General features: G+C 74.5%; 89 protein-coding genes and 1 tRNA gene (1 of these 90 running past the window's edge). 58 read left to right on the top strand and 32 right to left on the bottom strand.

All coding sequences use genetic code 11. The annotated features are described in order from the left end of the window. Positions 1-2576, bottom strand: part of the annotated coding region (locus H9657_RS13335) for a LamG domain-containing protein (protein ID WP_191783906.1) (this coding region is incomplete at its 3' end). Its footprint begins 805 nt before the window's first position; 2576 of its 3381 annotated nt are in view. 216 nt (positions 2577-2792) lie between these two features. Here H9657_RS13335 and H9657_RS13330 point away from each other — a divergent pair. From H9657_RS13330 to H9657_RS13320, 3 genes are read left to right on the top strand one after another with little or no spacing between them, the layout of a single operon-like run. After that, on the top strand, positions 2793-3512 hold the full coding sequence (locus tag H9657_RS13330; RefSeq protein WP_191783905.1) for a CDP-alcohol phosphatidyltransferase family protein: 720 nt from the start codon (positions 2793-2795) through the stop codon (positions 3510-3512). Beyond that, the gene (locus H9657_RS13325) at positions 3509-4639 is read left to right on the top strand and encodes a glycosyltransferase (RefSeq protein WP_191783904.1); all 1131 of its coding nucleotides are present in this window, start codon (positions 3509-3511) and stop codon (positions 4637-4639) included. The genes H9657_RS13330 and H9657_RS13325 overlap by 4 nt, the downstream gene beginning before the upstream one ends. Next, positions 4618-5178, top strand: coding sequence for an LbetaH domain-containing protein (locus H9657_RS13320; protein ID WP_191783903.1), 561 nt, complete (start codon positions 4618-4620; stop codon positions 5176-5178). The genes H9657_RS13325 and H9657_RS13320 overlap by 22 nt, the downstream gene beginning before the upstream one ends. A gap of 48 nt (positions 5179-5226) precedes the next feature. Here the strand turns inward: H9657_RS13320 and H9657_RS13315 are convergent, their stop codons facing one another. After that, positions 5227-7386: an endo-1,3-alpha-glucanase family glycosylhydrolase gene (locus H9657_RS13315; protein WP_191783902.1), complete on the bottom strand. Its 2160-nt coding sequence runs from the start codon at positions 7384-7386 to the stop codon at positions 5227-5229. A 337-nt stretch (positions 7387-7723) separates the two neighbouring features. On the opposite strand from H9657_RS13315, the gene H9657_RS13310 reads away from it, so the two are divergent. The 11 genes from H9657_RS13310 to H9657_RS13260 all read left to right on the top strand — a co-directional run bounded on the left by H9657_RS13310 (position 7724) and on the right by H9657_RS13260 (position 24899). Beyond that, positions 7724-9187, top strand: a complete 1464-nt coding sequence (locus tag H9657_RS13310; RefSeq protein WP_191783901.1) for a polysaccharide biosynthesis tyrosine autokinase — start codon at positions 7724-7726, stop codon at positions 9185-9187. Further along, positions 9184-10392 (top strand): MATE family efflux transporter, encoded by a 1209-nt coding sequence (locus H9657_RS13305; RefSeq protein WP_191783900.1) that lies wholly within the window; start codon positions 9184-9186, stop codon positions 10390-10392. Before H9657_RS13310 ends, H9657_RS13305 begins: the two co-directional genes overlap by 4 nt. Before the next feature lie 65 nt (positions 10393-10457). Further along, positions 10458-11852, top strand: coding sequence for a hypothetical protein (locus tag H9657_RS13300; protein WP_191783899.1), 1395 nt, complete (start codon positions 10458-10460; stop codon positions 11850-11852). Between the two features lie 61 nt (positions 11853-11913). Next, positions 11914-12897 (top strand): GDP-mannose 4,6-dehydratase, encoded by a 984-nt coding sequence (gene gmd, locus H9657_RS13295; protein WP_191783898.1) that lies wholly within the window; start codon positions 11914-11916, stop codon positions 12895-12897. A gap of 1 nt (position 12898) precedes the next feature. Then, the gene (locus tag H9657_RS13290) at positions 12899-14191 is read left to right on the top strand and encodes a glycosyltransferase family 4 protein (RefSeq protein ID WP_191783897.1); all 1293 of its coding nucleotides are present in this window, start codon (positions 12899-12901) and stop codon (positions 14189-14191) included. A 239-nt stretch (positions 14192-14430) separates the two neighbouring features. Beyond that, the gene (gene mfd, locus H9657_RS13285) at positions 14431-18078 is read left to right on the top strand and encodes a transcription-repair coupling factor (RefSeq protein ID WP_191783896.1); all 3648 of its coding nucleotides are present in this window, start codon (positions 14431-14433) and stop codon (positions 18076-18078) included. Between the two features lie 134 nt (positions 18079-18212). Beyond that, positions 18213-18776, top strand: a complete 564-nt coding sequence (locus H9657_RS13280) for a hypothetical protein (protein ID WP_191783895.1) — start codon at positions 18213-18215, stop codon at positions 18774-18776. A gap of 13 nt (positions 18777-18789) precedes the next feature. After that, positions 18790-19488 (top strand): MazG nucleotide pyrophosphohydrolase domain-containing protein, encoded by a 699-nt coding sequence (locus H9657_RS13275; RefSeq protein ID WP_191783894.1) that lies wholly within the window; start codon positions 18790-18792, stop codon positions 19486-19488. Between the two features lie 229 nt (positions 19489-19717). Beyond that, positions 19718-21271: a Re/Si-specific NAD(P)(+) transhydrogenase subunit alpha gene (locus H9657_RS13270; RefSeq protein ID WP_191783893.1), complete on the top strand. Its 1554-nt coding sequence runs from the start codon at positions 19718-19720 to the stop codon at positions 21269-21271. Between the two features lie 4 nt (positions 21272-21275). Then, the gene (gene pntB, locus H9657_RS13265; RefSeq protein WP_191783892.1) at positions 21276-22667 is read left to right on the top strand and encodes a Re/Si-specific NAD(P)(+) transhydrogenase subunit beta; all 1392 of its coding nucleotides are present in this window, start codon (positions 21276-21278) and stop codon (positions 22665-22667) included. Positions 22668-22799: 132 nt separating this feature from the next. Next, positions 22800-24899 carry an endo-1,4-beta-xylanase gene (locus tag H9657_RS13260; RefSeq protein WP_191783891.1) on the top strand — a complete coding sequence of 700 codons (2100 nt, stop codon included), beginning with the start codon at positions 22800-22802 and terminating at the stop codon, positions 24897-24899. Between the two features lie 184 nt (positions 24900-25083). Here H9657_RS13260 and H9657_RS13255 read toward each other — a convergent pair whose 3' ends face one another. After that, positions 25084-25929: a putative protein N(5)-glutamine methyltransferase gene (locus H9657_RS13255; RefSeq protein WP_191783949.1), complete on the bottom strand. Its 846-nt coding sequence runs from the start codon at positions 25927-25929 to the stop codon at positions 25084-25086. 181 nt (positions 25930-26110) lie between these two features. Between H9657_RS13255 and eno the strand changes: the two genes are divergently transcribed. After that, a complete protein-coding gene (gene eno / locus H9657_RS13250) occupies positions 26111-27391 on the top strand; it encodes a phosphopyruvate hydratase (RefSeq protein ID WP_191783890.1) in 1281 nt (426 codons plus the stop codon). Between the two features lie 69 nt (positions 27392-27460). Here eno and H9657_RS13245 read toward each other — a convergent pair whose 3' ends face one another. Then, positions 27461-28045 (bottom strand): HAAS signaling domain-containing protein, encoded by a 585-nt coding sequence (locus H9657_RS13245; protein ID WP_191783889.1) that lies wholly within the window; start codon positions 28043-28045, stop codon positions 27461-27463. Then, positions 28042-28386: a PadR family transcriptional regulator gene (locus tag H9657_RS13240; protein ID WP_191783888.1), complete on the bottom strand. Its 345-nt coding sequence runs from the start codon at positions 28384-28386 to the stop codon at positions 28042-28044. Before H9657_RS13240 ends, H9657_RS13245 begins: the two co-directional genes overlap by 4 nt. 396 nt (positions 28387-28782) lie before the next feature. Here H9657_RS13240 and H9657_RS13235 point away from each other — a divergent pair, with 396 nt between their 5' ends. From H9657_RS13235 to H9657_RS13200, 8 genes are all read left to right on the top strand, one after another. Continuing rightward, complete coding sequence (locus tag H9657_RS13235; RefSeq protein ID WP_191783887.1) at positions 28783-29256, top strand: FtsB family cell division protein; 474 nt, start codon at positions 28783-28785, stop codon at positions 29254-29256. A gap of 105 nt (positions 29257-29361) precedes the next feature. Then, positions 29362-29880 (top strand): DUF501 domain-containing protein, encoded by a 519-nt coding sequence (locus H9657_RS13230; protein WP_225215297.1) that lies wholly within the window; start codon positions 29362-29364, stop codon positions 29878-29880. Between the two features lie 63 nt (positions 29881-29943). Continuing rightward, positions 29944-30897, top strand: a complete 954-nt coding sequence (locus H9657_RS13225) for a Ppx/GppA phosphatase family protein (RefSeq protein WP_318241485.1) — start codon at positions 29944-29946, stop codon at positions 30895-30897. Positions 30898-31113: 216 nt separating this feature from the next. After that, positions 31114-31443 carry a PadR family transcriptional regulator gene (locus H9657_RS13220; protein ID WP_191783884.1) on the top strand — a complete coding sequence of 110 codons (330 nt, stop codon included), beginning with the start codon at positions 31114-31116 and terminating at the stop codon, positions 31441-31443. Further along, positions 31440-32648: a hypothetical protein gene (locus tag H9657_RS13215; RefSeq protein ID WP_191783883.1), complete on the top strand. Its 1209-nt coding sequence runs from the start codon at positions 31440-31442 to the stop codon at positions 32646-32648. The genes H9657_RS13220 and H9657_RS13215 overlap by 4 nt, the downstream gene beginning before the upstream one ends. 160 nt (positions 32649-32808) lie before the next feature. Further along, positions 32809-34224 carry a hemolysin family protein gene (locus tag H9657_RS13210; protein WP_191783882.1) on the top strand — a complete coding sequence of 472 codons (1416 nt, stop codon included), beginning with the start codon at positions 32809-32811 and terminating at the stop codon, positions 34222-34224. 106 nt (positions 34225-34330) lie between these two features. Then, positions 34331-35851, top strand: a complete 1521-nt coding sequence (locus H9657_RS13205; protein WP_191783881.1) for an NAD(P)/FAD-dependent oxidoreductase — start codon at positions 34331-34333, stop codon at positions 35849-35851. Between the two features lie 183 nt (positions 35852-36034). Further along, positions 36035-36108: transfer RNA gene (locus H9657_RS13200), tRNA-Leu, on the top strand. Between the two features lie 25 nt (positions 36109-36133). On the opposite strand, the gene H9657_RS13195 is transcribed toward H9657_RS13200, so the two are convergent. From H9657_RS13195 to H9657_RS13185, 3 genes are all read right to left on the bottom strand, one after another. Then, positions 36134-36526, bottom strand: coding sequence for a PLDc N-terminal domain-containing protein (locus H9657_RS13195; RefSeq protein ID WP_191783880.1), 393 nt, complete (start codon positions 36524-36526; stop codon positions 36134-36136). Between the two features lie 125 nt (positions 36527-36651). Next, positions 36652-36912, bottom strand: coding sequence for a YciI family protein (locus tag H9657_RS13190; protein ID WP_318241483.1), 261 nt, complete (start codon positions 36910-36912; stop codon positions 36652-36654). A gap of 77 nt (positions 36913-36989) precedes the next feature. Continuing rightward, positions 36990-37874 (bottom strand): siderophore-interacting protein, encoded by an 885-nt coding sequence (locus tag H9657_RS13185; RefSeq protein WP_191783879.1) that lies wholly within the window; start codon positions 37872-37874, stop codon positions 36990-36992. A gap of 198 nt (positions 37875-38072) precedes the next feature. Here H9657_RS13185 and H9657_RS13180 point away from each other — a divergent pair, with 198 nt between their 5' ends. Further along, positions 38073-41213 carry an efflux RND transporter permease subunit gene (locus tag H9657_RS13180; RefSeq protein ID WP_191783878.1) on the top strand — a complete coding sequence of 1047 codons (3141 nt, stop codon included), beginning with the start codon at positions 38073-38075 and terminating at the stop codon, positions 41211-41213. Between the two features lie 76 nt (positions 41214-41289). On the opposite strand, the gene H9657_RS13175 is transcribed toward H9657_RS13180, so the two are convergent. Continuing rightward, positions 41290-42150: an ABC transporter permease gene (locus H9657_RS13175; protein ID WP_191783877.1), complete on the bottom strand. Its 861-nt coding sequence runs from the start codon at positions 42148-42150 to the stop codon at positions 41290-41292. After that, entirely contained in the window at positions 42147-43097 is a 951-nt protein-coding gene (locus tag H9657_RS13170) for an ABC transporter ATP-binding protein (protein WP_191783876.1), read from the bottom strand. Before H9657_RS13170 ends, H9657_RS13175 begins: the two co-directional genes overlap by 4 nt. 246 nt (positions 43098-43343) lie before the next feature. Here H9657_RS13170 and H9657_RS13165 point away from each other — a divergent pair, with 246 nt between their 5' ends. The 5 genes from H9657_RS13165 (at position 43344) to H9657_RS13145 (ending at position 48336) form a co-directional block, all read left to right on the top strand. After that, positions 43344-44174, top strand: coding sequence for a Bax inhibitor-1/YccA family protein (locus tag H9657_RS13165; RefSeq protein ID WP_191783875.1), 831 nt, complete (start codon positions 43344-43346; stop codon positions 44172-44174). A 95-nt stretch (positions 44175-44269) separates the two neighbouring features. Continuing rightward, positions 44270-45676, top strand: coding sequence for a cystathionine beta-synthase (locus H9657_RS13160; protein ID WP_191783874.1), 1407 nt, complete (start codon positions 44270-44272; stop codon positions 45674-45676). Positions 45677-45766: 90 nt separating this feature from the next. Next, on the top strand, positions 45767-46765 hold the full coding sequence (locus H9657_RS13155; protein ID WP_191783873.1) for an acetylxylan esterase: 999 nt from the start codon (positions 45767-45769) through the stop codon (positions 46763-46765). Positions 46766-46846: 81 nt separating this feature from the next. Beyond that, positions 46847-47251, top strand: a complete 405-nt coding sequence (locus H9657_RS13150; RefSeq protein ID WP_191783872.1) for an FKBP-type peptidyl-prolyl cis-trans isomerase — start codon at positions 46847-46849, stop codon at positions 47249-47251. Positions 47252-47409: 158 nt separating this feature from the next. Next, positions 47410-48336: a transglutaminase-like domain-containing protein gene (locus tag H9657_RS13145; RefSeq protein WP_318241482.1), complete on the top strand. Its 927-nt coding sequence runs from the start codon at positions 47410-47412 to the stop codon at positions 48334-48336. Positions 48337-48369: 33 nt separating this feature from the next. Here H9657_RS13145 and H9657_RS13140 read toward each other — a convergent pair whose 3' ends face one another. From H9657_RS13140 to msrA, 5 genes are all read right to left on the bottom strand, one after another. After that, positions 48370-49638: an FAD-binding protein gene (locus H9657_RS13140; protein WP_191783870.1), complete on the bottom strand. Its 1269-nt coding sequence runs from the start codon at positions 49636-49638 to the stop codon at positions 48370-48372. A gap of 22 nt (positions 49639-49660) precedes the next feature. Continuing rightward, on the bottom strand, positions 49661-50404 hold the full coding sequence (locus H9657_RS13135; RefSeq protein ID WP_225215290.1) for a CPBP family intramembrane metalloprotease: 744 nt from the start codon (positions 50402-50404) through the stop codon (positions 49661-49663). 186 nt (positions 50405-50590) lie between these two features. Continuing rightward, positions 50591-51637 carry a DUF2776 family protein gene (locus tag H9657_RS13130; protein ID WP_191783869.1) on the bottom strand — a complete coding sequence of 349 codons (1047 nt, stop codon included), beginning with the start codon at positions 51635-51637 and terminating at the stop codon, positions 50591-50593. 75 nt (positions 51638-51712) lie between these two features. Then, positions 51713-53272, bottom strand: coding sequence for an ATP-dependent DNA ligase (locus tag H9657_RS13125; RefSeq protein ID WP_191783868.1), 1560 nt, complete (start codon positions 53270-53272; stop codon positions 51713-51715). Positions 53273-53511: 239 nt separating this feature from the next. Next, on the bottom strand, positions 53512-54189 hold the full coding sequence (msrA, locus tag H9657_RS13120; RefSeq protein WP_191783867.1) for a peptide-methionine (S)-S-oxide reductase MsrA: 678 nt from the start codon (positions 54187-54189) through the stop codon (positions 53512-53514). A gap of 117 nt (positions 54190-54306) precedes the next feature. Here msrA and H9657_RS13115 point away from each other — a divergent pair, with 117 nt between their 5' ends. Genes H9657_RS13115 through ilvA form a run of 3 tightly spaced genes read left to right on the top strand, consistent with a single transcriptional unit; the run spans position 54307 to position 58015 of the window. Next, positions 54307-55542 carry a cystathionine gamma-synthase gene (locus tag H9657_RS13115; protein ID WP_191783866.1) on the top strand — a complete coding sequence of 412 codons (1236 nt, stop codon included), beginning with the start codon at positions 54307-54309 and terminating at the stop codon, positions 55540-55542. Next, on the top strand, positions 55539-56810 hold the full coding sequence (locus H9657_RS13110; RefSeq protein ID WP_404813161.1) for an AI-2E family transporter: 1272 nt from the start codon (positions 55539-55541) through the stop codon (positions 56808-56810). Before H9657_RS13115 ends, H9657_RS13110 begins: the two co-directional genes overlap by 4 nt. Next, the gene (gene ilvA, locus H9657_RS13105) at positions 56807-58015 is read left to right on the top strand and encodes a threonine ammonia-lyase (RefSeq protein WP_191783865.1); all 1209 of its coding nucleotides are present in this window, start codon (positions 56807-56809) and stop codon (positions 58013-58015) included. The genes H9657_RS13110 and ilvA overlap by 4 nt, the downstream gene beginning before the upstream one ends. A 135-nt stretch (positions 58016-58150) precedes the next feature. On the opposite strand, the gene greA is transcribed toward ilvA, so the two are convergent. Further along, positions 58151-58636 (bottom strand): transcription elongation factor GreA, encoded by a 486-nt coding sequence (gene greA / locus H9657_RS13100; RefSeq protein WP_191783864.1) that lies wholly within the window; start codon positions 58634-58636, stop codon positions 58151-58153. A gap of 211 nt (positions 58637-58847) precedes the next feature. Continuing rightward, complete coding sequence (locus tag H9657_RS13095; protein WP_191783863.1) at positions 58848-59252, bottom strand: DUF4307 domain-containing protein; 405 nt, start codon at positions 59250-59252, stop codon at positions 58848-58850. Between the two features lie 129 nt (positions 59253-59381). On the opposite strand from H9657_RS13095, the gene mca reads away from it, so the two are divergent. Genes mca through H9657_RS13080 form a run of 3 tightly spaced genes read left to right on the top strand, consistent with a single transcriptional unit; the run spans position 59382 to position 61494 of the window. Further along, on the top strand, positions 59382-60269 hold the full coding sequence (gene mca / locus H9657_RS13090; RefSeq protein ID WP_191783862.1) for a mycothiol conjugate amidase Mca: 888 nt from the start codon (positions 59382-59384) through the stop codon (positions 60267-60269). Beyond that, entirely contained in the window at positions 60266-60652 is a 387-nt protein-coding gene (locus H9657_RS13085) for a hypothetical protein (RefSeq protein WP_191783861.1), read from the top strand. The genes mca and H9657_RS13085 overlap by 4 nt, the downstream gene beginning before the upstream one ends. Further along, the gene (locus H9657_RS13080) at positions 60649-61494 is read left to right on the top strand and encodes a carbon-nitrogen hydrolase family protein (protein ID WP_191783860.1); all 846 of its coding nucleotides are present in this window, start codon (positions 60649-60651) and stop codon (positions 61492-61494) included. The genes H9657_RS13085 and H9657_RS13080 overlap by 4 nt, the downstream gene beginning before the upstream one ends. A gap of 39 nt (positions 61495-61533) precedes the next feature. On the opposite strand, the gene trhA is transcribed toward H9657_RS13080, so the two are convergent. Further along, positions 61534-62286, bottom strand: a complete 753-nt coding sequence (gene trhA / locus H9657_RS13075; protein ID WP_191783859.1) for a PAQR family membrane homeostasis protein TrhA — start codon at positions 62284-62286, stop codon at positions 61534-61536. Between the two features lie 183 nt (positions 62287-62469). Here trhA and H9657_RS13070 point away from each other — a divergent pair, with 183 nt between their 5' ends. From H9657_RS13070 to H9657_RS13055, 4 genes are all read left to right on the top strand, one after another. Then, complete coding sequence (locus H9657_RS13070) at positions 62470-63231, top strand: isoprenyl transferase (protein ID WP_191783858.1); 762 nt, start codon at positions 62470-62472, stop codon at positions 63229-63231. Between the two features lie 279 nt (positions 63232-63510). After that, the gene (locus H9657_RS13065) at positions 63511-64923 is read left to right on the top strand and encodes a PhoH family protein (protein WP_404813160.1); all 1413 of its coding nucleotides are present in this window, start codon (positions 63511-63513) and stop codon (positions 64921-64923) included. Between the two features lie 175 nt (positions 64924-65098). Beyond that, entirely contained in the window at positions 65099-65752 is a 654-nt protein-coding gene (locus H9657_RS13060; RefSeq protein ID WP_191783857.1) for a PadR family transcriptional regulator, read from the top strand. After that, on the top strand, positions 65749-67380 hold the full coding sequence (locus H9657_RS13055; RefSeq protein ID WP_191783856.1) for a DHA2 family efflux MFS transporter permease subunit: 1632 nt from the start codon (positions 65749-65751) through the stop codon (positions 67378-67380). The genes H9657_RS13060 and H9657_RS13055 overlap by 4 nt, the downstream gene beginning before the upstream one ends. A gap of 26 nt (positions 67381-67406) precedes the next feature. Here the strand turns inward: H9657_RS13055 and H9657_RS13050 are convergent, their stop codons facing one another. The 7 genes from H9657_RS13050 to H9657_RS13020 all read right to left on the bottom strand — a co-directional run bounded on the left by H9657_RS13050 (position 67407) and on the right by H9657_RS13020 (position 83057). Then, the gene (locus tag H9657_RS13050; protein WP_191783855.1) at positions 67407-70175 is read right to left on the bottom strand and encodes an FtsX-like permease family protein; all 2769 of its coding nucleotides are present in this window, start codon (positions 70173-70175) and stop codon (positions 67407-67409) included. After that, on the bottom strand, positions 70172-73471 hold the full coding sequence (locus tag H9657_RS13045) for an ABC transporter permease (protein WP_191783854.1): 3300 nt from the start codon (positions 73469-73471) through the stop codon (positions 70172-70174). Before H9657_RS13045 ends, H9657_RS13050 begins: the two co-directional genes overlap by 4 nt. 38 nt (positions 73472-73509) lie before the next feature. Further along, positions 73510-74232 carry an ABC transporter ATP-binding protein gene (locus tag H9657_RS13040; RefSeq protein WP_191783853.1) on the bottom strand — a complete coding sequence of 241 codons (723 nt, stop codon included), beginning with the start codon at positions 74230-74232 and terminating at the stop codon, positions 73510-73512. Further along, entirely contained in the window at positions 74229-75263 is a 1035-nt protein-coding gene (locus H9657_RS13035; protein ID WP_404813163.1) for an ABC transporter ATP-binding protein, read from the bottom strand. Before H9657_RS13035 ends, H9657_RS13040 begins: the two co-directional genes overlap by 4 nt. A 5-nt stretch (positions 75264-75268) precedes the next feature. Beyond that, positions 75269-78043: an FtsX-like permease family protein gene (locus tag H9657_RS13030; RefSeq protein ID WP_191783852.1), complete on the bottom strand. Its 2775-nt coding sequence runs from the start codon at positions 78041-78043 to the stop codon at positions 75269-75271. Further along, positions 78040-81399, bottom strand: coding sequence for an FtsX-like permease family protein (locus H9657_RS13025; RefSeq protein ID WP_191783851.1), 3360 nt, complete (start codon positions 81397-81399; stop codon positions 78040-78042). The genes H9657_RS13030 and H9657_RS13025 overlap by 4 nt, the downstream gene beginning before the upstream one ends. A 200-nt stretch (positions 81400-81599) precedes the next feature. Then, the gene (locus tag H9657_RS13020) at positions 81600-83057 is read right to left on the bottom strand and encodes a class II fumarate hydratase (protein ID WP_191783850.1); all 1458 of its coding nucleotides are present in this window, start codon (positions 83055-83057) and stop codon (positions 81600-81602) included. A 159-nt stretch (positions 83058-83216) separates the two neighbouring features. Here H9657_RS13020 and H9657_RS13015 point away from each other — a divergent pair, with 159 nt between their 5' ends. The 4 genes from H9657_RS13015 to H9657_RS13000 are packed head-to-tail and all read left to right on the top strand — an operon-like array spanning position 83217 to position 87599. Continuing rightward, the gene (locus H9657_RS13015; protein WP_191783849.1) at positions 83217-84500 is read left to right on the top strand and encodes an extracellular solute-binding protein; all 1284 of its coding nucleotides are present in this window, start codon (positions 83217-83219) and stop codon (positions 84498-84500) included. After that, positions 84497-85459 (top strand): carbohydrate ABC transporter permease, encoded by a 963-nt coding sequence (locus H9657_RS13010; RefSeq protein ID WP_191783848.1) that lies wholly within the window; start codon positions 84497-84499, stop codon positions 85457-85459. The genes H9657_RS13015 and H9657_RS13010 overlap by 4 nt, the downstream gene beginning before the upstream one ends. Beyond that, entirely contained in the window at positions 85456-86289 is an 834-nt protein-coding gene (locus H9657_RS13005) for a carbohydrate ABC transporter permease (RefSeq protein ID WP_191783847.1), read from the top strand. The genes H9657_RS13010 and H9657_RS13005 overlap by 4 nt, the downstream gene beginning before the upstream one ends. Positions 86290-86318: 29 nt before the next feature. After that, a complete protein-coding gene (locus H9657_RS13000) occupies positions 86319-87599 on the top strand; it encodes an ABC transporter ATP-binding protein (protein WP_191783846.1) in 1281 nt (426 codons plus the stop codon). 33 nt (positions 87600-87632) lie between these two features. On the opposite strand, the gene H9657_RS12995 is transcribed toward H9657_RS13000, so the two are convergent. From H9657_RS12995 to xseA, 4 genes are all read right to left on the bottom strand, one after another. After that, on the bottom strand, positions 87633-88304 hold the full coding sequence (locus H9657_RS12995) for a carbonic anhydrase (RefSeq protein ID WP_191783845.1): 672 nt from the start codon (positions 88302-88304) through the stop codon (positions 87633-87635). Then, positions 88301-89272 carry a carbohydrate kinase family protein gene (locus H9657_RS12990; RefSeq protein ID WP_191783844.1) on the bottom strand — a complete coding sequence of 324 codons (972 nt, stop codon included), beginning with the start codon at positions 89270-89272 and terminating at the stop codon, positions 88301-88303. The genes H9657_RS12995 and H9657_RS12990 overlap by 4 nt, the downstream gene beginning before the upstream one ends. Next, complete coding sequence (locus H9657_RS12985) at positions 89269-89586, bottom strand: exodeoxyribonuclease VII small subunit (protein ID WP_191783843.1); 318 nt, start codon at positions 89584-89586, stop codon at positions 89269-89271. Before H9657_RS12985 ends, H9657_RS12990 begins: the two co-directional genes overlap by 4 nt. Before the next feature lie 103 nt (positions 89587-89689). Beyond that, positions 89690-90964, bottom strand: coding sequence for an exodeoxyribonuclease VII large subunit (gene xseA, locus H9657_RS12980; RefSeq protein WP_191783842.1), 1275 nt, complete (start codon positions 90962-90964; stop codon positions 89690-89692). A gap of 134 nt (positions 90965-91098) precedes the next feature. On the opposite strand from xseA, the gene H9657_RS12975 reads away from it, so the two are divergent. Continuing rightward, positions 91099-92160: a 4-hydroxy-3-methylbut-2-enyl diphosphate reductase gene (locus H9657_RS12975; protein WP_318241479.1), complete on the top strand. Its 1062-nt coding sequence runs from the start codon at positions 91099-91101 to the stop codon at positions 92158-92160. Positions 92161-92178: 18 nt separating this feature from the next. Here the strand turns inward: H9657_RS12975 and H9657_RS12970 are convergent, their stop codons facing one another. Further along, positions 92179-93594, bottom strand: a complete 1416-nt coding sequence (locus H9657_RS12970; RefSeq protein ID WP_191783841.1) for a DNA recombination protein RmuC — start codon at positions 93592-93594, stop codon at positions 92179-92181. 149 nt (positions 93595-93743) lie between these two features. Here H9657_RS12970 and H9657_RS12965 point away from each other — a divergent pair, with 149 nt between their 5' ends. The 3 genes from H9657_RS12965 to ychF all read left to right on the top strand — a co-directional run bounded on the left by H9657_RS12965 (position 93744) and on the right by ychF (position 97262). Beyond that, positions 93744-94586, top strand: coding sequence for an ABC transporter ATP-binding protein (locus tag H9657_RS12965; protein ID WP_191783840.1), 843 nt, complete (start codon positions 93744-93746; stop codon positions 94584-94586). Further along, positions 94562-96115 carry a hypothetical protein gene (locus H9657_RS12960; protein ID WP_191783839.1) on the top strand — a complete coding sequence of 518 codons (1554 nt, stop codon included), beginning with the start codon at positions 94562-94564 and terminating at the stop codon, positions 96113-96115. The genes H9657_RS12965 and H9657_RS12960 overlap by 25 nt, the downstream gene beginning before the upstream one ends. 70 nt (positions 96116-96185) lie before the next feature. Beyond that, positions 96186-97262 carry a redox-regulated ATPase YchF gene (gene ychF, locus H9657_RS12955; RefSeq protein WP_191783838.1) on the top strand — a complete coding sequence of 359 codons (1077 nt, stop codon included), beginning with the start codon at positions 96186-96188 and terminating at the stop codon, positions 97260-97262. A 9-nt stretch (positions 97263-97271) separates the two neighbouring features. Here the strand turns inward: ychF and arfB are convergent, their stop codons facing one another. Beyond that, positions 97272-97712: an alternative ribosome rescue aminoacyl-tRNA hydrolase ArfB gene (arfB, locus tag H9657_RS12950; protein ID WP_191783837.1), complete on the bottom strand. Its 441-nt coding sequence runs from the start codon at positions 97710-97712 to the stop codon at positions 97272-97274. A gap of 78 nt (positions 97713-97790) precedes the next feature. Between arfB and H9657_RS12945 the strand changes: the two genes are divergently transcribed. The 4 genes from H9657_RS12945 (at position 97791) to H9657_RS12930 (ending at position 103459) form a co-directional block, all read left to right on the top strand. Further along, complete coding sequence (locus H9657_RS12945; protein ID WP_191783836.1) at positions 97791-98450, top strand: 4a-hydroxytetrahydrobiopterin dehydratase; 660 nt, start codon at positions 97791-97793, stop codon at positions 98448-98450. A 312-nt stretch (positions 98451-98762) separates the two neighbouring features. After that, positions 98763-100619, top strand: coding sequence for an ABC transporter family substrate-binding protein (locus H9657_RS12940; RefSeq protein ID WP_191783835.1), 1857 nt, complete (start codon positions 98763-98765; stop codon positions 100617-100619). Positions 100620-100841: 222 nt separating this feature from the next. Next, entirely contained in the window at positions 100842-102362 is a 1521-nt protein-coding gene (locus H9657_RS12935; RefSeq protein ID WP_191783834.1) for an ABC transporter permease, read from the top strand. Further along, complete coding sequence (locus H9657_RS12930; RefSeq protein WP_191783833.1) at positions 102359-103459, top strand: ABC transporter permease; 1101 nt, start codon at positions 102359-102361, stop codon at positions 103457-103459. Before H9657_RS12935 ends, H9657_RS12930 begins: the two co-directional genes overlap by 4 nt. A gap of 29 nt (positions 103460-103488) precedes the next feature. On the opposite strand, the gene H9657_RS12925 is transcribed toward H9657_RS12930, so the two are convergent. Next, positions 103489-104100: a hypothetical protein gene (locus tag H9657_RS12925; protein WP_191783832.1), complete on the bottom strand. Its 612-nt coding sequence runs from the start codon at positions 104098-104100 to the stop codon at positions 103489-103491. 75 nt (positions 104101-104175) lie between these two features. Here H9657_RS12925 and H9657_RS12920 point away from each other — a divergent pair, with 75 nt between their 5' ends. The 7 genes from H9657_RS12920 to H9657_RS12890 all read left to right on the top strand — a co-directional run bounded on the left by H9657_RS12920 (position 104176) and on the right by H9657_RS12890 (position 115261). Further along, entirely contained in the window at positions 104176-106011 is a 1836-nt protein-coding gene (locus H9657_RS12920) for an ABC transporter ATP-binding protein (protein ID WP_191783831.1), read from the top strand. A 250-nt stretch (positions 106012-106261) separates the two neighbouring features. Continuing rightward, positions 106262-108316, top strand: a complete 2055-nt coding sequence (locus tag H9657_RS12915; RefSeq protein WP_191783830.1) for an ABC transporter substrate-binding protein — start codon at positions 106262-106264, stop codon at positions 108314-108316. Between the two features lie 58 nt (positions 108317-108374). Continuing rightward, positions 108375-110312: a translational GTPase TypA gene (gene typA, locus H9657_RS12910; RefSeq protein WP_191783829.1), complete on the top strand. Its 1938-nt coding sequence runs from the start codon at positions 108375-108377 to the stop codon at positions 110310-110312. Between the two features lie 27 nt (positions 110313-110339). Then, the gene (locus tag H9657_RS12905) at positions 110340-111296 is read left to right on the top strand and encodes a PIG-L family deacetylase (RefSeq protein ID WP_191783828.1); all 957 of its coding nucleotides are present in this window, start codon (positions 110340-110342) and stop codon (positions 111294-111296) included. Positions 111297-111301: 5 nt separating this feature from the next. Continuing rightward, positions 111302-111673: a hypothetical protein gene (locus H9657_RS12900; protein WP_191783827.1), complete on the top strand. Its 372-nt coding sequence runs from the start codon at positions 111302-111304 to the stop codon at positions 111671-111673. Next, complete coding sequence (locus tag H9657_RS12895; protein WP_191783826.1) at positions 111670-112167, top strand: flavin reductase family protein; 498 nt, start codon at positions 111670-111672, stop codon at positions 112165-112167. The genes H9657_RS12900 and H9657_RS12895 overlap by 4 nt, the downstream gene beginning before the upstream one ends. A 157-nt stretch (positions 112168-112324) precedes the next feature. Continuing rightward, a complete protein-coding gene (locus H9657_RS12890; protein WP_191783825.1) occupies positions 112325-115261 on the top strand; it encodes a VanW family protein in 2937 nt (978 codons plus the stop codon). Positions 115262-115343 lie beyond the last annotated feature (82 nt).

The raw sequence follows: 115343 nt of genomic DNA, 5'->3' as shown, positions 1-115343 counted from the left end.
AGCTTGCCGCCCGTCGTACTCGTCGTCCGGAACCAGACCTCGCTGCTCCACCGCGTGGGTGAGGTCAGCGCGCTCGTCGCAGCGACGCCCGCGCCGGCCGTGCCCGCGAACGTGGTGCCCGTGTCGGTGGTGCCCTGGACCGCACCCGGGACGCCCCACGTGACCGCGCCGGTCACGCCGGCCGTCTCGGCGTTGCCGGAGCTGTCGTACGCGACGGCGCCGCTCTGCTCGCCGAGGCGCCAGTAGGCGCCGGGCCCGTCGCCGTGCACCTCCGCGCCGTACGCGTCGGTGGGCACGGGTATCGCACCGGCCACGGTGCGGCCGGTCGCGGTGTAGTGCGCCGCGACCTGCTGCGGCGTGAGGGGGGTGTCGTAGACGGCGACCTCGTCGATCGAGCCGGCGAGGAAGTCCGACGACGGACGGTTCGGCCAACCGCTGAGGATGTCGCCTCCGACCCGCCAGAAGCCCGTGTACTCCTGCGCCGAGGCGTTGGTGTTGCGGCCCACGCGCGAGCCGTCGACGAACAGCGTCATGCCGCCGGGGCCCTGGGTCGCCACCACGTGGTGCCAGGCGCCGTCGTTGATCGCCGTCGGCGAGGTGAGAGTCGTCGCCGACCCCGTCCAGACGCCGAACACGACGCGGCCGTCGTTGCGCAGGTAGACGTGCCGGTCGTAGTTCCCGCTGGTCCTGTTGCGGTTGTTGGTCCACGCGCGGTCGCCGAACCCGATGATCTTGCCGCCGCTGGTCGACGTGGTGCTGACCCAGGCCTCGACCGTGTACTGCAGCGGGCCGGTCTCGCGTGACTCGGTGTGCAGGAACGACGTGTTCTCGCCGGTGAAGGTGAGGGCGGCGCTGCCGTCCCCCGTCGCGCCAGGTGCATCGCGCCCGGCGGTGCCGGCGTAGTAGCCGCCGCGGTTCCCGTTGCCGAGCGAGGCGGCGTACACGCCCGAGGGCTCGTCGCCACGGAAGTAGATGCGCGCGCCGTCGGCGACGACCCGTGACGCGTAGGGCACCGCCGTCGCGGCCACGACGCCCGAGCGTGCCCCGCTCTTGCTCGAGGTGTTGCCGGACTCGTCACGCGCCGTGACGCGGTAGGAGTAGCTCTGACCGGCCACGACGCCCGTGTCGACGTACTGCAGCTGGGTCCGGTCCCAGTAGGTGCTCGTGCCGGACACCGTGCCGATCGGCGTCGCGCCGTTGTTGCGGTAGACGTCGTAGATGATCCGGGAGTCGTCCTTGTCGATGCTCGAGCGCCAGGACACGACGTTCGTCGTCGGGTCGTAGCTCTGCACGACCGCGGCCCCGGGGATGGTCGGTGCGCTCACGTCGGGGCCGGTCGTGAAGCGCGTCAGGCCGCGCTGCGGGGAGGAGTTGATGCTCGTGAACTCGCCGCCGGTCCACAGGTAGTCCTTGCCGCCCTTCGTCGCGATCGTCATCGCGCGCGGACCGATACCCTCGCCGATCCCGTCGTTGCCGTCGGGTGACCAGTTGATCCACTTCTTGTCCGTCGTCGACTGCGCCGAGAAGTAGTGCCGTTGGCCGTCCTCGAAGAGGTCCTCGGTCGAGCAGTCGTGACTGTGGCTGGCGGCGTACAGGATGCCCTTGTACGGCACCGCGGCCTGGGTGGCGCCGAGGCAGCGGTCGCGCCAGCGCTGCTCGTACGTGTCCCACGAGAACGCCGCGCGGCCGTCCCACACGCCGGTCCCCGTGCCCTCTGCACCGACGTAGAAGCCGTCCTGGTCGACGGTGATGCTCTTGATGACGGACGTGCCGTTGCGCTGCCCGCTGCCGGCGCTCCACGGGATGAAGCCCTTGGGGTAGCCGCGCACGAGGGCGCCGTCGGGGTCGAGCACGGCGAGAGCGTGGGACTCCTGGCCCGCGATCTCGGAGAAGCGGCCACCCACGAGCACGTTCCCGTTAGCGGGGTCCACGTTGAGGGCGAGGACCTCCTCCGCCGGCGCAGGGGAGAACGCGAGCACCGCGCCGGACGCGGTGGTGACGGCTGCGAGCCGGGGGCGCAGCTGGCCGTTGACGGTGTTGAACAGTCCGCCGAGGTACAGCCTGGAGGTGGTCGCCGTGAGGGCGTACACCGGCCCGGACGCGGACGCCGTGAAGCTCCCCACGACCGTGCACGTCGGCAGGTCGATGGCGGCGACGTTGCCGCGCGAGATGCCTGCCACGGAGGAGAACGACCCTCCGATGTAGACGGTCCGGCCGTCGGGTGCCGTCACCGCGGCGTGGACGGTGCCGGCCTGGGTGCCGTTGCGCACCGCTGGTGCGCACGAGGTGGGGCTGCCGGTCGCCGCGTCGAGCACGGCGAGGCCGGAGCGCTGGACCGAGGTGGGATCGCCCTCGGACGTACCGGGCGGCCGCAGCGTGGTGAAGCTGCCCCCGGCGACCACCAGGCCGGCCGCGGACGGCGTCAGGGTGCGCACCGTGCCGTTGGTCTGCCAGGTGGGGAGGTCGTCGGCCGTGAACCCACCGGGCACGTCGACCGCGTGGGCGGGGGTGGAGAGAGCGATGCCGAGGGCGAGGCCGAGAACTGCCGCGCTGGTGAGGCTGATCGGGTAGCGCATGGGGTCACCTCGGGGACGGATGGCAGCCGGGCTCCGGCGTTTGGGACATTACGGCTTAGGGCGGACATCTCGGACTCCGGGATCGGGTGAAACGACTCGGGGTGCGGGTGAATCGCCGAATGTCCGGTTACGACTGTTCTGTCCTGTGCCAGGCTGGCGGCCTCGACGGTGCCACGCGGTGCCGGGCGCGGCGGAGGGGTGGTGCGCGTGCGGTCGGTGGAGCTGCGACAGGACTGGGAGAGCCTGGCCTCGGCGCAGAAGCGCAAGGCCGGTGTGTCGCTCTACTCCCGGTGGGTGAACCGCCCCGCGGGGCGTGCGCTGGCGGTGGTCCTCGCACGGGCGGGGGTCGCCCCCAACGGCGTCACCGGACTCAGCGTCCTGACCACGGCCGCGGGGGTCCTGGTCCTCGCACTCGGCCGGCCGGGGGTGTCGACGGGCGTGCTCGTGTGGTTCCTTCTCGCGCTCGGGTTCGCCCTGGACTCCGCGGACGGCCAGGTCGCGCGGCTGACGGGCCGTGCCAGCGCGCAGGGGGAGTGGCTGGACCACGTCGTCGACGCCGGCAAGATGGTCGCGGTCCACGCCGCCGTGCTGGTCTCCTGGTACCGGTTCGACACACCGCCCGGGTCGACGTGGCTCCTGGTGCCGCTCGTGTTCCAGCTCGCGGCCGTGGTCACGTTCGTCGGTGGCACCCTCACCGAGCTGCTGAAGCGCACCCGTGCCGGTGCGCCCGGCCGCGCGCCGTCGACGCTGCGCGCCGTCGCTCTCCTGCCGGCGGACTACGGCGTCTTCTGCCTCGTGTTCCTGCTGCTGGGCGCAGGCGGCTGGTTCGTCGTCGCCTACACGGCTCTGGCGGCGGTCCGCGTGCTCGTCGCGGCCGCCTTCCTCGTGCGCTGGTCCCGTGAGCTCGGCGCCCTCGACCGGGCGGTGGTGGCGTGACGCATCCGGCGCGCGTCGCGCACGTGGTCGCGCTGGTCGCGGCGGACGGGACCTACGGCGGGCCCACGACCGTCGCTCTCGCGCAGACCGCTGCGCTGGCAGGCCGCGCCGACGTGACGCTCGTGTCGGGATGGGACGGTCGCTGGCACGCGACGGACGACCGCGTCCGGCACGTGCTCCGCCGCGCCCGGTGGTGGAGGTCGTCCTTCGGCACCCTCGTCAGTCCCGGGGTGCTGCTGTGGGTGCTGCGGAACGCGCGCCGCCAGGACCTCGTCCACGTGCACCTGGCGCGCGACCTCACGACGATGCCCGCGGCGCTCCTGTGCCGTGCGCTCGGCGTGCCGTACGTCGTGCAGACGCACGGCATGATCAAGCCGGCGCGCTCGCGCGTCCTCGCCGTGTACGACGCGCTCCTGACGCGGCCCGTCCTGCGCGGTGCGGCGCTCGCACTCACCCTCACGGACACCGAACGCGCCGCGCTCGGTGACGTCGCGCCCGGCCTCCGGCTCGTCGCCGTGCGCAACGCCGTGCCGCCGGCGCCTGCCGGCGACGGGTCGGGCAGCGACGTCCGCGTGGTCGGCTTCTGCTCCCGCCTCCATCCGCGCAAGCGCGTGCTCGCGTGGGCCGAAGGGATGCTCGAGCTCTCGCGGCGTGAGCCCGGGCGCTACCGCGGGGTCGTGGTCGGCCCGGACGGCGGCGACCTCGAGGCCCTGCGCCGCTGGCTCGCGGACCACCCGGACGTCGACGTGGAGTACCGCGGCGCCCTGCCGCCGCAGGACGTGCCGGGTGTTCTCGCCGGGCTGGACGTGCTGGTCCTCCCGAGCGAGGCGGAGCCGTTCCCCATGGTGGTGCTCGAGGCGCTCTCGGTCGGGACGCCGGTCGTGGTCGACCCGACCTGCGGTCTCGCAGTGATCGCCGCGTCGAGCACGGGTGCCCGCGTGGTGCCGTCGACGCCCCAGGACCTGGCCACCGCGGTTGCGGAACTGGTCGGGCAGGGAGCTGCCGGACGTGCCGCCGCGCGGGAGCTCGCCGAGGACGAGTTCGGGCTCGCGGCGCTCGCCGAGCGGCTGCTCGACGAGTACACGACCGCAGGAGGAGGTGCGCCGTGGACGGTCAGCCTCGCGTGATCCCGCTGGCGGAGGTGCCACCCGCGCCCACCGGCTGGGGGCGTCCTGGTTGGCACGTCGCGCTGTGGCGCCTGACGGAGTGGGCGGTCGTCAGCAACGCGCTGCAGCCCTCGTCGGCGCTGCGGGTCGCCGTGCTGCGGCGGTTCGGTGCGCGGATCGGTACGGGGGTGGTGATCCGGCCACGGGTACGGGTGCGGTTCCCGTGGAACCTCGAGATCGGCGACGACTGCTGGATCGGCGAGGGCGTCTGGATCTCCAACCGTGAGCGCGTCGTTCTCGAGCACGACGTGGTGCTGTCCCAGGAGACGTTCGTGACGACGGGCTCGCACGACGCCCGGCGTGACATGAGGGTGGTCGCGCGACCGGTCGTCGTGCGAGCCGGGGCATGGGTCACGACGCGTTGCATCGTGCTCGGGGGTGTCGAGGTCGGGACGTCGGCTGTCGTCACGCCGGGGACCACCGTGCGTTCCGACGTGCCCGCCGGGATGGTCGTCGGTCAACCCGAGCCGCAGGTGCTGCGGGCGCGCTTCCCCGACTGAGGCTGGTCGTGGGGGGCGGGCGGTGGTCCGCTCGGCCCCCACCGCGGGTCACGGGTTCCGCAGGCTGGCGACCCCGTAGTACTGCAGGTCCTGCACCTCGGGCCGCGACACCACGGTGAACGGTGAGCTCACGTGGGCGATCGTGGCGCCGTTGCGTCGGGCGACGGCGGAGACCTCGCCGGTGGCGAGCGGCACCGTGGTGCGTGAGACGCCTGCCCCGACGCGGACCGTCTGCTGCCGCCCGCCCACGGTCACGGTCACGTCCGCCGGAGCCGTGAGGAACGAGAGCACCTCGACGGTGTCCCGCGGCTCGGTGGCGTTCGCGTCGCTGCGCACGGTCGCGAGGTCGCTCTGCTGCGTCACCCGGCTGTCCACGGCGTGCACCCGGTGGGTCACGTACAGGGCGTCCTGGGTGACCGTCGGGACCGCCCCGGACTTGAACTCGCTCTGGTAGTAGCCCGAGACGTCGAGGAAGGTCCACCCGTGCGCCGCGGACGGGGCGAACGACGTGGACTCCGAGTAGTCGTTCCACGTGATGAGCTGCACCAGGTCGGCACCGTCGTCGACCGCGTTGCGCCACGTGGCCTCGAGGGTCTCCGTGTTCGCCGCCTCGTCGTAGATGCCCTGGGTCGGGCGGACGTCCTGGACCGCCACGGGCGCCATCCACCTGACGCCCAGCGCGTGCGCGCGTGCGGCGTAGTCGGCGGCGGCCCGGGCCTTGCCCGGGTTGCGTGCTCCCCAGTTGCTCAGGGCCCAGCTGATCGGGGCGAACGCCTCCATGTTGGCGGACGACGAGTCGAGGAGGACGGCAGTGAACGCGACGCGCACCCCGTGCTCCTGCTCGAGCGTCCGGAAGAGCTCGGACCACCACTCCACCGACTTGCCCTCTGCCTTGAACGACGAGAGGACGACGCGCCCGTCGGGCAGCCGCTCGGCCGCGCTGCTGCGCAGCAGCGGAGCGATCGCGGCCGCGAGCCGGGTGGGGCCCGCCTCGACACCGCTGGCGTTGGTGTCGATGTTCGGCACGACGGTGAACCCGCCGGTCCGCTCGGCCGCCTCGACGAGGTCGAGCGTGCGGTCCCAGTTGGCGCCCGTGATGCCCAGGACGTTGACGGTGAAACCGTCGATCCCTGCCGAACGGGCCTGCTCGACCTCGGCCGTCATGTCGTGCAGGGCCCAGTCGCCCGACAGCGGGGAGCGCGGCAGGGGGCGGTCGCGCAGGAGGCCACCGACGTCGGCGAACTTGCTGCCCTCACCGGCGGGGTCGAGGTAGTTGCGCGTGTAGTAGTCCTCGTCGGCGGGCCGGTTGTCGAGGGAGATCGGGTACGGCGGGAAGTAGTGGGCCCACACCTTCTTGGCTCCACCGGTGGCCGGCACGTACGGGAGGTCGGAGCGCGCGCCCGTGACCGGCGCGGTCGTCGGAGCCGGTGCCGGCGCGGCCGTCGGCGAGGACGTGGGCGCGGACGTCGGCGTCCTCGTCGGCGTGGGGGTGGCCTTCGGGGTGGCGGTGGGAGCCGGGCGCGACGTGGAGGTGGGGTGCGCCGACGTCGCCTGCGTGGGAGTGGCCGACGTGCCGGTCAGCCGGTACTTTACCTCGAGGCGGGCCCTGCGGCGCGAGTCGCTCCAGAAGCTCACCCGCGGGTCGGGGCGGTCGAACGAGAGGGCGAACGCGGTCGTCCCTCCCGGGTGCACCGCCGCAGGGTCGACGGGGACGCGGACCGTGGTGCTGGCGGCCACGCGGGCCGGGGTGTTGACGGGACGGCCCGTCGCCCTCGGCCGCGTGTCGTGCGTGAGCGTGGCCTCGCGCCACGACGCTCCGACGGTGCGCACGAGCAGCGCGCGGTCCTTCGACGAGGACGTGCGCGCCTGCAGCACGAGGGTCGCGGACTCGATCGTCGCGCGGGCGTCCGGCGCCGCCGGCGTCGCGAACCGCACGTAGGTGGAGTTCTCCGAGCGGGTGGCGAAGGCGAAGTCCTTGTAGCCGAGCGCGGTCCGCGGCTCGCGCGAGTTCGTGTACGTCATGTCGGAGGCGGTCACGGAGACCGTGGTCGTGGCGGCGACGGCGGCGTCCGTGGTGCGGCCGAGCGCGACGACGAGCGCCACCGCGCACAGCGCGCCGACGAGGGTGCGGCGCGTCCCGGTACGTCCCCGCCCGGGGGTGCTCCGGGGTCGCGCCGGCCGGTCCTGCGTCCGTCGGCGGTCCCTCATACGATCTCCCGTCTGCCGGAGGCGGCAGTTCACCCGAAAAGGTCACGATCCGGTCTCGAGCGAGTGTGGGGGTCCCGGAACCAGCAGTCAACGCGGCGTCGGCCGGCCGAGGGCCGCCCGGGACGGGTCAAACGCGTCCGCGGCCTGGGCACCCGGCTGGCCGTCGCGGGATCGGGTGGTGGTCTCGGTCTCACGAAACTCTCACGTAGCGCCCCCTCCGTACCTCGCCCGGCGCCACCGTTCGCCCGCCCGGACCGACCCCCGTCCCGAGGTGGTGTGGGAGCATGACGCGTCCCGTGGTCGAGGTGGGCAGAGGCGTGCGCGGAGGGCTGACCAGGTGGAGCTGAGGGAGTGGGGGCGCATCCTCCGGCAGCGCTGGTGGGGGGTCGCGCTGTGCGTGGTCCTCGGGATCGGGGTGGCGGTCGCGCTGACCGCATCCACACCGCCGACGTACCGGGCGTCCGCCCGCGTGTACTTCACGGTCTCCGGCGGAGCCGACCTGGGGGTGCTGGTCCAGGGCAGCACGTACTCGCAGCGCCAGGTGGCGACGTTCGTCGAGCTCGCCCGCGTCCCCTACGTGCTGGACGCCGTCGTCGACGACCTCGCTCTCGACGTCGACGCGCGTGAGCTCGCCCAGCGGATCACCGCGGGCGTCGCGACCGACACGTCCCTCGTGCGCATCTCCGTGACCGGCTCCAACGCGCGCGAGGCGGCCGCGATCGCCGACGCGGTCGCGCGTGAGCTCGTCGCCGCGTCCGGTCGCCTCTCGCCGCGTGACGCGACGGGTGCCTCGACCATCTCGGGGACCATCGTCGAGAACGCTGCGGTTCCCGCCGCGCCCGTCTCCCCGCGCCCGCGCGTCAACCTCGCGCTCGGCCTGCTCGCGGGACTCGTCGCCGGTGTCGGCTACGCCGCGCTGCGGCAGCTCGCGGACAACAAGGTGCGCAACGAGGAGGACGTCGAGGAGCTCGTGCAGCTGCCGGTGCTGGGCCGCGTGCCCCGTCGCCGCCGGCGCGGCACGGGTCTCCTGGCGGACGCCGACCCGTTCAGCCCGGCGGCCGAGGCGATGCGGGTGCTGCGGGCCAACATCGAGTACGTCGGACGCGTGCGCTCGCACGGCGTCGTGGCGGTGACGTCGGCGGTGCCGCGCGAGGGCCGGACCTCGATCGCCATGGACCTCGCGCTGGGAGTGGCGCGGGGCGGCGCGAGCGTCTGCCTCGTGGACGCCAGCGTCCGCTCGGCGCAGCTGACCCACGCGCTCGGCATGGAAGGCGCGGCCGGCCTCGTCGAGGTGCTCGCCGACGCCCAGGACCTCGACGACGTGGTGCGGACCTGGCGCGACGAGCTCGACGTGCTGCCCGCCGGGCGGCGGCCGCCGAACCCGACCGAGCTGCTGGCCTCCTCCGCGATGGCTGAGACGTTGCGCGAGCTGGAGCGTCGCTACGAGGTCGTCGTCATCGACACCCCGGCGCTGCTGACGGTGGCGGACGGGCTGGTGGTCGCGCGGGCGGCACCGAGCGTGCTCCTGGTCGCGGACGTCGGCCACGTGACGCGAGCCCAGCTGCGCAGCGCGGTGCAGGTGCTGCGCCAGGCAGGCGCCAACGTCCTCGGCGTGACCCTGAACCGCGTGCGCCGTGGCGACCTCGTGAGCAGCTCGGCACGGCCGGGGGTGGGTCGGCTCCGACGTCGCAGTCCTGCCGCGCACGCCCCCGAGGCGCTGGTGGCGCGCTCCGGGAGGGGCGCGGTGCCCGACGCCGTCGAGGGAGCCGCGGTCGGTCACGACGACGACGCACGCGAGTGACCCCCGCGACCGCCGGCGGTCGCTGGCGACGGCGCGGTGTCTCGCTCGCCGACCAGGCGGCTTCCAGCGTCTCCAACGTGCTCGCGGTCGTCATGGTCGCGCGGGTCCTCGACGTCCCGGACTTCGGCCGGTTCTCGTTGGCCTACTCGGTCCTCACCTTCACGCTCGGCGTCGTGCGCTCGGGGTACGGGAACCGGCTCTCGCTGCAGCCCGACGCCCGCTCCGCGCACGACCTCACACGCGCGCTGCTGGGCGGGGCTCTCCTCGTCGCGGTGCCGACCGCCGCCGTCGTCGCGGGCGTGGCCTGGCTCGTCTCGGGGGCGGCGTCGCCGCTGCTGCCCGCGGCAGTGGGCCTCGCCACGGTGGTCGCGTGCACGCAGGACCTCGTGCGGTTCGGGGCGGTCGCGTCGGGCCGACCTGTCGCGGCGCTCGTCTCGGACGTGACCTGGCTCCTCGTCGTCGTCGTCGGGCTGCTCCTGCCGCGCACCGCCCCCCTGGAGGCGGTGCTCGGCGTGTGGCTCGCGGCCGCCTGCGCCGCGCTCGTCGTCGGCGTCGTCGCGCTGCGGGCGTGGCCCGCCGTGCGCGGGGGGTGGCGGGCCCTCACCGAGCGTGACGCGCTCGCCGCGTCGCTCGCGTGGGGGAGCGCGACCTCGCTCGGCGCAGGGCTGGCCGTCGTCACGGTCGCGGGTCACGTGCTGGGGCCCGTCGCGGCCGCGGCGCTGCGCGGCGCCAGCACCCTGATGGGACCGCTCAACACGCTGACGGCGTTCGTCAACCTCGCGGTGACGCCCGAGGTGGCCCGCGCCGACCGTCGCCGGGACGTGCGGGTCGCGGCCCGGGTGGCGGGCGCGTTCGCGCTCGTCACGGTCGCGTGGGGTGGCGTCCTGCTCGTGCTGCCCGACGGCGCCGGCCGTGCGCTGCTCGGCGCGACGTGGGAGAGCGCACGGGAGGTGCTGCCGCTCACGACCGTGCAGTACCTCTTCCTGGGGGCGTCGACGGCGGCGGTGCTCGTGCTGCGTGTGCGTCGTGCGACCCGCCAGCTGGCGGTCCAGAAGACCTGGGTCGCGCTGGTGTCCGTCCTCTGCGGCACGGCCGGCGCCCTGGTGGGTCAGGACGTCCGGTGGGTCGCGGCGGGGCTCGCCGCGGGCGCGGTCTTCGCGGCCGCCCTGGGCTGGCTCCAGGTGCGCCGGGTGGTCCGGACGTGACAGGGCTCGCCGCGTCTCCCCAGCGTGTGGCGACCAGTGAGGCAGCCGCGCGCCAGCTGTTGTGGGTGGTCGCGTCCGGGGCCGTGCTGTGCGGTCTCGTGCCGCTCCTCGCGGTCGTGCAGACGGCGGACGTCGGTCGCAGCGGCGGGTGGGTGGTGACGCTCGCCGTCCTCCTGTGGGCCGGGGCGCGCCTGTCGTGGCTGCTGGGGCGGGGCGACGCACGCCCGTTCACCTTCATGCTGTGGCTGTTCGTCTACATCTTCTTCGGGCTCGCGGCGACCGTGCAGATCCGCTCCGGCCTCGTGCCGACCACCACGCGGGACATGCCGGTCCGGATCGACCTGCCGGTCGCGCTGCTCGTGCTCGGCACGCTGGTCGCGATCGACCTCGGTGGTCTGCTCGCCGGGGTGCGCAGCGCCGGGGGGCCGACGAGGACGCGGCCAGGACGCGTCGTGTCACCACGCGCAGCGCTCGCGGTGGCCGCTGTCGGTCTGGCGTGCTGGGCGCTCTACCTCTCGCGTGTCGGGCTCGCGGCGTCGTTCCGGAGCCGGCACGAGCGGCAGGCGGCCCGTGCCGAGCAGTTCGCCGACGCCTCCGGGGCGGCGCTGCTCTCGGCGCTCGCGTGGGCGCCGCTGCTCGTGGCGGCGGGGGCGTTCGTCTGGGTGCACCGGGCGCGCGTGCGCGACGGCGTGCGCAGCCGCTGGGCCTGGCTCGCAGTCGTGGCAGTTCTCTGCGTGCTCATGGTGGTCAACCCGGTGTCGGGTGCCCGCTTCACGTCGGGGACCGTGCTGTTCGCGATCGTGTCCTTCACGGGGGTGCTCGAGCGGCGGCGCTGGGTGCGGAGCGTGCAGGCGAGCGTGCTGGCGGCGTTCGTCCTGCTGTTCCCGGTGGCGGACGCGTTCCGCCGCGAGGAGGTGGACGTGTCACGAGCCGGTTTCTTCGCCGAGTACCAGGGCAACGGTGACTACGACGCCTTCTGGCAGGTCGGCAACGCGCTGCTGTACGTCGAGGACCAGGGGCTCACGTACGGGCGACAGCTGCTGGGCGTGATGCTGTTCTGGGTGCCGCGGTCCCTGTGGTCCGGCAAGCCGCAGGGCACGGGTGTCCTGCTGGCCGAGCACCGTGGGTACGGCTTCACCAACCTGTCCGCGCCCCTGTGGGCCGAGGCCTACGTCAACGGCGGTGTGCTGCTGACGGTGGTCGCGATGCTGGGCGTCGGCTATGCGGTACGGCGCCTCGACGCGCGGCTCCCGGCGGCCTGGAGCGAGGGCGGCGTGCTGGCCGTCGCGGTCGCGGTGTTCCCCGCCTACATGATCATCCTGCTCCGAGGTTCGCTGCTGCAGGCGGCCGGGCTGGCGGTGGTCATGCTGGCGTCCCTCTGGGCCGTCGGGCGGCCTGCGCTGCGGCCACCAAACGGACATACACGTGTAGAGGGTGAGAAAGGGGTCCGAAAGCCCTGAAAAGTGACGTTCGTCGCTAACCTCTTGTCTGTCGTTGGTTGACGGACGGGGGGGCAGGCGCATGTCCAAGAAGGCACTGATCACGGGTATCACGGGCCAGGACGGCTCGTACCTGGCGGAGCTGCTGCTCGAGAAGGGCTACGAGGTGCACGGGCTGGTGCGGCGTGCCTCGACGTTCAACACCGCGAGGATCGACCATCTCTACCAGGACCCGCACGACCCCAGCGCCCGCCTGTTCCTGCACTACGCCGACCTCACCGACGGCACCCGGCTCGCGACGCTCGTGGAGAAGGTCCACCCGGACGAGGTCTACAACCTCGCCGCGCAGTCGCACGTCCGCGTCAGCTTCGACGAGCCCGAGTTCACGGGGCAGACCACGGGCATGGGGTCCACGCGACTGCTCGAGGCGATCCGCGCGACCGGTGTCCAGACCCGCTTCTACCAGGCGTCGAGCTCCGAGATGTTCGGTGCCACACCGCCGCCGCAGAACGAGCTGACGCCGTTCTGGCCGCGCTCGCCGTACGGTGCCGCGAAGGTCTACGCGTACTGGATGACGCGCAACTACCGCGAGGCGTACGGGATGTACGCGGTCAACGGCATCCTGTTCAACCACGAGTCGCCGCGCCGGGGCGAGACGTTCGTGACGCGCAAGATCGCCGTCGCGGCGGCGCGGATCGCCGCCGGCAAGCAGGACAAGCTCTACCTCGGCAACCTCGACGCCGTCCGCGACTGGGGGTTCGCCAAGGAGTACGTCGAGGGCATGTGGCGGATGCTGCAGGCGGACGAGCCCTCGGACTACGTCCTGGCGACAGGGACGGCGTCGACCGTCCGTGACTTCCTCGGGCACTGCTTCGAGCACGTCGGCCGGGACTGGCAGGACCACGTCGAGTTCGACCCGCGCTACCTGCGGCCGACCGAGGTCGATGCGCTGATCGGCGACGCCACCAAGGCGGCCGACGAGCTCGGCTGGACGGCGCACGTCCACACGCCCGAGCTGGCCGCCATCATGACCGAGGCCGAGGTCCGCGCGCTGGCCGGGGTCTGACGTGGCGACCGCGCTCGACGGCGCCGTGACCGGTGCGCGTGAGACTCCGTCCGACCTCGGTCGGGTGTGTCTCCTCGGGATCAACTACGCACCCGAGACCACGGGCATCGCGCCCTACACGACCGCCATGGCGCGCGCCTGGGCGGACGCAGGTGCCACGGTGGACGTCGTCACGGGGGTGCCGCACTACCCGGCGTGGCGCGTGGAGGACGAGCGCTACCTCCAGGGTCGGTCCTGGCGCGAGCGCGACGGCGCGGTGTCGCTGCGACGCGTGCGGCACCACGTGCCCGCGACGGCCGACCTGCGCGGCCGTGCCCGGATGGAGGCGTCGTTCCTGCGCCGCGCGGTCCCGCTGGTCGCGCGCAGCACCGCCGACGTCGTGGTGGCCGTGACACCCTCGATGTCGGCACTCGCCGCGGCGGTCGCCGGTGCGCGCGGCCGTCCGGTGGGGGCCGTCGTGCAGGACCTCACGGGCCGCGGTGCGCAGGAGTCCGGGTCCACCGGGGACGCCGTGGCGTCCCTGATCGGCCGGGCCGAGGTGGCCCTCCTGCGTCGCTGCGCGGCCGTGGGGGTCATCACCCCGCAGTTCGCGACGACCCTCGTGGCCGCGGGTGTCCCGGCCGACCGGGTGGTCGAGGTCGGCAACTTCACGCACGTGCGGCCCAGCGACGCGACCCGGGACGAGGCGTGCGCCCGGCTCGGGTGGGACCCGACCGTTTTCCGGGTGGTCCACACCGGGAACATGGGGCGCAAGCAGGGGCTCGAGCACGTGGTCGACGCCGCGCGGCTCGCCGTCGCCCGCGGCACCGTGGGTGTCGAGATGGTCCTGGTGGGCTCGGGCAACTGCCGCGACGAGCTCGTCGCGGCGGCCGCAGGCCTGCCGACGGTGCGCGTGCTCGACCCGGTCGACGCCGAGCGGTACCCGCTCGTGCTGGCCGCGGCCGACGTGCTGCTCCTGCACGAGCGTCCCGGGGTGCGTGAGATGTGCCTGCCCAGCAAGCTGACCAGCTACGCGGCCGCGGCACGTCCCGTGCTCGCGGCGGTCGAGCAGGACGGCATCGCAGGGCGTCAGCTGACCGAGGCCGACGCCGCGCTCGTCGTCCTGCCGGGCGACCCCGGCGTGCTGCTGGCGGCCGTCGAGCGCCTGCGGGGTGACGCCGCGCTCCGTGACCGGCTGGCGGCCGCCGCGCACCGGCACGGCGAGGCGACGTACGGCGAGCCCGCGGCGCGGGCGCGGTACGTCGCGCTGCTGCGTCGCCTGGAGAGCCGCACGTCGGCGGTGGTGGCGGCATGAGCCGTCCCGTGCGTGGCCGCGTGGGGTGAGCGGCCCGCGCGGACGACCTTGCCCGGCGGTCTGACGAGGGGGCGGCTCGCACGGCGCCCGGGGCCGAGGTGGCCACCGGCCGGGTCGGGCCTGTCCGCCCCGGGATGATGTCGGCGGACGTCCGTAGACTTGTGGTGCACCCCGGTCCCACGCGGATCCGGGGCTCACGTGCTGCCCGTCGCCGTACACCGCCCGCACGAAGGACCCCGATGGACCTGACCGGCCTCCTGCCCGCCCTCCTCGCCGACCCCGCCGCCGCGGAGGCGGTCGCGTCCGTGCGCGCGCGCGGCGAGCTCGACGTCGTCGGTCCCGCCGGGATCCGCCCGCCGCTGCTCGCGGCGCTCGCGGGCGCGGCCGCGACGTCCCGGGCGGCGACGACGGCGGGGGCGACGGGTCGCCCGCTGGTCGTGGTCACGGCGACCGGGCGGGACGCCGACGAGCTCGCGGCTGCGCTGCGCTGCTACCTGCCCGACGACGACGTGGCGGTGCTGCCGAGCTGGGAGACGCTGCCGCACGAGCGCCTGAGCCCGCGCAGCGACACGGTCGCGCGCCGCCTCGCGGTGTTCCGCCGGCTGGCCCACCCCGACCCGGAGCCGGGCCTGGCAGGGGCGATCCGCGTGCTCGTCATGCCGGTGCGTGCGCTGCTGCAGCCGGTCGTCGACGGGCTGGGCGAGCTGGTCCCGGTCGAGGTGCGCACGGGGCAGACGGTCGACCTCGAGGACCTCGCGCAGCGGCTGGCCGACGCGGCGTACGCGCGCGTCGACATGGTCGAGCGGCGGGGCGAGTTCGCCGTGCGCGGCGGCATCCTCGACGTCTTCCCGCCCACCGAGGACCACCCGCTGCGCATCGAGCTGTGGGGCGAGGAGGTCGAGGAGATCCGCTGGTTCTCCGTCGCCGACCAGCGCAGCCTCGAGGTCGCCGACCACGGGCTGTGGGCGCCGCCGTGCCGCGAGATCCTGCTGACCGACGCGGTGCGCGCGCGGGCGGCGTCGCTGCGCGAGCAGCTGCCCGGGGCACTCGACATGCTCGACCGGCTGGCCGAGGGCATCGCGGTCGAGGGCATGGAGTCCCTCGCGCCCGTGCTCGTCGAGCGCATGGTCCCCGTGCTCGACCTCGTGCCGCCCGAGTCGCTGCTGGTCGTCGTCGACCCCGAGCGTGTGCGCCGCCGCGCGCACGACCTCGTCGCGACGACGCGGGAGTTCCTCGACGCGGCGTGGACGTCGGCCGCGGCGGGGGCCGCGGTGCCGCTGGACCTGTCGGCGGCGTCGTTCGCGTCCTTCGCGGAGGTCCGTGCGCTCGCGGCGGTGCGCTCGCTCGGCTGGTGGACGCTGTCGGGCTTCACGCTGGACGCCGACGCGGTGACCGGCGAGGAGCCCTCGGGCGACGGGCCCGCGGCGGCGCCCGACGTGCGCACGCTCGTCGTCGCCGCCCGCGAGGTCGAGCGGTACCGCGGCGAGGTGGCGCGGGCCGTGCAGGACGTCCACCGCCTGCAGCAGCAGGGCTGGCGGCTCCTGCTGGCGACCGAGGGCCACGGGCCCGCGCAGCGGATGGTCGAGCAGCTGCGCGCGGCCGACGTCCCGGCGCGCCTGGTCGCGACGGTCGACGACGAGCCGGAGGGCGGCGTCGTGCTCGTCACACCGGCCCCGGTCGGGCCCGGCTTCGTCCACGAGGGTCTGCACCTGGCGGTCTTCAGCGAGTCCGACCTCACGGGACGCGCCGGGTCGAGCACGCGCGACATGCGCCGCATGCCGAGCCGGCGGCGCAACGTCGTCGACCCCCTGCAGCTGCGGCCCGGCGACTTCGTCGTGCACGAGCAGCACGGCGTCGGGCGGTTCGTCGAGCTGGTGCAGCGCACGATCGGGTCGGGCGCGTCGGCCGCGACGCGCGAGTACCTGGTCGTCGAGTACGCGTCGAGCAAGCGCGGTCAGCCGGGGGACCGGCTGTACGTGCCGACCGACCAGCTCGACCAGGTCACCAAGTACGTCGGCGGTGAGGCGCCCACGCTCAACCGCATGGGCGGCTCGGACTGGCAGAAGACCAAGGGCCGCGCCCGCAAGGCCGTCAAGGAGATCGCGGCCGAGCTCATCCGCCTGTACTCGGCGCGCATGGCGACGCCCGGGCACGCCTTCGGGCCGGACACGCCGTGGCAGCGGGAGCTGGAGGACGCGTTCGCGTACGTCGAGACGCCCGACCAGCTCGCCACGATCGACGAGGTCAAGCAGGACATGGAGAAGACGGTCCCCATGGACCGCCTGGTCTGCGGCGACGTCGGCTACGGCAAGACCGAGATCGCGGTGCGCGCGGCATTCAAGGCCGTGCAGGACGGCAAGCAGGTCGCCGTCCTGGTCCCCACGACGCTGCTCGTGCAGCAGCACATCGACACGTTCACGGAGCGGTACGCGCCGTACCCCGTGAACGTCCGGGCGCTGTCGCGCTTCCAGACGGCCAAGGAGTCCGCGGAGGTCGTCGAGGGCCTCGCCGACGGGTCCGTCGACGTCGTCATCGGCACGCACCGCCTCATCACGGGCAGCGTCCGCTTCAAGGACCTGGGGCTCGTCATCATCGACGAGGAGCAGCGCTTCGGCGTCGAGCACAAGGAGACGCTCAAGGCGCTGCGCACCAACGTCGACGTGCTGGCGATGAGCGCCACGCCCATCCCGCGCACGCTCGAGATGGCCGTGACCGGCATCCGCGAGATGTCGACGCTCGCGACGCCGCCCGAGGAGCGCCACCCCGTCCTGACGTTCGTCGGACCGTACGAGGAGAAGCAGATCTCCGCCGCGATCCGTCGCGAGCTCCTGCGCGAGGGACAGGTCTTCTTCGTGCACAACAAGGTCGAGTCGATCGAGCGCGTGGCGTCGCGGCTCAACGAGCTCGTCCCCGAGGCCCGCATCGCGGTCGCCCACGGCAAGATGGGCGAGCACCGGCTCGAGCAGGTCATCGTCGACTTCTGGGAGAAGAAGTTCGACGTCCTGGTCTGCACGACGATCGTCGAGACGGGCCTGGACATCTCCAACGCCAACACCCTGATCCTCGAGCGCGCCGACCGGCTGGGCCTCTCGCAGCTGCACCAGCTGCGCGGGCGCGTCGGGCGCGGGCGGGAGCGCGCGTACGCGTACTTCCTCTACCCGCCCGAGGTGCCGCTCACCGAGACGGCGCACGACCGGCTGCAGACCATCGCCGCGCACACCGACCTCGGCGCCGGCATGGCGGTGGCGATGAAGGACCTCGAGATCCGCGGTGCGGGCAACCTGCTGGGCGGCGAGCAGTCGGGCCACATCGAGGGCGTCGGGTTCGACCTGTACGTGCGCATGGTCGGTGAGGCCGTCGCGTCGTTCCGGGGCGACGCGCCCGAGGAGCAGCCGGACGTCACGATCGAGCTGCCCGTCGACGCGCACGTCCCGCACGACTACATCGCGCACGAGCGGCTGCGCCTGGAGGCGTACCGCAAGATCGCCGCCGCGACGGACGCGACCACGCTGCGCGAGGTCCACGCCGAGCTGGTCGACCGCTACGGCCCCGTGCCCGAGGCCGTGGACAACCTCTTCGCGGTCGCGCAGTTCCGTCTCCACGTGCGCAACGCCGGGCTGGCGGACGTCACGGCGCAGGGGCGGTTCGTGCGCTTCGCACCCGTCGCGCTGCCCGAGTCGGCGCAGCTGCGCCTCAAGCGGCTGTACCCGGGGTCGGTGCTCAAGCCCGCGGTGCGCACGGTGCTCGTGCCGTTCCCCACCACGGCCCGCGTCGGTGGCAAGCCGCTGCACGGCCGCGAGGTCATGACGTGGGCGCGCCAGTTCATCGACGCGATCGTGCTCGGCGACGTCGCTGCCGCGGCGGCGGCCGGCACCTCCGCCCGGTGACACGCCGCCCGTCGCGGCGGACGGGACCCGGTGACGGTGAGCGCGCGGCCAGGGCCTACGATGGCCGCCGACCCCTACGGAACGTGAGCGGGAGGCCCCTGGTGGCAGTGCGACGGACGCGAGGACGCGTACGGGTGGTGGCGGCGGTGGTCGCGGCGGGCGGTCTGCTCGCGGGGTGCTCGGGTCAACCGGGTGCCGCGGCGGTCGTCGACGGCCGCACCATCACGACGGCCGAGCTCGCGGAGACGCACGAGCAGCTCGCGCCCATTTACAACGGAGCGCGCGCGCAGGACGTCCTCGGGGTGCTCATCACCGAGCCGTTCGCCGCCGAGGTCGCGGCCGAGGCGGGCGTGGGCGTCAACGACGAGCAGGCGCTCGCGCTGCTGCGGACCGTCGCGGTGCAGGCCCTGGGCGAGGAGAAGGGCGCGGAGCTCGAGTTCGGGCCCGGCGCGATCGCCATCGGGCGCTACTCGCTGGCGACGAGCGCGCTGCAGGACCTCGACGACCCGCAGGCGGCCGCCACGGACTACCAGGAGCGCGTCGCCGCGGCGGACATCGAGGTCAACCCCCGGTTCGGCGAGTTCACCGACGCCCTGGTCGTGGCACCGCCCACGACGCCGTCGTGGGTGGTGCCCCCGGGCGGTCGTGACGCGGCGCCGGCCGACGCGACGCCCGCGCCGGCCCCGACACCCAAGTGACGCCCTGACGGACGTGACGACGCCCGCCCCGGGCGAGGTCCCGCGCACCGCACGGCAGGCGGACGCGCTCGCGCGCGCCGTCGCCGTGCTCGACCGGCTGCGGTCGCCCGGTGGCTGCCCCTGGTACGCCGAGCAGACCCACGCGTCGCTCCTGCCGTACGCGGTCGAGGAGGCGCACGAGCTCGTCGAGGCGGTCGAGGCCGGTGACCGTGCCGGGCTGCGCGAGGAGCTCGGCGACGTCCTGCTCCAGGTCCTCGTCCACGCGCGGGTGGCCGCGGAGCACGACGACGACCCGTTCGACGTGGCCGACGTCGCCGAGACGCTGGTCGCCAAGCTGGTGCGCCGCAACCCGCACGTCTTCGCCGCCGACGACGGCGACGAGGAGATCGACGTGGCCGCGGTGCTGGAGCGCTGGGAGCAGCTGAAGCGGGCGGAGAAGCCGACGCGGACGTCCGCGCTCGACGGGGTCCCTGCCACGCTGGGCGCGCTCGCCCGCGCGCAGAAGCTCGTCGCGCGGGCGGACCAGGCGGGACTTCTCGCGGCGGCCCCGCCCCCGACGCGCGCGGTGGTCGACGCGGCGGACGCCGAGGCGCTGGGCGACGCGCTCCTGGGTCTCGTCGCCGCGGCGCACCGCGCGGGTGTGGACGCGGAGTCCGCGCTGCGCCGCGCGACCGCCACGTGGGAGTCGGCGGTTCGCCGGGCCGAGGGCTGAGGACCGGGGGACGAGGGGCAACCGCGCTCGGACCACCCGGTGCACCCGCGCTCGTCCCGAGGCGTGGGACGCGTGGACCCGGACCGGGGGCGCAAACTGCCCGTGAGGCCCAGGAGAATGCGTCCGTGCAGGTCGAAGGTCCGACCCGGGCAGACTCGCCTCCGGTGAGGATGGACCCCGCGAGCAGGGACCCACGTCCCGCTCACCGCCCCGTCGAAGGAGAGCACGCATGAGGATCGGCGTCCCGCGCGAGCAGCGCCCGGGTGAACGGCTCGTCGCCGCGACGCCCCGGACCGTCGCCCGGCTCCGCGACCTGGGGTACGAGGTCCTCGTCGAGCGGGGGGCGGGGGCCGCCGCGACGTTCACCGACGAGTCCTACGCGGCGGCGGGTGCGACGCCCGCCGAGCGAGCCGACGTGCTGGCGTGCGACGTCGTCACCGCGGTGCACCTGCCGTCCGACGTCGACGCGATGCGGCCCGGTGCGACGCTCGTCGCCACCATGGCGCCCTTCGCCGACCCCGACCTGGCCGCGCGCCTGGCGGGGCACGGGATCACGGCGCTGGCCCTCGACGCCGTCCCGCGCATCTCGCGGGCACAGGCCCTCGACGTCCTGTCGACGCTGTCCAACGTCGCGGGGTACCGCGCCGTCATCGAGGCGGCCGAGGAGTTCGGCGGGATGTTCACCGGTCAGGTGACCGCCGCCGGCAAGACCCCGCCCGCCAACGTCTTCGTCATCGGCGCGGGCGTCGCCGGCCTCGCGGCTCTCGGCACGGCCGGGAGCCTGGGTGCCCAGGTGCGCGCGTTCGACGTCCGTCCCGAGGTCGGCGAGCAGATCGAGTCCATGGGCGCGACGTTCGTCCGGGCCGACGGCGCGAGCCAGGAGGTCTCGACCGACGGCTACGCGCGCGAGCTCACCGCCGAGCAGGAGCGGCTCACCGAGCGGATGTACGCCGAGCAGACCGCCTGGGCCGACGTCGTCGTCACGACCGCGCTGGTGCGCGGCCAGGCGCCGCGGACCATCACCAAGGAGATGGTCGCGGCGATGCGGCCGGGCTCGGTGATCGTGGACCTCGCCGCGTCGGGCGGCGGCAACTGCGAGCTCACGGTCCCCGGCGAGCGCGTCGTGTCCGACAACGGCGTGGTCGTCCTGGGCTACACCGACCTGCCCAGCCGCATGCCGCAGCACACGTCGCAGCTCTTCGGCACCAACGTCGTGCACCTGATGGCGCTGCTCACGCCCGGCAAGGACGGCGAGCTCGTCCTCGACCTCGACGACCCGGTGCAGCGCGGCATGACCGTCACCACCGGCGGTGACGTCACGTGGCCGCCGCCGCCGGTCGCCGTGTCCGCCGCCGCGCCCGTCGTGACGGCGCCCGTCGAGACGCCCGAGGAGGTGGCGGCGCGCAAGGCGGCCGCGGTCGCGGCGGCCGCACGCCGCTCGCGCCGCAACGGCGTGCTCGCCGCGCTCGGGGCCGTCCTGGCGGTCCTCGCGCTGACGGTGGCACCGGCCTCGTTCCTCGGCCACGCGACGGTGTTCGCGCTCGCGGTCGTCGTGGGCTACTACGTCATCTCCAACGTCAGCCACTCGCTGCACACCCCGCTCATGGCGACCACCAACGCCATCAGCGGGATCATCCTGGTCGGCGCGCTGCTGCAGATCGGCAACGCCAGCTGGGTCGTCAGCACCCTGGCGTTCGTCGCGGCCACGGTCGCGGCCGTCAACATCTTCGGCGGGTTCCTCGTCGCGTTCCGCATGATCCACATGTTCCGGAAGGAGGCGTGACGGCGTGCTCACGTCACTGGCCCAGGCCGTCTACCTCGTCGCGGCGATCCTGTTCGTCCTGTCCCTCGCGGGGCTGAGCAAGCAGGAGACCGCGCGGCGCGGCAACCTCTACGGCATGGCGGGCATGACCCTGGCGCTGCTCGCCACCGTCGCGCTCGCGGCCGACCTCTCCGAGCGGCCCGTGGTGGTGACGCTGCTGCTCATCGCGATGGCGCTCGCCCTCGGCGCCGGCATCGGCATCTGGCGCGCGCGCAGCGTCGAGATGACGCAGATGCCGGAGATGATCGCGATCCTGCACTCGTTCGTCGGCCTCGCGGCCGTGCTCGTCGGCTTCAACTCGTTCCTCACCGAGGAGCCGGACGCCGTGCACCTGGTCGAGGTCTTCCTCGGCGTGCTCATCGGCGCGGTCACGCTGACGGGGTCGGTCGTCGCGTTCCTCAAGCTGTCGGCGCGGATCCGCAGCGCGCCGCTGATGCTGCCGGGCCGCAACTGGCTCAACCTGGCGGCCCTCCTCGCGTCGGCGGGCCTCATGGCGTGGTTCCTCGACAGCCGTTCGCTGCTCCCGCTGCTGCTCATGACCGTCGTCGCCCTCGCGCTCGGCTGGCACCTCGTGGCGTCGATCGGCGGCGGCGACATGCCCGTCGTGGTGTCGATGCTCAACTCGTACTCGGGGTGGGCGGCGGCCGCGGCCGGGTTCATGCTGAGCAACGACCTGCTCATCATCGTCGGGGCGCTCGTCGGCTCGTCGGGCGCGATCCTGTCGTTCCTCATGTGCAAGGCCATGAACAGGTCGTTCGTGTCCGTCATCCTCGGCGGGTTCGGCGCCGAGGGCGGCAAGGTCGCCGCCGGCGACCACGACTACGGCGAGCACCGCGAGATCAGCGCGGTCGAGGTCGCCGACCTGCTGCGCGACGCGAGCCGGGTCGTCATCGCGCCGGGCTACGGGATGGCCGTGGCGAAGGCCCAGTACCCGGTGGCGGACCTGGTCGCCCGGCTGCGCGGCCAGGGCGTCGACGTGCGGTTCGCGGTGCACCCGGTCGCCGGTCGTCTGCCCGGGCACATGAACGTGCTGCTCGCCGAGGCCAAGGTGCCCTACGACATCGTCTTCGAGATGGACGAGATCAACGACGAGTTCGCGGACACCGACGTCGTCCTGGTGATCGGCGCCAACGACACCGTCAACCCCTCCGCGCTCGACGACCCGTCCTCGCCGATCGCCGGGATGCCGGTGCTCGAGGTGTGGAAGGCCAAGCAGGTGATCGTCTTCAAGCGGTCGATGGCCACGGGGTACGCGGGGGTGCAGAACCCGCTGTTCTTCCGCGAGAACACGGCCATGCTCTTCGGCGACGCCAAGGACCAGGTCGAGCAGATCGTGGCGCCGCTCGCGGTGGGCTGACCGGCGGGCGCGGCGCCCCGCGCGGTGGCAACGGCACTGAAACGCTTCGGGGTCTGCTGCCGCGCGGCGCCCGCGCCTAGCCTCGCGACGGATCGTGCTGTAACGATCCACCCCCAGCGCGAGGAGACCCGCATGCCGTCCGCCCGCCCCGTCCCCACGGCCCCGCGGCCCGTCGTCGCGGCCCTCGCGGCCCTGCTCGCGGTCGCGCTGGTCGGCGTGGGGGCGCTCGTGGCCCCGCTCGTCGCCCCCGCCCGCGCGCTGTCCCCGGCCGTGGTGCTCGCGAGCGACTTCGAGTCCGGGCTCGGCGGCTGGCAGGCGCGCGGGGCCGCGACCGTGAGCACCACGTCGGTCGGCGCCCGCGGGTCCGGCAGCCTGCTCGTGGAGGACCGCGTCGACCCGTGGGACGGCGCGCTGTACCCCGTGACGGACCTATTCGAGCCCGGGACGACGTACACGATCGGCCTGTGGGTGCGGCTGCCCGACGGCGCCGGCAGCGCCGACCTGCGCGTCTCCGTGCAGCGCGACCTCGACGGCGAGCCGTCGTACGAGACGGTCACCACGGTCGAGGGCGTCACCAGCCAGTGGCGGCAGGTCACCGGGACCTACACGCCCGGCCCGTTCGACACGGCCTCGCTGTACGTGGAGTCCGTGTCCTCGCCCGTCGACGTGATGATCGACGACGTCCTGGTCACCGGTGTCCGCTACACGCCCGACCTGTCGGTCACTCCCGTCTCCGACGCGGTGTCCGTGCCCTTCGGCATCGCGGTCGAGCCGCAGGACCTGCTCGGCGGTCGCGGCGACCTGCTCGCGCACCACGCCGAGCAGATCACCCCCGGCAACCAGATGAAGCCCGACGCGATCCAGCCCACCGAGGGCACCTTCACGTTCGGGGCGGCCGACGGCCTCGTCGACTGGGCGCTCGAGCACGACATGCGGGTCTACGGCCACACGCTGCTGTGGCACCAGCAGACGCCCGCGTGGTTCTTCCAGCGCGACGGGTCCGCGCTGACCACGTCCGCCGCCGACCAGGCGCTGCTGCGCGAGCGGCTGCGCACCCACATCGAGGCGATCGCCGACCACTACCGCGAGACGTACGGCGAGTACGGCACGCCCGGCAACCCGATCTTCGCGTTCGACGTCGTCAACGAGGTCATCGACGAGAACGAGTCCGACGGCCTGCGGCGCAGCGAGTGGTACCGCGTCCTCGGCCCGTCGTACATCGCCGACGCCTTCCGGTACGCGCGCGACGCGTTCGGCCCCGAGGTGCAGCTGTTCATCAACGACTACAACTCCGAGTACCCGGACAAGCGCGCGCCCTACCTGCGCCTGGTCACCGACCTGCTCGCGCAGGGCGTGCCGGTCGACGGCGTCGGGCACCAGCTGCACGTCGAGGTGGGCCGCTCGATCTCGATGATCGAGGACACGATCGAGGCCTTCGAGGCGCTCGACGTGCGGCAGGCCGTCACCGAGCTCGACGTCTCGGCGTACCGCGACTCCGGTGAGCAGTGGGCGGCGCCGCCGGCGGCCCGCCTGCTCGAGCAGGGGTACTACTACCGCGACATGTTCGACATGCTCGAGCGGCACGCGGCGTCCTTCGAGTCGATCACGGTCTGGGGCCTCGAGGACTCGCGCACGTGGCTGCGCTCGGGTGCCGCACCGCTGCTGTTCGACGGGCAGCTGCAGGTCAAGCCCGCGTACTGGGGGATCGTCGACCCGTCGCGCATCGGGACGACGCCGACGCCGACGCCCACGTCGACGCCCACGGTGACGCCGACCGTCACCCCGACCGCGACGGTGACCCCCACACCGACGCCGACGGCGACTCCCACGCCGACGCCGACGGCGACCCCCACGCCGACGCCGACGGCGACCCCCACGCGGACCGCGACCCCCACGCCGACGCCCACCGCCGGTGCGGGCTGCCGCGTCGCGTACACGACGAACGACTGGAACACCGGCTTCACGGCGGGCGTGCGCGTCACCAACGCCGGGCCGTCCGCCCTCACCGGGTGGACCCTGACGTTCGCGTTCGCGGGCGGGCAGCGGGTCACCCAGGGCTGGTCGGCGACGTGGTCGCAGTCCGGCTCGACGGTCACGGCCGCGAACGCCGCGTGGAACGGCACGCTCGCCGCGGGCGCCACCGTCGACGTCGGCTTCAACGGCTCGCACACGGGCGCCAACCCCCGGCCGACGGCGTTCGCGCTCAACGGCACGCCCTGCACGGTGAGCTGACACGTCCCGCAGCAGTCCCCTCCGGGCCCGGCCCGTGCCCCCCCGTGGTGCGCGGCCCGGGCCCGGCCCCGTCACGTGGGGCATCGAGACCGGCCCTGGTCGTGCTCAGCCGTCCGGAGAACGACCCAGGCCGGTCTCGCCGCGGCCCACGGCCCCGGGTGACGGGTGGGGGCGGGGCCGGACGTCAGGTGGGGCGGCGGGCGACGACGACCGTGCCGTCGACGTCGTCGTCGTGCAGCACCTCGACCGGCCACCCCGGCGGGCACGCCGCGCGGGTCAGCGGGGCCTGGCGCGCGCTCGTCTCGACCAGCACGTGGCCGCCCGGACGCACCCAGCCTGGTGCGAGCGCGAGCAGGCGCCGGTGCACGTCGACGCCGTCGGGTCCGCCGTCCAGGGCGACGTGCGGCTCGTGGTCGCGCGCCTCGGGCGGCATCACCGCGATCGCGTCGTGCGGCACGTAGGGCGCGTTCGCGACGAGCACGTCGACGTGAAGGCGCAGCGCCTCCGGCACCGGATCGAGCAGGTCGCCGGTCCACGCGTGGCCGCGCCCGTGCAAGTTGCGCGTGGCCCAGGCCACGGCGACCGGGTCGAGGTCCGCTGCGTGGACGTCCGCGCCGGGCACGTCGCGCACCACGAGCGCGGCGACCGGCGCGACGCCGCAGCAGGCCTCGACGACGACGGGGGAGGGGCCGGCCGCGCGCGCGAGCGCCACCGCGGTGCGCGCGAGCAGCTCGGTGCGGCGTCGCGGGACGAACACGCCGGGCCCGACGCCGAGCCGCAGCCCGGCGAACGCGACCCAGCCGAGCACGGTCTCGAGGGGCTCGCCGGTCACGCGGCGGGCGACGAGCTCCTCCAGCGCGTCGGGTGGCGCGGGGACGTGTCGGTCCGCGTCCTGCGCGCGTCCCTGCGCGGCGGTGACCAGCAGCGACGCCTCCTCCTCCGCGAAGACGCAGCCCGCCGCGCGCAGGCGAGCGACGAGCGCGGGCGGCGGTACCGGACCCGTGCCCGCCGGTGCGCCCGGGGGCGTGATTCCGGGTGGCGTGGGCGTCGCGTCGGGGGTCACGCCCTGATGCTCGCACGCGGGCGGTCCGTGACGTCCCGCATCGTCGCTGGTCAGCGCCACGGCGTCCACCTGCCGAAGGTCCCGAGGTGCGTCCTGACCAGCGGCACTAGTCTGGGTGAGCAAACCCACCGTCTGTCGAAGGAGCACCATGGCCAGCATCGAGGCCGTCGGCGCCCGCGAGATCCTGGACTCGCGCGGCAACCCCACTGTCGAGGTCGAGGTCGCCCTCGACGACGGCACCATCGCGCGTGCCGCCGTCCCGTCGGGGGCATCGACCGGAGCGTTCGAGGCCGTCGAGCGCCGTGACAGCGACGACCCCCGCTACGGCGGCAAGGGCGTCCAGGGTGCCGTCAACGCCGTGATCGACGACATCGCCCCGGAGCTCATCGGCTTCGAGGCCAGCGAGCAGCGTCTCGTCGACGCCGCGCTCATCGAGCTCGACGGCACGCCCAACAAGGGCAAGCTCGGCGCCAACGCGATCCTCGGCGTCTCGCTCGCGGTCGCGAAGGCCGCGGCCGACTCGGCCGACCTGCCGCTGTTCCGCTACGTCGGCGGCCCCAACGCGCACGTCCTGCCCGTGCCGATGATGAACATCCTCAACGGTGGGTCGCACGCCGACTCCAACGTCGACGTCCAGGAGTTCATGGTCGCCCCGATCGGCGCCCCCACGTTCCGTGAGGCGCTGCGCACGGGCACCGAGGTCTACCACTCGCTCAAGTCCGTGCTGAAGAGCAAGGGCCTGTCGACTGGCCTCGGCGACGAGGGCGGCTTCGCCCCGAACCTGCCGAGCAACCGCGACGCGCTCGACCTCATCATCGTCGCGATCGAGAAGGCCGGCTTCGTGCCCGGCAAGGACGTCGCGCTCGCGCTCGACGTCGCGGCGACGGAGTTCTTCTCCGACGACAAGTACGGCTTCGAGGGTCAGCAGCTGCAGTCGGCCGCGATGATCGAGTACTACGAGGCGCTCGTCGCGGACTACCCGCTGGTCTCCATCGAGGACCCGCTGGCCGAGGACGACTGGGAGGCGTGGGTCGCGCTCATGGCGCGCATCGGCGACAAGGTCCAGATCGTCGGCGACGACCTGTTCGTCACCAACCCGGAGCGCCTGGCCAAGGGCATCAAGCTCAAGGCGGCGAACTCGCTGCTGGTCAAGCTCAACCAGATCGGCTCGCTCACCGAGACGCTCGACGCGGTCTCGCTCGCGCAGCGCAACGGCTTCACGACGATGACCTCGCACCGCTCCGGCGAGACCGAGGACACGACGATCGCCGACCTGTCCGTCGCGACGAACGCCGGCCAGATCAAGACCGGTGCGCCCGCCCGTGGCGAGCGCATCAACAAGTACAACCAGCTCCTGCGCATCGAGGAGGAGCTCGACGACGCCGGCATCTACGCCGGTGCGAGCGCCTTCCCGCGCTTCCAGGGCTGATCACCGCCTGAACGACGACGCCCGGTCCACCGTCACGGTGGGCCGGGCGTCGTCGTGCGCGGCGAGGCCTCAGGGCGTGGCGACCGAGGTCACGGACACGCTCTGGACCGCGTCCGACTCGAAGGTCAGGAACGCCGCCGACGCGAGGGCCCACGTGCCGGCGATCACGGCGGCGGGCAGGACCACGGCGAACGCCAGCTGCCAGGGTCGGCGTGGCTGAGCCGCGCGGCGGCCGTGTGCGCGGTAGCCGACCCACAGGGTGGCGCCGACGAGCGCGGCGAGCCCGCCCAGCAGCACGACCGGGTGCACCAGCGCGAGCGGCAGCAGGAGCAGTCCCACGAGGAGGCCGGCGGGCAGGCCCGCGAGCACGAGCAGCACCCACACGACGCCCGACGTGCGCGGCGAGGGGTCGCCGCCTGCGGGCGGTGCGTCGAGGGCGAGGGCGCCCGCGACGTCGTCCGGGCTCCCGAGGTCGGCGAGCACGCGCCGCACGTCGTCGTCGCCCGGTGCGTGCCCGAGGTCGGCGAAGGCCGTGTCGAGGTGCTCGCGGACGGCGTCCAGCACGTCGAGCCGATCGGCGGCGGGGGCGCCCGCGAGGCGGCGCTCGAGGTCGGCGAGGTACGCGGCGACGAGCGGCGACGTGACGGCGGTCATGCGGGCAGTCCTTCCAGGAGGTGGTCGACGGCGGCGCGGTACGGGCGCCAGACCTCGACGAACGCGTCGAGGGCCGCCCGGCCGGAGTCGGTGAGCCGGTGGTAGCGGCGCGGGGGGCCGGTGGGTGACTCCTGCCACGTGGTGTCGACCCAGCCGCGGCCACGCAGACGCGTGAGCAGCGGGTAGAGGGTGCCCTCGGAGGCGAACAGCATGCGGTCGGCGCCGAGGGCGCGGGCGATGTCCTGGCCGTAGGCGGGGGAGCGGGCCAGGTGCGCGAGCACGCAGAACTCGAGCGTGCCGCGCCGCAGCTGGGTCCGGACGTCGTCCGGCGTCGGTTCCATGCGCCGCACGCTACCGTGCGTGACAAGGGACCGTCCAACCACCGACACGACGCACGCACCCACGTGCGGCCGATCGGGCGAGCGGCAGGCACAATCGAGGCCATGTCCTCGCCTCGTCGTCCTCCCGCGCCCGGCTCCGGCCGGCGTCCGGGGCGCGACGAGACGCCGTCGGGCGCCGTGCCGCGCGCGGGGCGCGCACCGGCGGGCAAGGCCGGCGGGCCGTCGACGTCGCCACGCGGCGTGCGCAGCGCCGCGCCCCGGTCGGGTGCGGTGCCCAAGGTCGGGCCCGCGCGCCCGGGTGCCGCTCGCGCGAGCGTCCGTCCGGGGTCGTCGCGCGGTGGCACGCCCCCGCGGGGAACTCCGCGCGCGGCCGCCGCTCGCATGCCCGTGCCCCGGATGTTCACCGTCCGGGCGATGGTGTTCTCGCTCGTCGTGCTCGTGGCGTTCGTGCTGGTCTACCCGACGCTCGGCTCCTACCTCGAGACGCGCGCGGAGGTCGAGCAGCTGCGCGACGCGCGGGACGCGGCCCTCGCGGAGAACGCGGACCTCGAGGCGGACCTCAAGCGGTGGGACGACGACGCGTACGTCGTCGCGCAGGCGCGCGAGCGGCTGTCGTTCGTCATGCCGGGGGAGACGGCGTTCCGCGTCGTCGACCCCGAGGTCGTGGTCGACACCGCGCCGGACGGCGCTCCCGTCGTGGAGGCGTCCGGCGGCGCGACGCGCCCCTGGTACGCGACCGTGTGGGAGTCGGTGGAGATGGCCGGCGACCTGGACGTCGACGCCGGGGCGTCCGGTGAGCCGATGGACGGCTCGACGGCGCCCGGCACGCCGCCGGTGGCCCCGGGACCCGGCACGGAGCCCACCGGCTGACGTCCCGTGGGGGACAATGGACGCCCCGACCGGACGAACGAACGGACCGCCGTGCCCGCACGACCTGACCCCACCGAGCACCGCGACGTGCCCGGGCCCTCGGCGCTGCCCGACGCCGCGACGTCGCCCGTCGCGCTGGACGCCGTCAGCGAGCGGGACGTCGAGGTCCTCACCGAGCAGCTCGGGCGGCCGCCGCGCGGGGTCGTCGGTGTCGCGGCGCGCTGCGTGTGCGGGCGCCCCCTGGTCGTGCGGACGGCGCCGCGCCTCGACGACGGCACGCCGTTCCCGACGACGTACTACCTGACGTCACCCCAGGCCGTCGCGGCCGTCAGCGCGGTCGAGGCGACGGGTGTGATGAAGGAGATGACGGCGCGGCTGGCCGAGGACGACGAGCTCGCGGAGGGCCACCGGCGCGCGCACGAGGCGTACCTCGCGGACCGCGAGGCGCTCGGGCACGTGCCGGAGATCGCCGGCATCTCGGCCGGGGGGATGCCGCACCGCGTGAAGTGCCTGCACGTGCTGGTCGCGCACGCGCTGGCCGCGGGGCCCGGCGTGAACCCGGTGGGCGACGAGGCCCTGGCGATGGTCGCCGAGCGGTGGCGTCCCGACCGCTGCACCTGCTGACGTCCGCGGCCGCGTCGTGAGCCGCCGCTCGGCCGTGTCGGTCGGCGGTGGCACGATGTGCCGGTGACACGCGTGGCAGCCATCGACTGCGGGACCAACTCCATCCGTCTGCTCGTCGCGGACGTCGACCCGGCGGCGGGCACGCTGGTCGACCTGGAGCGCAGCAACGAGGTGGTGCGGCTCGGCCAGGGGGTCGACCGCACGGGGCTGCTGGCCCCCGAGGCGCTCGAGCGCACGCTCGCGGCGACCCGCCGGTACCACGAGGTGTGCGAGGGGCTCGGTGTCGAGGCGGTGCGGTTCGTCGCCACGTCCGCGACGCGCGACGCGCGCAACCGCGAGGAGTTCGTCACGGGCGTGCGCGCCGCGCTGGGCGTGGAGCCCGAGGTCGTCGCCGGGGACGAGGAGGCGCGGCTCTCGTTCCGGGGGGCGACGGGGGTGCTCGCGAGCCGGTTCGACGGGCCGTTCCTCGTGGTCGACCTGGGCGGCGGCTCGACGGAGCTGGTCCTGGGCACCGACGCACCCGAGGCGGCTGTCTCGATGGACGTCGGCTCGGTGCGGCTGACCGAGCGTCACCTGCACGACGACCCGCCCACGCCGGCGCAGGTCGCCGCGGCCGACGCCGACGTGCACGCGGCGCTGGACGCCGCCGCCGCCGTCGTGCCCCTGGGCCGGACCGTGACGCTCGTGGGCCTCGCGGGGTCCGTGACGACGCTGACCGCCCACGCGCTCGGTCTGGACCACTACGACCGCACCCGCATCGACGGTGCGGTGCTCGGCGTCGACGACGTGCTCGCGTCGTGCGAGGACATGCTGGCCCGCACGCGCGAGCAGCGCGCGGCGCTGCCCTACCTGCACCCCGGGCGCGTCGACGTCATCGGCGCGGGTGCCCTCGTGTGGCGCGACGTCGTGCGGCGGGTGCGCGACGAGGTGGCGGTGGCCGGGGGCGGGCTGACCCACGTGGTCACCTCCGAGCACGACATCCTCGACGGCATCGCCTGGAGCATCGCCGAGCGCTGAGCTCGCGGGCCCGGTGGGGCCCGGTGCTGCCGGACCCGGGCCCCCCCGGTCCGGCGCTGCCCGACACGCGCTGTGTCGTGTCGTGGACAGTAGTGCGGACTGCACAGTACTGTGCGACGTGCGGGCCCTGGAGGGGTGCCCGCGCCACGTGCGCCCGCCGGTCCCGCTCAGCCCGGGACCGGCGGTGCGACGGGCGACGACGACGCGGGAGGTCGCATGGACACGACGCAGCTGCTCAAGGGGGTGCTGGACCTGGCCGTGCTGTCCGTCGTCGCGGACGAGGACGGCTACGGCTACGACGTTGTGCGACGCCTGCGGGCCGCCGGCATCGAGGAGGTCGGTGACGCGTCCGTGTACGGCACGCTGCGCCGGCTCTACTCGTCGGGGGCGCTGACGTCGTACGTCGTGCCCAGCGACGAGGGACCGCACCGCAAGTACTACGGCATCAACGCCCAGGGCCGGGCCATGCTCGACGGGCAGCGCAAGGACTGGTACGAGTTCGCAGGCACGATGCAGCGCCTGCTCGGGACGGAGGGTGGGGCATGAGCATCGTCGATGACGCGATCGCGCAGGACGTCCGGACGTACGCCGCGCAGGTGAGGGCCGCGCTCGCGGACCTCGGGCAGGAGCAGGTGGACGACCTCACCGACGGCCTCGAGGTCAACCTGGCCGACGCGCTGGCCGACGACGGGCGGGCCCACCGCGGCTCGCTCGTCGACGAGTTCGGCACGCCGGAGGCGTACGCGGCCGAGCTGCGCTCGGCCGCGGGCCTGGCGGCGGCCGGACGCCACGAGCGCACCGAGAGCGCGTTCCGCGCGATGCTGCTGGCACCGTGGCGCGAGGCGAACGACGTGATCCGCACCGGGCTCGCGCGCCTGCGGGGGACCCGCTGGTTCCCCGGTGTCGAGGACCTCCTCGTCGCGCTGCGTCCCGCGTGGTGGGTCCTGCGCGGCTGGGCGCTCGCGCACCTGGTGCTCCAGCTGGTCGGCGCCGAGCCGTACCCGTTCTGGGTGCCGTCGAGCTCCGGGGGCTGGGTCCTGATGATCCTGGCGGTCGTCGCGAGCGCGCAGTGGGGGCGCGGCGAGTGGCGTGCCGGGCCGCGCTGGGACCGCGTGCTCGAGGTGCTCAGCCGCGTGCTCGCCCTCGCGGCACTGATCCTCGTCCTGACCCTGCCCGGGGCGCAGCGCAACGACGTGGCGATGGCCGCGGCCTGGGTCGACACGCCCGCCGAGGACGGTGTGTTCGTCGCGGGTGAGCAGGCCTCCAACCTGTTCGTCTACGACGCCGACGGCAACCCGGTGGACGGGGCGCAGGTCTTCGACCAGCAGGGGCGTCCCGTGACCACCGAGCCCGACGGAGGCACTCCGTGGCTCCAGCAGGAGTACTGGCCCGACGGCGCCGACGAGCCCCTGCTGCACGTGGGGGTACCGGGCTCGAACGGTCAGACCCGGTGGAACGTCTTCCCGCTGCACAGCCTCAGCCGGGGCAGCTTCCCGGACGGCACGCCGCTCGACGTCACCGACGAGCGCGTGCGCAGGCAGGTCGTCGCCCCGTCCTGGCCGTTCGCGACGGCCGCGGCCGTCGTGCCGTGGCAGAAGGCCACGGACGGCCCGCAGCCCACGCCGACCCCGTCGGCCACGGCCCCGGCCGAGGACGCGCCGGCCCCGGCCGACGAGGCGCCGGCCCCGGCCGACGAGGCGCCGGCAGCGGACGCACCCGCCGACGCCGGGACCGCACCCGCCACCCCCTGACGGGCGCCGAGCGCGGGGGACACTGCTCGAGCGCGGGGGTCGTTCCCCCCGCGCTCGAGCGGTTCCTGCCGCGCTCGCGGGCGGGGAGAGCGGCGGCGGGCCGCCGGACGGGGTCGGCGCCTAGGCTGGGAGCCACCGCTCGTCCACCCTGGAAGGACCCGTGACCGTCGACATCTGGGCCGACATCGGCCTCGTCCTGCTCTTCGTCCTCATCGGCGGCGTGTTCTCGGGCACCGAGCTCGCGCTGGTGTCGCTGCGCGAGTCGCAGCTCGGGCAGCTCGAGAAGCAGGGGCCGCGCGGGGTGCGCGTGGCCGCGGTCGCGCGCAACCCCAACCGCTTCCTCGCGGCCGTGCAGATCGGCGTCACCGTCGCCGGGTTCTTCTCCGCGGCCTTCGGCGCCTCGGCGCTCGCGTCCGCGCTGGCGCCCGTGTTCGTCTCGCTGGGCATGGCGCAGGGGCCGGCCGAGGGCGTCGCGCTCGTCGTCCTGACGCTGGTCATCGCCTACCTGTCGCTGGTCCTCGGTGAGCTCGTCCCCAAGCGCATCGCGATGCAGCAGGCGGCACGCGTCTCGCTGTGGGTCGGACCGCCGCTCGACCGGTTCGCGGCGCTCATGACCCCGGTGGTGTGGCTGCTCTCGAGGTCGACCAACGCCGTCGTGCGGCTGCTCGGGTTCGACCCCGCGGCGACCGGCGACCAGATGAGCGACGAGGAGCTGCGCGACCTCGTCCGCACGCACCCCGACCTGCCGGAGGACGAGCGGCGCCTCATCGACGACATCTTCGACGCGGGCGACCGCTCGCTCGTCGAGGTCATGCGCCCGCGCGCCGACGTGACGTTCCTCGCCGCGGCCGAGCCGATCGCGCAGGCCGCGCAGCTCATCGGCACGCTGCCCTACTCGCGGTACCCGGTGACGGGGGAGGACTTCGACGACATCGTGGGGTTCGTGCACGTGCGCGACCTGCTCGCGCCCGTCGCGCGTGCCGTGCGCGACGCCGACGCCGACCCCGACACCCACGGGCGCGAGGGCGTCGTCGAGGCGATCGTCCAGGTGTCCGCCACCACCGTCGGCGACGTGATGCGCCCCGTCGTGCAGCTGCCGGGCACCAACGCGGTCCTGCCGACCCTGTCGACCATGCGGCGCACCGGCGCGCACATCGCCGTCGTCGTCGACGAGTACGGCGGGACCGACGGCATCGTCACGCTGGAGGACCTGCTGGAGGAGCTCGTCGGGGACATCGTCGACGAGTACGACCACGTGCCCGTCCGGCCCGCGGGCGACGACGACGTCGACGCGGGGCTCTCGCTCGAGGACTTCGCCGACCGCACGGGCGTCCTGCTGGCCGACGGGCCGTACGAGACCGTCGCCGGGTACGTGCTCGCGCGGCTGGGGCGGATGGCCCGCCCCGGCGACGTCGTCGACGTCGAACCGCCCGAGGGCGACGACGACCCGGCCGCGCCGCCGGTGCGGCTGCGGGTGCGGGTGGTCGACGGTCGCCGGATCACGGCGGTGCGCGTCGAGCGGCCGTCCGAGCCGCAGCCGTCCGGGCCGCCCACGGACGACGCCGCCCGCGCCTGAGCGCCCGACCCCGCTCCGACTCCCTCACGGCCGCAGCACCCGGTGTGCGCGGTATCACCGCCTTCCGGCGGGGTTGCGGAGCCCGTCCGCGTCTACCGTAAGAGGTATGCCTCAGACGTCCGCTCCCGTCGACGCCGACCGCCCCTCGGGCGTGCTCATGCCCGCGCCGGCCGGCAAGCCCCGCAAGGTGCCGCGCGTCGTCGTCCTCGGTGGCGGCACCGTCGGCCTGTACTCCGCCCGGCGTCTGCGCCGGCGCCTGGGGCGGCGTGACGCGGCGATCGTCGTCGTCGACCCGCGTCCCTACATGACGTACGCGCCCTTCCTGCCCGAGGCCGCGGCCGGGTCCATCGACCCCCGCAACGTCGTCGCACCGCACCGCCGTGCCCTCAAGGGCGTCGACGTGCTGCAGGGGCACGTCACGCAGATCGAGCACGCGCAGCGCCGCGTGCAGATCACGCCCATCGAGGGTGAGCCGTACTGGGTGACGTACGACCACCTCGTCGTCGGCCTGGGCTCGGTCGCGCGCACGCTGCCCATCCCGGGGCTCGCGGAGGTCGGCATCGGCTTCAAGAACGTCGAGGAGGCCATCGCGCTGCGCAACCACGTGCTGGGCCGCATCGACGTCGCGGCCTCCACGTGGGACCCCGAGCTGCGGCGCAAGATGCTGACGTTCGTGTTCGTCGGCGGCGGGTTCGCGGGCGTCGAGGCGCTCGGCGAGGTCGAGGACATGGCGCGGTACGCGGTCCGCAAGTACGGGCAGATCGAGCCGGACGAGATGCGCTTCGTGCTCGTCGAGGGCAGCCGCCGCATCCTGCCCGAGGTGAGCGAGGAGCTCGGCGGGTACACCCTCGAGCAGCTGCGCAAGCGCGACATCGAGATCTACCTGTCCACGTTCCTCAGCTCGTGCGTCGACGGGCACATCGTCCTGTCGGACGGCACGGAGTTCGACGCCGAGACGGTCGTGTGGACCGCCGGCGTCAAGGCCAACCCGGTGCTGAAGGACTCGGACCTGCCGCTCGACAAGATCGGCCGCGTCATCTGCAACGAGTACCTGCAGATCACCGCGGCGGACGGCACCGTCGTCGCCGACGCGTGGGCCGCGGGCGACTGCGCCGCCGTGCCGGACCTGTACAACCCCGGCGCGACCTGCCCGCCGAACGCCCAGCACGCGCTGCGCGAGGGCAACCACATCGGTGACAACCTCGCGCTCGTCCTGCGCTCGGCCGAGCCGACGCCGTACAAGCACCGCAACGTCGGCGCCGTCGCGTCCCTCGGCATGTACAAGGGCGTCGCGCAGATGTTCGGGCGCATCAAGGTGCGCGGGTTCCTGGCGTGGGTCCTGCACCGCACGTACCACGTGTTCGCGATGCCGACGTTCAACCGCAAGCTGCGCATCGCCGCCGGGTGGACCGGTTCCGTGCTGCTGCGCCGCGAGGTCGTCGCCCTCGGCTCGCTGCACGACCCGCGTGCCGAGTTCCGCGCCGCGTCGGTGCCGCCCAAGCCCCGGGTCGAGCAGAGCACGCAGGCCACGGCCCCCACGGACGGCGCGACGGCCACCCCGTCGCTGCCGCCGCAGAAGGCCGAGAAGGACTCCCCGGCCGCGAAGGACGCCGCCCACCGGTCCTGACCAGCACCTCCGACGGCCCCGCCACCCTCCGGGTCGCGGGGCCGTCGCACATCCGGGGTGCGGAAGGGCCGCGGGCGGGGTTCGGGTCAGCAGGAGTCCCGGACCCCGCCCGCGGGCTGTCGTGCGTCCGGGGCCGGCGGTCACAGGTCGGTCCTGCTCGCCGGGCTGGCAGGATGACGGCGCGCCCCCGTAGCCCAACCGGCAGAGGCAACCGGCTTAAACCCGGTCCAGTCCGGGTTCGAACCCCGGCGGGGGCACCGCGCCCGCACGAGATGCGCGACGTCAGGCGTCCGGGCGGTCGCGCTCCGCTGCCTGCTCGCGGGCGCGGATCTGCGCCTCCCACTCGCGCAGCATCTGCTCGTGGAGCTCGTCGGACCGGCGCTCCTCGGCCCGGCGGCGCTCCTCGGCCTGCGCGTCGTCGCCGTAGCGGCGCGGGCGCTCGTACTCGGGGAAGCCGGCCGTCTCGGTCGCGCGCCACGCGACCTGCGTGCGCGGGGTCTGCGGGCGGCCGACCGCGAGCCACGCGATGCCGCCGACGAGCGGCAGCACGACGATGAGGACGAGCCACCAGCCCTTCGACAGGTTGCGCACGCGGTCCGGGTCGGACTGGATGCAGTCGATCAGGCAGAACACCAGCAGGGCGATCTCGACGATCACCGGCAGGAAGCGCAGCACCAGGTCCCCCTCGCGTCATGGGCACAGGAACGCTAGCGGGGTGCGAGGGGGCGTGTGCCGGTTTCGTCAGGACTCACCCGTCCGGATGCGAACCGGCCGGGCCGGCTCGCGTCCGGACGGCCGGCTCAGCTCCCGTCGGCCGTGCCGAGCCAGTCCCGCATGGTGGCGGCGTCCGCGATCGCGCCGTCGACGACGCGCCTGACCTGCACCGGCTGCTCGCAGGGCACACCACCACGGCCGGGGACGGCGGACACCCGGGCGGCGATCTCGACCGCGCGTGCCTCGTCGGCCACGTCGACCACCTGGAACCCGGCGAGCCACTCCGAGAACTCGGTGAACGGCCCCTCCGTCACGGTGGTGCCGGACCGTCCGTCGGACCGCACCACCCGCGCCACGTCGGGGCCCTCGAGGGCGATGCCACCGACGAGCTCGCCGCAGGATGTCGACGTTCCCGGCGACCCTCTCAGTCCAGGCCTGCGGCCGCCTCCGCAGCCTCGATCTGCGCGTTCCACGCCTTCTTGCTCGCGCGCCAGCCCTCGTCGTCGGCGCCGAGGCGCCAGTACCCGGAGATGGACAGGTCCGCACGGCCCACCCCGTGGGTGCGCAGGTGCGCGCGCAGCTCCTTGACCGCGCCCGCCTCGCCGTGGACGAACGCGCCGATCCGCCCCTCCGGGGTCGGCCAGGCGCGGACGGCCTCGGGGAGCGTGGACCCGGCGGGGGCGTCGCCGTGGTGCAGCCAGGTGACCGCGACCCCGGCGGGGGCGTCGAGCGCGATCTCGTCGTCGGGGCCGTGCACCTCGACGAACGCGGCACCCACGGCGTCGCGCGGCAGCCGCTCCAGGCCCACGGCCACCGCCGGCAGGGCGCTCGCGTCACCGACCAGCAGGTGCACGTCGATGTCCGTGCGGGGGTCCCAGGCACCGCCGGGCCCGTGCACGAGCACGCGGTCGCCGGGTGCCGCGGCCGCCGCCCACGGGCCCGCGAGGCCCTCGTCGCCGTGCACGACGAAGTCGAGGGTCATCTCACGGGTCGCGGGGTCCCACGCGCGGATCGTGTACGCGCGCTGGCGCACCTCGACGCCGTCCGGGAGGGAGGCGCGCAGCGCCGCGAGGTCGACGCGGCCGTCGTCCGCCAGCGGGCAGCCGTCGAGCGCGCCGTCGGGGAGGAGGCCGAGCTTGACGTAGGAGTCGGCGCAGACGGGGTCGGCCAACGGTCGCAGTCCCGGGCCGCCGAGGACGACGCGGGTGAGGTGCGGCGTGAGGCGCTGCGTCGCCACCACCTCACCCAGCACCGGTGCGGGGCGTCGCGGGGCCACGAGAGGCAGGGCGGTCGGGCCGGTGGTGCTCATCAGGCGAGCCTAACCTCGGGCCCCGTCACGAGCCGCGGGAGTGACCCGGCCCACGTCCGAGCCGGGAAACACCGTGAACCCGGCATCCGTTGGGCTGGCGGGTGCCGGTCCCCGGACCCGCACGTACTGTCGCCCTACGCCGCGACGACGCGGACCCGTCCCGCCCCGTCACGACCGCCCCGCCCCTCGGAGGAACCCGTGTCCCGCCTCGCCCGGCTCTCGCTGGCCAACCGCTCGGTCGTCGCGCTCGTGACGATCGCGATCGCGGTCTTCGGCTGGTTCAGCCTCGGCTCCCTCAAGCAGGAGCTCATCCCGTCGCTGCAGATCCCCACGGCGGTCGTCGTCGCCGTCGACCCGGGGTCCTCGCCGGAGCTCGTCGAGCAGCAGCTCACCGAACCCATCGAGCAGGCGGTCTCCGCCGTCGCGGACGTCGAGTCCGTGACCTCCACGTCCGCCACGTCGGTCTCGACGACGACGGTGCAGCTGACGTACGGCGTCGACGTCGACGCGCGCGCCCAGGACATCCAGCAGGCCGTCGACCGCATCCGCTCGGCGCTGCCCGAGGGCGTCGACCCGATGGTGGTGACCGGGTCGATCGACGACCTGCCCGTCGTGCAGCTCGCGGTCGCCGGCACCCCGGACGACGTGCGCGACGGCGAGGACCCGCAGGCCGCGCTGGCCCGGGTCGTCGAGGACGTCGTGGTGCCGCGCCTCGAGCAGGTCGACGGCGTGCGCGAGGTCGCCGTCACGGGCGTCGCCGAGCAGGCCGTCACGATCACGCTCGACCTGCCCGCGCTCACCGCGGAGGGCCTGTCGCCCGCGGCCGTGCAGACGATCCTGCAGGACAACGGGGTCGTGCTGCCCACGGGCACGGTCGACGAGGACGACCTCACCCTGTCGGTCCAGGCGGGCTCGCCGATCACCTCGGTCGACGACCTGCGTGCGCTCCCGCTGCTCGGCTCGGCGACCGGCCAGGCCGTCACGCTCGCCGAGGTCGCCGAGGTCGTCGTCGCGCCGGTGCCCGCGTCCAGCCTGTCGCGCCTGGACGGGGAGCCGGCCCTGGCCGTCTCCCTCACCAAGACCCCCGCCGGCAACACCGTCGACGTGTCGCACGGCGCGCAGGACGCGGTGGACGAGCTGCGCGAGCAGGTCGGTGGCGACGTCGACGTCGCCGTGGTGTTCGACCAGGCGCCGTTCATCGAGGAGTCCATCGAGGGTCTGGCCACCGAGGGCGGCCTCGGCCTGCTGTTCGCGGTCGTCGTCATCCTGCTGTTCCTGGGCTCGATCCGCTCGACCCTGGTCTCGGCCATCTCGATCCCGCTGTCGCTGCTGGTGACGTTCATCGGCCTGCAGGTCGCCGGGTACTCGCTCAACATCCTCACGCTCGGCGCGATGACCATCGCGATCGGCCGCGTCGTCGACGACTCGATCGTCGTCATCGAGAACATCAAGCGGCACCTGTCGTACGGCGAGGGCAAGCGCGACGCGATCGTCACCGCGGTGCGCGAGGTGGCGGGCGCGATCACGGCCTCGACCATCGCGACCGCCGCGGTGTTCGTGCCGATCGGGCTGGTCGGCGGGATGGTCGGCGAGCTGTTCCGGCCGTTCGCCTTCACCACCGCGATCGCGCTGGTCGCGTCCCTGCTGGTCTCGCTGACGATCGTGCCCGTCCTGGCGTACTGGTTCGTCAAGGCGGACGCGGTCGAGGGGGCCGGTGCGGACGACGTGCGCGCCGCCGCGGAGGCCAAGGAGCGTCGTTCCTGGATGCAGCGGTCGTACCTGGCCACGCTGCGCGGCGCGATCGCGCACCCCGTGGTCACGCTGCTCGCGGCCGTCGTGGTCTTCGCCGGGACGCTCGGCCTGGCCACGCGCCTGGAGACCAACTTCCTGGGCGACGCCGGTCAGAACACGCTCACCGTCACCGAGACGTTCCCGCCGGCCACCTCGCTCGAGGCGCAGGACGCCGCGGCGCAGGAGATCGAGGAGGTCCTGCTGGGCGTCGAGGGCGTGCAGACCGTGCAGACCACGGTCGGCTCGGCCGGCGGCATCGAGGCCGTGTTCGGCGGCGGCGGTGCGCCGCGCGCGTCCTTCGCGCTGACGCTCACCGCGGACTCCGACAACACCGCGGTCGCCGACGACGTGCGCGAGGCCGTCGCCGACCTGTCGGGCAGTGACGGGCACGGCGACGTCGTCGTGGCCGGCGCCGACGCCGCGTTCGGGTCGTCGACCGTCGACGTCGTGGTGCAGGCCGACGACCCCGACGAGCTGGAGCGGCTCGCCGCGCAGGTGCGCGACGTCGTCGCGGGGGTCGAGGGCACCACGGACGTCACCAACGACCTGTCCGCGGACCAGCCGACCGTGCGCGTCACGGTCGACCGCGAGGCCGCGGCAGCCGTCGGGCTGACCGAGACCGCGGTCGTGGGCACGGTCGCCGGTCTCATGAGCCCGCAGCCGATCGGCACGGTCGACCTCGGTGCCGGGCCCGTGGACGTCACCGTGGTGACGGTCCCCGCACCGGCGAGCGTGGCGGAGGTCGAGCAGCTCGTGCTGCCCACGGCCACCGGCATCGTCCCGCTGACGTCCGTCGCGAGCGTCGAGCAGGTCGAGGTGCCGGTCTCGACGACCCGCATCGACGGCAAGCGCGCCGCGACCGTCTCCGCCACGCCGGCCGACCAGGACCTGGGCGGGCTCACGGAGCGGATGCGGACCGCGCTGGAGGACGTCGACGTGCCGGCCGGCGCGAGCGTCGAGCTCGGCGGCGTCGCGGCGGACCAGGAGGACGCGTTCGCGGACCTCGGGCTCGCGCTGCTCGTCGCTCTCGCGATCGTCTACGTCGTCATGGTCGCGACGTTCCGGTCGCTGCTGCAGCCGCTGATCCTCATGGTGTCGGTGCCGTTCGCGGCGACCGGTGCGCTGCTCGGCCTGCTGCTCACCGGGACGCCGCTGGGCGTGCCCGCGCTGATCGGTGTGCTGATGCTCATCGGCGTCGTCGTGACGAACGCGATCGTGCTGGTCGACCTGATCAACCAGTACCGCGAGCGCGGTCGTGGCATCGACGACGCCGTCACCGAGGGGTCGCGCAAGCGGCTGCGGCCCATCCTCATGACGGCCGCGGCGACGATCTTCGCGCTCGTGCCCATGGCGTTCGGGCTCACCGGCGGCGGGGTGTTCATCTCGCAGCCGCTGGCGATCGTCGTCATCGGCGGCCTGTTCACCTCGACGCTGCTGACCCTGGTGCTCGTGCCGGTGCTCTACACGCTCGTCGAGCGGCGTCGGGAGCGTGGCGCCGCACGGCGCGCGGAGCGTCGGGCGGCCTCGACCACCGCCCGCGCGGAGTAGCCGCCGGCGGCACGCACGACGACGGCCCACCACCGTCCCCCTCCAGGGCGGTGGTGGGCCGTCGTCCGCGCGGTGGTCAGACGTCGCGCGTGCGCAGCCGCACCACGGCGGCGGCGAGGATGGCGACGACCCAGCCGACGAGCACGGCGTACCCGGCCCACGGGGACAGGTCGACGGCCTGCGTCGCCATCTGGTTCGTCATCTCGAGGAACTCCTGGGGCGTCGCGACGCGGGCCCCGGCCGACGACGGCAGGAACGGCCGGACGTACTCGAGCGGCTTCCACGAGATGAGGTTGAGGACGCTCTCGACGACGAGCACGAAGCCGATGACCGTCGCGATGGTCGCCGCCGTGTTGCGCATGAGGGCGCCGAGCGCGTAGCCGAGCAGCGCGACCGTCGTGATGTACAGCGGGGTGCCGAGCACGATGCGCAGCATCTCGGGGTCGGACCAGTCGGGCCGCATCTCGGGCACGATCGCGCCGGCCAGCGCCAGGGACAGGGCCGTGCCGACGGCCGCGGTCACGAAGGCCACCAGCGCGACGACCGCGCCCTTGGCCCACAGCACGGGCAGCCGGGCCGGGACGGCCGTGAACGTGGAACGGACCTGACCCGTGCCGTACTCACCGGTCACCGTCAGCGCGGCGAGCACGACCAGCACGAGCGAGCCGAAGATCTGCCCCGGCGCGAGGACCGTGTAGACGGTCGTCGCGCTGCCCGGCGCGTCCGACAGGTCGCCGAAGCTCGCGGCACCCGCGGCCATCGCCCAGGCGAGCAGCACCAGGACGGCGACGGTGAGGCCGACCGTCCAGAGCGTCGAGCGCAGGCTCCAGAGCTTGATCCACTCGGAGCGCAGCACGTGCCACGCCGAGAGGCGTGCCGTGCCCGCGGGCGCGGAGTGCTGGGCGTGCGAGGTGCGGGGAGTGGTCGCGGTGCTCATCGCTGCGCCTCCGGCTCGGTCGTGGGGGCGGTGGGTGTGGCGTCGATGCCCGAGTGGTACTCGACCGCGTCGGCCGTCAGGCTCATGTACGCCTGCTCGAGCGAGCCGCTGACGGGTGTGAGCTCGTGCAGGACGTACCGCGACGCGGCGGCGAGCTCACCGATCTCGGCGGCGGACGGCCCGCGCACCTCGATCAGGCCGGGCTCGATCGCGTCGATGGTCGCGCGCGGTCCGGACAGGGCCGCGGCGAGCTCGGTCGCGTGGGGGCTGCGGACGCGCACCGTCGTGCTCGTCGCGCGGGAGATGACCTCGTCGACGGGGCCCTGCGCGACGATCCGGCCGCGGCCGATGACGAGCAGGTCGTCGGCGGTCACCGCGACCTCGCTCATGAGGTGCGAGGAGAGGAACACAGTGCGGCCCTCGGCCGCGAGGTGCTTGGCCAGGCCGCGCACCCACGCGACGCCCTCGGGGTCGAGCCCGTTGACGGGCTCGTCGAGGATCAGCGTGTGCGGGTCGCCGAGCAGCGCCGCGGCGATGCCCAGGCGCTGCCCCATGCCGAGCGAGAAGCCCTTGACGCGCTTGGACGCGACCGCGCCCAGCCCGGCCATCTCGATCACCTGGTCGACGCGCTTGTCGCCGATCCCGTGCGTCGCGGCGAGCGCCCGCAGGTGCTGACGCGCCGACCGCCCGGGGTGCACGGCCTTGGCCTCGAGCAGCGCGCCCACCTCGGTGAGCGGCGAGCGCAGCTTCGCGTACGGCCGGCCCTGCACCGTCACGGTGCCGGCGGTCGGGTGGTCGAGCCCGACGATCATGCGCATGGTCGTCGACTTGCCGGCGCCGTTGGGTCCGAGGAAGCCGGTGACACGTCCGGGTCGCACCGTGAAGTCGATGCCGTCGACGGCGGTCTTGCTGCCGTACCTCTTGGTCAGTCCGTGCGCCTCGATCATCGGGTCCCCTGGGTTCGCGTGGTGGTTCGCGTCGCTGTGCTCACAGGTGACGACGCTATTCCTGCCGCGCCCGCCGCGGCACCCTCCCGCGACCGATCCGTGTGCCCGGGCCCTCATCCGCAAGGACGAGGGCGTCGGCAGCAGGATCCGGGGGCTCCCGGACGGGGGAACGTCCGGGCCACCCACTACGTTGTTCCTGTCGTCGACAGAAACATCCCCGGCCGGCCACGACCAGAGGTGCCCCGCATGACCAATCCCGTCTTCAACAACAGTCCCGTCTTCGGTGACCCGCGCCAGCAGCGCCGCGGCGGTCAGCAGACCGTCACGCAGGGTCCCGCCTGGGGCACGCCCGGCGCGCAGGTCGCTGACGCCGCGAGCCTCGAGCAGATGTACGACGCGCCGCCCGCCACCCCGCGTGAGACGGGCCGCCTGACCTACGACGACGTCATCGTCAAGACCGGCGGGCTGCTCGCGCTGCTCGTGGTCGTGGCAGCGGCGACGTGGATGATCGCGCCCGGCCTGTGGATCGCCGGCGCGATCGTCGGCCTGGTCCTGGGCCTGGTCAACGCGTTCAAGAAGGAGCCGAGCCCGGTCCTCATCACGCTGTACACGGTTGCCCAGGGCGTGTTCCTCGGCGGCATCAGCGCGTTCTACGAGTCGGCCTTCGACGGCATCGTCGGGCAGGCCGTGCTCGCCACGCTGTCGGTGTTCGCCGTCTCGCTGGTGCTGTTCCGCTCGGGCAAGGTCCGGGTCACGCCCAAGTTCCAGCGGGCGGTCCTCATCGGCATGGCCGGGTACCTCGTGTACTCGCTCGTCAACCTCGGCCTCATGCTGTTCGGCGTCGGCGGCGGGGACTACGGCCCGCTGCGGTCCGGCTGGCTCGGTATCGGGATCGGCCTCCTGGCCGTGGGTCTCGCCGCGGCGAGCCTCATCATGGACTTCGACTCGATCAAGCGCGGCGTCGACCAGGGCGTGCCCGCGAAGTTCGCGTGGGCGGCGGCCTTCGGCCTCATCGTCACCCTGGTGTGGCTGTACCTCGAGCTGCTGCGTCTCCTCGCGATCCTGCGCGGCGACTGACCGGCACCGCAGCCTGACGAGAGCCCCGTCGACCCCGGTCGGCGGGGCTCTCGCGCGTCCGGGGCCGGGCCGCGGACGGATGAGAGGATCGGGGCGTGAAGTACGCCCAGCACATCTCCGAGCTCGTCGGCGGCACCCCGCTCGTCCGGCTCACGTCCGTCACCGCCGGCCTGACGGCCACCGTCCTGGCGAAGGTGGAGTACCTCAACCCCGGCGGGTCCGTGAAGGACCGCATCGCCCTGCGGATGATCGAGGCCGCGGAGGCGTCGGGCGAGCTGCAGCCGGGCGGCACCATCGTCGAGCCGACGTCCGGCAACACCGGCGTCGGCCTGGCGCTCGTCGCGCAGCGCAAGGGCTACCGCTGCATCTTCGTGTGCCCGGACAAGGTCAGCCAGGACAAGCGCGACGTGCTGCGCGCGTACGGCGCCGAGGTCGTCGTGACGCCGACCGCGGTGCCCCCCGACCACCCGGACTCCTACTACTCGGTGTCCGACCGCATCACGCGCGAGACGCCGGGCGCCTGGAAGCCCAACCAGTACGCCAACGCCAACGGCCCGGCCAGCCACTACGCGAGCACGGGCCCGGAGATCTGGGCGGACACCGACGGGCGCATCACGCACCTCGTGACGGGCGTCGGCACGGGCGGCACCATCACCGGCACCGGGCGCTACCTGCACGACGCGTCGGCCGACCGCCCCGCGGCGGAGGGCGGTCGCGTGGTCGTCGTCGGGGCGGACCCGGCCGGCTCGGTGTACTCCGGCGGCGACGGGCGGCCGTACCTGGTCGAGGGCGTCGGCGAGGACTTCTGGCCGAGCGCCTACGACCCGGCCGTCCCGGACGAGATCATCGCGGTGTCCGACGCCGACTCGTTCGCCATGACGCGCCGCCTGGCCCGCGAGGAAGGGCTGCTCGTCGGCGGGTCGTGCGGCATGGCGGTCGAGGCGACGCTGCGGCACGCGCGTGCGCTGCAGGACGCCGACCCCGACGCGGCCGCCCGCGCGGTGTACGTCGTGATCCTCCCCGACGGCGGCCGTGGCTACCTGTCCAAGATCTTCAACGACTCCTGGATGCGGTCGTACGGGTTCCTCGCCGCGGGCGAGGGCGCGTCCGTGGGTGACGTGCTGCGCAGCAAGTCCGGCGACCTGCCGGCGCTCGTGCACACGCACCCCACCGAGACGGTCCGCGACGCGATCGAGATCCTCCGCGAGTACGGCGTCTCGCAGATGCCCGTCGTGGGTGCCGAGCCGCCCGTCATGATCGGCGAGGTCGCCGGGTCCGTGAGCGAGCGCGAGCTGCTCGACGCGGTCTTCTCCGGCGCCGCGTCGCTCGCCGACCGCGTCGACGCCCACATGGCCGCGCCGCTGCCGCTCATCGGTGTCGGGGAGCCCGTCGAGGCCGCGCGGGCGACGCTCGAGAAGTCGGACGCCCTCATGGTCGTCGACGACGGGCGCCCCGTGGGTGTCCTGACGCGCCACGACCTGCTGGGTTTCCTGGCCCGCTGACGTGCGGGCCGGACCGGTCCCGCGGGAGGCGTCGCCGCTCGGGTTAGCATCGGCCGACCCCTGGGCCGTACCCGCAAAGGACCAACCGCGATGGCGCTGTTCGACCTGCCCCTGCCCGAGCTCGAGCGCTACCTGCCGGAGCTCGACGAGCCTGCCGACCTCGACGAGTTCTGGGCCGCGACGCTCGCCGAGACGCGGGCGTTCGACCTCGACGTGCGCCGCGAGCCGTACGACGCGGGGCTGACGCTCGTCGACGTCGAGGACGTGACGTTCGCCGGCTTCGGCGGGCACCCGATCAAGGCGTGGGTGACGCGGCCGGCAGGGTCGGCCACGGACGGGTCGTCGCTGCCCGCCGTCGTGGAGTTCATCGGCTACGGCGGGGGTCGCGGGCGCCCGCACGAGCGCCTCGCGTGGTCCGCGGCCGGGTACGTGCACCTGCTGATGGACACGCGCGGCCAGGGCTCGCGGTGGGGGAGCGGCGGCGAGACGCCGGACCCGGTCGGGTCGGGGCCGCAGGTCCCGGGCTTCCTGACGCGCGGCATCCTCGACCCCGCCGAGCACTACTACCGGCGCGTCTACACCGACGGCGTCCGCGCGGTCGAGGCCGTGCGGTCCCTGCCCGGGGTCGACCCGGCGCGCGTCACGGTGACGGGCGGCAGCCAGGGCGGCGGCATGACGCTGGCGGTCGCCGGGCTGGCCGGCGGCCTCGCGGCGGCCATGCCCGACGTGCCGTTCCTGTGCCACGTCCAGCGCGCGATCGCCCTGACCGACGCGGACCCGTACCACGAGCTCGTCACGTACCTGTCGGTGCACCGCGACCACAAGACCGCCGCGCTGCGGACGCTGTCGTACCTCGACGGTGTCCACCTCGCGCGCCGCGCGACGGCGCCGACGCTGTTCTCGGTGGCGCTGCGCGACCCGATCTGCCCGCCGTCCACCGTGTTCGCGGCGTACAACCACTACGGCACGCTCGCGGGCTCGCGTCCCGACCGTGCCATCGAGGTGTACGAGTTCAACGAGCACGAGGGGGGCGGCGGCTTCCAGCTCGACGCCCAGCTGCGCTGGCTCGCGGGGGTCCTCGACCGCTGACCCTGCCGGTGCCTGTGCGGCGGGCCCGTGGTCGGCAGGGCAGGATGGTCGGGCACTGTCATCCACCGAAGGAGAACCGCCATGGCCGCAGCGCTGCCCGAGGTCTCGGGCGCACCCGGCACCAAGCCCACCCTCACGTTCCCGGACGCCGCGCCGTCCGACGAGCTCGAGGTCGTCGTGCTCAGCCGCGGCGACGGCGCGCTCGTCGAGGCCGGGCAGGACATCGAGGTGCACTACCTGGGTCAGGCCTGGCAGGGAGGCGTCTTCGACAACTCCTTCGACCGTGGCTCCTCGATCAGCTTCCCCATCGGGGTCGGCGCCGTCATCGCGGGCTGGGACGAGGGCCTCGTCGGCCAGCAGGTCGGCTCGCGCGTGCTGCTCTCCATCCCGTCGCACCTGGGCTACGGCGACCGCGGCGTGCCGCAGGCCGGCATCAAGGGCGGCGACACGCTCGTGTTCGTGGTGGACATCGTCGGCGTCAGCTGACCACGTCGCCCTCGCGCCCCCCGGGGCCCCCCCCGGGCCCCGGCGGCGCGCGCGTGTCGCGGCCCGCACACCCGGTCGGGTCGCGGCCGATGAGTCCGGGCTCCGGCGCGCGTCTACCCCGCAGGGCGTCCGACGCGGACGCCAGGACGGAGACGACGGTGACGGACGACCTCACGCCGGCGGCCTGGGCGCGGCACTCGCGCTTCAGCGACCCCGGCGAGCACACGGGCGTGCTCGCCGCCCTCGGCACGTCACCCGCCGAGCTGCACGACACGGCGACGGGCATGATCGCGCACTACCGGGCCGAGGCGGACCTGCTCGACGCCGACCGCCTGCCGACCGTCGACCTGCGGTGGCTCGACGCGATCCTCGGGGCCGGTCTGGCGCTCTCACCCGCACCCCTCGCGGGCCGGCCCCCGAGCGACCGCATCGCCGGCTGCTGCCGGGACCACACGCTGCTCGGCGTGGGCCTGCTGCGCACGCACGGCGTCCCCGCCCGGTCCCGCATCGGGTTCGCGCGGTACTTCGCGCCGGGGTTCGCGCACGACCACGTCGTCGTCGAGCGGTGGGACGGTGCGCGCTGGGTGCGCTCGGACCCGGAGCTCGACGCCGCGTTCGGTGCCGCACCGCCGGCGGGTCCGCCCTTCGACCCGGCCGACCTGCCGACGGGGCTCGACAGCCCCTTCCCGACCGCCGCCGAGCTCTGGCTCGCGCACCGGCGCGACGGGCTGGACCTGGCCGCGTACGGGGTCTCGCCGCACATGCCGGAGCTGTGCGGGCCGGAGTTCGTGCGCGGCTACGTGCTGCTGGAGCTGGCGCACCGCCGCCGCGACGAGCTGCTGCTGTGGGACGTCTGGGGCAGCGAGCTCGACGGCCCGCCCGACGAGGCCACCGCGCTCGCGGACGAGGTCGCCGACCTGCTGGTCCGCGCGGACGGCGGCGACCTCGAGGCCGAGGCCGCGCTCGCCCGCCGCTACGCCGACGACCCGCGCCTGCACCCCGGGGACCGGGTGCGCACGCTGTCACCGCTCGGGCGCGAGGGCTGGACGGACCTGCGGACGAGGGTCACCACCTGGGACGCGTGACGCGTGCCGGCCCCGCCCGCGCCCCCCGGGTCCTCAGGTGCGCAGCCCGTGGCGGAGCAGGAAGTCGTTCGCGAAGACGCCCTCGGGGTCGCGGCGCGCCAGCAGCGCCACCTGGTCGTCCCACCGCGGGTACAGCCCGCCCAGCGTGCGGTCCTGGTCGGCGAACAGCTTGCCCCAGTGCGGGCGGGCGTCGAACGGCGCGAGCGCCTGCTCGATCACCGGCAGCGCGGCGTCGACCTCGGCCCGCAGCGGCTTCCACGTGAAGTGCAGCGCCACCCGGTCGCCACCGTGCGCGGTGGACAGCCACAGGTCGTCGCCTGCGACCGTGCGGATCTCGCTCACCAGCAGCAGGGGCGACGTGACGTGCGCGATGGCGCGCAGGGCCTCGATGGCCGCGACGGCGTGCTCGCGCGGGACGAGCCACTCGGACTGCAGCTCGGCGCCCGCGGACGGCGTGAAGTCGAGCCGGAAGTGCGGCAGCCGCTCGTGCCACGGCCCCGGCACGCCGCCCTGCCGGGTACAGGCCACGGGGTCCGGGCCGGGGACGGGGTGCACCGGCCCGGGCGCGGGCCGTGCGCCCTGCAGGACGTCGCCGGCCTGCGGCAGCGTCCACGCGTCGCCGTCGACGCGGTGCTTGCGCCACACCTGGCCGACCGCGTCGCCACGCCAGTCGGTGAACAGGCTCACCGAGTACGCCGACGACATGAGCGCGTCGAAGCGGTCGAGCGCGGCGGTCCACGGCAGGTCGAGCCACACCTCCTGCGCGACGTCGTACGTCGGCTGCACCGCGAGCGTCACGCGCGTCACGACCCCCAGGCCGCCCAGCGCGACGACCGAGCCGGGCAGCTCCGGGTCGTCCGGGCCGAGCGTGCGCACCTCGCCGCCGGCGCCGACGATCTCCAGCCCGCGCACCGCGGCGGACAGGTTCGGTGCGGTGACGCCCGACCCGTGCGTGGCCGTCGCGACGGTGCCGGCGACCGCGATGTGCGGCAGCGACGCCATGGTGTGCAGCGCCCACCCCGCCGCGTGCAGGTCCTGCGCGAGCTCGCCGTAGCGGACCCCCGCCCCGACGGTGACGGTGCCCGCGTCGGGGTCGATCACCGTCGGGACGTCGAGCCGGTCCAGGACGACGAGCGTGCCGGGTCCGTCCGCGAGGTCGTGGAACGAGTGCCGCGAGCCGAGCGCCCGCACGTGCCGGGCGCCCGCGACGAGGTCCGCGACCTGCTCGACGGTCTCGGGGTGCACGACCGGTCCGCCACGGAACGTGTGGCTGCCGGCCCAGGTGGTCAGGGCGTCGGTCATCGGGGTCCTCCTCGGTGAGGCGTCAGCGTGCGGGCGCGGTGACGAAGATGTCGAACAGCTCGGGGGTGTGCGCGTGCACGAGCACCATGAACACCACCGCGTCGAAGAGCAGGTGCACGACCAGCACGTAGGTCAGCGACTTGGTCAGGTTGAACGTGAACCCCTGGATGAGCGCGAACGGGATCGTCAGCAGCGGTCCCCACTCGCGGTACCCGAGTTCCCAGAGGAACGACACGAACACCAGGGCCTGCAGCACGTTCGCGGTCCAGAGGCCGAAGTGGCGGCGCAGCAGCGCGAACACGGTGCAGACGAAGAAGAACTCGTCCCACGTGCCGACGGCGTTGACGCCGACGAAGAGGCGCGCGATCTCCTGGCCCTCCACGACCGTCGGCCAGTTCTGGTACGCGCCGGAGGACAGGAAGTAGTACGGCAGCACGAGGTAGCCGGCGCCGACGACGAACAGCAGGTACGCCCACTGCGTGCGCGTCCACCGCTTGCCGGTGCGCCAGGGGAACCGGATGACGTGGTCGCCGTTGACGTGCCGCGACAGCACGTAGGGCACGATCACCGCCAGCGACAGCGCGATCGTGAACTGCACCATCCCGAGGTCCGACAGGTCGGCGGCCAGGGGGATGGTGCTGACGATGCACATGCCCGCGGCGACGATCAGCAGGTCCCGGCCCAGGACGCGGTCGACGGCCCAGGCCAGTGCCAGGCCGACGACGAGCGGCACGTACGCGAGCGGGCGCACGTGGATCGCGAACATGAGCACGGCCGACCCGCAGACCAGTGCGGCGGCCACGTACCGCCACCACGTGCTCACCGGGGGGCGTGGCTGCGTGTCGTCCACGCGCGTCGGCAGGGCTCCGGCTGTCTCGTCCACCCGGACACCCTGCCTCACGGGGCCCGGCCGTGCAGCGCGGTGGGCGGCGGCGCGCCGCCGTGGGTGCTGCTACGACTTCGACGTGCCGGCCTCGAGGATCGACACGATCGAGAACAGCGTGAAGCACACCGCGCCCAGCCCGACCATGACGTGCGCCCCCACGAAGAGGCCCGGCTGCCGCTCGGTGCCCTCGAAGAGGAAGGCCGCGGTGAACAGGCAGGCGAGCGCGGTCCCCACGGGGATCAGCGGGATGCGGTTGGCCAGCGCGAACACCCGCCGCCAGACCAGCGCGAGCAGCAGCACCTTGGACAGGATGCTGAAGCACACGAGCCCCAGGCCGATGAGCACGGTGCCTGGTGCCAGCCGGGCGGGGTCGTCCGACGCGAGCAGCACACCGATCCCGGTGGCGACGTTGATCGTCCCCATGGCCACGACCCACCAGGACCAGCGGAACCGCTCGGCGTCACCGAACTCGTTGCGCACCTGCCGCACGATGCTCGCCACCAGGGCGACGAGTGCCGCGCAGATCAGCGACAGCCCCGTCAGCACGTGCGCGGCCACCAGCTGCGGTGTCCCGCCCTGCGCGTACAGCGTGGCCGCCAGCACCAGCCCTGCCGTCGCGAACAGCGCCGGGAGGGCCACGAGCACCCTGCCGACGGCGCGCGAGTACGCACCGTCCGGCGGGCCGCTGCCCGGCGAGCGCGCGGCGGACTGCTGGATGAGCACGAACTTGGTCGACGCGGTCGCGACCGTGCTGACGCAGGCCGCGATGAAACCGATGCCGAGCATGACGTGCCCCGCGACGACGTGTTTCGGCTCGTCGCCGCCCGTCACGACGACCGCGCCCCAGATCATCGTGCCGATCGACACGAGGTACCCGAGCGCGGGCAGCGCGATCTCCCACACCTCGCCGTAGCGGTGGATGAGCTGCCGGATGATCGTCGCGGCCGTCGTGAACAGCGCGATGCAGATCGCGGTGAGCGCGATGTTCACGTGGCCGGCGACGAAGTGTGCGGCGTCGTCGCCGCCGGACAGGATGTCGAGCCCGAACGCGAGGCAGACGAGTCCCATGACGAGCGGGATCGCGCGGAACAGGATGCTGATGGTCCGGTTCATGGCGTCCCCCCGACAGCCGAGCCGATGTCCCCACGGTAGGCCCGGGCACCGGTTTCGGCGCGGCGGTGGCGCGAGCTACCCGAGCAGGGCACGCACGGTGTCGATGGTGTCGGCCTCGGTCGCCGGCTTGTCGTCGCGGTACCGCAGCACCCTGGCGAAGCGCAGCGCCAGCCCGCCGGGGTAGCGCGTCGAGCGCTGCAGACCGTCGAACGCGATCTCCACGACCTGCTCGGGGCGCAGCGTCACCGTCCACCCGTCGTCGGCCACCTCGAGCTCGCGGAAGCGCCGCGTCTGCCACGCCAGCATCTCGTCGGTCATCCCCTTGAACGTCTTGCCGAGCATGACGAACCCGCCGTCCGGGTCGCGTGCGCCCAGGTGGATGTTCGACAGCAGCCCCGACCGTCGTCCTGACCCGCGCTCGACGGCCAGCACGACGAGGTCGAGCGTGTGCCGCGGCTTCACCTTGACCCACGCCGCCCCGCGCCGGCCCGCCTCGTACGGCGCGTCGACCGCCTTGACGACCACACCCTCCTGACCTGCGGCGACGACCGACCGGAAGTGCTCGGACGCGACCGCGGGGTCGGACGTGACGACGCGCTCGACGACGTGCCCCGCGGCGACCTGGTCGAGCACCGCGAGCCGCTCGCGCAGGGGTGCGTCGAGCAGGTCGCGGCCGTCGACGTGCAGGACGTCGAAGAAGAAGGGGGTGAGGGTCGCCGACGCGGCGAGATCGGCGTCGCGGGTCGCGCTGCGCGAGGCGGTCTCCTGGAAGGGGCGGGGACGGCCCTCGGCGTCGAGGGCCAGCGCCTCGCCGTCCAGGACGAGCGTGCGTGCGGGCAGCGCTCGCACGGCCGCGACGATCTCGGGCACGCGCGCGGTGACGTCGTCGAGGCTGCGCGTGTAGACCCGCACGTCGTCGCCGTCGCGGTGCACCTGGATGCGGATGCCGTCGAGCTTGGTGTCGACGACGACCTCGGCCGCGGGGGCGTCGTCGCTGCCCGCACCCAGCTGCGCGACCGCCGTGGCGACGTCGGGCGCCGACTGCGCCAGCATGGGCCGCACCGGGCGGCCGACGGTGAGCGTGAACTGGTCGAGGGCCGCCCGCGCGTCGTCGGGCGAGGCGGCGCCGAGCGCCGCCACCGCGACCGCCTCGGTCTCGCCCGCCAGCATCGCGGCCCGGCGGACCGCGTCGGCCGGGACGCCCGCGGCCTCGCCGACCGCGTCGAGCAGCAGAGCGTCCAGCGCGCCCTGCCGCAGCTCACCGCTCACCAGCCCGCCCAGCAGCCGCTGCTCACGCGCGGTGGCCGCGGCGAAGAGCGTCCGCGCCGCCTCCAGGCGAGCGGTCGACGAGCCGGGACCGCTGAGCCCTGCCATGTGCGCGAACGCCGCGTCGACGTCGCGCACCGTCAGCGAGGGCGTGTCGGCGGGGCCGGGCATGCCGCTCAGCGACCGCCACCCCAGGCCGGTCCGCCGCTGCCGCAACTCACCGCCGAGGTACCGCGAGACGATCGCGACGACGTCCGGACCGTCCGCCGCGGCTCGTCGTAGCACGTCGACCAGCACCGCCCGCTTGGCGAGGCGCGACCGGGTCGCCGCGACCTGCGCGGACGCATCGGCGACGTCGTCGAACAGCATGGGGCCATCCTGACCCGACCCACCGACACCCGCCCGGCGTCGGACCGCCCACTCCCGCCCGCGTCGGGAGGCGGGGGCGACGGGATTGCTCTCTCACCACCTCGGGGGGTGACGGGTTTGCTCTCTCACCACCTGGGGGGCGACGGGATTGCTCTCTCACCACCTTGGCGGGTGACCGGATTGCTCTCTCACGCCCTGGGGGTGACCACCTGGTGGTGAGAGAGCAATCCGGGTACGGGTCAGGACGGGGGGAGGGGGCAGGCGACGCCCGTGGAGTTGACCGGGCAGTAGCCGCCCGGGTTCTTGTGCAGGTACTGCTGGTGCGGTCCCTCGGCGTAGTAGAACGCGCCCGCGTCCTGCACCGCGCGGATCTCGGTCGTCACGTCGCCGTACCCGCGGGCCTTGAGCAGCGGTGCGTAGGCGTCGCGGGTCTGTCGCGCGGCGGCCTCCTGCTCGGGCGTCGTGAAGAACACCGCGGAGCGGTACTGGGTGCCGACGTCGTTGCCCTGGCGGAAGCCCTGGGTCGGGTCGTGCTCCTCCCAGAAGTGCCGCATGAGGTCGACGTCGGACAGCACGGCCGGGTCGTAGGCGACCATCACCGTCTCGGTGTGGCCGGTGCGACCGGTGCACGTCTCCTCGTACGTCGGGAAGGGCGTGAACCCGCCCATGTACCCGACGGCCGTCGTGACGACGCCCGGCAGCTGCCACGCCTCCTTCTCCGCGCCCCAGAAGCACCCCGACGCGAGGTACAGCACACGGGTGCCCTCCGGCCACGGCCCCTGCAGCGGCGTGCCCAGCACCGCGTGCGTCTGCGGCACGGCGTACGCGTACCCGTCCCGGCCCTTCAGCGCGTGGTCCGCGTCCACCATCGTGGTGCGCAACGACGTGCCCAGCAGCGTCTCGAACAACGAGGCCATGACCATCTCCTTGGGAATCGGCTCCACGACGTGCAACAGGCGCCGCGCGGGTGGTGTTCCGGCGCAGGGCGCGCGCCCTCCCGCGCTGCCCGTGCGTGCACGGCCTAGCCTGGGTCCGTGACCCACGACCCGCTCGCGCAGACCCACGACTGGACCGACTCCGGCTTCTCGACCCGCGCCATCCATGCAGGTCAGGACCCCGACCCCCGCACGGGCGCCGTGGTGACGCCCATCCACCAGGTCTCGACGTACAAGCAGGACGGTGTGGGCGGCCTGCGGGAGGGGTACGAGTACTCGCGCTCGGGCAACCCCACGCGCGACGCGCTGCAGGAGGCGCTGGCCGCCGTCGAGGGCGGGGACGCCGCCTTCGCGTTCGCGTCGGGCCTGGCGGCGGAGGACACGCTGCTGCGCGCGGTGCTGCGCCCGGGGGACCACGTGGTCGTGCCCGACGACGCGTACGGCGGCACCTACCGCCTGGTCGCGCGCGTCCTGGGGCCGTGGGGCATCGACCACACGCCCGTGGACCTGTCCGACCCCGACGCGGTGCTCGCCGCGATCCAGCCGGGCCGCACCAAGGTGATCTGGGTCGAGACGCCGACCAACCCGCTGCTGGGGATCGCGGACATCGCCGCCATCGCGACGCACGCACGCTCCGCCGGGGCGGTGCTGGTCGTCGACAACACCTTCGCCTCGCCGTACCTGCAGCAGCCCGTCGCGCTGGGCGCCGACGCCGTCGTGCACTCGACCACCAAGTACATCGGCGGTCACTCGGACGTCGTCGGCGGTGCCGTCGTCGTCGCGGACGGGGCACAGCTGCCCGCCGGCCTCGTGGGGCCGACCGGCACGACGGCGCTGCGCGACGCGGTCGGCTTCCTGCAGAACGCGTCCGGCGCCGTCGCGGGCCCGTTCGACGCCTGGCTGACGCTGCGCGGCCTCAAGACGCTCGCCGTGCGGATGGACCGCCACAACGCCAACGCCGAGGCGGTCGCCCGCTTCCTGGTCGAGCACCCGGGGGTCCGCGAGGTCCTGTGGCCCGGCCTGCCCGAGCACCCGGGCCACGAGGTCGCGGCCCGTCAGATGCGCGGGTTCGGCGGCATGGTCGCGTTCCGCACGGGCTCGGTCGAGTCCGCGGTCGCGGTCTGCGACGCGACGCGCGTGTTCACGCTCGCCGAGTCGCTCGGCGGCGTCGAGTCGCTCGTCGAGCACCCCGGCCGCATGACGCACGGGTCCGTCGCCGGGACGGCGCTCGAGGTGCCCGACGACCTCGTGCGGCTGTCGGTGGGCATCGAGGACGTCGAGGACCTGCTGGCCGACCTCGAGCAGGCGCTCGCCGCCGCGGGACTGAGCCGGTGACCACGCCGGACGCGCCCGGCCCGACCGCGCCCGGCGGCGTGGCCGTCACGCCGCGCCCGCACCCCGTGCCCGCCTCCGTGCGGGCCTGGGCCGGCTGGTCGTGGCGCACGCTCGTGATCCTCGCCGCGCTCGCGGCAGGGCTCTGGCTCGTCGCCGCGCTCAAGGTGATCGTGGTGCCCGTCGCGGTGGCGCTGCTGGTCACCGTGCTGCTGTCGCCCGTCGTCGCGGCGCTCCAGAAGTACGCGCGCCTGCCGCGGGCAGCCGCGGCCGGCACCGCGCTCGTCCTGCTCATCGCCCTGGTCGCGGGCCTCCTCACGCTCGCCGGGCGGTCGATCGCCAAGGGCATCGCGCAGCTGTGGGAGCAGGCGCGGGACGGCTTCAGCGAGCTGCTGACCTGGCTCTCGGACGGTCCGCTGAAGCTCGCCACGGACGACCTCGACCGCTACGTGCAGCAGCTGCAGGACGCCGCCGCCTCGAGCGGGCAGCAGATCGCCTCCGGGGCGCTGTCCGTCGGCGTGACGGTCGGGCACGTGGCGGCCGGCGTGCTCATCGCGCTGTTCTGCACGCTGTTCTTCCTCATCGACGGGCGCGCGATCTGGGCGTGGGTCGTCGGGCTGATGCCCCGCGGCTCGCGCGAGCGGGTCCACCAGGCGGGCCGGCGCGGCTGGGTCACGCTCGGCGCGTACACGCGCACGCAGATCCTCGTGGCGGGCGTCGACGCGGTCGGCATCGGCATCGGCGCCGCGTTCCTGCAGCTGCCCCTCGTGGTGCCGCTCGCGGTGCTGGTGTTCTTCGGCTCCTTCATCCCCTTCGTCGGGGCCATCGTCACCGGCTCCATCGCGGTGCTCGTCGCGCTCGTCACGCAGGGCTGGGGGTCCGCGCTGATCATGCTCGGCGTCGTGCTGCTCGTGCAGCAGCTCGAGGGCCACGTGCTGCAGCCGTTCCTCATGGGTCACGCCGTGTCGCTGCACCCGGTGGCCGTCCTGCTCGTCGTCACGACGGGATCGCTCGTGGCCGGCATCGTCGGCGCCCTGTTCGCGGTGCCGCTCGCGGCCCTGGTCAACACCGTCGTGCTGTACCTGCACGGCCACGACAAGTTCCCCCAGCTGGGGACCGACGACCACGTGCCCATCCGCGCCAAGGGGCACCCGGTGCTCGACCGCGCCGTGGCCGCCGCGGCCGAGGCGGAGTCCGAGGCGCGTGCGGCGCGCGCCGAGCCCGACGAGGCGCGCGGGACGACGCCGGGCGACTCGCCCGTGGCCCCGTGATCGGACCGCAGGACGTCCGCGCGGCGGCGGCGCTCATCGAGGGCGTCGCCGAGCGCACGCCGGTGCAGCGCAGCCGCGCGCTGTCGCAGCTGGTCGGCGCCGACGTCTGGCTCAAGTGCGAGAACCTGCAGCGCGCGGGGTCGTTCAAGATCCGCGGCGCGTACACCCGCATGGTGCGTCTGACGCAGGAGGAGAAGGTGCGCGGCGTCGTCGCGGCCAGCGCCGGCAACCACGCGCAGGGTGTGGCCCTGGCCGCCGGGCTCCTCGGGCTCGACGCCGTCATCTTCATGCCGATCGACGCCGCGCTGCCCAAGGTCGCGGCGACGCGCGGCTACGGCGCACGCGTCGAGCTCGTGGGCACGTCGGTCGACGAGGCGCTCGTGGCGGCGCACGCGCACGCGGACCGCACCGGCTCCGTCCTCATCCACCCGTTCGACCACCCGGACGTCGACGCGGGCCAGGGCACCGTCGCGCTCGAGGTGCTCGAGCAGGTCCCCGACGTGGGGACGATCGTCGTGCCGGTCGGCGGGGGTGGGCTCGCGGCGGGCATCGCGGCCGCGCTGGCCGACCGGCCGGACGTGCGCGTCGTCGGCGTGCAGGCCGCGCGCGCCGCGTCCTACCCCGTCTCGCTCGCCGCCGGGCGGCCGGTCCCCGCGACCGAGCTGCGGACCATGGCGGACGGCATCGCCGTGGGCATGCCCGGCGCGGTGCCGTTCGAGGTGCTCGCGAGCCACCAGGTGCCGGTGCGGACCGTGTCCGAGGAGGACCTGTCGCGCGCGCTGCTGCTCGTCGCCGAGCGCGCGAAGCTCGTGGTCGAGCCGTCGGGCGCCGCGGCCGTCGCCGCCGTCATGGCGGACCCCGGGGGTTTCGCGGACGACGGGCGTCCGGTCGTGTGCGTGCTGTCGGGCGGCAACGTGGACCCGATCGTGCTGCTGCGCGTGATCCGCCACGGCCTGGCCTCCGCCGGGCGCTACCTGCAGCTCCACGTCGTCGTCGAGGACACGCCGGGGGCGCTGGCCGAGCTGCTGCGCGAGGTCGCGGCGATGGGCGGCAACGTCATGCACGTCAGCCACCTGCGCACGGGCGGCGACCTGGGGTTCAGCGACGTCGCGATCGACCTGCAGATCGAGACCAAGGGGCCCGAGCACTGCGGCACGGTCCTGACGGGCCTGCGCGCGGCCGGCTACCGCCTCGCCAGCTCCTGAGGCGCCGGCAGCCCGCTGAGACCGGGAGCCTGCCGAGACCGGGAGTCTGCTGAGACGCCGAGTGCGGGGGAACCGGCCCGAGCGCGGGTGGTCCCCACGCCCTCGGGCAGCTTCCCCCGCACTCGGCGGAGCAGGTCAGCCCTGGAAGGGGCTGGCCGCCTTGATCTCGACCGGGATCTGCCGGCCGTTGGGCGCCTCGTAGGACGTCGTGTCGCCGACCTTGTGGCCGTGGATCGCGGCACCGAGGGGCGACGTGGGCGAGAAGACGTCGATGTCGGCCGACCCGGCGATCTCGCGCGAGCCGAGCAGGAACGTCATCTCGTCCCCGGCGACGAGCGCCGTGACGACCATGCCGGGCTCGACGACGCCGTCGTCGGGCGGCGTGCCGATCTGCACGTTGCGCAGCTTCGCCTGGAGCTCGCGGATGCGCGCCTCCTGCTTGGCCTGCTCCTCGCGGGCTGCGTGGTAGCCGCCGTTCTCCTTGAGGTCGCCCTCGTCGCGGGCCGCCGCGATGCGGTCCGTGATCTCCTTGCGACCGTCCGTCTGGAGGTGCGTGAGCTCCTCCGTGAGGCGGTCGTAGGCCTCCTGCGTCAGCCATGTGGCCGCAGTCGTCTCCGTCACGATCGCTCCTTCCTAGCCTGGGACGCCACCGGTCCCGGCGGCGAGTGAGCCCCCGGCGGGACGGACGCAGGTGCGGCGCGGGGGCGGGTGGTGCCTGCCACCGCGGTCGCGTCGACCTGTCGTACGACGCCGGACCGGGGGCGGCGTAAACGCACAGCGTACCAACCGACCACGCGCAGGCGGTCTCCCCGGTCGGATCTCTCGCGTCGGGTCAGCCGACGGGCGCGCAGTCCTGCACGACGGCGGTCACCGCGAGCTCGACGGTGGGGATCGTCACGGTCACGCGGCGCGTGCGCGTGTCAGCCGGCGGCACGGGCACGTCGAGCACCCCCACCTGCGCGTACGACGAGGACAGCGCCTGCACGCGGCACGTGGCGCCCGCGCCGAGCGGCGTGGTGACGTCGAACGTCACCTCGGTCGACGTGGGGCCGTCCACGCGGTAGCCGACGTCCTGCCAGATGACGGGGTCGCGGATGACGCCGGCCCCGATCCAGGCCAGCAGCACCATCGTCACCACGACGGCCGCGGCCAGCGCGAGGCGCTGCAGCCGGCGGGTGCCGTCGGTGGGTTCCGGTCCGTAGCGCCCGGCGGGCGGGCGGGGGGCCGGTGCGACCACGGTGGGGCCTCCTGGGTGGCGTGCGGGTGGGGTGGTGCGGGTCATGCCGTGCACGGGCGGTGCCTCGAGTGTCAGCGGGGTGGGGGATCATTGTCTCTCGTCCCACGACCTGCCACGGAAGGACCCACGGTGAGCTCGGAGCGGCTACGGCTGATGGCGGTGCACGCGCACCCGGACGACGAGTCCAGCAAGGGCGCGGCCACCACGGCGCGGTACGCCGCGGAGGGCGTCGAGGTGCTCGTCGTGACCTGCACGGGCGGTGAGCGCGGCGACGTGCTCAACCCCCGGTACGGGCCGGCACCCGTCGGGCTGGAGGCGATGCGCGCCGTGCGCCGCGAGGAGATGGCCGCGGCGGCCTCCGCGCTCGGCGTGCAGCAGCGCTGGCTCGGGTTCGTCGACTCCGGGCTGCCGGAGGGTGACCCGCTGCCGCCGCTGCCCGAGGGGTCGTTCGCGACGCTCCCTCTGGAGGATGCGTCCGCGCCGCTGGTCGAGGTCGTGCGGGAGTTCCGGCCGCACGTCATCACGACGTACGACCCCACGGGCGGCTACCCGCACCCCGACCACATCATGTGCCACCGCGTCGCGGTCGAGGCGTTCGCCACAGCGGGCGACCCGGAGCGCTACCGCGGCCGGGGCGAGCCCTGGACGCCGCTCAAGCTCTACTACAACCACGGCTTCTCGCTCGCGCGCATGCGGGCCGTGCACGACGCGATCGTCGCGGCCGGCGGGGAGTCGCCGTTCAGCGACTGGATCGACTCGCGCCAGGCGCGCGAGGTGCCGGAGCGCCCGGTGACGACGCGCATCGAGTGCGCGGACCACTTCGACCAGCGCGACGCCGCGCTGCGTGCGCACGCGACGCAGATCGACCCCGAGGGCTGGTTCTTCGCCGTCCCGCGCGAGGTCGAGACCGCGACGTGGCGCGACGAGGAGTACGAGCTCGCGGAGTCCCGTGTGGAGACGACGCTGCCGGAGACCGACCTCTTCGCGGGGATCCGCGGGACGGAGCACGCACGATGACCTCCCTGCTCGCCACCGGACTGGCCGCGTCCGGCCTCGTCGCGGGGGCCCTCGGCGCCGGGCGGCTGCCCGGCCCGACGTACGAGAGCCCCACCGAGGGGTCGCCCGGCTTCGCGGGCTTCGTCGCGACGTTCGTCCTGGCGCTGGCCGTCATCGCGCTCGGCGTGTCGATGACGCGGCGCATGCGGCGCGCGTCCCACCGTGACCGCCAGCGCGCCGACGCGGAGGCCGCCGAGGCCACCGAGGCGCAGCCCGCCGCGGCGCCCGAGGGCGACGGCGCGGCCGACGACGGTGCCGGGCAGGCCGCGGAGCCGGGTGGCGTCGCTGCCCCCGCGGCCACCGCGGACCCGCCGGGCCGGGTGCCCGACGAGGAGTCGCGGTGAGCTCACGCCCCGAGCCGCCGCAGCGTCCGGCCGTGCGTGTCACGGTCGCCCAGCTCGAGGTCGGTCGGGACCGTTCCGCCAACCTGCTGGTGGTGCGTGACGCGCTCCGCGTCGCGGTACGCGCCCGCGCCGACCTGCTGGTGCTGCCCGAGTACGCGAGCGCGTACGACCCGCGGGGCGTGGGTGTCGACCTCGCCGAGCCGCTCGACGGTCCGTTCGTCACGGCGCTGCAGCGCGAGGCGGCAGCGCACGGCCTCGCGGTGATCGCCGGCACGACGGTCCCCGGCGGTGAGCCGGGAGCGGACGGCCGGCCGCGCGCCGTCAACGCCGTGGTGGCCGTGGACGCCCGCGGCGCGCTCGCGGGCGTCTACCGCAAGGTCCACCTCTACGACGCGTTCGGCCACCGCGAGTCCGAGCGGCTCGCACCGGGCCCTGCCGACGCGCCCCCGCTCGTGCTCGACGTCGCGGGCCTGCGGTTCGGTGTGCTGACGTGCTACGACCTGCGGTTCCCGGAGTCGGCCCGCCGCCTGCTCGACGCGGGCGCCGACGTCCTCGTCGTGCCGGCGGCCTGGGCGTCGGGGGACCTCAAGGCGATGCACTGGCGCACGCTCGCGGTCGCGCGCGCGATCGAGAGCACCGCGGCCGTCGTCGCGGTCGGGCAGGCCGGTCGCGGTGTCGTGGGGCGCTCGCTCGTCGTCGGGCCGGACGGCGTCGTGGGCCTCGAGCTGGACGAGAGCCCTCAGGTCCGCACGGTCGACCTCGACGCGGACGAGCTGCGGACCGTGCGGGAGCGCAACCCGTCGCTCGAGCACCGGCGCTACGCGGTGGTGCCGCGCACCTGAGGTCGCGGAGGCCGCTGAGGCAGCCTGGGGAGGGCCGGCTCAGCCGAGCCGTGCCGTGGCGATGGCCACGGCGACGAAGTGGGTGCCCCAGCCGATGACCGTCAGCACGTGGAAGATCTCGTGGAACCCGAACCAGCGCGGGCTGGGGTTGGGCCGCTTGAGGCCGTACACGATCGCCCCGACGGTGTAGGCGAGCCCGCCGACGGCGATGAGGTAGACGATCGCGGGGCCGCCGGTGGCCCAGAACTGCGGGAAGAAGCCGACCGCGACCCAGCCGAGCGCGAGGTAGATCGGGACGTACACCCAGCGCGGCGCGTTCAGCCAGAAGACCCGGGCCAGGAGCCCGAGGATCGCCCCCGACCAGACGATCAGAAGCAGCGTGCGCGCGGTCGAGGCGGGCAGGAGCAGCACCGCGAGCGGCGTGTAGGTGCCGGCGATGATGAGGAAGATGTTGGTGTGGTCGAGGCGCCGCAGGATCCCGGCCACGCGCGGCGACCACGTGCCGCGGTGGTAGACCGCGCTGGTCCCGAACAGCAGGACGGCGGAGATGCCGAAGACCAGGTTGGCCCAGCGCGCCGCGGGGGTCGGCGACATCGCGACGAGCACGACCGCCGCGACCACGGCGATCGGGGCGACGCCGGCGTGCACCCAGCCGCGCAGGCGGGGCTTGATGTTCTCCACCGCGGCCTCGACGGCGTCACCGACGCTCTCGGCGGCCCGCGCGAGCGGTCCGGCGTCGGTGGGAGCGTCGTCCTGCACGGAGGGTCGTCCGGGCGTCGGGGATGTGCTCATCGGAGGGTGTGACCGCTCTCTCGTCGTCCGTCACCTACGTCACCTACGTCAGCGTAGGTTACGCGGCCGTAGGTGCGATGTCATGGGACCTTTGCGGGTCCCGGGACCGAGCTGCTCCCGGAGGTGCGTCGCGGCGAGTACCGTGTTCGACGTCCGACGGTTCGCTCCTCTGGGAGGCTACGCGTGCGCCTGCCGCACCCGCTCTACGGCCTGTACGAGCGACGCCTGGCCGCCTCGCTGCGGCCGGACCAGGTGCCCCGGCACGTCGGCGTCATCCTGGACGGCAACCGTCGCTGGGCGCGCGGCAGCGGGCTGCCCTCGGCGACCGGCCACCGCCGCGGCGCGGACAAGATCAGCGACCTCCTGCAGTGGAGCGAGGACATCGGCGTCGAGGTCGTGACGCTGTGGCTGCTGTCGACCGACAACCTCGCGCGGGACCCGGCGGAGCTGGGCGACCTCCTGCAGGTCATCGAGGACGTCGTCGGCGAGCTCGCCGCCGAGCAGCGCTGGCGCATCCAGGCGGTCGGTGCGCTCGACATGCTGCCCGACGGCACGGCGTCCGCGCTCAAGGCGGCGCAGGACGCGACGTCGGACGTCAAGGGCCTGCACGTCAACGCGGCGGTCGGCTACGGCGGCCGGCGCGAGATCGCCGACGCGGTCCGATCCTTCCTGCGGATGCACGCCGACGCGGGGTCGAGCCTGGACGAGCTGGCCGAGGCGTTCGACGTCGAGCACATCGCCCAGCACCTGTACACGCGCGGTCAGCCGGACCCGGACCTGGTCATCCGCACGTCGGGGGAGCAGCGGCTCGGCGGGTTCCTGCTGTGGCAGAGCACCCACTCGGAGTTCTACTTCTGCGAGGCGTACTGGCCGGACTTCCGGCGCGTCGACTTCCTGCGCGCCGTGCGCGCGTACAGCCAGCGCGAGCGGCGGCTCGGGCGCTGACGGCGTCCCCCCGCCAGGTGAACGCTGTGTGACATCTCGCGTGTCGGGGTGGTTGCTGGGACATCTCGGACGTGACGGGGGTTACGGTCGGACGCGAAGGACGACGCCCGTCGTCCCGGGAGGCCAGCCCATGGAGCATGCGCTCCGGGAGGAGGGCCGGATCCGGCCCTCGGCCGGCCGACCCCGTCCCGCCGCCGAACGCCGGTCCGCCTGCGCAGCCGCGCCAGCGCCCGACGGGAAGCGTCCAGACCGGCGCTGAGGCGCCGAGGGGAGCCTGCCGTGGACCACACCGCGCAGCACGACCTGGGAACCACGCCCCCGACGAGCGGCACCGCGCCGTCCGGGACCCCCGACGGCCCGACCCCCGCGCCCCGCCTGACCTACGTGCTCGACACGTCCGTCCTGCTGTCCGACCCGCGGGCCGTCCTGCGGTTCGCCGAGCAGGACGTCGTGCTCCCCGTCGTCGTGATCACCGAGCTCGAGGCCAAGCGCCACCACGCCGAGCTCGGCTACTACGCGCGCAGCGCGCTGCGTCTCCTGGACGACCTGCGCATCAAGCACGGCCGGCTGGACTCCGCGATGCCGGTCACGGACCAGGGGGGCACGCTGCGCGTCGAGCTCAACCACGTCGACCCCGCGGTGCTGCCCGCCGGGTTCCGGCTGGGCGACAACGACACGCGCATCCTCGCGGTGGCCGCGAACCTGGCCGCCGAGGGGCAGCACGTCGTCGTGGTCTCGAAGGACCTGCCGATGCGCGTGAAGGCCGCCGCCGTCGGCCTGACCGCCGAGGAGTACCGCGCCGAGCTCGCGGTCGACTCCGGGTGGACGGGCATGGACGCCCTCGACCTGTCCGAGCAGCAGATGGCCGACCTGTGGGAGCACGAGTCGGTCGCGCTCGCGGACGTCGTGGTGGGCCCCTCGGCGCTCGTCGGGGGCGCGGGTGACCTGCCGTGCCACACGGGTCTGGTGCTGCACAGCCCGCGGGGCTCGGCGCTCGGGCGCGTCACGGCCGACAAGCACGTGCAGCTCGTGCGCGGTGACCAGGACGTGTTCGGCCTGCACGGCCGCTCGGCCGAGCAGCGCGTCGCGATCGACCTGCTGCTCGACGAGGAGATCGGCATCGTCTCGCTCGGCGGCCGCGCGGGGACCGGCAAGTCGGCGCTCGCGCTGTGCGCGGGCCTCGAGGCCGTGCTCGAGCGGCGCCAGCACCGCAAGGTCATGGTGTTCCGCCCGCTGTACGCGGTCGGCGGCCAGGACCTGGGCTACCTGCCGGGCGACTCGGCCGAGAAGATGAGCCCGTGGGCGCAGGCCGTCTTCGACACGCTGGGGGCGCTGGTCAGCAAGGAGGTCGTCGAGGAGATCCTGGACCGCGACATCCTCGAGGTCCTGCCGCTCACGCACATCCGCGGCCGTTCCCTGCACGACGCGTTCGTGATCGTCGACGAGGCGCAGTCGCTCGAGCGCAACGTGCTGCTCACGGTGCTCTCGCGCATCGGCCAGTCGTCGCGCGTGGTCCTCACGCACGACGTCGCGCAGCGCGACAACCTGCGCGTCGGGCGGCACGACGGGGTCGCGGCGGTCATCGAGGCGCTCAAGGGCCACCCGCTGTTCGCGCACGTCACGCTGACGCGCTCGGAGCGCTCGCCCGTCGCCGCGCTGGTCACCGAGCTGTTCGAGGGCATCGAGGCCTGACGCCCTCCTGCTCGTCGCGGGGGCGTCGGCCGGTGGGCCGGCGCCCCCGCTGCTCGTGACGCGTCGGCGCCGGCGGGTGAACCCGGCGCCCCCGGTTGAGGGACCGATCCTCCGGGCGTAATGTTCCGCGCGGAATAGGGACCAACGTCCCTCGACGACGCCGGACGGAGACGCTGTGCCCCGCGAGCTCACGACGGTCGCCCTCGTCGTGCTCGGCCTGCTCGACGAGCAGCCCCGCCACCCCTACGACGTCTTCCAGACGCTCGTCGAGCGGGGCGACGACCGCCTCGTGCGCGTCACGCCCGGCGCGGTGTACCACGCGGTCCAGCGGCTCGAGCGCGACGGCCTCGTCGAGGCCGTCGGCACCGAGCGCTGCGGCAACCGCCCCGAGCGCACGACGTACCGCGCCACGCCGGCCGGCCACGCCGCCCTGCGCCCGGCGCTCACGTCCTACCTCGCCGACGACCGACCCGTCTACGCGGACTTCCCCGTCGGTCTCGCGCACGCGCCCCGGCTCCCCGCCGACGAGGTCGAGGCCGCGCTCGCGCAGCGCCGCGACCGCGAGGCAGCACGGCTGGCCGCCCTGCGCGCGCGCTGCGACGAGGTGCTCGCGCTCGGCCTGCCCCGCCGCTTCCTGCTCGACGGCGAGCGTGAGGTCGCCCTGCTGGAGCGTGAGGTCGCCTGGCTCGACGAGGTCCTGCGCGACCTCGCCGACGGCACCCTCACGTGGGGCGGCCCGCCGCCCGACGACTTCCTCGCCGCGCGCGAGCACCACCGCACCCGCACCAGCGCGCCCGTCCGGCGCCCCGCAGACCGGAGCACGTCATGACCGCACCCGTCCCCGTCGACCTGGGCGGCCGCAGCCCGTGGAGCATCCTGCCCCCGCTGTGCCTGGGCTTCTTCATGATCATGGTCGACACGACCATCGTGAACATCGCCGTCCCCACGCTGCAGGAGGCGTTCGACGCGAGCCTCGTGACCGTGGGATGGGTCAACAGCGCCTACCTGCTGACGTTCGCGGTGCTGCTGCTGGTCACGGGCCGGCTGGGGGACCGGTTCGGCCCGCGTCCCGTGTTCGTGACGGGCCTCGTGGTGTTCACGCTCGCGTCCCTCGCGTGCGGGCTCGCGGGGTCGGTCGGCGTGCTCATCGTGGCCCGCGCGGTCCAGGGCGTCGGTGGCGCGCTCATGACGCCGCAGACCATGGCCATGATCACGCGCGTGTTCCCGGCGCAGAAGCGCGGTGCCGCACTCGGCGTGTGGGGTTCCGTCGCCGGGGTCGCGACGATCACGGGGCCCGTGCTCGGCGGCATCCTGGTCGAGAGCGTCGGCTGGGAGTGGATCTTCTACGTCAACATCCCCGTCGGCCTGGTCGCGCTGTGGCTCGCGGTGCGCACGCTGCCCGCGCTGCCGACCCACGCCCGCACGTTCGACGGGCCGGGCGTCGTGCTGTCGATCGTGGGGCTGGGCCTGCTGGTCTTCGGGCTGCAGGAGGGTGGCGAGTACGCCTGGGGCACCATCGTCGGTCCCATCTCGGTGCCGCTCGTCATCGGGGCGGGCGTCCTGGTGTCGGCCGCGTTCGTGCTGTGGCAGCGCCACCGCGGCGACGACGCGCTGCTGCCCCTCAAGCTGTTCGTGCAGCGCAACTTCGCGCTCGCGAACGTCGCGGGAGCGGCCGTGTCCTTCGCGATGACGGGCATCTTCTTCCCGTTCACGCTGTACCTGCAGCAGGTGCTGGGCCTCTCGCCGCTGCACGCGGCCCTGGTCGGGCTGCCGGGGTCGCTGATCTCGGGCGTCGTCGCGCCCTTCGCCGGGCGGCTGTCGGACAGGGTCGCCGGCAAGTGGGTCGTGTTCACCGGCTTCGTGGTGCTCGCGGCGTCGATCGGGATCCTCGCGACCCAGGTGCAGCCGGACGTCGCGGTCTGGCGTCTCGTCGTGCCCATGCTGGGGTTCGGCGTCGGGACCGGCCTGGTGTTCTCGCCGCTCGGCAACCTCGCGACCACCGGGCTCGACCAGCGCAACGCGGGTGCGGGCGCGGGCGCGTTCAACACGACGCGCCAGGTGGGCGGTGTCATCGGCTCGGCCGTCGTCGTCGCGGTGCTCACGTCGCGGCTCGCCTCGACGATGCCCGCGGCCGCGCAGGACGTGGCGCAGGACCTGCCGACCGAGCTGCGCGGGCCGTTCGTCGACGGCTTCCGCCAGGCGGCGGCCGAGGGCCTGGGCGCCGCCGGGGGAGGGCTCGACCTGCCCGCCGACGTGCCCGCCACGGTCGCCGACCAGGTGCGGGCGGCCGCGCAGGCGGCCGTCGAGGCCGGGTTCGCCACGGCGGCCGCCCAGACGCTCGCGGTCACGGTCGGCGTGCTGCTCCTCGGCGCCGCGTGCGCGTTCGCGATGCGCGGCGGCCTGTCGCACGTCGGCCCGCCGGCCACCGCGGACGAGGTCGGCACCGCGGCCCGCTGAGGTCCGGCGCGTGTCGACCCGCAGGGTCAGCGCGCGCCGCCCCGCAGCACCTCGCCGAGCGACTCGCGGCGCCGCACGGCCTGCTCGACCAGCACCGCGATCGCCAGGGCGGCCACCAGGGCGCCGGCGGCGACCAGCACCGGCCACCAGACCAGCGACACCGGCACGTGGCCCGGGGCGGCCGTCACCCACGTCAGGCGCAGGGCGTCACCCAGCAGGAAGGGCAGCGCCATCCCGATGGCCGTGCCGCCCACGAAGCCGCCGAGGACGAGCGGCGCGAGCTCGCCCAACGTCGCCCAGCGTGCCGTGCGGGCGTCGAGCCCGAGGGTGCGCAGGGTCGAGAGCGTGCGTCCGCGCTCACCGGACGTCGCGACCACCACGAGCACGAGGGCGATGACGGCGAGCCCGGCGAGGACACCGACGGTCACCAGCAGGAGCGTCCGGAGCGCCGCGGGCAGCGGCGCGCGGGACCAGGCGCTCCACCAGCCGTCCACGGTCGTCACCGTCACGCCCGGCAGGTCCGCGATCCCGAGGTCCGCGACCGCCTGGGCCGCACCCGGTCCGGCCACCCAGGCGCGTGTCGTCGCGGGGAGCTTGCCGGTCACCTGGGCGGCCGCCGCGGTGTCGACGACGACGACGCCGTCGTCGCCCGTGAACGTGGCCCTCGCCGCGCGCACGTCGGCGGGCGGGGCGCCGTTGTCGCCGGTGAGCACGGTGGTCCCCATCACGTCGACGTCGACGCGTTCGGTGACCAGCTGCAGGAGCGTGCCGCCGGCGTGGTCGACCCGCGCGAGCACGTCGGGTGTCGCGAGCACCGGGAGGCGACCCTGGTTGACGTCCCCGAGCAGCGCGAGCCCCTCGTCGACCGGCAGCCCGCGCGCCTCGCGGACCGCGGCCAGGGCCACCGTGTCGACCACGAGCACCGTCACCACCGGCTCCGAGCCCCGTCCGAACGCGCGTTCGTTCATCTGGCCGCCCGTGGCGAGCGCCTCGACGCCCTCGGCCGTCTCCAGCCGCGCGAGCGCCTCGAGGGCCTCGTCGGTGTCCAGCGGACCGTCGAGGCGCACGTCGGCGCCGACGAGCTGGTCCGCCGCGATGCGCTGGCCGTCGTGGACGGTCTGCACCAGGAGGCCGCTGAGGACCATCAGCGCGACGGCGACCGTCACGGTGACCAGCGGCAGCAGGGCGGTCGCGCCGCGCTGCGCGCGGGAGGTCGCCAGCGGCGCCGCGAGTCCCCGCGAGCGCGCGGCCCACCGCCCCGCGAGACGCACGACGGCGGGGGCGACGCGGACGACCGCGAGAGCGACGGTCAGCGCGAGCAGGAACGGCGCGGCGGCGAGCAGCGGGTCGGTCCGCATCGAACCCTGCGGCAGCAGGCCACGGCTGCGGAGCGTGACGAGCGCGGCCACGGCGACGGCCACGGCCGTCAGCTCCAGCACGGACCGGCGGGCGCTGCGCAGCCCGGCGAGACGCGCACGCTCCCGGCGGTCGGCGGGCACGCGTCGGCCCGTCCAGGCCGCCGCCGCGGCACGGGTCGCCAGGAGCACGGGCGCGACGACCGCGACGGTCGTGATCGCCGCCGCGAGCCCGGGCGTGCCCGGCCCGTGGGGCAGCCACCACGCGATGACGCCGCCGGCCACGAGTGCAGCCGCCGCCGCCGCGGGCACCGACTCGACCGCGCTGCGCAGCGCGACGGACAGCAGCGAGGCGCCGCGCGCGCGCTCGCCCGACAGGTGGCTGCGGCGACGCTCGACGAGCAGGGCGCCCGCGAGCACCAGGCAGCACGCCGCGGTCGCGCCGGCACCGGCGACGACCAGGGACGCCTGGGCGAGGGTCGCGCTCAGGTGCGCGTCGAACGCGTCGAGCACGCGCGGCAGGCCGGTCCGCACCGGGGTCGTCGTCGTGAGCGCCACGACCGACCGGCGGAGCTCGGGCACGTCGGCCGGCGTCAGGTGCTCGACGTCGACCACGGCCACGGCCTCGCCGCTGAGCATGGTCGCCCCCAGCAGGGACGCCATGTCGGCGCGCGCCTCGGGCGGCACGTAGAGGCCCACGGGGCCGCGGGGCGGGTCGGCCGGGGCCTCCAGGAGGTCAGGGGCGTGGGTCCACATCACGTCGTTCGGTGCGACCGGCTCGTAGATCCCGGTGACGTGGGCCTCCATGGGCAGGGCCTCGCCGCGCCCGCGGGCGAGCAGGATCGTCACCGGCGCGGCGCTGGGGTCGATGCCCAGCGCGCGGGCGACCGTCACGCTGAGCCCCACCTCCACGGCCAGGGGCGGGGGTGACGGCAGGGTCCCGTCGGCGGTGGGCTCGGCTGCGGGCGGCACCGGGACCGCGACGGGCGCGCGCCCCACGGTCCAGCGCACGGGGTCGGGGCGTGACGCGGGCGACTCGAGCGTGACGAGCCGGACGTCGAGGCCGCTCCGGTCGTCCGTCGACGCGGTGAAGGGGGGCGTGGCGGCGATCGCGGTCGCGGGGAGCATCCCCGCGATCAGGTCGAGCAGCGCGGCCTGGCCCAGGGGCCCGGACAGCGTGGGTGCGTCCTCGGGGGGGAACGGTGGCGCGGGTGCCGGGACCACGACGGCCGCCTCCGCGCCGGCGGCCGTGATCGCCTCGCGCAGCGCGTCCTCGGCCGTGCGGCCCAGCAGCCGCGGGGCCGCGAGGACGGCGATCAGGGTCGCCGTCAGCAGGATCGCGGTGCCGATCAGCAGACCGACGTCGAGCCGCGCGCGTCGCCGGGTCACCAGCAGCGCATCGCCGGTGGTCGCGCGCACGCGCGTGGCCGTGGTGGTCATCGTTCGTCCCCCATCCGCAGGGCGGCACCCGAGGTCCGTCGGACGCCCAGGGCGACGACGACGGCGACGACGACGCACGCACCGGCCACGACGGCGGCTCCGCGCGTCGTCTGCGCGGCCCAGCCCCACACGAGAACCGGGTCGGGCACCGGTGTGCGGCCGTCGGGCGACATCGTGAGCAGGGGTGCGACCACGGCCGCCAGGCCGTACCCCGCGAGGAGCCCCACCACCGCACCGAGGACCACGAGCATCGTGCTCTCGGCGACGATCCCGCCCATGAGGCCCGGGCGCGACGCCCCGACGGCCTGCAGCCGCGCCAGCTCGAGGCGGCGTGCCCGCACGGCCGCCGCGGCGACCGCGCCGACGCCGACGAGCACGAGCAGCGCCGCTGCGCCGCTCACGAGCGACATGGTCGCGGGAACCGCGACCCGGACGGGCCCGGTCAGCGCCTCCTGGCGGAGCTCGACGCGCGTGCGGGTCTGCGCGCCGGTGCCGGCGAGCGCCGCCGAGACGCCCGCCGCCGCGTCGTCCGGCGCGGCGACCCACCAGGTGTCGGGGCTGACCGACGGTCCGCCGGCCTCGATCGCGGCACGTGCGAGCGTGAGCTGGTCGACCAGGATGCTGCCGCGTCGTGGCGAGCCGGGGACCTCGTCCGCGAACCGTGCCACCTCGGCGTCCACCCGTGTCCCCCCGAGGTTCAGCGTGAGGTCCTGGCCCGGTCTCATGGCGAGGTCGTCCGTCACGGCCCTGCCGACGACCGCCGGGACGGCGCCGGACGCCTCCCAGGTCCGCGCGAGGAGGGTGGCGAGCTCCATGCCGCCCCCGTCCCCGTGCATGGTGCCGACGACCACGAGAGCCCCGTCGCCGGGTTCCGCGGTGACGCCGCCGCGCACCTCGATCTGCGCCACGCGCGGCGGCTGACGCAGGGCCCCCGACCAGCCCACCGCGCTTAGGGTCACGGGGGTCGACGCAGCGTCGGCGGCGACGTAGGGGTTGCTGATCCCGGCCGACCGGGGCACCGCGCCCAACCGGGTCACCGACAGCTCGGCCTCCAGCGTGCGCACGAGGGGTCCCAGCGGGTCCTGGGGATCGAGCGGCGGCAGATCCCGTGGCGCCAGCGTGACGCCGATCGCGACCACGCGCAGCGCACCGCCGGCCGGGACCTCGAGCGCGACCTCGAAGGGTTCGCCCAGGGGGACGGTGCGTTGCTCCGACCGCACGAGCAGGCCGGTCGGGCCCTCGACCGTCACGTCGACCATGCCGTCGCCGCCCGTCGCGGGCGTCGTCCCCAGCACACCGGTGGCGACGACCCACTGGGTGTCCGGCGGCAGCTCTGCGCCCGTTCCCGTCGCGGGCTGCGCCTCCACGAGGCCGGCCAGGAGTGCCTCGGGCGTCGACCCGGACCGTCCGCGCACGTCCTGCGGGCGCGACGCGTCGAGCGCGACCAGCTGGGCCGTGACGCCGCCGATGTTGCCGCGCGGGCCGATGCCGACGGACCGGTGCACGACCGGCTGCGCGTGCCCGTCGGGGCCCGCGGCCGCCGTGACCGCGACCGCAGCGGCCGCGGGCTCGTCGTCGAGGCCGTCGACGCGGACGTCCGTCCCGATCGCGAGGTCGACCTGCTCGATCTGGGACGTGCGCCACGTCGACAGGAAGGCCGCGCTGAAGGTGCCGGAGGCGACGGCGACCACGACCACGAGGACCGTGCCGGTCGCGATCGACGGACGCCGGGAGACCTGCCAGGCCGCGAGCGGGACGACGAACGAGCGGGCACGCGCCGCCACGACGTCCGCGAGGCGCCCCAGGGGCGTGACGAGCCGCAGGGCCACCGTCGCGGCGGCGAGCGTCACCAGCGCCGGCCCGGTGACGAGGACGACGTCGACCCCGACGCCGCCCGGGCCACCGGTCAGCGGCGAGCCGTAGGCGATGAGCTGACCCATCGCGAGACCGCCCAGCGCCAGCAGGGACAGGTCGCCACCGGCCCGCAGCAGCCCGGCGTGCGCGGTGGCGGAGGTCGAGCCCTCGGTGTGCCAGGACGGCACGCACAGCGCCACCGCGAGCACGCCGGCCATGACGGCGCACGTCAGCAGCACGGGCGCCGGGAGGCCGGGACCGACGAGGTAGCCGGCGGCGGACAGGTCGCCGGAACCCGTCAGGCGCTCGAGCGCCGCCCGCGCGAGCCAGGGCGAGGCGAGGAAGGTGAGAGCCGCGAGCGTGAGGGCCTCGAGGACGACGACGGACCGCAGGTGCGCGGGCGACGCGCCGCGTGCCGCGAGCAGCTCGTTCTCGGCGGCGCGGCGCTCCGCGAGCAGGCGGGCGGCCAGCAGCATGACCGTGGTCGCGAGGGTCGCCAGCAGCAGCCCGATGGTGATCACGCCGGCCCGCATGACGACGACCTCGCGCGTGATCGCGTCGAGCGCACGGTCGATCTCGGTGCGGACCCGGCCGTCGGCCTCGGGGTCCAGGGACTCCGAGAGCGTCGCCTGCGCGTTGCGCACCTCCTGGCGCATCTCGCGGAGCGCCTCGCTCGACGCGTCCGCGGGGCGCGGCTCGATCATCAGGTAGGCGGTGTCCACCAGTCCCGGACCGTCCAGGGCCGACGGGTCCGCGACGAGGGGTCCCCACAGGACGGTCGAGCGGAACCCCAGGCTGCCGGGCCAGGGGTACGGCTCCGTGCCGCGACCGTTCAGCCGGTCGCGGGTCCAGGCCGTGCCCGCGCCGACGGCCTCGTGGGTCCCCACGACGACGAACGCGGCGTACTCCTCGCCGTCCCACGGCCGGGTCTCGACGCGAGCGCCGACCTGCCAGCCCAGCTCGCGCGCGGCGATCTCCGGGACGTTGACCTCGATCGCGCCGCTCTCGTCGGCGGCCCGCTCGGGCCAGCGGCCGGTGACCAGACGGGCGACGTCGTCGGTGACGGAGAAGGCGGACAGGTACGTGAGGTGCGGGGCTTCGCCGGTGCCCGTGTCGGTGCCGGGCAGCGCCCGCAGCGACCCGACCTGCCACGTGGTCTCGCCGGTCGGCACGTCACCGGTGATCTCCGCGAGACCGGCCCGGGCCTTGTCGAGCACCAGTCCGGTGTCCTCGCCCTGCACCCAGACCGTCGCCTCGATCCGGACGTCGTCCGGTGAGAGCCGGCTCAGTGCGGCCGGTGCCCCCTGGGTCTCGGCGAGGTGCAGCAGACCGGCGAGGAGGCCCACGAGCGTCGTCGCCGCGACGGCGACGGCCGTGACCATGGCGACGACCGACCCCTGCTCACGCAGCCGGCCGCGCAGGACGCGCGAGCGCCACCTCATGTCTGCCTCCTCCTGCTCGTGCCGCGCGGGTCCGTGCGTCAGGCGTCGACGAGACGGCCGTCTGCCAGGTGGACGACGCGGTCGGCCAGGGCGACCATCACCGGGTCGTGGGTCGAGACGATGGCGGTCATGCCCTCGGCCTCGACGACCGCGCGGATCAGCGCCATGACGGCGCGGCCGGTCTCCGAGTCCAGCTGGCCGGTCGGCTCGTCCGCGATGAGCAGACGCGGCGAGTTCGCCAGCGCGCGCGCGATGGCGACACGCTGCTGCTGACCGCCGGAGAGCTGCCCCGGCCGCTGCTTGGCGTGCGCACCGAGCCCCACGAGGTCGAGCAGCAGCTCGACGCGCGCCTCGCGCTGCGCGACGGGCGTGCGCAGCATCCGCAGCGGCACCCCGACGTTCTCCGCGGCGGTCAGCACCGGCACCAGCCCGAACGTCTGGAAGACGAACGCGACGACGTCGCGGCGCAGCGAGACCAGCCCGCGCTCGTCGAGCGAGGACACCTCCCGGCCCGCGACGACGACGCGGCCCGTGTCGGGGCGGTCCAGCCCGCCGATCGTGTTGAGCAGCGTCGTCTTGCCGGAGCCGGAGCGCCCGACGAGCGCGACCATCTCGCCCGGCGCCACCTGCAGCGAGACGTCCTGCAGCGCGTGGACGGCGGCGTGGCCCGAGCCGTACGTGCGGCCGACGCCCTCGACGAGCACGAGCGGCCCGTCGGCGGCGCGGCCCGCGTCCTGCCGGGCGGTCGTGGTGGCGGTCATCGGGCTCTCCGTCCGTGTCCGGGGTGGTCCTGGTGCGCGGCGCGCTCGTCCGCGCCCGGCGTCCCGCGGTTGCCGGGACGCACGGCGACGTGCGACTGCTCAAGGGTGAGCCGCACGCGGCCCACCAGGTCGAGGGCCTCGCGGTAGTCCTGGGGCAGCTGGATGCGGCCCGCCCGGTCGAGGACCGCGAACTCCTCGGCGACCTCGTGCTGCGTGCCGTCGTCGCGCGTCGCGGTGTGGCGCAGCACCTCCGCGCTGGTGCGCCCGTCCCGGATCTCGACCGTGCGCTGGACGTGGTCCCGGACGCTCGGGTCGTGCGTGACCACCACGACCGTCGTGCCCAGGTCGCGGTTCACGGCGCGCATCGCCTCCAGGACGTCGTTCGACGTCGCGGTGTCGAGCTCACCCGTCGGCTCGTCGGCGAACAGCACGCGGGGGGAGTTGGCCAGACCCACGGCGATCGCGACGCGCTGCTGCTCACCGCCCGACATCTGGCTGGGCCGGCGGTCCGCGCAGTACGCGACGCCGAGGACGTCGAGCAGCGCCGCGGCCTCCGTGCGCCGCTGCTTGCGCGGGCGCCCGGCGAGCGCCATCGGCAGCTCGACGTTCTCCTCGGCCGTCAGGTACGGCACGAGGTTGCGCGCCGTCTGCTGCCACACGAACCCGACGGTCGTGCGCCGGTACTCGACGCGCTCGCGGGACGTCATGGTCATGAGGTCCCACTCGGCGACGCGCACGTTGCCGGCCGTGGGCACGTCCAGGCCCGACAGCACCGACAGCAGCGTCGACTTGCCGGACCCGGAGGCGCCGACGACGGCGATGAGCTCACCCTCGTCGACCAGCAGGTCCAGGCCCTGCAGGGCCTGCACCTCGATCCCCTCGGACTGGTAGATGCGCACGAGCGACTCGCACACGATCAGCGACGTCCGCCCGAACGCCTCGGGACGTGCCCGGGCGCGCTCCTCGAGCGTCGCCAGGCTCGTCGGGGGTGCGTCCTGCACCGTCGACCCGTGGTCCATGGCCTGCTCCATCCTGGTCATCGTTCACCTACCCGCAGCACCTCGCCGAGCCTGTCCCTGCGCCGTACGGCCTGCTCCACGACCACCGCCACCACGAGGGCGACGACGAGGGCCGCGGCCGCCGCCGCGACGGGCCACCACGTGACGTCGACCGTCACGCCCCCCGGCTCCGCCGTGAGCAGCTGCAGCCCGATCGCGTCACCGATGAGCGCGGGCACGCCCAGCCCGATCGCCACACCACCGACGAGCCCGCCCAGCGTCAGCGGCGCCAGCTCGCCCAGCGTCGCCCAGCGGGCGGTGCGCGCGTCGAGCCCCAGCGTCCGCAGCGCCAACAGGGTCCGGCCGCGCTCGCGGGCGGTCGCCACGACGACGAGGACCAGCGCGAGCACCGACAGCGCGGCGAGCACGACCACCGCGGCGAGCAGGAGCGTCGTCAGGCCCGACGTCAGCGGAGCCTGCGACCAGTCCTGCCACCAGCCGTCGCGCGTCGTGACGACCACGCCGGAGGACGCGGTCGGCGCGAGGCGTGCCGCCTCGACGGCCTCGACGGCGCCGGGCCCGCTGACCCACGCGCGGTCCACGGTCGGCTGCTGGCCGCTGACGGCGGCGAGCGTCGCGCGGTCCACGACGACCAGACCGTCGTCCTCCTCGAGCGGGGCCGCGACGCGCGCGTCGAGCGTCGGGGCGCCGGCGTCGGGCCGCAGGACGGTCGTGCCCCGGACGTCGAACCTCACGCTGGCGTTGAGCACGGACATCACCGGCTCGGCGTCGACCGCCTGCGCGCGCTCGAGCAGGCCCGGGCTCACGAGCGCGGGCACCGTCCCGGCGGGCCCCGGCTCGGCCAGCGTCGCCAGGGCCTCGTCGACGGGCAGGCCCGCGGCGGCCCGCACCCGCCCGAGCTCGGCGGCGTCCACGACGAGCAGGGTCGCGCTCATCCCGGTGCGCGCGCCGTAGGTGCGGTCGCCCACCTGGGCGGCCGTCGCCACGTCGGTGACGCCGGGTGCGGCGGCGATCCGGGTCAGCGCGGCGGCGCCGGCCTCCGTGCCGATCGACCCGTCGAGCCGGACCGGTGCGCCGACCAGCTCGTCCGCGGCGGCCTGCTGTCCCGTGCTGACGGTGTGCACCAGGGTGCCCGACAGCACGACCAGCGCGACGCTGACCGTGACCGTCAGGACCGGGACGACGGCCGTCGCCGCGCCGTGGGCGCGTGCGACCGCGAGCGGTGCGGCGAGGCCGCGCGAGCGGGACGCCCACCGCCCGGCCGCGCGGACGACCGCGGGGGAGACGCGGACCACGATCAGCGCCGCGGCGGACGCCAGGAGCACCGGGGCCGCGGCGAGCAGCGGGTCGACCTCGCCCTGGCCCAGGGGGACGAGCCCCCGGCCCCGGACGGACACGAGAGCCCCGGCCGCGAGCACCACGACGAGAGCCTCGACGACGATCCGGCGGGCCTGACCACGCGCCCGCTGGGCCGCGCGTGCGCGCCGGTCGGCCGGGACGCGTCGTCCCTCCCACGCCGCGGCGGCCGCGCGCGCCGCCAGGACGGCCGGCGCGAGCGCGGCGACGACTGCCACGGCCACCGCGATCAGCACCGAGCCCCGCTGGCCGTGCAGCGTCACGGCGACGACGCCGCCCGCGAGCAGCACGGCGGCGAGCACGACAGGTGCGGACTCGAGCAGGCCACGCGTCACGACCGAGGCGATCGACGCGCCGCGTGCGCGCTCGCCGGCCAGGAAGGGCTGCCGGCGGGTGACGAGCAGGGAGGCGGCGAGGACGAGACACAGGGTCGCCGAGGTCGCGACGCCGGCGACGACGAGGGACGCCTGCGCGCGGGCGGCGGACATGCGGGCGTCGAACGCGGTGACGACCGCCGGCAGACCGCTGAAGATGCTCGCCGAGCGGGCGGACGTCGCCTCGATCAGCCCCACGAGCCGGTGGGCGTCGGTGACCGTCAGGCCGTCCGTCCGCACGGGGGCCCGTGACGAGACCGCCACGGCGTTGCGGCCCACCACGTGGACCATGTCGGGGATCGCCTCGACCGGCACGTACGCCGAGGTCTGCAGCAGCGTCGCGGTGCCGGGCGGCGACGGGATCGAGGTGAGCAGACCCGGGTGCTCCGCCCAGACCCGCGCGAGGGGGTCGACCGCCTCGTACAGCCCGGTGACGACGACGTGGTCGTAGTCCCCCGTGGTGTGGCGGCGCATGACGAACGGGCCGTCGTCGAGGGTGATGCCGAGCTCCTCGGCCGCGGCGACGTTCAGGCCGACCTGCACGGTGCGGGGGCCGGGCTCGTCGCCGGGCCGACCGTGCTGCTCGTCCGCCGGGACGGGACCGGGCGCCGTGCCGGCGACCCAGCGGACCAGGGGGGCGGGGTCGCCGGTCTGCCCGACGTGCACGAGCGAGAGTGCGAACGCCCCCACGGGGGTGCGCACGGTGGCGAACCCCGACGTCACGGCGACGACCGGCGCGTCGACGGCCTCGCCGAACTGGAAGAGGAGCATCGAGGCGGCCGCGTACCCCGCCTCCTGCGCGGGTGGCGGACGGCCCGTCACGGGGTCGGACGGGGCGATCCCGACGATCTCGCCGTCGCGACCGGCGGCGACGATGGTCTCGCGCACCGCGACGTCGGCACTGCGCTCGACCAGGCGCGGCACCGCGAGCGTGAGGAGCAGCGTCGCGAGGAGCAGGACCGCGCTCCCGACGACCAGGGCCCTGTCCTGGCGGGCGCGCCGCACGGTGACCAGCAGCGCGACGGCCGTGGTCGCCCGGACGCGGGTGTCGATGTCACTCATCGGTCGTCCCCCAACCGCAGCAGGGCGCCGGAGGCGCGCCGCACGAGCACGACGGCCAGGAGCGCGACGACGGCGCACGCCGCGAGGGCCAGGCCGCCCGTGATGATCAGTGCCATGCCGTCCTGCCACACCACGAGCGGGGCCGGGACGGGCCGTCGGCCGTCCGAGGACACCGTCAGGACGGGCGTGACGACCCTCGCGAGCCCGTAGCCGATGGCCAGTCCGGCGAGCGCGCCGACCACGACCAGGACCACGTGCTCGCCCACCAGGCCGCGCACGAGCGACGGGCGTGCGGCGCCCAGCGCCTGCAGCCGGGCGAGCTCGAGGCGGCGTGAGCGGATCGCGGCGGCTGCGCTCGCGCCGAGCCCCACGAGGACGAGCACGAGCGTGGCGGCGGTCACGAGCGACAGCGCGGCGGGGATCGCGGCGCTCAGCGGTCCGGCGACCGCGGCCGCGCGCTCGGTGGTCCGCACCGTCGCCTCCGCGTCCGCGGCGCGCGCGAGGGCCGCGGCGAGCGCGGGTGCGTCACCGTCGGGGGCGGCCAGCCACCAGGAGTCGACGAGGGGGTCGGTGCCGGCGGCCTCGACCGACCCGCGTCCCAGCGCGTCGCGGTCGACGAGCACGGCGGGCCCGCGGGGCACGCCGGGCAGGTACGGCACGACGTCCTCCACGACGGCCTGCACCTGGGCGTCGCCGGCACGGATCCAGAAGTGGATGCCGGGCGACAGGCTCCCGCGCTCGGCGACGGCCGTGGTGACCAGGGCCCGGACGGCGCCGTGCGCGGGCCACGCGTGCGCGACGAGGCGGCCGTTCCCCCCGTCCAGCGCCGCCATGTCGAACTTGCCGTCGACCACGAGCGCGCCGGGAGGCACGTCGTCGACGAACGGGTACGGGCCGACCTGGGCACCCACGGTCGCGCCACGCTCGAGCCCGCCGCTGATCGCAACGGCCTCCCAGCCGCCGGCCTCGAGCGCGACGGGCGTCCCCTGCGCGGCCGCCGCGGCGAGTGCCTCGTCCGGCGACGTGAGGCCGACCGCACGGTCCAGGACGCGCACGTCCTGGAGGCCGAGCCACACCTGGCCGTGCCGGCCGGACGACGGGTCCGCGACCGTCTCGGTCGCCCCGGACAGGGTGACCACGGCCGACGCGGCGACCAGGCGCAGGGGCCCGAGCCCGCGTGGCACGGCCAGGGCGAAGGTCGACGGCACGTCGAGGGGCAGCTCGGGCACGCTGACCCAGGCCCGCACGCCGGTCTCGTCCTCGACCGCCAGCGTCGGGTAGAGCACCCCCGCCGTGTACGGGTCGGAGCCCGCCGTCATGGTCACCACGAGCCACTGCGGGTCCCCGGGCAGCGGCGTGCCGGTCGGACCGGTGCTCACCGGCGCGTCCTCGTCCTCCGGTGTCCCGAGGTCGCGGACCAGCGTGGACCAGGGCACGTCCGCGCGGCCGCGCAGCGACCCGGGCTGCTCGGTGTCGACTGCCAGCAGCCGCACGCCGAAGCCCGAGCTCTCCTGGCCCTGCGCGACCGCGCGACCGATCGTCGCGCTCCGGTCCGCGACCGGCTGCAGGTGGGTGCCGGGCGGTGCGTCCGCCAGGACCGCACGCGCGTCGGCCGACGCGGTCAGGCGCTCGCCGCGGATCCCGTCGACCCGCACGTCGGTGCCGACGGCGAGGTCGACCTGGTCGACCTGCGAGGTGCGCCACGTCGCGAGGAACGCGTGCGAGAACGTCGCGGCGGACACGGCGAGGATGACGACCAGGGTTGTGCCGGTCGCGGCCGTGAAGCGGCGCGAGACCTGCCACGCGGCGAGCGGGACGACGAGCGACGCGCTGCGCCGCGCGAGGACGTCGGCGCCGCGGGCGAGAGGTGCGACCGCACGCAGCGCGAGCACGGCTGCTCCCAGCGTGACGAGCGCAGGGCCGACGACGAGCACGGGGTCCAGCCGGGCGCCGCCCGGCCCGCGCGTGAGCGGTGCGCCGTAGTCGAGGAGCTGCCACAGGGCGACACCCGCGAGCACGACGAGCGCGAGGTCCGCGCCCGCGCGGACGAGCCCCGCGTGGGCGGCGGCGCTCGACGACCCGGCGGTGTGCCAGGCCGGCACGACCAGGGACACGGCCAGGACCGTCGCGACCGCCGCGCACGCGACCCAGACCGGCAGGGGGATCCCCGGCGGCGCGCCCAGCCCGGCGTCCCCGAGGGCACCGGCCTCGGCGAGACGCGTGAACGCGACGCGCGCGACCCACGGTGCGACGGCCGCGGCCACCGCCGCGAGGACTGCGGACTCGAGGATCGCGAGCGAGCGCAGCTGCGCCGCCGACGCCCCGCGTGCGGCGACGAGCTCGCCCTCGGCGGCCCGTCGCTCCCCGAGCAGACGCGCGGCCAGCAGCATCACGGTGGTGGCGAGCACGACGAGCAGCAGCCCGACGACCACGACGCCGATGCGCGTCACCGCGAGCTCGCGCCACGAGGCGTCGATCGTCTCGCCCAGCCGGGTGAGCACGTACCCGCTCGCGCCGACGTCGCGGAGCGCGGCGGACAGGCGCGCCTGGGTGGACTCGAGGTTGTCGCGCGTCTGCGTCAGGGCCCCGCTCGGGGCGCCGGCGAGGTGCGGCGTGGTCAGCACGTGAGCCGTCTCGACGGTGCCGGCACCCAGCAGCGCGTCGGGCGCCACGACCATCGGCCCCCACGCGTCGGTGGTGAGCCTGCCGCCGGTGCCGATCACGGGGTAGCGGCTGTCGTGGGCGGCGCCCTTGAGCAGGTCGCGCGACCACGACGCCGACGAGCCGGTGAGCCGGTGCGTCCCGACCACGACCCAGCTGTCCTGCGTCTGCCCGCCGATGGTGCGGACCGGCACGACGGTGCCGACCGTCCAGCCGTACCGCTGCGCGGCGACGTCCGGCACGTTGACCAGGAGCTGCCCGGCGTCGTCGCGTGCACGGTCCGGCCACGCGCCCGCCACGAGCTCGCCCTGCTCCGGGAGGAGCGGCGTGCTGGCCGGGTACGCGACGGGTGCGAACTGGGTGCCGGCGACCAGGGGCAGGGACCACATGCGTCCGGTGAGCCAGGTCTCGCTGTCGAACGGCAGGTCACCCAGGGTCGAGGTGAGCGCGACGTCGGTCGCTGCGAGCGCCGCAGCGGCGTCCTTCTTGTTGACCCGGACGACGGCCTCGAGGGCCACGGCCGAGTCGGGCACGCGCGCGATCTCCGCCTCGACCGCGTCGTCGCCGGTGACGACGAGCAGGAACGCGAACGTCCCGAGCAGCGTCGTCGCCACGAACGTGACGACGGCGACCGTCGCGATGACGGTGGCCTGGTCGCGCAGGCGTCCCAGGAGCACCTGCGTGCGCCAGCCCATCGCCCCACCTTCCGCAGCGTCACCCGTCGTCGGGCACCCCTCGGTGTCAGAGGGTCGACGGCGATGCTAGGTGACGTAAACCCGCAGGTGGGAGGATCACCAACACCCGTTCGAGTGACAGAAAAGGTTGGGTCGGCGGTCGGGTGGATTCACTCGTACGGACGCCCGGACCGACGTGCGGCCCGGGCGTCCGGAGGGTGTCAGGCCTGCGGCGGACGCGTCATCGCGAGCACGTCGAGCGCGGTGTCGAGCTGCTCGAGCGTGAGCTCGCCGCGCTCGACGAAGCCGAGGTCGAGGGTCGCCTGGCGGATCGTGACGCCCGCCTTCACGGCGTGCTTCGCGATCTTCGCGGCGTTCTCGTAGCCGATCGTGCGGTTGAGCGGCGTGACGATCGAGGGCGACGACTCGGCCAGCGCGCGCGCCCGCTCGACGTTGGGCGTCGTGCCCGCGACCGTGCGGTCGGCCAGGACGCGCGAGGCGTTCGCCAGCAGGCGGACCGACTCGAGCACGGCCGACGCGATGACGGGGATCTGGACGTTGAGCTCGAACGAGCCCGACGCCCCCGCCCAGGCGACCGTGGCGTCGTTGCCGACGACGCGCGAGCAGACCATGAGCACGGCCTCCGGGACGACCGGGTTGACCTTGCCCGGCATGATCGACGACCCGGGCTGCAGGTCCGGCAGCGCGATCTCTCCCAGGCCCGTGTTGGGCCCGGAGCCCATCCATCGCAGGTCGTTGCAGATCTTCGTCAGGCTGACGGCGATCGTGCGCAGCGCGCCCGAGAGCTCGACGAGGCCGTCGCGCGACGACTGCGCCTCGAAGTGGTCGCGCGCCTCGGTCAGCGGCAGGCCGGTGTCCTCGACCAGCAGCGCGATGACCCGCTGCGGGAAGCCGGCGGGGGTGTTGATGCCGGTGCCCACGGCCGTGGGGGGGGGGGGGGGGGGGGGGGGGGGGGCCGCGGGGGCACGCGGCAGCGCGGCCTGCAGGCGCTCGACGCCGTAGCGCACCGCGGCGGCGTACCCGCCGAACTCCTGCCCGAGGGTCACGGGCGTCGCGTCCATGAGGTGCGTGCGGCCGGACTTCACGACGTGGGCCCACGCGGTCGCCTTCGCCTCGAGGGCGCCCGCGAGGTGCTCGAGCGCCGGGACGAGGTCGCGGACGACGCCGGCGGTGGCGGCCACGTGCACCGACGTCGGGAACACGTCGTTGGACGACTGCGACGCGTTGACGTGGTCGTTGGGGTGCACGGCGCGCCCGAGCAGGCGCGTGGCGAGCGTGGCCAGCACCTCGTTGGTGTTCATGTTCGAGCTCGTGCCCGAGCCCGTCTGGTAGACGTCGACGGGGAAGTGGGCGTCGTGCACGCCGGAGGCGACCTCGTCCGCGGCCGTCGCGATCGCGTCGGCCACGTCCTGCGGCAGGACGCCGAGCTCGGCGTTGGCCCGCGCGGCCGCCTTCTTGACGCGCGCGAGCGCCTCGATGTGCCCGCGCTCGAGCGTGCTCCCCGAGATGGGGAAGTTCTCGACCGCGCGCTGCGTCTGCGCGCGGTACAGCGCGTCGGCGGGGACGCGCACCTCGCCCATCGTGTCGTGCTCGATGCGGAACCCGGGGGTGGCGACGTCCGCGGTGGCCGCGGCGTCGGGACCGTTCGTGTCAGTCATGGGCCCCATCCTTCCACCGCCGGGGGGCTCGCCGGCCGTGTGGCGCACCTCGTCGCGCACCGCGTCGCGCGCTTCCGGTGGCGGGACCGCGCAGGTCGTAGTGCGATGTGAACGACCGTCCGGCCCTTTCCCGACGACGCGAGAGGTCAGGTACCTGACGTGCGACGACGCGCCGCTCTCCTCGCCCTGGTGCTCGTGGCGCCACTCGCCGCGTGCGCCTCGGCCGAGGCGGGCCCTCCCACCCTCACGTGGTACATCAACCCGGACTCCGGGGGGCAGGCCCGCATCGCGCAGGAGTGCAGCGAGGCGTCCGACGGCGCCTACCGCCTCGAGGTCGCCCTGCTGCCTCGCGACGCCCCGAGCCAGCGCGAGCAGCTCGTGCGGCGCCTGGCCGCCGCCGACACGTCGATCGACCTCATGAGCATCGACCCGCCGTTCGTGCCGGAGTTCTCGAACGCCGACTTCCTCGCCGACGTGCCGGACGACGTCGCCGACGCCGTGACGCAGGACGTGGCCGAGGGCGCGGTCGCCGCGGCGACGTTCGGCGACGAGCTCGTGGTCGTCCCGTTCTGGGCGAACACGCAGCTGCTCTGGTACCGCAAGTCCGTGGCCGAGGCCGCGGGGCTGGACATGACGCAGCCGGTCACGTGGGACCAGATCATCGAGGCCGCCGCGGACCAGGACGTCACGATCGCCGTGCAGGGCACGCGCGCCGAGTCGCTCACGGTCTGGGTGAACGCGCTGGTCGAGTCCGCGGGCGGGCACATCCTCGAGAACCCCGACGAGGAGGACCCGCAGCAGGTCACGGCGAGCCTGGACTCCGACGCGGGGCGCACGGCCGCGCAGATCATCGCGGACCTCACCGCCGCGGGCGTCGGCGGCGCGCAGCTGTCCAACGCGGACGAGGACATCAACGCCTCGATGTTCGAGGGCGACTCCGCGGGCTTCATGGTCAACTGGCCGTTCGTGTGGCAGCGCGCCAAGACCGGCGTCGAGGCGGGCAGCCTCGACCAGTCGGTCGTCGACGACTACGGCTGGGCGATGTACCCGCAGGCGGTCGAGGGCGAGCAGGCCCGCCCGCCCATCGGTGGCGTGACGCTGGGCGTGAGCGCGTTCAGCGAGCACCCCGACCTGGCGTTCGAGGCCGCGCAGTGCATCGTCCAGCCCGAGAAGCAGGCGGAGTACTACCTGTCCGACGGCAACCCGCCCGGGGCGCTGGCCGCGTTCGACGACCCCGAGGTCCAGGAGGCGTTCCCCATGGCCGACCTCATCCGGGAGTCCCTGCAGCAGGCGGCGCCGCGTCCCCAGACGCCCTTCTACAACGAGGTGTCCTCGAGCCTGCAGCGCACGTGGCACCCGCCGCGCGGCGTCTCGCCGGACTCCAGCCCGGGACGGGCCGACCAGCTCGTCACCGACGTCCTGCAGGGGAGGTCACTGCTGTGAGCGCCGCGACCACCGCCGTCCCCGCCGCCGCCGACGCGGCGACGCGCAAGCCGCCCCGGCCCCACCGCTCGGACCGCCGACGCCAGGAGGCGCGCCTCGGCCTGATGCTGTGCGCACCGGCGATCCTCGTCCTGCTGGCCGTGGTCGGGTACCCGATCCTGCAGGCCGTCTGGGACTCGCTGTTCAGCTACAAGCTCACGAACCCCGACGCGCGGCGGTTCGTCGGCCTCGGCAACTTCTCGCTGATCCTGTCCGACCCCATCTGGTGGCAGGCGCTCGGCGTGACGGTCCTCATCACCGTCGTGACCGTCGTGGTCGAGCTCGTGCTCGGGTTCGCGCTGGCGCTCGTGATGAACAACGCGCTCGGGACGCTGCGGCCGGCGCTGCGCACCGCGATCCTCATCCCGTACGCGATCATCACGGTCGTCTCGGCGTTCGCGTTCCGGTTCATGTTCGACCTGACCAGCGGCTTCGTGAACAGCTGGCTGCCGTTCGTGCCCGACGACCTCGACTGGTTCGCGTCGTTCGGCACCGCGGTGACGGTCATCTCGATCTCGGAGATCTGGAAGACCACGCCGTTCATCTCGCTGCTGCTGCTCTCGGGCCTGGCGCAGGTGCCGGGCGAGCTGCAGGAGGCGGCGAAGGTCGACGGGGCCACGTGGTGGCAGCGCATGCGGCGCGTGACGATCCCCAACATGAAGGCCGCGATCATGGTCGCGCTGCTGTTCCGCACGCTCGACGCGTTCCGGATCTTCGACAACATCTTCATCATGACGAACGGCGCGGCGGGCACCGAGTCGGTCTCGTTCCTCGCCTACCGGCAGACGATCCAGCGGCTCGAGATCGGCATCGGCTCGGCCGTCTCCGTGCTGCTGACGATCTGCGTCGCGCTCATCGCGCTGGTGTTCGTCAAGGGCTTCAAGGTCAACCTGGCGGCGTCGACGAGGGCGGGACGATGAGCGGGCGGTCGAAGGCGTGGTGGTGGGTCGGCGGGCTGCTCATCTTCCTGTACTGCCTGTTCCCCGTCGCGTGGATCCTGTCCCTGTCGCTCAAGGCGCCCTCGGACCTGGACGACGGCTCGTTCCTGCCGAGGTCCGTGTCGTGGCAGAACTACCAGCTCATCCTCACCGGTGACGCGTCCGACCTGTTCCTGCCGGCGCTGCGCAACTCGGTGGGCATCTGCCTCATCGCGACGGTCATCGCGGTCGTGCTCGCGGCGCTGTGCGCGTACGCGGTCGCGCGTCTCGACTTCCCCGGCAAGGCGTTCGTGCTGGGGCTCTCGCTCGCGGTGTCGATGTTCCCGGTCATCTCGATCGTCACGCCGCTGTTCAACATCTGGCGCGCGATCGGGCTCTTCGACACGTGGGCGGGGCTCGTCATCCCGTACCTGTCGATCACCCTGCCGCTGTCCATCTGGACGCTCACGGCGTTCTTCCGCGAGATCCCGTGGGAGATGGAGCAGGCCGCGCAGGTCGACGGCGCCACGACCGCGCAGGCGTTCCGCAAGGTCATCGTGCCGCTCGCCGGGCCCGGCGTGGCCACGACCGCGATCATCGCGTTCTTCCTCGCGTGGAACGACTTCGTCTACGGCATCTCGCTGACGTCCACCGAGGCCGCCCGCCCCGTGCCGGCGGCGCTCGCGTTCTTCACGGGTGCCTCGCAGTTCGAGGAGCCGACCGGGGCGATCTCCGCCGCGGCCGTCATCGTCACCGTCCCCGTCGTCGTGCTGGTGCTGCTGTTCCAGCGCCAGATCGTCGCCGGGCTCACCCAGGGCGCCGTCAAGGGCTGACCCGCCGTCGGAGCAGGAGGAGGAGCGCCATGGCCGCGATCACGCTGAGCCACGTCGTGAAGAAGTACGGCGACGGCTTCCCGGCCGTGAACGACGTCAGCCTGGAGATCGACGACGGGGAGTTCGTCATCCTCGTCGGGCCGTCCGGCTGCGGGAAGTCCACGCTGCTGCGGATGGTCGTCGGGCTGGAGGACATCAGCGACGGCGAGATCTCGATCGACGGGGACGTCGTCAACGACAAGGCGCCGCGCGACCGCAGGCTCGCGATGGTGTTCCAGAACTACGCGCTGTACCCGCACCTGAGCGTCTTCGAGAACATCGCGTTCCCGCTGCGGCTCGAGAAGGGCAAGTACCCCGAGGAGGAGGTCCGGCGGCGCGTCGAGAAGGCCGCCGAGACCCTCGAGCTGCAGGAGCACCTCGACCGCAAGCCCGCGAACCTGTCGGGCGGGCAGCGGCAGCGCGTCGCGATGGGCCGCGCGATCGTCCGCGAGGCGCGCGCGTTCCTGTTCGACGAGCCGCTGTCCAACCTCGACGCGAAGCTCCGGGGCCAGATGCGGACCGAGATCGCCCGCATGCAGCGCCGGCTCGGCACGACGACGATCTACGTGACGCACGACCAGACCGAGGCCATGACGCTGGGGGACCGCGTGGCGGTCCTCAAGAAGGGCGTGCTGCAGCAGGTCGCGAGCCCGCGGGCCCTGTACGAGCAGCCGGTCAACCTGTTCGTCGCCGGGTTCATCGGGTCCCCGCCGATGAACTTCCTGCCCGGCGAGGTCGACGGCGACGTGCTGCGCCTGCCGCTGACGCAGGTCCCGCTGACGGACGAGCTGCGTGCGCGGATCGGCGACCGCAAGCTCGTGATCGTCGGCCTGCGGCCCGAGCACCTCGAGGACGCCGACACGCTCGACGACGAGACGCGCGCCAAGGGCGTCACCTTCGAGGCCGACGTCGACGTCGTCGAGTGGCTGGGCGCCGAGCTGTACGCGTACGTCCCGTTCGAGACGCGCGAGGACGTCGCGGCCACGCTCGAGGAGCTCGACCGTGACCTCGACGGCGAGAACATGCGCACGCAGCTCGTCGCGGCGCTCGGCGCCGAGTCGCACGCGCGCGACGGCGACACGGCCGAGCTGTGGTTCGACCCGGCGCGGCTCCTGGTGTTCGACCCGGAGTCGGGGGACAACCTCACGTACGACGAGGAGTCGGCGCGGCGGTCCGACGAGGAGAGCGTGGAGGACCGGCGCCGCGCGACCGAACGCGCCCGTCGGCGCGCCGACCGGGACCGCGACGGCGACCGCGAGACCGCCGCCTGACGCCGCCCGCGGGCCCGACGCTGCCGGGCGGCGTCAGTCCTGCGGCGGGACGACGCCCATGCCGGCGCCGATGTCGCCGATGACCTGCGCCACGCGCGCACGGCCGTCGGCGAGCGTGTACTCGAGCGCCACGATCGCGCACCGCCCCTCGGTGACCTCCTTGGCCAGCGACACCGAGTAGCCGTGCAGCTGCCGCGCGGTGTGCAGGACGTGCTCGTGCCCGAGCGTCGCGGCGTCGAACGTGTCCAGCGGTCGGCCGGAGGCGGTCAGCCCGACGATGGAGGGGATGACGCGGTCCACGACGGCCTGCACGAAGCCGGGGGGCACGTTGCCGGTCGTCATCGCGTCCACGGTCGCCGCGACCGCGCCGCACGAGTCGTGGGCCAGGACCACGACGAGCGGTGCACCGAGGACGCTCACGCCGTACTCGATGGACCCGATGACCGTGGTGTCCAGCACGTGGCCCGCGGTGCGCACGACGAACAGGTCGCCCAGCCCCTGGTCGAAGATGATCTCGGCCGCGACGCGGCTGTCCGAGCAGCCGAACACGACCGCGAACGGGTGCTGCTCGGCGCTCAGCTCGGCGCGCCGGTCGATGCCCTGCGACGGGTGCAGCATGCGGTCCTCCACGAACCGCACGTTGCCCGAGCAGAGCTCCGCCCACGCGGCGGCGGGGGTCGTGGGGCTGGTGGTGGCGGCGGTCATGCGCCGGCTCCCTTCGTCTCCGTGGCGGCGGGTGCGTCGTCGACCTCGGCGCGTCGCGGCGGGTCCGCACCGGGCCGCGAGACCGTGATCGCGGCGATCCGGGCGCAGCGCTCCAGCAGCTCCTGCAGCACGGAGGGGTCCGCGTCGTGCAGCGCGGCCCGGCGGCCGGCACCCAGCAGCCCGGCCGACCAGAGGCCGTCGACGAGGCCACCCATGAACGAGTCGCCCGCGCCGACCGTGTCGGCGACCGTGACGCGCGGCGCCGTCACCGACAGCCGGGCTCCGGCGGACGTGACCGCGAACGCGCCCTCGCCGCCGTGCGTGACGACGACGAGCGCGGGACCGGACCGGCTCCACGTCTCGGCGATCTCGGCCGGCGCGACCCCCGGCTGCAGCCACGCGAGGTCCTCGTCGCTGACCTTCACGACGTCGACGAGCCGCACGAGACGCTCGACGACGGGCAGCACGTCGGCCGCGTCACCCATGAGCGCGGGCCGCAGGTTCGGGTCGTACGTCAGGGTCGAGACCGCGCGGCGGCCCTCGAGCAGCGCCGCGACCTTGGGGGCGCCGGGCGTCAGCACCGTGGCGATCGACCCCGTGTGCACGACGAGCGGGTCGTCGCCGTCCTCGTCCCACGACGAGGGCAGGTCCCACTCGAGGTCGAACTCGTACGTCGCGACGCCTGCGGAGTCGAGGTGGGCGGTCGCGACGGGCGTCCTCGCGGGCGTGCGGTCGCCGTGCAGCACCCGGACGCCGGACTTCTCGAGGTGCCGGCGCACGAGGTCGCCCTCGGCGTCGGGAGCGAGCCAGGTCAGCAGGTCGGCGCGCCGCCCGAGCCGGGCGAGCCCGAGGGCGACGTTGGCGGGGCTGCCGCCGGGGTGCTCGCCGCGGGTCCCGTCGGGGCGTCGGACCGCGTCGACGAGCGCCTCGCCGACGACCAGGGCGCGACCGGAGGTGCCGTCGCTCATCGTTCCTCCTGCTCGTCCACGTCCGCCGTCGCGCCCGGGGCCTGCGGCGTCGCGTCGGGTGCTGCGCCGCCGCGTGCCGAGGTCAGACGGGCGCGCGCGCCGTCGAGCCACTCCTGGCAGCGCGCCGCGAGCGCCTCGCCGCGCTCCCACAGCGCGAGGGACTCCTCGAGGGTCCCCGCACCGGACTCGAGCCGCGCCACGATCGAGACCAGCTCGTCGCGCGCCTGCTCGTAGCCGAGCGTCGCGGGGTCGGGGAGGGAGGGGGCTGCCGGGGCCCCCGCACCGGCGGGGTCGGTCGTCTCACGTCGTGCCACGCGCACAGTCAACCAGCAGGGCCCGACGCGGGGCGCACCGTCCCACGGATGGCGGCCCGGGCGTGGACCGGCCGCGCGCCCTCGGTGTCCGGGTCCACAGGCGTCAGGGTGTGACGGTCGCCGCCAGCTCGCCCGCCGCGACCCGCACGCGCAGCGCGTCGCCGGGTGCGACGTCCGCGGGGCTGCGCACGACGGCGCCGTCGGCACGCTGCACCACCGCGTAGCCGCGCTCCAGCGTGGCCGCGGGGGACAGCGCCCGCACCTGGCCGGCCAGCCGGGCCGTCGCGGTGGACGCCTGCGCGAGGGCCGCGTCGAGCAGCGTGCGGCCGCGTGCCGTCTGCCGGTGCAGCGCGGCCTCGTGCGGGTCGACGAGCGTCTCGGGACGTGCCACGACCGGGCGCGTGCGCAGGTGGGCGAGCGTCGACTCCTCGCGCGAGATCCGGTGCGTGAGCGCGGCGCGCGTGCGGCTGCGGGCCTGCACGATCCGTGCGCGCTCCTCGGTGACGTCCGGCACGACCCGCTTGGCCGCGTCCGTGGGCGTCGACGCGCGCAGGTCCGCGACGAGGTCGAGCAGCGGGGCGTCCATGTGGTGGCCGATCGCGCTGACCAGCGGCGTGCGGCAGGCGGCCGCCGCACGCACGAGGGTCTCGTTGCTGAACGGCAGCAGGTCCTCGAACGACCCGCCGCCGCGCGCCACGACGACGACCTCGACGCGTGGGTCGGCGTCGAGCTCGGCGATCGCCGCGCTCACCTCGGGGACCGCGCTGGGCCCCTGCACGGTGACCCGCCGGATCTCGAACTGCACGCCGGGCCAGCGGGCGCGCGCGTTCGAGACCACGTCGTGCTCGGCGTCGCCCTGCTGCGCGCACACCAGGCCCACGACCGCCGGCAAGAACGGCAGGGGGCGCTTACGGGACTCGTCGAACAGCCCCTCCGCCGCGAGCACGCCCTTGAGGTGCTCGATGCGCGCGAGCAGCTCGCCGAGCCCGACCAGCCGCACCCGGTCCGCCGTGAACCCCAGCGCGCCCTTCTTCACCTGGTACTGCGGGCGGGCGTGGACCACGACGTGCGCACCGTCGGCGAACCGGTCGCCCAGGCTCATCGCGGCCACGGCCGGCAGCGTCACGGAGAGCGACATGTCGAGGTCGGTGTCGCGCAGGGTGAGGAACAGCAGCGAGTTCCACCGGCGCACGTTGAGCAGCTGGCCCTCGACCCAGACCGGGGGCATGCGCGCGACGTAGTCGGCCACCTTGGGCGCGAGGTGCCGCACCGGCCACGGCCGCTCGGGCGTGGTGTCGGCGGCCTTGAGCGGCAGCGGCAGCGGTGCCGCGGGTGACGCGGGTGCTGCGGCGGTCGGGGCGCTGGTGTCGTCCTGCACGGACCCAGCCTGCCTCACGGCGCCGACACCACCGGTCCGTGCTGCCGTGGCCGCGGCGGCGGTGTCGTGGAGGTCGCGTGACGGTGGCGGGCGTCACCCCGGGGTCCGCGCGGCCCCCGGCCTAGACTGGCGGGGTGACCCACGCTGCCCCGGACCCCGTCGACGCGCGCGCGCACGACCTGCGCACCGCGCGCAAGCGCGTCCTGCTCGCGGCCCCCCGCGGGTACTGCGCCGGAGTCGACCGCGCCGTGATCGCGGTCGAGAAGGCGCTCGAGCACTACGGCGCGCCCGTGTACGTCCGCAAGGAGATCGTCCACAACCGCCACGTCGTCGACACGCTCGCCGCACGCGGCGCCGTGTTCGTCGACGAGACCGACCAGGTGCCCGAGGGCGCGCGCGTCGTGTTCTCCGCGCACGGCGTCTCGCCGGCCGTGAAGGCGAGCGCCGCGGCCCGCAACCTCCAGACGATCGACGCGACGTGCCCCCTGGTGACCAAGGTCCACAAGGAGGCCGTGCGGTTCGCCGCCGAGGACTTCGACATCCTGCTCATCGGCCACGAGGGCCACGAGGAGGTCGAGGGCACGCAGGGCCACGCCCCGGAGCACATCCAGGTCGTGAACTCCCCGGCCGACGCGGACCACGTCGAGGTGCGCGACCCGGAGCGGGTCATGTGGATCTCCCAGACGACGCTGTCGGTCGACGAGACGATGGAGACGGTCCGCCGGCTGCGCGTCAAGTTCCCGCAGCTGCAGGACCCGCCCAGCGACGACATCTGCTACGCGACGCAGAACCGTCAGGTGGCCGTCAAGAAGCTCGCGCCCGCGTGCGACGTGGTGCTGACGGTCGGGTCGGCCAACTCGTCGAACTCGGTGCGGCTGGTCGAGGTCGCGCTCGACGCCGGTGCGCGCTCGTCGTACCGCGTCGACAAGGCCGCCGAGATCGACCCGGCCTGGCTCGAGGGCGCGACGACCGTCGGCGTCACGTCGGGCGCCTCGGTGCCGGAGATCCTGGTGGACGACGTCCTGGCGTTCCTCGCCGAGCACGGCTTCGCCGACGTCGAGGAGGTGCGCACCGCGACCGAGGACCTCATGTTCTCGCTGCCGCGCGAGCTGCGCGCCGACCTCAAGGCCGCGGGGGAGCCGACCGGCCGCCCGCGCCCGGACGGTCGCCGCCGGCTGGACGTCCAGCCCGTCTGACGCGTCGCCGCCGTCCGCTCACGCGGTCGAGGCGTTCCCGTCGCGCGACCGCCCGTCGAGCGACCGCGGTGCCGCGGTCTCGTCGGCGAGCGCGCGGGCGTCGCGGGAGCCCCCCGGGTCGCCGAGCACCCGGTCGCCGAGCACGTCGTCGAGCGCGACGACCTGGTCCGCGGCCGACGCGACCAGCTCGGGCGCGCTGAGCGCCGTGAGCCGGGGGTTCGCCGGGCCGGGCGTCGGGAGGTCGGCGTCGACCACGTTCAGCTCCGCGAAGCGCCGCGCGCTCACGAGCACCCGGGTCTCCAGGGACCCGACGGCCTGGTTGTAGGCGCCCGCCGCCGCGTCGATCGAGCGGCCGAGGCGCGCGAGGTGGCTGCCCATGGTCGCGAGCCGCCCGTGCAGCTCCTTGCCCAGGGTGAGCACCTGCTGCGCGTTCGCCGCGAGCGAGTCCTGCCGCCACGCGTACGCGACGGTCCGCAGCAGCGTCAGCAGCGTCACGGGCGTCGCGATGACGACGTTCTGCTCGAACGCGTACTCGATGAGCGTCGGGTCCTGCTCGGCCGCCGCGTGCAGGAACGACTCGGCCGGCACGAACATCACGACGAACTCCGGCGCGGGGGCGAACTGGTCCCAGTAGCGCTTCGAGGCCAGGTCGTCGACGTGCTTGCGGACGTGCCGCGCGTGCGCCGCGAGCCGCTGCGCGCGGACGGCCTCGTCGTCGGTCTGCGCGGCGTCGAGGAACCCGAGGAACGCGACCTTGGCGTCGACCACGACCTGCTTGCCGCCGGCGAGCTTGACGACCATGTCGGGCCGCTGCAGCCCGTCGTCGGTGCGGACCTGCTCCTGCTCGACGAAGTCGACGTGCGCGAGCATGCCGGCGGCCTCCACCACGCGGCGCAGCTGCACCTCGCCCCAGCGGCCGCGCACCTGCGACGAGCGCAGCGCGGTGACCAGCTGCGAGGTCTCGCCGCGCAGCTGGTCGGACGCGGCCCGCATGGCACGCACCTGCTCGCCCAGCGCGGCGTTGCCCTCGGCGCGCGCGCGCTCGGCCTCGACGAGCTCGGTGCGCACGTGGTCCAGCGTGCGGGACAGCGGCTCGACCATCGCCCGCACCGCCTGCTCGCGCTGCACCAGCTCACCGACCTGCGTCTGGTGCTCGGCCGCGAGCCGCTGGTGGGCCAGGGCGAGGAACTGCTCGCTCGTCGCCGCGAGCGCCTCGTCGGCGAGCGCCCGGAAGCGGTCGCCCGCGCCCGCGCGCTCGGACTCCAGGTGCGCCCGCGCCCGCGCGGCGTCGACCTCCGCGGCGCGGACCCGCTCGTCGGCTGCCCGGGCGGCACGCGACGACGCGAGCACCCAGGCGACGAGGCCGCCGAGCGACGCCCCGAGCAGCAGCGCGCCCAGGATCAGCGGGAGGGTGCCGAGCGTCGTGTCGTCCATGGTGAGCAGCGTGCCAGCGCCCACCGACACGGCGGGTGAGGTGGTGCCGTGCGGCGGGCACGAGGGCCGGGGACCGTCCGCGGGGCGGGGCCGGGTCTCCGTCCCGCGCCCGATCCGGACTGTGGGTCGCCGCCCCTATCCTCGGTCGGGTGACGACGCCACCCCCCTTCCCGCAGCCAGGTCCCGGGCCCGTGCCCGGGCCTGTGACCAGCGCCCCCGCTCCGGTGGCAGGCGCACCCGCCTTGTCCCTGCAGGGGCTGTGGCGCCGGTTCGGGCAGAAGGTCGCGGTCGCCGGCATCGACCTGGAGATCCCCGCGGGCTCGTTCTACGGCCTCGTCGGCCCCAACGGCGCGGGCAAGACGACCACGCTGTCGATGGCCACCGGGCTGCTGCGTCCCGACGCGGGCACGGTGCTGGTGCACGGCGTCGACCTGTGGGCGCACCCGACCGAGGTCAAGCGCACCATCGGGGTGCTGCCCGACGGCGTGCGCCTCTTCGACCGCCTCACGGGCGCGCAGCTCGTGACGTACGCCGGGCTCCTGCAGGGGCTCGACCGTCCCACCGTCACGTCGCGCACGCGTGACCTGCTGGCCGCCGTCGGGCTCGAGCAGGACGCCGACACGCTCGTCGTCGACTACTCCGCCGGCATGACCAAGAAGGTCGCGCTCGCGTGCGCGCTCGTGCACGCGCCGCGCGTCCTGGTGCTCGACGAGCCGTTCGAGGCCGTCGACCCGGTCTCGGCGGCGAACATCCGCGAGATCCTGCACCAGTACGTCGCCGGCGGCGGGACCGTCGTGGTGTCGTCGCACGTCATGGACCTCGTGCAGCGCATGTGCGACCACGTCGCGGTGATCGCCGAGGGCCACGTGCTCGCGGCGGGCACGGTCGACGAGGTGCGCGCGGGCCGGTCGCTCGAGGAGCGCTTCGTCGACCTCGTCGGCGGCCGGATCACGGGGGAGGGCATCGCGTGGTTGCGCACCTCGTCCGACTGAAGCTCACGCTGCTGCGCAACGGCCTGCGCCGCAGCGCGTGGCAGGTCGTCGGCCTCGTCGTGGCGGCGCTGTACGGGCTCACGCTGCTGGGTCTCGCGGGGGCGGGTGCCGTGGGGCTCGGATTCGTCGACGTCCAGCTGCGCGGGGACGTCCTGGTCGTCGTCGGCTCGCTCCTGGTGCTCGGCTGGTGGGTCGTCCCGCTCGTCGCGTTCGGCGTCGACGCGACGCTCGACCCGCGCCGCTTCGTGACGTTCGGCGTCCCGCGGCGGGACCTGCTCGTCGGGCTGACGATCGCCGGGCTCATCGGCATCCCGGGCGTCGTGACGACGTTGAGCGCCCTGGCCACGCCCCTGGCGTGGTGGCGCGAGCCGCTCGCGGCGCTGGTCGCGCTCGTCGGCGCGGTCCTCGCGGTGCTCGCGTGCACCCTCGGCGCGCGTGCCACCACGACCGTCCTGGCGCCCGTCATCGGGCGGCGGCGCGTGCGCGAGGTGGTCGCGGCGCTCGCGATCCTGCCGTTCATCTTCCTCGGCCCGATCCTGTCGACCGTGGCCGAGGGGGCGTCGGGCGTCGGGCTGGAGTCCGTCGCGCGCGTGCTGTCGTGGACGCCGCTCGGCGCGCCCTGGGCCCTGGCCCCGGCGGTCGCCGCGGGCGACTGGGCCGGGCTGCTGCTGCGGCTCGTCGTCGCGCTCGCGACGCTCGTCGTGGCGCTCCGCGCGTGGTCCTGGGCCCTGGACCGCACCCTCACCGAGCCCGTCAGCGCGGGCGGCGACTCCCGAGCCCGCGGGCTCGGCTGGTTCGGGCGGCTGCCCGCGACCCCGACCGGTGCGGTCGCCGCACGCGCCGCCACGTACTGGCTGCGCGACCCGCGCTACGCCATCGCGGTCGCGATCGTCCCCGTGCTGCCCGTCCTGCTCGCCATCTCCGCACCCGACGGCGCGATCGTGCTGGTCGCGGGCCCGGCGGCCGCCTTCACGGTGGGCTGGAGCATCTCGGCCGACGTCGCCTACGACGGCACGGCGTACTGGACGCACCTCGTCTCACCGCTGCGCGGTGTGGCGGACCGGTGGGGCCGCGTGCTCGTCGCGGGCTCCCTGGGGCTCGTCCTGACGCTCGTCGTGGTGTTCGGCACCGTCTGGTACGCCGACCGGTGGGACGCGCTGCCGGCCCTGCTGGGGGCGAGCGTGGGCCTGCTCCTGACCTCGCTCGGCGGTGCGAGCGTCGTGTCTGCTGCCGTCGTGTACCCCGTGCAGCAGCCGGGGGAGAACCCCTTCGGCACCAAGCAGGGCGCGAGCGCGGCGGCGTTCACGTCGCAGCTGGTCGGCTTCACCGCCATCGGGGCGCGGGGCGCCCCGACGGCGGTGCTGGCGCTGCTCGCGGTCGTGCGGGACTCCGCGGCCCTGGGCTGGGCCGCGATGGGTGTCGGCCTGGTGCTCGGGACCGTCGTCCTGGTGGCCGGCGTCCGGCTGGGCGGGTCCATGCTCGACCGGCGCGGTCCGGACCTGCTGCAGAAGATGCGCGCGTTCGCGTGACGCGGCGCCCGGGCCGCCCCGCCCGCCGGGCGGCCCGGGGCACCCGGACGGCTGCGTAGACTCGACGCCCGTGGCTCTCACCATCGGCATCGTCGGACTGCCCAACGTCGGCAAGTCCACCCTCTTCAACGCGCTCACCCGCGCGCAGGTCCTCGCGGCGAACTACCCGTTCGCGACGATCGAGCCGAACGTGGGGGTCGTGCCGCTGCCGGACCCGCGGCTGGACAAGCTCGCCGAGATCTTCGGCTCGGAGCGGATCCTGCCGGCGACGGTGTCGTTCGTGGACATCGCGGGGATCGTCAAGGGCGCCAGCGAGGGTGAGGGCCTGGGCAACAAGTTCCTCGCGAACATCCGTGAGGCCGACGCGATCTGCCAGGTCACGCGCGCCTTTGCCGACCCGGACGTCGTGCACGTCAGCGGCAAGGTCGACCCCGAGGGCGACATCGAGATCATCGCGACCGAGCTCGTCCTCGCGGACCTCCAGACGCTCGAGAACGCGATCCCGCGGCTCGAGAAGGAGGTCCGCGGCAAGAAGACGGACCCCGAGGTGCTCGACGCCGCCCAGCGCGCGCTGGCCGTCCTGGAGACGGGCCAGACGCTGTTCGCCGCCGGCCTCGCCGACGACGAGCACGTGCGCGCCCTGCAGCTCATGACGTCCAAGCCGTTCATCTACGTCTTCAACACCGACGACGAGGGACTGGCCGACACCGCGATGCAGGAGCGGCTGCGCGCCCTGGTCGCGCCCGCCGAGGCGATCTTCCTCGACGCCAAGTTCGAGTCCGAGCTGGTCGAGCTGGAGGAGGACGAGGCGCGCGAGATGCTCGAGGCCAACGGCCAGACCGAGGCGGGCCTGGACCAGCTGGCCCGCGTCGGCTTCCGCACCCTCGGCCTGCAGACGTACCTCACGGCGGGTCCCAAGGAGTCGCGCGCCTGGACGATCCACCAGGGCTGGACGGCCCCGCAGGCGGCCGGGGTCATCCACACGGACTTCCAGAAGGGCTTCATCAAGGCGGAGGTCATCTCGTTCGACGACCTCGTCGAGACGGGGTCCGTGGCCGCCGCGCGAGCGGCCGGCAAGGCCCGCATCGAGGGCAAGGACTACGTCATGCACGACGGCGACGTGGTGGAGTTCCGCTTCAACGTCTGACCCGCAGGGTCAGTCGCGCCCGGGGCGTCGGCGCTCCTGCTTGAGGGCCGACCGCTCCCGCTTGTCCTCCAGGCGGCGGCGCTGCGAGCCCCTGGTGCGCCGGGTGGGGCGTCGGGGCGTCGGGGGAGCGACCGCCTCGCGCAGCAGCGCGGCCAGGCGCTCGCGTGCCGCCGCGCGGTTCTGCCGCTGCGAGCGGTGCTCGGCGGCGCTGATCGTCAGCACCGTGCCCGTGAGCCGGGGCGCGAGCCGGCCGAGGACGCGCTCGCGCTGCACGGCGTCGAGCGCGGTCGTCGTCCCGAGGTCGATGCTGAGCTGCACGCGGGAGTCCGTGGTGTTGACCCCCTGGCCCCCGGGCCCGGACGCGCGGGAGAACTGCTCGAGCAGGTCGGCGGCGGGCACGGTGAGGCCCGCGGGAGCGCCGGGCCCCGGAGCGACGTGCAGGTCGTCCACACCCCCAGTGTGCCGTCCGTCTCTCCTGATCTCCCGGTTCGACGGGCGCGCCGGGGCCTCCTGCGCCACGATGCCGCTATGGCGACGAAGCTCACGGGGCAGCAGACCGCGGACGCCGGCCTGGCCGGGTGGGTCCACCTGAGCGACGGGCTGCGGACACGGGTGGCCACGGGCGGCTTCGCCGCCGGTCTCGCCCTGGTCGACGCGATCGGTGCCGCCGCCGAGCAGGCCGACCACCACCCGGACCTCGACCTGCGCTGGGGGCACGTCGACGTCCGGCTGTGGAGCCACGACGCGGACGGGGTCACGCAGCGCGACGTGGACCTGGCCCGCACGGTGTCGCGTCTGGTGGCCGACGCGGGGCTCACGCACGACGGGGCGGACCTGCAGAGCGTCGAGCTGGCGCTGGACGCGCCGGACGGCGGAGCGGTCCTGCCGTTCTGGCAGGCCTTCCTCGGCTACGAGCGCCGGGCGGGCGCGGACGACGAGGTCCGGGATCCCGCCGGCGCGCACCCCCCGGTCTGGTTCCAGCCGTCGGGGTCGGACGAGCCGCGGCAGCGCTGGCACCTCGACGTGTGGGTCGACCCCGCGGCCGTGCAGGGGCGGATCGAGGCAGCGGTGGCCGCCGGGGGACGGGTGGTCGACGACGCGCAGGCGCCGAGCTTCTGGGTGCTGGCGGACGCGGACGGGAACCGTTCGTGCCTGTGCACGTGGCAGGACCGGCAGGCCGGGGGATGAGCGTGGGGCAGGCTCCCGCTCGGCCTCCCTAGCAGACGCCGCGGGCGTCGGAGCGTCCAGAGGTCCCGCGCCACCCGAACGTGGGATGTGTCATCGTCGTTTCAGGCGCGTTACCGCCTCGTACGTCTCGTATGATGGACGGTACTGACCAGTATCAATCAGGTAACGATCGACATGGGCGTTCGTCCATGTCTCGATTGTCGCCCGGCCCGGGGTTAGCGTGGCCACAATTCAGGCGGACGCTCGCGCCCGGACCCCGGCTCTGCACCGGCGGGGTCGCGCGGCCACGTCCACCACGTCTCAGGAGGAACATTGAGGATCACACGCAAGGCTGTCCTCGCGTCGGTCGCCACGGTCAGCGTGCTCGCGCTCGCTGCCTGCACGGGCGCCGACGAGGGTGCCGGCGATGACGACAACGCGGGTATCAACACCGACACCGCGATCAACATCGCCTGGAACCAGCCGATGTCCTCGTTCAACGGCGAGAGCATCACCGGCAACGCGACGGCCAACAACATCATCACGTACATGGCCAACTCGCGGTTCAACGACTACAACTCGGACCTCGAGCTCGTGATCGACGAGTCGTGGGGGACCTACGAGAAGGTCTCGGACGACCCGCTGACCATCACGTACACCTACGCGGACACCGCGAAGTGGTCGGACGGCGTCGCCGGCAGCCCTGCCGACCTCCTCCTGGAGTGGGCCGCGCAGAGCGGCAAGTTCAACAACGTCGAGCCCGAGTACGACGACGAGGGCAACGTCACCAACCAGGAGGCGATCGACGCCGGCGTGTACTTCGACGCCGCGAGCCCGGCCGTCGCCCTGATCGAGGAGACGCCCGAGATCGAGGACGACTCGATCACGCTGGTCTACTCCAAGCCGTTCGCGGACTGGGAGACGGCGATCGACAACAACCTCCCGGCGCACATCGTCGCGCAGCGCGCCCTCGGCATCGAGGACCCGCAGGAGGCGACCGACGCGCTCGTCGCCGCCATCCAGGACGAGAACACCGAGGACCTCTCCAAGATCGCCAAGGTCTGGAGCGACGACTGGAACTTCGCGTCCCTGCCGGACGACCCGCAGCTCCTCGTGACCTCGGGCCCGTACACGATCACGGAGTTCGTCGAGGAGCAGTACCTGACGCTCACCGCGAACCCGGACTACGAGGGCGACCGCACGGCCGTCTTCGAGAAGGTCACGGTCCGCTACAACGGCGACCCGATGGGCCAGGTCCAGGCGCTGCAGAACGGTGAGGTCGACCTCATCAGCCCGCAGTCCACGGCCGACATCCTCAAGGCGCTCGAGGCCATCGACGGCGTCGAGGTCGAGACGAACGTCGAGGGCACGTACGAGCACGTCGACCTGCAGCAGGGCAACGGCGGTCCGTTCGACGCCGCGACCTACGGTGGCGACGCCGAGAAGGCCCACAAGGTCCGCCAGGCGTTCCTCAAGACGATCCCGCGCGAGAAGATCGTCTCCGACCTCATCGTCCCGCTGAACCCGGACGCCGAGGTGCGCAACTCGTTCACGCAGGTCCCCGGCTCGCCCATGTACGACGGCATCGTCGAGGCCAACGGCCAGGGCACCGCGTACGGCGAGGTCGACATCGACGGCGCCAAGGCGCTGCTCGCCGAGGTCGGCGTCCCGAACGTCCAGGTCCGCATGCTGTTCGACCCGAACAACACGCGCCGCGTGAACCAGTTCGAGCTCATCAAGGCCTCGGCCGCCGAGGCCGGCTTCGACGTCGTGGCCTACACGGTCCAGACCGACTGGGGCACGGACCTCTCGAACGCCACCTCGTTCTACGACGCGGCGCTGTTCGGCTGGCAGTCCACCGCGACCGCCGTCACCGAGTCGGACGCGAACTACCGCACCGGCGCGACGAACAACTACTTCGGCTACTCGAACCCCGAGGTGGACGCGCTGTACGACGAGCTCCAGGTCGAGACCGACCCTGCCGAGCAGGAGCGGATCCTCGGTGAGGTCGAGAAGCACCTCGTCGACGACGCGTTCGGCGTGACGATCTTCCAGCACCCGGGCGTCACCGCCTGGAACCCGGAGAAGATCGGCAACGTCCAGAAGCTGGGGATCGCACCGACGATCTTCTACGGCTTCTGGGAGTGGACCGCGGGCGACGCGGCCACCGAGGACGCCACCACCGAGTGACCCGTCGGGCCCCGGCGCCCCCGCGCGGGGGCCCGAGCGGTTCACCGCACGACGAGGGCGCCGTGAGGGTTGCGACCCCCGGCGCCCTTGCCGTGCGTGCGTACAGCGCGGCCGTGCCGCCCCATCCCAGGTAGGTCCTCCACCGCGTCCCACACCCACCTGGACGTCAGCGGGATACGATCCCGGACGTCAGGCTTCCCGTCAGACCCGAGGTAGCCCTCCGTGCTCAACTTCCTCTTCCGCCGCATCGCGGCCGGGATCGCCACCCTCGTCGTGGCGCTCTTCCTCATGTTCCTGCTGGTCGACCGCGCGATCGACCCGCTGCAGGACCTCATCGAGAGCACCGCGCCCAACAAGCAGCAGCTCATCGAGCAGCGCATCGCCGACCTGAACCTCGACGTCAACGTGGTCGTCCGGTTCTTCCAGTGGTTCGGTGACCTGCTGACCGGCGACCTGGGAACGGCCTGGCGCTCGGGTCGCGACGTGAGCAGCCTGCTCACCCACGCGATCGGGTCGACGCTCGAGCTCGTCACGGCCGCGACGTTCCTCGCCGTCATCCTGGGCGTCACGGTGGGCATCGTGTCCGCGCTGCGCCAGTACAGCGCGTTCGACTACATCATCATCTTCCTGTCGTTCCTGCTGTTCTCGCTGCCGTCGTTCTGGGTCGCCGTCCTGCTCAAGCAGTGGGCCGCGATCGGGTTCAACGACTTCCTGCGCGACCCCGTGATCGCGTGGCCCGTCATCGTCGGCGCGTCGCTGCTGGTCGGTCTGCTGTGGTCGCTCGCGATCGGCGGCTCGCCCCGGCGACGTGTGCAGGTCTTCGGGATCGCCACCGCCGCCAACGTCGCGCTGCTCGCCTACATCCAGCTCACCGGGTGGTGGGACCGGCCGCAGATCGGGCCCGTCCTGCTCGTGGTGCTGGGCGCCGGTACGGCCGTCGCGGTCGTCGGCGTCTTCGCGGGCCTGCACAACCGGCGCGCGCTGTGGACCGCCCTGACGGTGGTCGCGCTCGGCACGGTCCTGTACTTCCCGATGCAGGTGGTCTTCGACTCGGTCGTCGAGTCGAACTGGCTCATCGCCGGTCTCGCGCTCCTGGCCGCCGCGGTCGGCTACCTCGTCGGGCGGCTGTACGGCGGTGCCGACTGGCGCCTGTCCGCGCACACGGGTGCCGCCGTCGCGCTCGTCATGGGCGCACTGACCTTCGTCGACCAGGTGCTGCAGGTGTGGGGGCCGTACTTCAAAGCCCTCGGCGGGCGGCCGATCCCGACGTTCGGTGACCGGACGCCCAACCTCGGCGGCAACTACTGGGTGCAGACGCTCGACTCGTTCACGCACCTCGCGCTGCCGACGGCGACGCTCGTGCTCATCGCGTTCGCGTCGTACACGCGCTACGCCCGCTCGAGCATGCTCGAGGTGATGAACCAGGACTACATCCGTACGGCGCGCGCCAAGGGCCTGCCGGAGCGCCTGGTCATCGTGCGGCACGGGTTCCGCAACGCGATGATCCCGCTCGCGACGGTCGTCCCGATCGACATCATCACGCTGATCGGCGGCGCCATCATCACCGAGGCGGTCTTCGCGCGGCCCGGCATGGGACAGCTCTTCGTGCGGTCCCTGACCGACGCAGAGATCGAGCCGGTCATGGCCTACCTGCTGGTGACCGCCATCCTCGCCATCCTCGCCAACATCATCGCGGACATCGTGTACGCGACGATCGACCCCCGGATCCGGTTGGACGCATGAGCACCCCGATGACACCCCCGTCCGGCTCGCCGGTCGACGAGCACCTCGAGAACGAGATCGAGCTCAAGGAGGTCGAGGGCCTCTCGCAGGGCCAGATCGTCCGCCGGCGGTTCTTCCGCCACAAGGGTGCGATCCTCGGCCTCGTCATGCTCGGGATCACGACCCTGCTGGCCCTCACCTCCGTCGGCGTCGGGCCGGTGCCCGGCTGGTGGCAGTGGACGCCGTACCAGACGCCCTCCGTCGTCGACGCGGGCCGCCCGTCGATGTCCCTGCCGACGTGGCTCGGTGGCTCGGGCTTCGTGATCGGCGACCACCCGTTCGGCCAGGACGAGATCGGGCGCGACATCTTCGCGCGCGTCATGGCGGGCGTGCAGACGTCGCTCATGGTCATGGTCGTGATCGGCACCGTCTCCGCCGTGATCGGCATCGCGGTCGGCGCGGCCTCCGGGTTCTTCCGCGGCCGCTCGGACACCGTCCTCATGCGGCTCACCGACCTGGTGATCACGGTCCCCACCATCGTCATCGGTGCGGTCATCGGCAAGATCGCCGGTGGCGTCAGCGGCCTGGTGTTCGCGATCGCGATGGGACTGATCCTGTGGACGACCCTCGCGCGCCTCGTGCGCGGCGAGTTCCTGTCGTTGCGCGAGCGCGAGTTCGTCGACGCGGCCCGTGTCGCCGGCGCCAGCAACCTGCGGATCATCTTCAAGCACATCCTGCCGAACGCGATCGGCACGGTCATCGTGTCGGTCACGCTGCTCATGAGCTCGGCGATCCTGCTGGAGACGGCCCTGTCGTTCCTCGGGTTCGGCATCCAGCAGCCCGAGATCTCGCTCGGTCAGCTCATCAACCAGTACCAGCAGGCGTTCGCCACACGGCCCTGGCTGTTCTGGTGGCCGGGCCTGTTCATCGTCGTCATCGCGCTGAGCATCAACTTCATCGGCGACGGCCTGCGCGACGCGTTCGACCCGCGCCAGAAGCGCATCCCCTCGGAGCGCAAGATGGCCAAGGCGATGGAGGCGGACGGCTCGGCCGCGCGTGCGAACGCCTCGACCGTGCGGCCGGCGGACGACGTGCGCAACGCCGGCACGGGCTCGTGACCGCGGTCCCGATGCCGGTCCGCGGCGGGTCAGCCGGCGGTCAGCACGGCGACGCTCGCCGCGGCGAGCAGCGCGACGGCGCCCACCGTCACGACGTGCACGCGGCGCGTCGTCGTCAGGCCCTGCTCGACGGCGACGCGCTGCGCACCGTCGAGGTGGCCGGCCGCGACCAGCGCGTCGTGCCGGGCCTCGATGGCCGCGCCGACGCTCTCGGCGGTCGCCTGCAGCGAGCGCACCGGCCGGCCGGGCGGCGGCACGGCGTCGGGCAGCGGTGCGCGACCTCGGCGGACCCGGCGGGCCGTGGCGCTCGCGCGCGGTGCGGCGAACACCGTGACGTCGCCGTCGCTGGTCCGCACGACGAGCGACCAGCCGTACTCGACCTCGCGGTACGTCGGCCACGGGACGTGCACGGTGCTCAGCACGTTGCGCACGACGACCTCGCCGTCGGACACCTCGACACCGGGTCGCCAGAACAGCGCCCACAGCACGACCACGACCAGGCCGACGAGCGGCAGGGCGCGCAGCGCCTCGCCCGCACCGTCCTGCACCGTGACCGACACGAGCGCGACCAGACCGATCGCCGCACCGGCGAGGGTCAGGACGCGCCCGTAACCCGACGTGAACTCCTGCGTGGCTCCCACGCGACCATGCTCGCAGACCGGCACCACGCCGCCCCCACCGGGCCGACGGCGCGCGTGCAGGAAGGACGCTGAACGGTGGCCATCGACACGCCTCCCGTCCCCACCCGTACCGACGAGCCCGTGCTGTCCGTGCGGGACCTCGGCGTCGACTTCTACGTCGACGGCACCTGGTACCCCGCCGCGGCCGACGTCTCGTACGACGTGCGCCCGGGCGAGGTCCTCGCGATCGTCGGCGAGTCCGGCTCGGGCAAGACGCAGTCCTCGATGGCGCTGCTGGGTCTGCTGCCGCCCAACGGGCGCGCCCGGGGCTCCGCGAAGCTGGATGACCGCGAGCTCGTCGGCATGCCGACGAGCCGGCTGCGCCGCATCCGCGGCAAGGAGATCGCGGTCATCTTCCAGGAGCCGATGACGGCGCTGAACCCCGTGTTCACGATCGGCTTCCAGATCGTCGAGACGCTGCGTGCGCACTTCGAGATCGGCCCGGCCGAGGCGCGCGAGCGCGCGATCGAGCTGCTGCGGCTCGTCGACCTGCCGAACCCCGACAAGCGCGTCGACTCCTACCCCCACCAGCTCTCGGGCGGGCAGCGGCAGCGCGCCATGATCGCGCAGGCCCTGGCGTGCGACCCGAAGCTGCTCATCGCCGACGAGCCGACCACGGCCCTCGACGTCACGGTGCAGGCCGAGATCCTCAAGCTCATGCGGGACCTGCGCGAGCGGATCGACGCGGGCATCGTGCTCATCACGCACGACATGGGCGTGGTGGCCGACATGGCGGACAAGATCATCGTCATGAAGGACGGCCGGATCGTCGACCAGGGGCCGACGCACGACGTCTTCAACAACCCCCAGCACCCGTACACGGTCAAGCTCCTCGAGGCCGTCCCGCACCTGGGCAGGGGCGCCGCCGCGTACGCCGCGCGCCCCGCGACCACGACGGCGCCCGTCGAGGCGCCGGCCGCGCCGGCCGACGGCGACGAGCCGCTCGCGCTCGACGCGAAGGACATCGTCATCGAGTACCCCGGTCGGCGCCGTACGCCGACGTTCCGGGCCGTCGACGGCGTCTCGCTGCAGATCCGCCAGGGCGAGGTCGTGGGCCTGGTCGGGGAGTCCGGCTCGGGCAAGACGACGATCGGCCGCGCCGTGGTCGGGCTGCTGCCCGTCACGAGCGGGTCGCTGAAGATCGTCGGCCAGGACATGGTCGGCGCGTCGAACAAGGACCTCAAGCCGCTGCGCACCAAGGTCGGGATCGTCTTCCAGGACCCGGGCTCCTCGCTGAACCCGCGCCTGCCGATCGGTGAGTCCATCGCCGAGCCGCTCCTGCTGCACCGGGGCGTCAAGGGGCAGGCGGCGCAGCGCGAGATCGAGCGGCTGCTCGACCAGGTCCGGCTGCCGCGCGCGATGCGCAACCGCTACCCGCACGAGCTGTCCGGCGGTCAGCGTCAGCGCGTCGGCATCGCCCGGTCGCTCGCGCTCGAGCCGCGCCTGCTCGTGGCCGACGAGCCGACGTCCGCGCTCGACGTGTCCGTCCAGGCCGCCGTCCTCGACCTGTTCCAGGAGCTGCAGCGCGAGCACGGCTTCGCGTGCCTGTTCATCAGCCACGACCTGGCCGTCGTCGAGATCCTGTCCGACCGCATCGCGGTGATGCGCAACGGGCGGCTCGTCGAGGTCGGCGAGGCCGCGCAGGTGGTCCACGACCCGCAGGACCCGTACACGCAGCGGCTCATCGCCGCCGTCCCCGTGCCGGACCCCGAGGCGCAGCGGGAGCGCCGCATCGCGCGCGACGCGCTGCTCGAGGCCCAGCGCGGCGAGCTCGAGGCCGAGGAGGCGCGGCAGGCCGCCGACGCCGCCCGGCACGACAGCGTCGGCATCGACGAGATCGACAACGAGCGGACGCACGGCACGGGCGTCTGACACGCCACCGGCCGCCGCCACGACGCCCGACCCCCGTCCCGGTGGCCGGGCGTCGTCGTCCCCGAGGTGGGCGGCGGCCTGCGTCGGCGCCCGGTGTGGGGGGAGACGCACCGGTGCGGTGCGATCGTGCCGATTCGCGGCTCTCGTGGGGTTCAGTCCGCGCGTCCGCGCGCCGATGCACGGGTGGGCGTGACAGGGTCCCGACGGGAAACGGCGGACGTGCCGCGGGCGCGGCGTGGGAGGCGGACGGGTGACGGGGACGATGCGGGAGACGGGCACGGCGCGGACGGCGGCGGGGGACGGGACGGCGGACCGCCGGGCGCGGACCGCGGGGCGGCGGACGCGCGCCCGTGCGGGCGCCGCGCTCCTGGTCCTGCCGCTCGGGGTCGGTGCCCTGGCAGCCTGCACGTCCGATCCCGTGGACCCCGCACGCGCCGGGACCGTGGTCGTCTCGGCGGACCTGCCGTTCGCGTCGCTCAACGGCGCCACGGCTGCGGGCCGCGCGCCGGGCAGCGTCCTGGTGCGCGGGCTCGTGCAGGCGGGATTCACGTCGCTCGCCCCCGACGGGACGGTCACGGACGACGAGTCGTTCGGGACCGTCGAGAAGGTCGGCGACGACCCGCTGACCGTGCGCTACACGATCGCCCCGACGGCCCGCTGGTCCGACGGCGTGCCGGTGGGCCCCGCGGACCTGCTCCTGGAGTGGGCGGCCCGCAGCGGGCAGCTCGACGAGGTCGTGCCCGAGCTCGACGCCGACGGCGCGGTGGCGTCCGTGCCCGACGACGTCGTCCTGTTCGGTGCCCCGTCGGCGGCGCTCGCGCGCGCGTCGAGCGTGCCGACGGTCGACGGCGACACCGTGACGGTCGTCTACGACACCCCCGTGGCCGACTGGCGGGTCGCGCTCGACGTCAACCTGCCCGCGCACGTCGTCGGCAGGTGGGCGCTCGACCCGGACGCCCCGCCGCTGCCGACCGCCACGCCGACGACCGCCGCGACGTCGACGGCCACGCCGTCCGGCGGCGACGGTGCGACGCCGACGGCCACCGCCACGGAGCCGGGGTCCACCACGGCCTTCGCGTCCGCCACGCCCACGGCGACGGGCGACGCGACGCCCGGGGACGAGGACGCCGACCAGGACGCGGCCGACGCCGCGGCGTGGGCGCAGGCCGTCGTCACGGCCGTCCAGCAGCAGGACCGCGCGGCGCTCGTGCCCCTGTCGCGCGTGTGGCGCACGGTCGGCCGCGCCACGGACGTCGCCGCCGACCCGACGCTCACCACGACGACGGGCCCGTACGTCCTGGCGCGCGTCGACGCGTCCGGCGTCGAGGCCGTCCGCAACGAGCGGTACGCGGGCGACGCGCCCGCGGCGTTCGACCGCGTGCGGGTGCGCACCGACCTCGACCCGCTGGCCCAGCTCGACGCGCTCGACGCCGGCGACGTCGACGTCGCGGCACCCGTGAGCACCCGCGACGTCCTGGCGGCGGCCGAGGGGCTCGAGGACGTCGCGGTCGGCACCGGGGGCGACGCCGTCCTCCAGTTGGTCGTGCAGGAGGGCGCCGCCGGGGTCTTCGACCCGGCGTCCCACGCGAGCGCACCGGATCCCGCTGCCGCGGCCGCCGGCCTGCGCGCCGCGTTCCTCGCGAGCGTGCCGCGCGACGAGCTGGTGGCGGACGCGGTGCGTCCGCTGTGGGCCCGGGCGCAGGTCTCGGACGTCGTGGCCGCCCAGGTGGCGCCGGGTGCGTCGGGCGCGGCGCCGCAGGAGCCGGCCGCCGCTCCGGAGCCCCCGGCCGGTGACCCGGTGACCGTGCGGGTGCTGACGAACACGGCCGACCCGGTGCGGTCCGCCGCGCTGGACCTGATCACCGCCGCCGCGGCGGACGCCGGCATGGAGGTCGTGCCGGTCGACGCCGATGCCGCGCAGGCGCGGGGCGCGCGACCCGAGGACTGGGACGCGGCCCTCGTGCCCGTCGCGCAGGAGGACCTCCCGGTCGCCGCGTTCGTCGCGCGCTGGCGCAGCGGAGCTGCGACGAACGTCACGGGCCACGCGGACCCGGCGCTCGACGCGGTGCTCGACGCGCTGGCCGCGCAGCCCGACCCGGCGGCGGCCTCCGACGCCCTGGCGTCCGCGACGCAGAGCCTGCGGACCTGGGGCGCGGTGCTCCCGGTGGTGCGCACGCCCGTGCTCACGGTGACCGCCGCACGGGCCCCCGAGAGCGTCCCCGGGCTGCCCGTCGTGGCGGACGTCCCGGTCCTGACGCCCGCTGCGGCGGACCTCACATGGTGGTGGGGCTGGACACGACGGTAGGATGGAACGCTGCGCCGACGCCTCGGCTAGCCCCCAGCCTCCTGAGATGAGTACCCGCATGCCCGCAACCGACCAGGCCACCGCCACCGCCGTGCGCTCCGACCTGCGCAACGTCGCCATCGTGGCGCACGTCGACCACGGCAAGACGACCCTCGTCGACGCGATGCTCTGGCAGTCCGGCGCGTTCGGTGCGCACGACCACGTGGACGAGCGTGCGATGGACTCGGGTGACCTGGAGCGCGAGAAGGGCATCACGATCCTCGCGAAGAACACCGCGATCCGGTACTCGGGCCCCGCGGCCGCGAAGGTCGGCGAGCCCGACGGCATCACGATCAACGTCATCGACACCCCGGGGCACGCCGACTTCGGCGGCGAGGTCGAGCGCGGCCTGTCCATGGTCGACGGCGTCGTCCTGCTGGTCGACGCGTCCGAGGGCCCGCTGCCGCAGACGCGCTTCGTGCTGCGCAAGGCGCTCGAGGCGAAGCTCCCGGTGATCCTCGTGGTCAACAAGGTGGACCGCCCCGACGCCCGCATCGAGGAGGTCGTCGCCGAGGCGACGGACCTGCTGCTGGGCCTGGCCTCCGACCTGCACGAGGACGTCCCGGACCTGGACCTCGACGCGATCCTCGACGTGCCCGTCGTCTACGCGGCCGCCAAGGTCGGCAAGGCCTCGCGCACGCAGCCGGCCGACGGCGACATGCCGGACAGCCCGGACCTCGAGCCGCTGTTCGAGACGATCCTCGAGAAGATCCCCGCGCCGACGTACGACCCGACCGCGCCGCTGCAGGCGCACGTCACCAACCTCGACGCCTCCCCGTTCCTCGGCCGTCTCGCGCTGCTGCGCATGTACAACGGCACGCTGCGCAAGGGCCAGACCGTCGCGTGGGCGCGCCACGACGGGACGATGCAGAACGTCCGTATCACCGAGCTGCTCGAGACCAAGGCGCTCGACCGCGTGCCGACCGACGAGGCCCGGCCCGGCGACATCGTCGCGGTCGCCGGCATCGAGGACATCACGATCGGCGAGACGCTGACGGACCCCGACGACCCGCGGCCGCTGCCGCTCATCACGGTCGACGACCCGGCGATCTCGATGACCATCGGCATCAACACCTCGCCGCTGGCCGGCAAGGGCGGCAAGGGCCACAAGGTCACGGCCCGCCAGGTCAAGGACCGCCTGGACCGCGAGCTCATCGGCAACGTGTCGCTGCGCGTGCTGCCCACCGAGCGTCCCGACGCGTGGGAGGTGCAGGGCCGCGGCGAGCTGGCCCTGGCGATCCTCGTCGAGCAGATGCGTCGCGAGGGCTTCGAGCTGACCGTCGGCAAGCCGCAGGTCGTCACGAAGAAGGTCGACGGCAAGGTCCACGAGCCGACCGAGCGCATGACGATCGACGTGCCCGAGGAGTACCTGGGCTCGGTCACGCAGCTGCTCGCGCAGCGCAAGGGCCGCATGCAGACGATGAGCAACCACGGCACCGGCTGGGTGCGCATGGAGTTCGTCGTCCCGGCGCGCGGCCTCATCGGGTTCCGCACCCGGTTCCTCACGGACACGCGCGGCACCGGCATCGCGTCGTCGATCGCCGAGGGCTTCGAGCCGTGGGCGGGCCCGATCGAGACGCGCGTCAACGGCTCGCTGGTCGCGGACCGCTCGGGCGTCGCGACCCCGTTCGCCATGCTCAACCTGCAGGACCGCGGCACGTTCTTCGTCGAGGCCACCTCGGAGGTGTACGAGGGCATGGTCGTCGGTGAGAACGCGCGCAACGAGGACATGGACGTCAACATCACCAAGGAGAAGAAGCTCAACAACATCCGCTCCTCGACGTCGGAGTCGTTCGAGAACGTGGTGCCGCCGCGCAAGCTGACGCTCGAGGAGTCGCTCGAGTTCGCGCGCGAGGACGAGTGCGTCGAGGTGACGCCGGAGGTCGTGCGCATCCGCAAGGTCGTGCTCGACCAGACGGAGCGCGCGCGCCAGACGGCACGCAACAAGAAGTCCTGACCGCGGCGTCGCGAGCGGGGGAGGACCATGACCGGCGGTCTGCTGGCGGTGCACGCGCACCCCGACGACGAGTCGCTCGCGACCGGCGCGCTGCTCGCGACGTGGGCGGCCGCCGGTCGGCCGGTCACGGTCGTGACCGCGACGCGCGGCGAGCGCGGTGAGGTCATCGGCCGGCGCTGGGCCCACCTCGAGGGTGACGGTCCGGCGCTGGCCGAGCACCGCGAGGGTGAGCTCGGCGCCGCGCTGCGCGCGCTCGGGGTGCACGACCACGGGTTCCTCGACGAGGCCGTGACCGCGGACGTGCGGTACGAGGACTCCGGCATGGCGTGGGTCGGTGCGGGCCGCGCCGGGCCGTCCGACGACGCCCCGCCGGACGCCTTCGCGTTCGTGCCCCTCGCGCAGGCGGCAGGTGCGCTCGCCCACCTGCTGCGGCTGCGGCGGCCGCAGGTGGTGGCCACGTACGAGCCCGGTGGTGGTTACGGGCACCCCGACCACGTGCGGGCGCACGAGGTCACGATGCTGGCGCTCGAGCTCGCCGCGCGCGAGGACGACACGCACGCACCCGCCCACACGGTGCCCGTCGTGCTGTGGTCCGTCGCCGGCAGCGCGACGCTGCGGCGCGCGCAGGCCGCGCTCGCCGGCGACACGGTCCGTGCGGCGCTGGGCCGCGGCGGCCGGGACCTCACGCTGCCGGACCCGGGCGGCGAGCAGCCGAGCGTGGCCGTGCCCGACGACGAGGTCGACGTCGTCGTGGACGTCGCGCCCGTGCGGGACCGGGTGCTCGCCGCGCTGCGCGCGCACGCGACGCAGGTGCAGGCCGTGCGGCCCGTCGACGGCGACGACGCACTGCTGGGCTGCTACGCGCTGAGCAACGCCGTGCTCGCACCCGTCCTGCCCGTCGAGGCCTACCGGTACGCCCCGGGCGGCACGCGCGCCGCGGCCGCGGGCGTGACGTGGCCCGCCGGTGTGCGACCGGTAGCGTGAGCGCCGTGCAGCCGCCCACCGTCGCGACCCTCTGGCGTGCCGCCGCCACCCTCGGCCTCGGACTCCTCGCGGGGACGCTCGGCACGGTCATGCACCGCGCGGTCCGCCCCTGGGGCCTGGTCGTCTGCCTGCTGCTGGTGCTCGTCATCGTGCTGGTGTCGCGCGCGTGGGTCGGGTGGTTCGGCTACGTCGCGAGCGCCGGTGGCACGATCCTCGCCGTCCAGGTCCTCGCGAGCGGCGGCCCCGGTGGCGACGTCCTCGTCACGGGGCGCGACCTGTGGGGGCCGGCGTGGGTGATCGGCGTGGTGTTCGTGGTCGCGCTGGTCGCCTTCGCGCCGCGGCGCTGGGTCGAGGACGAGCGGCCGCCGTCGCCGTGAGCGTCGGCGACGTCACGCCCGACGCGTTCCGCGCCGTGGTCGCCCGGCTGGCCTCCGGCGTCGTCGTGGTGAGCGCCGTCCACCGCGGCGTCGTGCACGCGTCCACGGTCAGCTCGGTCGCGTCGGTGTCGCTCGACCCGCCGCTGCTGCTCTTCTGCGTCCACGCGGACGCGCGCCTGCGCGACGTGCTCGACGACGTCGACACGTGGGCGGTGTCGGTCCTGGCGGACGACCAGGGCGACGTCGCCGAGTGGCTCGCGTCGCCCGGACGGCCCGCCGTGGGTCAGCTGGACCGCGTGCCGCACCGCGCGGCCCCCGTGTCGGGAGCGGCGTGGGTCGACGGGGCCGCCGCCTGGTTCGACTGCCGCACCGAGGCCGTCCACCCCGCCGGTGACCACGACGTCGTGGTCGGCCGGGTCCTCGCGGCGGCCGAGGGCGGCGCCGTCGGCGGAGCGCTGGTGCACCTGCGCGGCCGGTTGCGGGGCGTCCGGTAGGACGGCGCGACACGCCCGGGTGCGTGGGAGCTGTGTGGAGCGGGTGAGGATCGGCGTCGAGGGGCCCGATCCGCCCGTCGCGGGCGGCCGGGCCCGTAGGATCGACGCGCACGACGCGTGCCCCGGGGCGCGCGCCCAGGACCTTCACGGGGGATCGATGACGCACGGGACCGACCGCGACACGCCGACGGGCGAGGCCGCCGACCGCGACCCCGGCGCGGGGCCCGAGCGTCCCCGCGCGGAGGGTGCGCGCGAGGGCGTGCCGCAGCCGCACGACGCACCCGAGGCCGCCCCGTCCCGCCCGTCCGACGCGGTCGACGCGCCGGAGCCCGGGGCCGACGACGTCCCGCAGGACGTCGCGCCCGCCGAGCCGACGGCACCCGGCGAGCCGACCGCATCCGTCGAGGCGAACGCTGCCGACGAGCCCGCCGCCGGCGAGCCCGCCACCGACGAGCCCACCGCCGGCGAGCCCACCACTGGTGAGCCCACCACCGGTGAGCCCACCGCCGACCAGCCCACCGCTGCCGACGAGGCCGCCGCAGCCGTCCCGGTACCCGGAGCCGCGGACGTCGAGCAGGGCGCCCGCACGCAGGCCCCGGTCGACGCCCGGCGCCGCCCGCTCGCCCCGGACACGGAGCCCCTCGCCGCGTGGCCGTCGTGGGACGACGTCGCCGTCACCGCACCCGCGGCCCCCGCGTCGGACGCCACCGGCACGGACGCGCCGCACCCGTCCTCCGACGGCACGGACGCGCCGCACCCGTCCTCCGACGGCACGGACGCGCCGAGCACGTCGGCCGCCGACCCGGACGGGTCGGCTCCCGGTGCTGCCGAGGACGACCGGTCCGACGCGCCGCCCCGCGGCGACGAGCCCGCGCCCCTGCCGCCGCTGAGCATCGGCGGCCTGTCCGCGCTGGCGTTCACCGCTCTCAACGCCGCGTCGGTCGGCGTCCCGGCGCACGCGCTGCCGCAGAGCCCGGTGTCGGGGTCACCGGCCGAGACGGACGACCGCGGCGACGCCGCGTCCGCCGGCGTGCCCGCGGCGGACGAGGTTCCCGACGCACCCGCCGCCGACGAGCCGACGCCCGCACGGGCCGCCGACGAGCCGCACGCCTCCGGAACGTCCACGGCAACCGACGCCCCGGCAACCGACGCCCCGGCAACCGACGCCCCGGCCGCCGACGCCCCGACCGCCGTCCTGCCGCCCGCGCCGTCCGCGGCCGCACGCGACGACCTGGCGACCCGGGCCGCGCCCGCGGCGGCGTCGCCAGCGGCTCGACCCACGACGGCCGACGGCGGCGGCGACCTGCCCGGCGCGCCGGGCGGACCGGTGGAGGCCACCCCCGACGCCGAGCGCGGGACGTCCCCGCTGGACGTCTTCGAGCCCGACGCCGGGCACCGCCGCTGGCCCCGCGTGCTCGCGGTCGTGGGCGGCTCCGTCGCGCTCGTCGGCGCGCTGTACGTGGGCGCGTCCTACGGACTGGCCGACCGCGTGCCGCGCGGGGCCACCGTCGCCGGCGTCGAGATCGGCTCGATGTCCTCCGACGAGGCCGAGCAGCACCTCGCCGACGGGCTGGCCGACCGCACGACGTCCCCCGTGCCCGTCGTGGCGCAGGAGGTGCAGGCCGAGGTGGACCCCGCGGCCGCGGGCCTCGAGCTGGACCCGAGCGCCACCGTCGCGCGCCTGACGGGCGTCGACCTGACGGAGCCGGTGCGGCTGTGGCGGCACCTGGTCGGCGTCGGTGAGGAGCCGCCCGTGAGCCGCGTGGACGAGGACGCGCTCGAGGCTGCGCTCACGCAGCTCTCCGGCTCGCTGACGCTGGCGCCCGTCGACGGCACGGTCGTCTTCGCCGACGGCGCCGCGCACGCGACCGAGGCCGTCGACGGCTGGGAGCTGGACACGGACGGCGCCGCGACGGTGCTCGCGGACGGGTGGCTCACGCAGGAGCGGCCGCTCGCGCTGCCGACGAGCGTCGTCGCGCCCGCGGTGTCCCAGGAGGAGACCGACCGCGCGCTGCGCGAGCTCGCGCAGCCGCTCGCGGCCGCGCCGGTGACGGTGCAGGTCGCGGACCGCCAGGCGGTGCTCGACGTCCCCACGCTGACCGCGAACGCGTCGGTCGTCCCGGTGGACGGCGTCCTGGACCTGCAGCTCGACGGCGCGGCGCTGGCCGACGCCGTGCTCACCCAGGTGCCCGACCTGCTGACCACGGCGTCCGATGCGCGGTTCGAGTTCCAGGACGGCTCGCCGGTCATCGTGCCGGGCACGGCCGGGACGACGCTCGACCCCGCGGCGCTCGCGACGTCGGTCGTGACCGCGGCGACCGCGGGGACCGACCGTCTGGCAGCGGTCGAGCTGGTCCAGTCCGACCCCGCGCAGACCACGGCCGAGCTCGAGGGGCTCGGCGTCAAGGAGGTCGTCTCGGAGTTCTCCACGCCGCTGACGAACGAGCCGCGCCGCACGGGCAACATCGCGAACGGGCTCAAGAACATCACGGGAACGCTCGTGCGGCCGGGGGAGACGTTCAGCCTGACCGAGGCGCTCGGGCCGGTCGACGCCGCCCACGGCTTCGTCCAGGCGGGGGCGATCGTCAACGGCGAGCACAAGGACGCATGGGGCGGCGGGCTGTCGCAGGTGTCGACCACGACCTACAACGCCGCCTACTTCGCCGGGTTCGAGGACGTGGAGCACACGCCGCACAGCGAGTGGTTCCAGCGCTACCCCGAGGGCCGCGAGGCCACCATCTTCACGGGTGTCCTCGACCTGAAGTGGAAGAACAACACGCCCTACGGTGCGCTCGTGCAGGGCTACGTCGCGGACGGACGCGCGCACGTGCGGATCTGGAGCACCAAGCACTTCACGGTCGAGACCTCGAAGAGCGGGCGGTCCGGGGTCGTCAACCCGACCACGGTGTACTCGCAGTCACCGACGTGCGAGCCGCAGAGCGCCGGCAACCCGGGCTTCACGGTGACGAACACCCGCCGTGTCCTGCTCAACGGCGAGGTCGTCGACACCGAGTCCCTCACCTGGCGGTACAAGCCGCAGAACCGGGTGATCTGCGGCACGGCACCGGCCCCGGGGGCGGCGCCGACGCCGTGACGTCGCACCGCTGACGTCAGCCGCCCCCGTCGCGCCGGGGGCGGCGCGGCGGGGGCGGCGGCCCGGCCGTCGCGCGCCGGAC

The organism is Cellulomonas avistercoris (genome assembly GCF_014836445.1).
GTDB classification, from domain to species: Bacteria; Actinomycetota; Actinomycetes; order Actinomycetales; family Cellulomonadaceae; genus Cellulomonas; species Cellulomonas avistercoris.
The sequence above is the reverse complement of the archived record's forward strand: the minus strand, read 5'-3'. Positions and strand labels throughout refer to the sequence as shown.

Excerpts from the sequence above, each read along its gene's own strand:
- H9657_RS13315 (WP_191783902.1), bottom strand. The coding sequence starts at position 7,386 with ATGAGGGACCGCCGACGGACGCAGGACCGGCCGGCGCGACCCCGGAGC.
- gmd (WP_191783898.1), top strand. The coding sequence starts at position 11,914 with ATGTCCAAGAAGGCACTGATCACGGGTATCACGGGCCAGGACGGCTCG.
- mfd (WP_191783896.1), top strand. The coding sequence starts at position 14,431 with ATGGACCTGACCGGCCTCCTGCCCGCCCTCCTCGCCGACCCCGCCGCC.
- H9657_RS13270 (WP_191783893.1), top strand. The coding sequence starts at position 19,718 with ATGAGGATCGGCGTCCCGCGCGAGCAGCGCCCGGGTGAACGGCTCGTC.
- H9657_RS13260 (WP_191783891.1), top strand. The coding sequence starts at position 22,800 with ATGCCGTCCGCCCGCCCCGTCCCCACGGCCCCGCGGCCCGTCGTCGCG.
- eno (WP_191783890.1), top strand. The coding sequence starts at position 26,111 with ATGGCCAGCATCGAGGCCGTCGGCGCCCGCGAGATCCTGGACTCGCGC.
- H9657_RS13245 (WP_191783889.1), bottom strand. The coding sequence starts at position 28,045 with ATGACCGCCGTCACGTCGCCGCTCGTCGCCGCGTACCTCGCCGACCTC.
- H9657_RS13240 (WP_191783888.1), bottom strand. The coding sequence starts at position 28,386 with ATGGAACCGACGCCGGACGACGTCCGGACCCAGCTGCGGCGCGGCACG.
- H9657_RS13235 (WP_191783887.1), top strand. The coding sequence starts at position 28,783 with ATGTTCACCGTCCGGGCGATGGTGTTCTCGCTCGTCGTGCTCGTGGCG.
- H9657_RS13220 (WP_191783884.1), top strand. The coding sequence starts at position 31,114 with ATGGACACGACGCAGCTGCTCAAGGGGGTGCTGGACCTGGCCGTGCTG.
- H9657_RS13215 (WP_191783883.1), top strand. The coding sequence starts at position 31,440 with ATGAGCATCGTCGATGACGCGATCGCGCAGGACGTCCGGACGTACGCC.
- H9657_RS13205 (WP_191783881.1), top strand. The coding sequence starts at position 34,331 with ATGCCTCAGACGTCCGCTCCCGTCGACGCCGACCGCCCCTCGGGCGTG.
- H9657_RS13185 (WP_191783879.1), bottom strand. The coding sequence starts at position 37,874 with ATGAGCACCACCGGCCCGACCGCCCTGCCTCTCGTGGCCCCGCGACGC.
- H9657_RS13175 (WP_191783877.1), bottom strand. The coding sequence starts at position 42,150 with ATGAGCACCGCGACCACTCCCCGCACCTCGCACGCCCAGCACTCCGCG.
- H9657_RS13170 (WP_191783876.1), bottom strand. The coding sequence starts at position 43,097 with ATGATCGAGGCGCACGGACTGACCAAGAGGTACGGCAGCAAGACCGCC.
- H9657_RS13165 (WP_191783875.1), top strand. The coding sequence starts at position 43,344 with ATGACCAATCCCGTCTTCAACAACAGTCCCGTCTTCGGTGACCCGCGC.
- H9657_RS13155 (WP_191783873.1), top strand. The coding sequence starts at position 45,767 with ATGGCGCTGTTCGACCTGCCCCTGCCCGAGCTCGAGCGCTACCTGCCG.
- H9657_RS13150 (WP_191783872.1), top strand. The coding sequence starts at position 46,847 with ATGGCCGCAGCGCTGCCCGAGGTCTCGGGCGCACCCGGCACCAAGCCC.
- H9657_RS13140 (WP_191783870.1), bottom strand. The coding sequence starts at position 49,638 with ATGACCGACGCCCTGACCACCTGGGCCGGCAGCCACACGTTCCGTGGC.
- H9657_RS13135 (WP_225215290.1), bottom strand. The coding sequence starts at position 50,404 with ATGTTCGCGATCCACGTGCGCCCGCTCGCGTACGTGCCGCTCGTCGTC.
- H9657_RS13130 (WP_191783869.1), bottom strand. The coding sequence starts at position 51,637 with ATGAACCGGACCATCAGCATCCTGTTCCGCGCGATCCCGCTCGTCATG.
- H9657_RS13125 (WP_191783868.1), bottom strand. The coding sequence starts at position 53,272 with ATGCTGTTCGACGACGTCGCCGATGCGTCCGCGCAGGTCGCGGCGACC.
- msrA (WP_191783867.1), bottom strand. The coding sequence starts at position 54,189 with ATGGCCTCGTTGTTCGAGACGCTGCTGGGCACGTCGTTGCGCACCACG.
- H9657_RS13085 (WP_191783861.1), top strand. The coding sequence starts at position 60,266 with ATGACCTCCCTGCTCGCCACCGGACTGGCCGCGTCCGGCCTCGTCGCG.
- trhA (WP_191783859.1), bottom strand. The coding sequence starts at position 62,286 with ATGAGCACATCCCCGACGCCCGGACGACCCTCCGTGCAGGACGACGCT.
- H9657_RS13055 (WP_191783856.1), top strand. The coding sequence starts at position 65,749 with ATGACCGCACCCGTCCCCGTCGACCTGGGCGGCCGCAGCCCGTGGAGC.
- H9657_RS13050 (WP_191783855.1), bottom strand. The coding sequence starts at position 70,175 with ATGACCACCACGGCCACGCGCGTGCGCGCGACCACCGGCGATGCGCTG.
- H9657_RS13045 (WP_191783854.1), bottom strand. The coding sequence starts at position 73,471 with ATGAGGTGGCGCTCGCGCGTCCTGCGCGGCCGGCTGCGTGAGCAGGGG.
- H9657_RS13040 (WP_191783853.1), bottom strand. The coding sequence starts at position 74,232 with ATGACCGCCACCACGACCGCCCGGCAGGACGCGGGCCGCGCCGCCGAC.
- H9657_RS13035 (WP_404813163.1), bottom strand. The coding sequence starts at position 75,263 with ATGGAGCAGGCCATGGACCACGGGTCGACGGTGCAGGACGCACCCCCG.
- H9657_RS13030 (WP_191783852.1), bottom strand. The coding sequence starts at position 78,043 with ATGAGTGACATCGACACCCGCGTCCGGGCGACCACGGCCGTCGCGCTG.
- H9657_RS13025 (WP_191783851.1), bottom strand. The coding sequence starts at position 81,399 with ATGGGCTGGCGCACGCAGGTGCTCCTGGGACGCCTGCGCGACCAGGCC.
- H9657_RS13020 (WP_191783850.1), bottom strand. The coding sequence starts at position 83,057 with ATGACTGACACGAACGGTCCCGACGCCGCGGCCACCGCGGACGTCGCC.
- H9657_RS13005 (WP_191783847.1), top strand. The coding sequence starts at position 85,456 with ATGAGCGGGCGGTCGAAGGCGTGGTGGTGGGTCGGCGGGCTGCTCATC.
- H9657_RS13000 (WP_191783846.1), top strand. The coding sequence starts at position 86,319 with ATGGCCGCGATCACGCTGAGCCACGTCGTGAAGAAGTACGGCGACGGC.
- H9657_RS12995 (WP_191783845.1), bottom strand. The coding sequence starts at position 88,304 with ATGACCGCCGCCACCACCAGCCCCACGACCCCCGCCGCCGCGTGGGCG.
- H9657_RS12990 (WP_191783844.1), bottom strand. The coding sequence starts at position 89,272 with ATGAGCGACGGCACCTCCGGTCGCGCCCTGGTCGTCGGCGAGGCGCTC.
- H9657_RS12970 (WP_191783841.1), bottom strand. The coding sequence starts at position 93,594 with ATGGACGACACGACGCTCGGCACCCTCCCGCTGATCCTGGGCGCGCTG.
- H9657_RS12945 (WP_191783836.1), top strand. The coding sequence starts at position 97,791 with ATGGCGACGAAGCTCACGGGGCAGCAGACCGCGGACGCCGGCCTGGCC.
- H9657_RS12930 (WP_191783833.1), top strand. The coding sequence starts at position 102,359 with ATGAGCACCCCGATGACACCCCCGTCCGGCTCGCCGGTCGACGAGCAC.
- typA (WP_191783829.1), top strand. The coding sequence starts at position 108,375 with ATGCCCGCAACCGACCAGGCCACCGCCACCGCCGTGCGCTCCGACCTG.
- H9657_RS12905 (WP_191783828.1), top strand. The coding sequence starts at position 110,340 with ATGACCGGCGGTCTGCTGGCGGTGCACGCGCACCCCGACGACGAGTCG.
- H9657_RS12890 (WP_191783825.1), top strand. The coding sequence starts at position 112,325 with ATGACGCACGGGACCGACCGCGACACGCCGACGGGCGAGGCCGCCGAC.